This window comes from Bacillus sp. P14.5 (assembly GCF_003316765.1).
Classification (GTDB): domain Bacteria; phylum Bacillota; class Bacilli; order Bacillales; family Bacillaceae_B; genus Rossellomorea.
On the sequence record NZ_NIJF01000067.1, the window covers coordinates 1 to 104,987 of the forward strand.

Sequence of the window (104,987 nt, forward strand, 5' to 3'; positions counted from 1 at the left end):
AAGTCGGTGACTCCCTTAGGAGTTGAACCTCTTTTAGTCTTACAAGAACCTTATTATTCGATAAAGAACTGTCTTACATGGTTGAATGATTCTTCATTAGTCTAGTGGCTATCCCTCCAGGTTGATTAGACCGTTCATTGGTACTGTGCCACCACTTTCACTGATATAAAGAGAAGTTATACAACAACTATTATCATTATTGCTTTCCTTATCACCGTTTCATTAGGAGTAAGCCCTCCACGTTATCAGCTTACAACGTTGAATTATATCTATTATAGATTGAACTTAGGTGCTTCCTGTAAGCCTGTTAGCATTCATACGCCTGTAACGTATCATGGATTTTAATATTAATTAATCTTACTCACCCATATCTAACCTCACAATTTGGTGATATACACATTTCTATGTATCGCAGGTATAGACCCGTACATCCAGAAGTTTGTCAGCTTAACCTTTTCTTTAGGTCATTTAAGCATTCTCACCATATTCAATCAACCCAAGCATCATGATTTACACCACCCCCGCGGGTAGGCTTTCGTCAGCTCATTTTAGCTGATACGGTAAATTCTTACGCCTTTTCACCGAGCTCTTAACACTATCTTTCTTACTAAATCCAGTGCTAATCGACTAAGAGAGAACCCTTCCAAGCGTTACCTCTTCATTTGATTCTTCGATATAATCCTTCAATTCCATAAGGAATTGTCTACCTTTTACCTGAGTAATGTGTAACCACTCTCAGCTGTAGTAGAAACATTTCGCACAATTAACCCGCTCCGTTAGCAGAAGATGCTGACGTAAAAGAAGGTAGGCCGCTGCTTGTTCAGCAAACGCCCCCAATAGTTGAAGAATAATTTACTTATTTTCTACATCGTCTATCCGCTTTTCTAAGTTATTTATCCTTTCATTTGTTTCATTATTGGAGTTGTTCATTCGATTGGATACCATTTTAAACAACGATATAAAGAATAAGACTAAGACAAAAGCACCTAGTAAATACCCTATAATGATTTCCACATAATCACTCCTTCATATCTTTATTCAATTATCCCATTGAAATTGGGAAATAGCCGGCTAGATTACCCGATTTTTTAATTGTTGCATCCGACTATTGAGTAACTTCATTTTTCATTTTCTTTTGAAGCACAAAGTAACTATCGATAAACCAATGCTAATAAGCACCATACCAAACCCCATAATTATCGACACATTAAACCCTTGTATTAGTGAATAAGTTATTATTAATATGGTAATGGCAAGGCTGACAAGTCCTTTTGTTTTATTCTTAATGTAAATTGATGTGAAAATAGCAAATGCCAAGGAAACCCCGACTAACTGTGATAAAAAAACCGTTATATACATCCAAATACTAAAGTCCATTTATTTACGCCCCTTACAAGTCATACTTTTAGTTCAATAGATAAATTCCACTTTAATACTCTTACAGTAAAGATAAGTAAATGTTACAACTAACCTCTCATTCCGTAGAGCTGCCTTGCATCTGAAGATAATATCTTTTATGAAAGGATAGATGGATTCTTTTTCCGCAGACACCCCATCATTTTACTGAAAAAACCGGATATCCAAACAATTAGATACATTGGAGCCGCAACTATAATCATCCCTGCAAATAAATAGCTAATCGATCTAATAATAAATTTCAAAATATCATATGTAGCACCTACTAGATCATCAATACACCTTAACACAAAAGTCCCTCGACGACGTATAGCTTGGTAATTTCATTTTAATATCTTTTTATATCCTATATTCAACATTATATCTTCTTAATGTCTTTTAGAGTCGATGAAGAGCGACCACATATATAATGCAATCGCTCAAAATTATTATTCAGAAACCGGTACAACGAATTCAAGTTCACTCAAACTTTTATCTTTACCCTCCTCCTCCTTAACAACAGGAATTATAGTTATGGATTTCACATCTTCTTCTATTGGTTCAAAATATATTTGACTGCTTAAATAGAGACGACTTCCCCTGTGGTCAATAAGAATTCTACCAGTCTTTATCAAGCCCATTTCTTCCCCATTATCTGCGATTAGTTTAAAGGTTAATGCTTGTTCATTGAAATTTAAGTTCGAGGGAAGTGAAAAGACATACTTCACCTTTGTACTACTAGGAGTTAATTCCATTGAGTCAATACTGAAACTATATTTTCCTGATTTGATATCTTTTTTAGGAATAATTATCTTTTCTTTTTCTGTTTTCTTGGCCGCTAAGTCAAATCGCCAATGTCCTTTCTTGTTTAACACATCCGTGATATCCAGCTTAACATTAACTAAATCTGAAGACTTTGGTAACTCATCACCTGCTATTGTAATTATGCCGGTAATATAGTCATTTTGATAAGTTGCCTTAGACGAATACCCAACCTGCTTCCTATCAACATAGATTTCTGCATCTGAAATTCCTAAAATTTTATATTGTTTTAACACTTCTTTATCCTTAACCTTTAATGGTATAGAATATCCTATTTCCAATCTTGAATCATCATAATATAAATCTGTAATTGTAATAGCTACTCCATCTTCTTCAACTGTTTGACCTATTGATTTTACTAATCCTTTTTCATTTGCAGCCTTTAAACCGTCATCAGCGTATGGTAATACTGAGTTAATTAGAGGAATCTTACTTAATACAGTTGCCATTGTTGGTGAAACAAAACCGCTTCCAAGTAAAACGGTCAAGAATAGTACAGCTGCTGTAGACAAATAAGCAATTTTTTTCCCTCTTTTATTACTATTAGAGCTTTTATATATAGTCTTACTGATTATTAAATCCAACTCTTCTTCTGGTATCTCAATCCGTTCAATATCCTCTTTAAACTTGATTATTGGCTTATTCATTAACACAATCCTCCTTCAACAAGATTCTGAGTTCTTGTATTGCACGATGAAGATTTGACTTAACAGTACCTTCCGGAAGATCCAGTATCTTTGCTATCTGTTTTAATGTTTTATCTTGATAATATTTAAGGATAATAAGTGTTTTATAACGCTCATTTAGATGGTCAATTGCAGTGAAAAGTTCTAACCTATCAACTATATTAGCTTCTCTGCTAGGAGTACTGACATCAATTTCAAAATCAATAGACACAACTTTCTTTCTCTTTTTGATAAAATCCAAAGATTTATTAATTAGGATTCTCATTAACCAACTGGAAAAGTAGGTCGGCTCTTTTAGATTCTTTATTGAAATAAGTGCTTTATAAATAGTTTCCTGAACAATATCGAGTGAATCATCCTTATTCTTAGTGTATAAAAAAGCAGTTCTATATAGTTTAGTCTTTTCGGCTTCAATAAGTTGAGTAAAAGCATTTTTATCACCTTTTTTTGCTTTGTTTATTAACTTGTAATTTTTCATATTGACCTCCTTTCCCTTATTAGACCTTGTTGTATATTTTTTAGTTCCAAGAATAGAGAAATTATTTTAAAGAAAATTAAAATAAGACGAAACATAAGTTCCGTCTAACTTTAACAGATCTTCCATTAAATGGCCCTTTAACGGAATAACTTTTTAGACCAAGATTTATTCAATCGAGATGAACCTAAAAAGATAACATCCATAAATTCCTATTTCACAACACAAAGGTAGATAATTAATTTATTGGGATGCATTTTAAGTTACGAATTAAATTCTGAGCTAGCATAGATTACTACCTAATTGGATAAACCTAAGGAAAGTTAAAGGAATATTAATAAGTCACTCGGTCTATTCGAACCTTTTACAGGGTTATATTTCCAAGAAGAGTAAGAATAATAAATGGGGACCAACTTAATCATTGTCTTTACTGAACTAATTATTCATCCTCAAATATGAAGGAGGCCAGCAATGTCCAATCAAAGACGAAAAATTCCACACAACCCTAATAAACGTCCTTGTATAGCCAAAAATATTACATTCCCTGTACAAAAAGAAAATGAATACTGGATACGATTACTATCTAGCAAAAAATAAACTCAGATAATTAAGCACTGTCATCTCTCTGTGGTTTCTGTGTGAAAGTGTAATAAAAGGCAAATTTGAATCGTAAAATAAGAATTATGTTTTCTAGTTCATTTCTATGTAATAGTGATTATAAAAAAATGCTTGCAGCATAAACGTTCGTCCCACTCGCTATTCATTAGATTAGAATTCATTTATTATAAAAATCAATCAAATCCATATTATCAACAGTCTTCTTTTACTTCTTCGTAAGTTCTTCATCTTTTTATTTGTTCGATTGCTTTGTTTAATATTAAATCTTCACTGTATTGATAATAATACTTTTTATCATCCATTTCTCCAACACCTCCACTCTATTGTACAAAAGCAAATTAATTTTATAAACAGAATGAAAAGACAAGGGATCTTCCTTTATCAAATAAATAGAAATTCTTTCTAACTTAAAATGAGCGGAAGTTTAAAAAACTCCCACTCATTCATATAACGTTAATTATGTAAAGAGTAATCTCTCATTTTACTAACTCATTAACTCTAGATCCCCTAATGAAAATGAACTTAAGGGTGCATCTATATTGCCTTACAAAAATATAAGATGAAGACACGGGTAAAAAATTAATTACATATATAACATTCTTAATATTTCTGCTGATTGACAATAACAAAATCCCCATCACCAGGATGAATGGTATCAGTTTGTGAGTATTGCTTAACCTTTTTGCTTCTCCTTTTAATGCCAACTATTTTTCCTTCGATTAGAACATCACTAAGAACCGACTTAATTTCATTAACGCAATAGATTGTTACAGCAAAGAACAGCAAAGGTCCTAGTACCAGGTAAGGCTTAATAAATACCTGTTGTATATTGATACTGATTGTCGCAGCCCATTCATTTGTAGCTGAAAAGTAAACTGGATTAGATTCCAATATGCCGAAATTTTCAGTCACCAGCCCACCTAAACAAATTTGAAGAATACCAAGCTGAATTAAAAGAAGAAGGGTCTGGGACAGTTGCTCCGAAAACATTACCACTGAATGACGACTGAATTGCGGCCACAGATGTTTTCGAACCAAATGAAAACGACTAGCTCCCATCTGACGTGATACTTGAATGAATTCATTTTTAAGAAAGTCATTCATCCCTTGCCCGACATACATCCCAAGAGAAGGAATAACCATGAGTGCAATAACAAAGATCTCGATTAAAAGAAACGTAAAAGAGTTAAGAGATCCTGCTGCATATTCTAGCTGAAGAGGATACAGAAGTATGAAACCGACGATTGCTAATGGGATGAAATTGAAAGTGTCCCACAGACCTTTGAATATCGAACGAAACCAATTTGGCATGAATGCATAAAAGAGACCGGTAACAAATCCACCTATCATCCTGAGAAAAGCAATTGCCAATGCTGAGAGCAATGTATACTTAGCTCCACTTAGTAGCATAACAAATTGGTTTCTTCCAAGTTTATCACTCCCTATAGGTGGCATTTCGGAAGGTGAATAAGGTGGTGCTGCGATGACCTTGCTTGATTTCGGATCTTTTAAATATGAAGGTCCTGACTCTTGAAAGTCAGGATTTAACATAGGAACTAAAAAGCTCGCGAATATCATACCCGTTATAATAAGAAAAGGTAACCAAAATCGAAAAGACCTAAATAATGTCATACTCCCACTTCCCCCCCTGAAGTTTTGATGATTAAGAGTCTCCAAAAGTTAAAAAGAATAAAAAATGGAATGTATACTAGAAGCATTCCAATAAAAAAGGCACTTGGTTCATCAGTGGCAGTGTTAAGCATAGCAATCATAAATCCGTTAATATTAAATAATATTTCAATAATCAGCAGATTCGAAAGCATTAGCAAGAAAATAGGCTTTAGGTGATAATAAAATTGAACCCATACATTTCGGAAAAGGTGTACCCAAACCGTATATGCCTTAGAAAATCCTTTTGAAAAAGAAAATTCAACATATGGCTTATCCTTTTCTTCCCTAATTTGAAACAGAAAGTGCTTTGTCAAGAAAGCAATAGGTAATATGGACAGACAAAGTATAGGAAGAACGAAAATTTTCTCCTCTCCAAGTGTATAAATATCAAATAAAAGGATATCAGTTTTCTTAAAAAGCCATATGATAAATAATTGTAAAAGCACAACAATGAGGACATCAGGGAGAGAATCGAATAAGTCTAGGACACGTAGGAGAGCTCTATATATCCTTCTAGGAAGAAACATGAACAAATAACTGGCTATTACTGAAATGGCAACTGCCAAAATAAATGAAGTTGCAAGAAGAAGAAAGGAATAACCAAACAGCTTTAAAAGAATAGGAAAGATGGGATAAACCTTATCTCCCTCTCCAATTTTTATAAGAACAGAATCTGGATGCATTACGTTATAGAAGATTTGCTTCAGTGTGTGTAAGTACTTTGCAAAGTTTATAACAAGTTCATAATCATACATGAGTAACGAACCCGCTCCACTAAATAGAAAGAGCCCGATACAAGTGAGTAGAAACTGAATCGGTAACCATATAACCTGTTTCATGCCTACCCCTCCTATTTGTTGAACACATTTTATAATCCTTAATCTATATTTGGTCATCTCATTGGCCTTGACTGTGAAATAGAAGGAGCTAGACTCCAAGAACCTCCATATTCACTAATGATTGGAGCATACTTTACAAAACCTGTTAAACTTTCCCCTTCTACATCATACTTTATTAAACCATCGCCTTTATCTATGAATTCTCCATTTTTCCCGTATCTATCTTGAACTGTTTCGTCTTGTAGGTTTGGTCTAAACCAAACTTCTAGTTGAAACTGTTGATCATCCCTTTCTTTATCAATTACCTTTGTAAATTCACCAGCTTCATCAATTTCCGCGGTATACTCTCTAGTAAAGTCTTTTGAGATCTGACCCTTCCCCTCCAAAATTTCTGTGTTTTTTATATTTTCCGGAAAACTTCTTAAACCTATTAGAATTATAGTTCCTTTAGGTAAGTTGGTCTGACCTCGAATCACTAATCTGGCGTTCTCTATATGTACACTTCCTTCTAAAGTCACTTCTACACTTTTTTTACTTATGGTGGGTTGGGAGTCTAAAGATTCATCATAAAAAACAACTCTACAACCAGTAAGAAGTACCACCAATATTACAATTGGAATTAAAATTTGAATTCTTTTAACCATTCCTATAATCTCCTTCATAAATATATAACTGCCAGGTATATAGTGATTTCCTTTAGTAGAATATTAGGTACATAACTTACCAAGAAATATTAGCCTCTAACAATGGGTATAATTATTTTAGTAATTTTCCTTCCCCCATAAAGCATCCTCCTTTTTTTAACTCTTCAAATTTATCTCTTACAAACTGTGGACTAATACTTTTGGCTAAAATTCATAATATAAAATTTTCAGCCATGGTGAACAGGTGACATTAGACTGATCTCGTTTGTAATCAATCACCCTTTCCACTCATAGTACTATATCTATTTAAACAGCGTTTCTCCTGATTTAAGCCATTTTCAAAAGTTTTTTTAGTTGAATCTATCTTAAATGTCCTTTATCAATCTATAATATAAATATCTTTATTTTTGTGAGGAGAATAATTATTATGGAGATGATTTCAACGATTGGTAAAAGTTTAAAGGACTTAAGAACATACCAAAAGGTTTCTCAAAAAAACTTAGCCAAGGATATTTGTACTCAAGCATATGTAAGTATGATAGAAAAGGGCGAAATTATACCATCGGCTCATATTTTACACGCTTTTGCCCAAAAGCTCGGTGTACCGATTGATTATTTTTTTGATACTCCAGACAGTACAATCCATGAATATCATTCTGAGTTTATTAGTCAAGTTCGTATGGCAATTAAAAAAATGAATATTCAGTTGTACAAGGTATGGTTTCGTCCCAAAGAGACAACCCTCTTTTTCAAACAGTGAAAATGAGGAAGTTTATCGAATATCATTTAGGAATCTGTAAATATTATCTTGATAAGGATCTTACTGGGTCATTAGATACCCTTAGAAATATTCTAAGTGATAAGGATCACCAATATTTTCAGGAAGATGTAGAAACATTAATTGCTATTGCTAATATTCTATCTGAAGAAAAGCACTTGGAAGAATCAGAAGAATATTATCTAAAAGCGCTTGAGCTTCTTGGCAATAGACCAGCTGATTCAAACTACCAACAAAAACTCCGCTTATATTATAACTATCAGAGGTTTTTGAAAAATACTGAGAAATACAGCAAAGCTGTAGAGTATGCTAATAAGGGAATCAGGGTTTGTATTCTTCATGAAACTCTTTATCTTCATGGTGAATTTTATTTTTATAAAGGTGTTTCACTAATCAAACTAAAAGAAACGAAAAAAGGAATTGAATCCCTTCAAAAGGCAATGGATATCTTTACTATAGCGGAGAAGGAAAAGTTTAAAGAAGCTGCCCAAAAACTAATTAAAAATTATTCGTAAGAAATTATTTAGTATTTTCTTATTTGAAAAGGACATACAAAAAAATACTTGTGATTTGAAAATTTATTACGAGACGAATTTAATAATTGCTTGTATTATCACTATCTTCCCTTTCATAAAAATGCTTTTAAACGATATATCTCATTAAAAAATCTAATGGAGCTACGTCTAATGATTTTTATATATGGGTAAACTAAATAAAGTTATGTCCACCAATAAATGAACATAACTGCCAAGGACGTTTTCCGATAATCTTTTATCCCGACCTAATATTTATAGGAAGTTAACGATAATGTGATTTTCTCAAACTTCTAACATATATTATAGGAAGCAAAGTAAAAATGGTTAATTTCGTCTCATAACCCAAGAATACTACTAATATTGAGACGAACAAAAAAATTTCTTTGTTGTTCATTGCCAATAAAATTTTCTTAGTTATAAACATATTTAGTTCGGTTATAGGATTCTTACATATAATCCTCAGCAAAAACATTTTTAATTGAGACTTTAATGTCCAAATTACTTTGTTTCAATGTGATTTAAACAATATTAATTCAAATTTGTTCCTCTTCCTCATGCTTGAATTTCTTAGTAAGTTAACATAATATAGATTACCTTAACTACAAATCCAAGGGTTATTTGGTGATCTTAAATTTACATATCTTTGCTGAATTAATTTGAAATTGCTGAATTAACACCCTATTTCTTCGTAACCATAAAGATAGAAAATCATTTCTTACCCACCAATAGAATCTGATATGAATGCAATTGTATTCTCTGCAATATGCGAACAGCCCCTCCCTCTTTTCGCAAGTTTTGTTTCTATTTTATATGTATTTCAAAGATATACAGCCAACAAAAGAAAAGAGCCGCTCTCCTTTTCAGACAATAAACCCTTAGTTTCCACTTGTTACTTATTATTTATAAGAACAAATAAAATCCTGTCGAAAGGCAACAGGATTATTAGTTTGACTAGGTTACTATGAAGCAGCTTTCTGCTTTTTTGTGTTCTTATTATGAGATTTACTGTCTCTGCCACCAAACAGTGTACACGGTCACAAGCTTAAGCGGTTAAATCAGCTGTTAGACCTAAAGAGCTTAGTAATTAAAATTAGGAAGCCTCCTCTTGGATTGCAATTACAAACTGTTTATTTCGTTTATCAATATAAAGACAGTATTCTTTTTCAGTAGAAATATTTGCATTATCACGAATTTCTTTAGGTATTAACACTGTATTTTTTCTGAAACTAATCGTTTGTTACAGGTACTATTGGGGTTTGCTTTTCGAATATAAATGACTTCTGAGTCATACTCAATATCTACTTTCGTTCCAAACTCAATGTGGAATTCTTTTCCCCATTTAGAAGGCAGAAACAAATTCCCGGTACTGGTGAATTCTCTGCATTTGTACTTTTCCATATAATGAGTCCTCCTTATTGATGATATAAACCCTATAACACAAAATACTGTTAAATAATCATTCTTATAGGCATGATTGGTCTTCTGAATTGATAATCAATCCAATTTTCAAGTTTTCCATTCAATAAATTTAAGTGACCCAGGTCTCGAAAAGTTAGAAACTTCTTTTGTTTCTTCTCATTGATCCGGAAGCCCTTAATAAAAGTCTTCTGCTTCCCAAGTCTAAATTACCAGTTGTCTTCAAATAAAAATTTGCTGCCTGGATTCTAACGATTTAATGAGCCATCATTTCATCCGCTATTTCTTTTCCGCTCATGTCTGATGGATAAAAGGTTGGCCAATTAGTGACTTCATCCAATAAGGCCTTACGGTCGTCACCCCAATAAAGGTGATAGTGATCAGCTTTAGTTGGGTAAATACTATGGTCACTGAATTGAATGTAATTAGGCATTCCTTCTGCCTCTCCATCTAGTTTATATATGAAGCGTACTCCTCTATTTCCGGCTTCGTAGGTAAGGATTTCGTATCCATCATACACATACTCACCGGAGCTTTCTTTCCCATTTTCAAAAAAGGTTACTTTATTACCTTCAAACAGAATCCGATCCACATCTGTTTCATATCCTACTTCATAATAGTTCTTGTATTCCAGGGCTGTTTTCTCTCCATCTTGTTCTGCTTTATGAGCAAATACTTCATCAAGCGTGCCATCCTGAAGGTATGGATATACGGACTGCCAGTCGCCTTCCCAATCAGAAAGTGCGCGGTCTTTCACTTGACTGTCTTCAAAATGACCTTTATAAATTTCTTCTGTTTCTTCATTATGAGCATGGTCATGATCGTGTGTGTGTTCATTTCCTGAAATATCAGAAGGAATTGAAAGAGCTTCTGACAGGACTTCTAAATTTTGATGCATAAGTGACAGGTAATCCTCATCATTTTTAACATCTTCTTCAGTGAGTACAGATAGATTATGTATGCGCAACGCTTCTGCACCGATTTCTTTTCTAACGATTTCTACCACTCTTGGAGTTACGTTTTGTTCAAACAGAACATATTTTAAACCATATTCTTCTGCAGTTTCTATGATAGTTTGCAGCTCTTTTTGAGAAGGTTCATTGTCAGGGCTCAAACCCGAGACAGCAATCTGCTCAATTCCATATGCCTTTTCCCAGTACCCATATGCAGCATGAGACACAATGATTTTATTTTCTGGTAAACTTTCTATTTCTGTATGGAATTCTTGGTCTAATTCTTCCAGGCTTCTTTTTAACTCTTCAAAGTTCTTGTTAAATGTGTCTTCTTGCTCTGGTCTAATTTCAACTAATGTTTCTTTAATGTTTTCAGCAAGTTCAATCGAACGGATCGGGTCCAGCCAGATGTGGGGGTCCTTATCTCCATGTTCATGCTCTTCATGCTCGTCTTCATGTGTCCCATCTTCTTCCTGCTCATGACCATCTTCATGTTCTTTTTCATGATCATGATCATGTGAGTGATTAATTAATTCCAGCCCTTTTGAAGCTTCTATTAATTTGACCTTTTCGGATTTAACGGCTTCTGATATTTTTTCAGCGTAAAGCTCTAAACCTGATCCATTGTATATAAAAGCATCAGATTCAGCAATTTTCATCATATCATCCGTTGTTGGTTCATAATTATGTGGATTGGATCCAGGCGGCAGGATGGATTCGACGTCTGCCTCATCGCCTGCAATTTGTTCAGTGAAATATTCGAGAGGGTAAACAGTAGTATATACCTTCAAGCTTTCATTCGTTTCACTATTTACTTCATTTCCATTTGTATTTTCATTCCCGCATGCAGCTGCCCCTAAAATTAAAGCAGACAGACTTAACGCCCCTGCAACTTTTTTAAACATATTTTCTCCTCCATACATTCTAATTTGCGTAATGATTACGATTTACAGTCTGTGTTTTCCAGTTTACTAAACGCTTTTCTCCCCTTACCTAGTGGCAATCAATTTGGCTGCTTTGTTACTTATTAAAGTTAAGAATATGTATGTCTTAATATTTTCCACTGCAATCCTCTCATGCCCTGAATTATGTTATTTCTGTTTAGTTTTATAAATCGTAACCATTACGATTATCTGTTCAAGTTTAGCTTATACTTCTTAGGCAGTCAACAGGTTTTAGAGAAATTTTTATTTAATTCTTGTGTTTCAACTTTTTTCTGCATATATTTTAGATATATTGTTATGCTGAAGAGTTGGACATCATGTAAGAGAATTTCCTTTATAACAGAATAAAAACATTCTCCTTGTAAGGAAAGAAAAAATTTTTCAGGAACACTACCTTCCTGAAAATTTACGCCAACAAAAAAGCACTCATGAAGTGTTAACCCCTTCATGAGTGCTTTTATTCCTATCCGATTTAAAGATTGCCCATAGCAGTTCTATTCAAAGTGCTCATGGATAATCTTGTACTAGGGTAAAACTTTGTATTCAGTCTTAATCTAAAATATATTCTTCATTCTTAAGTTCAAAACTATTAAGCAATTCGCGTACCTCAACCGTTGTTTCTGTATCCATCAATTGATGTCTTAGTTCGCTGGCTCCTCTGAATTCACGAACATAAATTTTGAAAAATCGACGAAGCGGCTTAAATGGACGCGGTTCGAATTCACTGGAATATTGATCGAAGAGGTCAAGGTGCAGCCTTAGAAGATCGAGTAATTCTTTGCTGCTGTGTTCTTTCTTTTCCTTTTCGAAAGCAAATGGATTGTTAAAGATTCCACGCCCTATCATAACCCCGTCGACACCGTATTTTTCGACTAGCTCCAAACCGGTTTGACGGTCAGGGATATCTCCATTGATAGTTAAGAGAGTATGGGGTGCCACTTCATCACGAAGTTTCTTAATTTCCGGGATCAGTTCCCAATGGGCATCCACTTTACTCATTTCCTTTTTTGTACGTAGATGAATTGATAAGTTGACGATGTCTTGTTCCAATAAGTGTTTAAGCCACTCACGCCATTCATCTACTTCTGTATATCCAAGCCTTGTTTTGACGCTTACAGGCAGTCCGCCAGCTTTTGCGGCTTGTATGAGCTCTGCTGCAACATCGGGGCGGCGGATAAGGCCGGAGCCCTTTCCATTCCCGGCCACATTCGCTACAGGACACCCCATATTGATATCAATTCCCCGGAAACCCTCTTTAGCCATGCCAATACTCATTTCACGGAAAAACTCAGGTTTATCTCCCCATATATGAGCCACTATTGGCTGTTCATCCTCAGTATAGGTCAAACGCCCGCGAACACTTTGGCGGCCGTTTGGATGACAATAACTTTCAGAGTTCGTAAACTCTGTAAAAAACACATCAGGTCTGGCTGCCTCACTCACTACATGACGGAAAACGACATCTGTCACATCCTCCATTGGTGCCAGTATAAAAAACGGTCGTGGTAATTCACGCCAGAAATTATCTTTCATACCAAATTCAATCCTCTCATCATCAGGTTATCAGGAATAATCCAGATATAACCTCAAAATAAAAAGCAAAGCTGTCTTGCTTCTTTACTTCCTTTACACTTATAACATGATTAAGGTCTATTTATCAATCTATTTTCATTTCCTTGCTATAATTTTATCTTGTTCAGTCAGTAACCCAAAGAATTTAATCTCTTTTACACGGAAGCTTGATGAATAATAAAGAAGAGAAGGAATCTATCGTATTTTCTATAGGCTGCAGTTTTCTCATAAGCAGGACTTTTTTGTTCAAATTGGTTGAGAGCTTATTTTTATTATTCAAGATAGTTTAGTAGCATTTGTAATTTATTTAGAGAGAATAAAAAAACTGAAAAGGTTCGTTACCCCTTCAGTCAATTAATTTCTTATTTCAGTAAATAACGTCTTGGTGTTTCAAAATAGTGTATTCCCTGAAACTCTGGAAAATAGGATTCAAATGCAATATAGATGGGAGCATCAAGCAGCCATGGATAGTAGGAGAAAAATCCCTGGTCACCATTCACTATAGCTGACAGTGCAAGGGACATTTCTTTTTTAAAGATCATATAACGGACTTTTGAAAGATTTTCATCAAATTCTCCACCGCTTATATATACTTTTCCGGAAAGTGTATACTGCCCCATCACTCTAACCCATTTGGCCAGGACTTCATCTCTCATGCTTGCATCAATTTTAGCCATGTCATAAACGCACCCTATACTCAGAAACAGATCACCCGTCATATCTGAGTGAGTTAACGTATATTTTCTAGCATCAAGAGGGCTGAAAACCGATGCAGGCGGTAGATAGGTAACTGTAAGCTTTTCTGGATCAAATTTACTCATCGTAAGCCACCTCACCATTCATGATGTGTGTTTGCTTACCATAAAGTATGATAAATGCCTATAAAAGGTTCTTTCTTCTTTCTATAACTCTTCCCACTTGATATCAATCAAGTTCCATTTTCTATTTTCGTAATACCAGTAAGAATATACATCTCCTACGCCATCCGCTTGATAAGCACCGCTGATCCTTTGAACTCCCCTTAGACCTTTTCCTTCTTTACCTTTTATTCTGACAGGTTCGAACATTGCATACGGAATAACCATCATTTCTGTCGGTTCATTCAGTTTTCCGTCTTGGTAAATACCCAGCCTCTCATAATCTTCTTTACGCTCACTCAGATCTACAGTAAAAGATTCATTTGTATCTGAAAAAGTGATAACTCCCTTATAATTGTTTTCAAAGTGGGCATCAATAGACAATGCAGGGGGCATGCCGATATCTATCTTTTTATTATTCGCCAGTGTATATAAACTATAATTATAAAGGCCCCCGCTTCCTCCCGTTGCAGATGATTGCAGAAGATCCTGTACGCCGTCATGATTTAAATCAGGAAATTGAATTTGCGGTTCATAGCCGCCCTCATAGTCAATTCTGAAATTCTTTCCATCAGCGGTCTCGATTTCTGCCCAAATCTCATGATAAAATAGAGCACCAGGTTCATATGGTTTTCCCCATAAAGTAATCTTGTCTTTTGCTTTATCTCCCGTTACATCCTTTTCATAAGTAGTGATAACTAGAATATTGGGCTGATCTTGCTCTTCTGCAAAATTCCCGGCAATAGCGTGCAGCGACATGAAAAAGAAAGCGGCGAAAGCAAATAACAATTCCTTTCTCATCAGTATCTCTCCTTATAATCTCGTTTTTCTTATCTTCTCCAAAAGAGGAGTTTATATGTAAATATAATGGTATTAATAGCTGAAGAAACTCCATGACTCCAATTAGCAGTTGGTTTAAAGAAAAGGCTCTTTTCGTAAACTTTGTTGCTATTTAATATGTAATTCGGAAAATAATGCCGGAATTCCCCCGAAATATCCTGGTAAGCAAGAAAGAAAAGAGCTACACCCTCCGTTTATAGAGGAATCCTTCGTATCCGGGGAAAAATCCGGCTCTTGGGATTTTTCCGAAAGCAACAATCAATGCGAAAACAGCCAAAGAAAAAATGGGATTAATCAGAGTCAGGGGCTTATTCCATTTATGGATAAAGACCATCAGCTGCTGCAGCTTGATGCAGACCAATATCAAAATCCAGTCAGTAATTTATAACTTATAATAAGGATATTCTCGTAAACTTTGTTGCTTTTTGCCTGTCGGGTCTGATCAGAGCGCTATGACTTTTTATACAGGCGCAGCCGAGGAGCTCACAACCCGCCCAGCCGAGTCGTATGCCTCGAGTGGAATGTCATTACTTTTCAATGGCCTAAACCTTTGCGAAAAGAGCGTAAAATAAAAACGGATGACCATGTACTGGTCATCCGCTCGTAATTATCTCTGTCTTTTTTTCAATTCTTCTTCAGGCATACTATCCCAGCACTCAATATTATCCAGGCCCGGTATCGAGTTTGAATAAAATACTGGATCTTTTCCTTCTTTTCTTTGAAGGCGGTAATCCTTCAAAGCTGCTGCCGCTATTTTCGCCAGCAGTGTAATGGCTATCAAGTTAATGATGGCCATGAAGCCCATGGATAGATCAGCCAGCCCCCATACGACTTCAAGTTCTACAGTCGCCCCAAACACAACCATTCCAAGTACGGCAAGACGATAGAGAAATAGAGAAACAGGGCTGTATTTAATGAATTCAATGTTGGTTTCCCCGTAATAGTAGTTTCCAATAATGGAACTGAAGGCAAACAAGAAAATCGCTGTGGCAACGAAGATGCCTGCCCAGTCTCCTACGTGATGAGTCAACGCAGCTTGTGTCAAGCTGATGCCGTCCAGTCCGCCTGTATACTGATCAGATAAGATGATGATAAAAGCTGTTGAAGTGCAAATAATCAACGTATCTGTAAAAACACCAAGTGTCTGAATCAATCCCTGCTTTGCCGGATGGGTGACAGCGGCTGTTGCGGCAGCGTTCGGCGCACTACCCATTCCTGCTTCATTCGAAAACAAACCTCGCTTGATTCCCATCATCAGGGCAGCTCCTACTCCTCCGCTGACAACCTCACGCAAACCGAATGCACTCTCAAAGATAAGAATGAACATATCCGGAAGAACGGTTATATTCCTAATCAATATGAACAAAGCCAGAAGAATATATAAAATCGCCAGTACCGGGACGAGAATCTGGGTTACGTGAGCGATTCGCTTAATGCCGCCAAAAATGACGACAGCGGTTAATCCTGCAAGAATCAGTCCTATTGTCAGCCTGTTCAGGCCATACGACTCGTTTACTGCTATAGAAATTGTATTAGATTGCACAGAATTAAACACAAGTCCAAAACTGAAGGTGATTACTACAGCGAAGATGATCCCCATCCACCTTGCTTTTAAACCTTTCTCCATATAGTAAGCAGGGCCGCCGCGGAATCCATCTTTATCCTTAACTTTATAAATCTGGGCTAGTGTACTCTCCACGAATGATGTAGCACCGCCTAATAACGCAATGAGCCACATCCAGAATACAGCCCCTGGCCCTCCGCCAGCTATGGCAGTAGCCACTCCCGCAAGGTTCCCTGTCCCTACACGTGAGGCAGTTGACACGGTAAACGCCTGGAAGGAAGAGATTCCTCTTTTTCCGTCCGCTGAAATCGTCGCTTTATCGGTAAGAAGCTTAAACATTTCCCCAATATAGCGGAATTGAACCCACTTAAGCCTGATGGAAAAATAAATGCCAAGTGCAATCAGGGCGGCAATCAGGATATACGTCCAAATAAACGTATTCAGTGAGCCTGTTATAGTTGTGAAATAGTCCATGAAATTCTTCTCTGTCTCCATTGTGGTTCCTCCTGTAAGTTACTGTGAAGCCAAAAACATATCTTGGCTTTACCCTTGAGTCTTAGTTGTAAAACCGAAAAAATAAGAAGCAGACACTCTATCAGTGCCTGCTTCGATTATTCTGTTATAAAGTAGGGCGCGGTTCACGCCAAATTTTGATTACTGGCCCGCTTTCTCCCTGATCTAAAATAAATGAACCATTTGAATAACGGTCATTTTTTTTGAAAGTGGCAGCCTGTATTGTTTCCACATGCCCCTTGCTGGTTTCAAGAGAAACCGCGTCTATTTCTTCTACGACTTCCATCCCAGCCAGCCGGTGAGGATTAGCTTTTAATTCCCGCAGCATCACGACACCGCGTTTAGCTCTCGAGGTCTTCTCAAACTCTGACAGCTTCATCTTTTTCACTGCACCGCGCTGCGTGGCAATCAAGATTGATTCAACCACTGGGTTTTTGATGGTTTTTCCACCAACCACAAAGTCCCCGTCTTTCAGGTTAACCCCTTTGACTCCCGCGGCTCTTGGTCCCACAACACTGACTTCTTCCTCGCTGAACCATAGTCCAAAGCCGAAATGGGTGGCAAGGAAAAGATCCTGGCTTCCATCAGTCAAGTGAATGTCGATTAGTTCATCATCTTTTTTCAGGTTAAGAGCTACCAAAGCCTTCGAATACCGCTGAGCTTTATACTGGCTTAACAGCGATTTTTTGGCCATGCCATTTTTTGTTATGAACAAGAGATAGCGTTTGTCATCAAATTCTTTAATCGGCATGGCACTGATAAGATTTTCATCCTTATCAATTGAAATAAAGTTCGCTACATGCTGCCCCAGATCCTTCCAGCGGATGTCAGGCAGTTCATGAACCGGACAATAAAGGTAACTGCCTTTGTCCGTAAACAGTAACAGGACATCAGTTGTATTCATCTCCTGCTGAATCAGGATCCTGTCCGTTTCCTTCATAGCCAGATCCTGCCCGTTGGAAGCTGCGAATGATCGAAGGCTCGTCCTCTTAATGTAACCGTCTTTAGTAACCGTCACCATAACATCCTCATTGGCAATCATGACTTCGAGGTTCACCTTGATTTCTTCGATTTCCGCTTCTATGACAGAGCGTCTTTCATCGGCAAACTGTTTTTTGATTGCTCTCATCTCTTTTTTGATGACACTTAACAATTTGCTTTCACTTTCCAGGATGGCTGTAAGTTCACTGATAAGGTTAGCCAATTCTTCCGCTTCTTTCTTAAGAGCTGTGATATCCGTGTTTGTCAGTCGATATAACTGCAAGGACACAATGGCTTCAGCCTGTGCTTCGGAGAACTCGAACTTGGCAATCAAGTTGTTCTTGGCATCCCGTTTATCTTTGGAAGCACGGATGGCAGCAATTACTTCGTCCAGTATTGATAAAGCTTTCATCAAACCTTCGACAATATGCTGTCTCTCTTGTGCTTTTTTCAGATCATATTTAGACCTGTTTGTGACCACTTCTTTTTGGTGGTCGATATAAGCGTCCAGCAGCTGGCGGAGTCCCATCAGCTGAGGGCGGCGGTTATGGATGGCGACCATATTGAAGTTATAGGCAACTTGAAGGTCTGTATTCTTATAAAGAAACATAAGGACGCCGTCTGCATCGGCATCTTTCTTCAGCTCGATGACGATGCGGAGTCCTGTACGGTCCGTTTCATCTCTCACTTCTGCGATGCCCTCGACTTTGCGGTCAAGGCGGTATTCGTCCATTTTCTTGACCAGGTTTGCTTTATTGACTTCATAAGGGATTTCCGTGATGACGATTTGCTGCTTTCCTCCTCGGACAGGTTCAACTTCCGATTTTCCTCGCACCACAATTTTTCCTTTGCCTGTTTCATAAGCCTTTTTTATTCCTTCAACGCCTTGAATTGTTCCGCCTGTAGGAAAATCCGGTCCCTTAATGACAGTCATCAAGTCATCAACTGATGATTCTGGCTTGTCCATGCGCATGATGACCGCATCGATGACTTCTCCCAGATGATGGGGAGGGATGTCTGTTGCGTATCCAGCAGAAATTCCTGTTGAACCATTTACGAGCAAACTTGGAAAACGTGCCGGCAGGACAGTCGGTTCTTTTGATGTATCGTCAAAATTCGGTACGAAATCTACCGTATTTTTTCTATATCACGTAGAAGCTCTGTCGATATCGCTGATAATCGTGCTTCTGTATAACGCATTGCTGCTGGAGGATCACCATCAACACTTCCGTTATTCCCATGCATCTCGACGAGCAATTTTCTGAGCTTCCATTCCTGACTCATACGCACCATCGCATCGTAAACGGATGTATCACCATGAGGATGATAATTACCGATTACGTTTCCGACGGTCTTGGCTGATTTCCTGAAGCCTTTTTCATGAGTATTCCCTTCAAAATGCATGGCATAAAGGATCCGTCGCTGTACAGGCTTTAAGCCATCACGGGCATCCGGCAATGCACGTTCTTGAATGATATATTTACTGTATCGTCCAAACCGGTCGCCTATTACATCTTCAAGCGGCAGGTCCTGATATCGTTCTTGAGTTGTCATACATCTCCCTCCTCAGTGACAGATACGTTTTCATTTTCCAATATGCTCCCATCTTCTTCAAGACCAAAGGCAACATTGCTTTCGATCCATTTCCGGCGAGGCTCTACTTTATCACCCATCAACGTTGTCACGCGGCGTTCTGCCCTTGCTGCGTCATCAATCTTGACTCGGATAAGAGTCCGGGTATCGGGATCCATCGTCGTTTCCCAAAGCTGGTCAGCGTTCATCTCGCCAAGACCTTTGTAGCGCTGGATCATATAGCCTTTGCCAACCTTTTTGATTGCATCGTCCAATTCATCATCCGTCCAAGCATACTCGATTACTTCTTTCTTTCCAGAGCCTTTGCTGACCTTGAACAGAGGCGGAAGGGCAATATAGACTCTCCCCGCTTCCAACAGCGGCTTCATGTAACGGTAGAAGAAGGTTAAGAGAAGGACCTGGATATGCGCTCCATCCGTATCTGCATCCGTCATGATTACGATTTTATCGTAGTTGATGTCACCTAAATTAAATTCTGGACCGACACCTGCTCCGATTGCATGGATGATGGTATTGATCTCTTCATTTTTAAAGATATCCTGCAATTTAGCCTTTTCCGTATTGATGACTTTACCCCTAAGCGGCAATATTGCCTGGAATTTACGATCCCTTCCTTGCTTAGCAGAGCCGCCTGCGGAGTCACCCTCCACAAGATATAATTCATTCTTCTGAGGATTTCTTGACTGAGCAGGAGTCAGCTTCCCTGAAAGGATGGTTTCAGAACGCTTTCTCTTTTTGCCATTCCTGGCATCCTCACGGGCTCTTCTGGCAGCTTCCCTGGCCTGAGCCGCTTTGATTGACTTCTTGATCAGAAGTGAACTGGTATCAGGGTTTTCTTCCAGGAAATAAAGCAAATGCTCCGAAACGACAGCATCAACCGCCGACCGAGCCTCACTTGTTCCCAGTTTGCCTTTTGTCTGCCCTTCAAATTGAAGTAATTCCTCAGGTATACGGACGGATACAATACCAGCAAGCCCTTCACGTATATCAGTTCCTTCAAGATTTTTGTCTTTATCGCGTAAAATCCCTGCTTTACGTGCGTATTCATTGAAAACACGGGTCATCGCGGTCTTGGCTCCGGCTTCATGAGTCCCGCCGTCTTTTGTACGGACATTATTGACGAAGGAAAGAATGTTTTCGGAGAAACCGTCATTGAATTGAAAAGAGAACTCCACTTCAATGCTGTTATGTTCTCCTTCAAAGAAGACCACCGGATGGATACTATCCTTTTCCTCATTCAAGTACTGAACGAAAGCCTGTATCCCGCTTTCAAAATGGAAGACGTCTTGCTGGTCATGCCTTTCATCGGTAATGGTGATTTTCAGCCCTTTAAGAAGAAAGGCTGATTCACGGAGGCGCTCACATAACGTGTCATAATTATAGGAGGTAACACTGAAAATGGAGGGATCGGGTTTAAAGCTGATCCTCGTTCCCGTTTTCTTTGTTTTCCCCACTTTCTCTAAGGTCGTTTGAGGTTTCCCACCATTAACGAACAATTGTTCGTAAACGAATCCATCTCTCATGATGGTCACTTTCAGCCACTCTGATAGCGCGTTAACCACAGAAGCACCGACCCCATGCAGCCCGCCGCTTGTTTTGTATCCTCCCTGCCCGAACTTTCCTCCGGCATGAAGTACAGTCAATATGATTTCAGGCGTCGGTTTGCCCATTTTATGCATACCCGTAGGCATTCCCCTGCCGCTGTCTTCAATACTCAGGCTGTTATCTTTATGTATCGTAACAGTGATTTCATCTCCATAGCCAGCTAAAGCTTCATCTACAGAGTTATCAACGATTTCATAAACTAAATGGTGCAACCCTCTGGTGTCAGTAGATCCGATATACATACCAGGTCTTTTTCTGACTGCTTCAAGACCTTCCAGCACCTGTATCGCATCATCATTATAATCCATGGACTGGTTATTTCTTTTGGCCACGAACATTCCCCTTTCAAAACTTATCTCTGTCTAGTAGTGGTGAACATTTTACACAAAAGAACATTTGTTCGCTCTTTTATTCTACCACATCAATGTCTAACATCTCTGCTTTATTGTATCGTTTTATTTTAATTTCGCAAATTTATTTTTAATATTCGACTTAAAAAGAAGGCAATATTATCAGTATTCCCGGCCGTTTTTTGTTTTTCAGAACCATTAAGTAAACGCTTTAACAATCCTTCTCCATAAAAAAACAAGCGGGGGCTCCTTCCCGTCGCTTGTTCGAATCCTTATCGTGTTAGCGCATGTTCTACTTTGATACAGCGGTCCATAATAACGGTATATCCTTTGCTTTTTAAAAAGTCATAGGCTTCATCATTGTATACACCAAGCTGTGCCCAGAAGATATCTGCATCGATTTCATCGAATTCTTTTGCTATCTCAGGAAGAAATTCCGACCTTCGGAAAACATTTACAATATCTAAATGCTTTCCGATATCCTTAAGTGAGGGCACTGCCTTCACTCCCAGCGCTTCGTCGATCACCGGGTTGACGGGAATAATTTCATATCCGCTATCCTGCATAGCTTTTGAAACCATGTAAGAGGTTCTGTCAGGATTATCACTTAATCCCACTACCGCTATCACTTTTGACTTATCAAGAAGCGGTTTCATTTCATTTCTTGTTAAATGTTCCATTTTCATCAACTCCTTATTTACGTAATTCGATAAAGGATGGAAAAATCCTGCCGAAAAAAGCTGGTCTACAGGTTTTTTACCCTTTAAGACCAGCTTAAATCCCTTCATTCTTATTCTTCTATGATTCCTTTTGATATCAGGAAGTCTCTTGCCACATCTGCAGGTTCTTCTTTATCAATGTCCACTCTTGCGTTTAATTCACTCATCTCTTCTTCGGTGATGGTGCCGGCAAGTTCATTGATTGCATCCTCAAGTTCTGGATGTTCATCCAGTACTTCCTGTCTTACGATTGGTGCTGCATAGAAAGGAGGAAAGAACCCTTTATCGTCTTCAGTGGTAGCCAGGTCATACCGCTGTATTCTTCCATCTGTCGTAAAAGCAGGAATCAAGTCTACATCGCCATTTTTCACAGCTTCATACATGATGTTGGGATCATAGCTCTCTGTACTTTCAAAATTAAAATCATAGGTCTTGATTAAGTCGTCGTAACCATCACCAGAACGTTCATAGAACTGATGAGGTGCACCAAAGACCATTTCCTCAGACTTGCCTTCCAAATCAGAGTAGGTTTCTGCATCGATACCTTCATCCTTGCGGTAGGCTAGTGTGTAGGTGTTTTCGAATCCTAGAGGTTCAAGCCACGTGACACCAAATTTTTCTTCATAGCCTGTTTTTACTTGTTCAAAGATGGCATCAGCATCTGCACCCTCTTCAGCTTCCTCTTTCAATACCGCTTTTAGTCCAGTCCCCGTGTATTCGACATACATATCGATGTCGCCTTTTTCAATTGCCGGGGTCAAGATGGAAACTTCCCCGAGTGCCTCCTCGCGTTCTACATTCAACTCAGTGTTTTCTTCAACGACTTGTGCCAGCATTTCCGTCAAGATGTATTGTTCAGTCCACATTTTTCCGGAAATAACGACCGTATCATTTCCATCACCATTCCCGCATGCAGAAAGGATAAGCATCAGCGAAAGTCCCGCTAATATCAAGCTTTTTTTCATAATCAATTACCCCTTTATTATTTTCTGGCCTTTAACCCTTTAGGGGTTGCGGCCTTTTCCAAAATTTTCAACAAATAATCGAAAAACAGGGCAAGCAAGGCTGCTGGAAGTGCCCCCGCAAGGACCAAGCTGTTGTTCCATGAGGAGAGCCCCCTGTAAATGATATCACCAAGTCCGCCGGCACCTACGAATGTTGCCAGAGTGGCCACTCCGACTGTCAATACAGTGGCTGTACGGATTCCAGCCATGATGAAAGGAAGTGACAGCGGCAGTTCAACTTTATAGAGAAGCTGGCGTTTTGTCATGCCCATTCCTTTTCCTGCTTCTATGACGGCCTGGTCCACACCAGTAATCCCTGTATAAGTGTTCCTAAGAATCGGCAAAAGGGCATAAACCGTCAAGGCAATGATGGCAGTGGTGCTGCCAGTCCCGAGCAGCGGGACAAGGAAACCAAACAGGGCAAGGCTCGGTATGGTCTGAAAGATCGCGGTAATTCCAATGAAGAACTCTGCTGAACTTCTTTTCCGTGATATATAGATGCCCAGCGGAAGTGAAATCAATATGGCAATGAAAATAGAAACAAAAGAGAGTATCAAATGTTCTATCAATCCCTGCATAATGACATCAGACCTGCTGCTTACGGTCGTCCAGAAGGTAGTGAAAATATTACCCAGCATAAGGCGGTCCCTCCTTATCTGCTATCGCTTGGAGGATATCCTCACTTGTTACGAAACCGATAACTTCTCCATTTTCCATTACTTTTAAGCCATCCAGTTTTGATTTAAGCAGCATCCCTGCAGCCTGGGAAATGGTTGAGCCGGATGAGATGGCGTCGGCAGTGTTTCCGGGGATATTTGCAGACCCGCTTGACATGACGTCCCTTACATACAGGCCGGCCTGTCCCTTGTTTATGCGGTGTTCTCCGATGAAAGCCTTAACAAATTCGTTGGCAGGGCTGCTTAGGAGTTCATCAGGAGAGCCGTATTGTTCAATTACTCCGTCTCTCATGACGGCAATATTATCGGCAATCTTTAAAGCTTCATCCATGTCATGGGTAACGAACACAATAGTTTTATGTATTTTCTGTTGAAGGCTCTTTAACTCATCCTGAAGCTGCTCCCGGCTGATGGGATCCAGAGCACTGAAAGGCTCATCCATCAAGATAATCGGAGGTTCTGCAGCAAGAGCCCTGATGACGCCCACCCGCTGCTGCTGTCCGCCGCTGAGCTCAAGCGGATACCTTTTTTTATAAACCTCTGGTTCCAGACCGACGAGCTCCATGAGTTCATTTACCCTCGGTGAGTATTCCTCTTTCTTCCAGCCCTTCAGTTTAGGAATGAGTGCTATGTTTTCCTCAATAGTCATGTGCGGAAGCAAACCAATCCGCTGAATGACATATCCAATATTCCTGCGCAATTCCACTTCGTTCTTCGAAGCGATTTCTTCACCGTTTATGTATATCTTTCCATCTGTAGGCACAATCAGCTTATTGATCATCTTCATAGTTGTCGTTTTTCCGCATCCACTTGGACCGATTAAAGCTGTCAATTCTCCTTCAGGAATGACAAGGTCTATTCCCTTTATTGCCTCTGTTCCATCCTCAAATTTCTTTCTGACCTTCTTGAATTCAATCATCACAACACCTGCTTAAATTATAAAATCATATTAATATTTCCCTGCCCATCACAAGTTAAACATATATTAATTTAATTATAAACAGATAATGCTTGATAAATACGCTATGGGTGCAGAGTCATGCTGCAGCTTGCCTTTGCAAACGAAGAAAAAGGAGATTTCCTGGCTGTCGTGGAGAGTGGTCATACTAATTTAAGTCACTTTTTCGGAGTGATTCGTATCAGGAGCTAAATGTGCCATTTATTACTGCGATTAATTGATGATTGAATGTTTTTATGCTGTCAACTCGGAGTTCCTTTTAGCTAATGGTATGTTTCAACGCTAATCGTACCATTAACTCGGAGTTCCTTTTAGCTAATGGTATGTTTCAATGCTAAACGTTCCATTAACTCATGGGTTCCCTTCAACAACAGCACGTTTTCCAGTAACGTGCAGTTAAACGAGGAAAGTCGCTTAGATAAGGGCATCTTTCCAAGCTAAGCATTCAACCTCTCTCTCGATAAGTCAACATTACTTCGATTTGTTGGTTTGTTTCCGTTGCTTTACAGTATGTCCCGCAGATTCATCTTCCTTGAACTGAATCCACACAGCCAAAAAATCAAAACCACCAGTGAGTACTGGCGGATTGCTCTGCGGCTTTGAAGCCTCTCTTACCGGCATCGGACAAAAAGATCCACTAATTAGTTTCATCAGTAATTTATCCCCAATGAATAAATTTTAAGAAATAAGCGGAGAAATTCCGCTTAACTGCTAAAAATATGTAAAAATGAGCCATTCTGCCGTACTAAAGCGGAATAATTCCGGTTATATACCCCGTATCGAATGCAATAGCAGCTTAGCCGGAAAAATTCCGCTTATTTTAGATTATACATGTCCTCCACAGGTAAACCTTCTGTAGAAATGTCAGGGAAATCTGCTGATCGCTCATGAAAGGAGATTTTCTATACCTCGCAACAAACTCGCTGCCCCCCTCCCGGAACCCTTAAAGATCATCAATAAAAAGCACCAGCCTGTATTAATTCCGGCTGGTGCTCATTATCCATTTAATGACCTGCTACTTTTTTCCCTTCCTTATCAGAACCTGCTCTACCACAATGGCGGCAATCGTCCCGATGATCAATCCGTTATTCAAAATTGAAGCAGCTACTGCCGGCACGCCTTCAAAAGCTGTTGGAGGAACAAACATCAACCCCACACCTGCAATCAGAGCGACTCCCGCTGCAAAATTGGACCTCTCTGAGTTTTCCCCTTTTTTGTATTCTCCAAGAGCCAGGCCAACCATGTTGATGAAAATTACATAGGTAACCGCATAACCAACCGGAGCTGGCAGTGTAGCTAAAATGTTCATAATATCAGGAAAAAGACTTATGACCACAACAAGCGATGCACCTATCACGAAGGGAACGATCGATAGAATCCCTGTCGCTGAAACGAAACCTGCTGCACCGGAAATCGGAACAGACCCCACTGCAGAGAAAAGTCCTCCCAGTACCTGGTTGATTCCTGATACGGTCCCAGCGCTATTATACCTTTTGTGTAGCTTCATATTATTCCTGTTCATAACTTCTTCCATCACCCGAATAGAAGCAATCATATTAGTGATTAACAATAAGGTTATGAAGAAGGAAGTAATGATGATTCCTAGATCGAATTTGGGCAGACCAAACACAAAAATTCCAGGAAGCGATACTATTTCTCCAGTCTTTTCCGGAACACTCCCTGTCTTTCCTATCAAGATAAATACCAGCCACCCAATAATCAACGAAAAAATGATCGAGTACCGCTTGATCCAGGATACTTTATGATTGGATAAGTATAATGTCAGAAAAAAAGTGAACAAGCTTCCAGCCAGGATGGTTAAATCAATGGTGGGCTGTTCCCCTGACAAGCCCAACATTCCTTTAATGAATGATCCGCTGAGCTGAAAAATCAACAGCAGCAGATAGATAAAGGTAATAGTCGGCGTAAACAATTTTGTGAGCTTTGAGAGCCCTCCTGTCACCGCGAATATAAAGAAGAACAATCCACTGACAAGCATGCCTCCCTGCAGAAGCTGAAGGACTTCCCCTCCGGTTCCATATATTGTTCCGACAAATCCGGCATAGATGGCGAATACTCCCCACCATAAACCAGCTGGACCTTCGTTAATTGGCATCCTATGACCAATTAACGCCTGCAGCACTCCGGCTGCGCCCAATACAAACATGGTTCTTTGGATAAAGCCCGCCGTCTCAGAAGCGGGCAGATTAAAAAGATCTGCAATTGCTATGGGAGCCGCTATTGAACCAGCAACCATAAAGGCCATCCATTGCAGGCCAGTAAGAAATATTTTCATCGCTGCTGCACCTCATTCTTGAAAATCTACCCTCCATTCTAGCACAATCCATTGGTAGTTGATGGTACTTTAATTTCATTTAATTGGTCTCTCTTCATAAACTTTGTTGCTATTAGATATAAAAATGAAAAAAATCGGCTTAACTCACTAGAAGAATCGGTTGCATAAGAAAAGAGCTTCTCTTTCAATCAGAAAGAGAAGCTTTAGTGGGAAAGTCTGCATTTGTGATTTAAGAAAACAGCTTTGTAATAAGCTCTTTTATGAAATATTATTGCCCTTGAATACTTCTCCCCTCCTCACCTTTTTACGCAGGTGGATTGGAGTGGAAGGGTACGATTCTCCTGCGGGAAAAGCGGGCAGGTGAGACCCCAATCCAGTTCCAGCGCCCAGCTCCTCGGTGACAAATAACCCGAAGAGAATAAAAGGAAAACCGCCTTTTTTTCTCTTCGGAACATTTACCTGTCGGAGCTAACCAGGGCGCTTCCACTTTTTATACAGGCAAAACCGAGGAGGCCAATCTAGCTCCAGCGGCCACCGACTAGCAGATTTCGGTCTCTCTCCTTGCGATAAGTCATCATCGAACCGCTTAAGCTCTTCGTGATTCCTTTTCATACGAGAGCCCTGAAATCTGTACGTCGCTGAACGGCCGCTTCTGCTTTTTAATTCACCGCACGCCCTGCGGAGTAGTGCGCCTGGAGCGGAAATCCCTTACTATTAGAGCAGCCGCATTCTTGCGAAAAGAGCGTATTAATAAAAGCATACGACAAATGACTTTATTATTTTCAACATCTTGGGCGGACTAATATCAGCAACTTATTATAGCTGGTCATAATTTTTACCATCGTCTCTCCCAAACTGTCTGTTTTCATGGTAAAATAATGTTTACTCATATAAAAAGCCGTTAACCTTATAACATTAACGGAATTCAGGTTAAAGGGGTTGTAATAGTGATCATTGCACTTATCATTGTACTGGCATATTTATTAGGCTCGATTCCATCAGGATTAATTATCGGGAAGGCTTTCTTCGGTAAAGACATCAGGGAGCATGGAAGCGGCAATCTTGGCGGGACCAACAGCTTCAGGACTCTCGGAATAAAGGCCGGGATGGTCGTGACAATCATGGATATCCTGAAAGGAACAGCTGCAGTGCTGCTTCCGCTTCTATTTGATTCAGAACTTCATATGCTGATCGCTGGTGTAGCGGCGGTTATCGGTCATATGTATCCTGTTTTCGCTAACTTCCGGGGCGGAAAAGCAGTGGCGACCTCGGGCGGTGTTCTTCTTGGATATGTTCCAATTTTATTCGTCTTATTGCTGCTCGTATTTTTCTTTTGTTTATTCTTAACGAAATATGTATCTCTTTCGTCTATTCTTGTAGCAATATTTGCGTTCATCTACTCATTATTCACAGGAGACATCCCGCTGATCATCGTTATCGGTGCCCTTTCTTTCTTCGTTGTCTACAGGCATAGAGCCAATATCAGCCGAATCATTAACAAAACAGAGCCAAGAATCACCTGGCTTTCGTTTAAAAGATAGGTCAGTATGCCATAAACCCAATCAAACAGTTTATGGCATTTTTTATGCGCTTTTTTAATAAGAGTGCTTTAGTCCTAAGCGTTAAGCTGCAATTTTAACGGCAGGTTTAATTAAGGATTGACTTTATGGCGGGGTATTCTCTAATCCGTGCCTCCCTCACCACCACGATGTCATCTAGTGGAGACTAATCTCTGCAGCATAATTATCTCTTCCTTAAGTGCCCCTCAAAAGATTATAAAAACTCATTTTTCGCCAGCATTTTTTTACAATTATCTGTTTATTTATGTGCTCTCGAGCACTATAATGGATAAGAAGGACTATTATACTGATATATATTAAGCAGAGAGAAGTTGGTTGAATAATGAACAAAAAGGTTTTATGGGGTTCTACTATAGTTGTTATCCTGGTCTTTACTGCCTCAGCCTTGCTTTTAAGCCAGTTTAGATCGGCAGAGGATACTTCAGGGGAGAATCGTCCTCCAATCCCGCACTCCACTATACAAAGTGCTCTTAAGGAAAAGACTTATACAAGCCAGGCTGTCATTGGCGCAATCGGTGATGTCCTTCTTCATAATACTGTCTATGAAGATGCCGAAGAAGGCGGAACGTATGATTTTATGCCTATGTTCCAAGATGTAGAGACTTTTTTGCAAAGCCCTGATTTTATGATTGCCAATCAGGAATCGCTGCCTGGAGGGGCTCATCTGGGTGTTTCAAGCTATCCTGCCTTCAACAGTCCATATGAAATTGTCGATGCCCTGCAAAAACTTGGTGTAGATGCGGTAACCACGGCAAACAATCACACATTGGATAAAGGGGCGAAAGGAGCCCTAAGCGCAATATCCCATTATGAAGAAATCGGCATGCCTTATACTGGGTCGTTTAAGAATGAAGAAGATCGTAAAGACATCAGGACATTTAATGTTAACGGGATTTCCTTTGCTTTGCTTGCTTATACTTATGGGACGAATGGGATCCCTGTTCCTCAAGGGCAGGACTATCTCGTTAACCTGATCGATTTAGAACTAATGAAGAGTGATATAAAAAAAGCAAAAGAGCTCGGGGTGGATATGGTCATACTCGCTGCCCACTGGGGTAACGAATATGAAAGATATCCTAATGATACCCAGGAAATGCTCGCCCGGGAGCTGACCAATGCCGGTGTGGATTTGCTTATCGGCCATCACCCGCATGTGCTTCAGCCCATTGAAAAAATGACAACAGAAGATGGACGTGAGGCTGTCGTTATCTATTCATTAGGAAATTTCCTATCCGGCCAGGAAGGTGAACTCAAAAATATAGGGGGCATTGCCAATATTACTGTACAAAAGGTAATTGATGAAAATGGTAAACGAATCTCGTTTCCCGAAATTGGCTTTCAACCTACATTTGTCACTCAATCACGATATGAAAACTACCGCATCCTTCCACTAAATGCAGCCCATCAAAGCGGATTGGTTTCCTTTCCCGAAGAAGAAATGGTCTCCCATGTGATGAGCAACGAGTAATGAAACACCAAAAATCCTGCCCGGGTAAGGTTGCCACTGAATCATAAAGGAAGTAAAAGCCGTCTCTTCACTCTATTAAAGGAATGAAAGACGGCTTTTTTCTCCCGTTAATTGGAGTGGAAGGTGCACGATCTACTGCGGGACTAGCGGGACAGGTGAGACCCCGCAATCCAGTTTCAGCGCTTCCACTTTTCGTCCGCCCCGCGGAGTCGTGCACCTGGAACGGAAATCAGGAGCCTGAACTGAAAAAGGCAGAATCGCTCTTTAAAGTGAGCGATTCTGCCTTAATAATTAGTATTGGACTTTTTTCAGTTCCCACCAGGTAAGGGCAGGATTTTTGTGTTAATGAGGGGCAGGAAACAGTACATGGTGGAACATGACAGCTGTAACTGCTAGGAGAGCCAGTACAAACACTGTTGTCGTAAATGCCTTTTTCAAGCCCTTTTGGAAAAGCCAGAGCAGTGCAGCGTATACAGCCGCAGTTATGGCAATGAATACTAGTGCTTCAATTCTGTAATCAGGTTTCAGCTGAATAAAAGTCATAATAGCCAAGCCCCCAAATATACCCGCTCCTATGATGATAAAGAGTTTAAGGTTGGTCAATCTTTTCAACTCCTTTATTAATATGTATTAGTATTTAAGATAACACGGAGAGTATGCCTCCTTCCATTAATTTCACTCCTATGAGCCGATGATTGGCTGAAGAAAAGGGAAACATCATATAATAGACGAAGACAGCGAAAAGAAAGGAGCATAACAATGAATATTTCTTTTTCTGATAAAGCATTAAATTGGTTTAAAGAAGAAATGGATATTGAAGAAGGGGATTTCATCCGTTTCTATGTCCGGTATGGCGGGTCAAGCCCCCTCCACGAATCATTCTCTTTAGGAGTGAATAAAGAAGAGCCCATTGATATGGGCACAAAAAAAGAAGTGGATGGAACGACTTTCTTTATTGAAGAAAATGACCTATGGTTCTTTATGGAGCATGATCTCCACGTTAATTTTAATGATGAACTTCACGAGCCCTCTTATGAATATAAGAAATAAATGAAGTGAAGGCTGGATAATCCCGCCTTCACTTCTTTCTTAATTTTTTGCTTTTTTCGCAAAGGTTGTTGTTGTTGAAGAGTGTTGGATTTCCGCTCCAGCGGCACGACTCCGCGGGGCGGGCGGTGAGCAACAAAGTTCACGAAAACAGCCTTACTTTTTAAGATTATTTAAGACCATTGTGGACAACTTGCTTGGTGAGTAAGGCTTTACCAAGAACCCTTCAGCTCCCAGTGCCATCACCTTTTCCCGTTCGTCCAGTGCAGTCGAGACGAACACCGGAATCCCGTTGAGCTTCGGATCTGCCTTAACTGCTTGGAGGATATCAAGACCATCCATGTCCGACATGCTTAACATAATATCAAGAACGATGGCATCAGGTGGATTATCACTGATAAACTTCAAGGCGGCTTCCCCCTTAGAAAAGGTTTTGATGATAAACCCGCTCTCCGTCAGTTCATTGGACAGCAGTGAAGCCAGCTGCTGATCGTCTTCCACCACAACGACCCTCTTCCCATCAGCTTCCGAGAAGTAAGTCGCTGAATCTGTTACAGTAATACCTGTGACCTTGGGAAGAATTACAGAAAAGGTACTTCCTTTGCCTAGTTCTGTGTCTAGAGTTATATCTCCATCATGTGCTTTAATAATCTCTTTTGCTATAGCAAGCCCAAGACCAGTTCCTCCGATTTTTCTTCTGTCAGAGTTATCTACACGGAAAAATTTGGTGAAAAGGGCAGGTATGGCATCTTCAGGCACGCCAAGTCCTTCATCCCTAACGGAAACATGGAGGTCATTTGAAATGGTCTTCAATTTAATCATAATGTTCCCGCCGTCCGGCGAATATTTTACAGCATTTTGAATGAGATTTTGGAAGACCTGCAGGAGTTTATCTCTGTCCCCCAGCACAAAATCATCCTCGGATTCACTGACAAATTGAATATCATGCAGCTTAGTGTTGATCCTTAGCCCCTCTATTACTTTCTTTAATATAGGAGTTAGAGACTCATACTTTTTATCATAGGTCTGCTTTCCTGACTCCATCCGCTGAACATCAAGAAAATCATTGATGAGCGCTGTAAGCCTGGCAGCTTCCTGATAAATAGTATTTAAATACTTCTTTTGTCTCTCAGGCCTTAATTCGCGATTAATCAACAGTTCTGTATAACCAAGAACACTTGCAAGCGGGGTTCGCAATTCATGAGATACAGTACTAACGAGTTCATTCTTCATCTGGTCCGCCTCATATTCTTTCGAGAAATCCCTGTGAACCAAAACCCAGCCTGAAAGAACTTCGTTTCTGTACAAAGGTTCAGCGTATACCTGTACCATCTTCTCTTGACCATTGATAAGTTTGTATTGAGTCTGTTTAGAAACACTCTTTTCACTAGTAAACAAATTATTGACAAAACCCAGAAGATCATCTGGATTTTCGACCTTATTCCGTATACCCTCAAACCATTGTGAGAACAACTTTTCTATTTCTTGTTTGGGATTGATGCATCCATAAATGGAACAAAAGGTATCATTTATGTGAAGGATCCGTCCCTTTGTATCGAGAAGTTGGATTCCTTCATGGATTGTGTTCAATATATCATTATTCATAATACGGTCTGCTTCTGAAGCTTCGTATACCTTGATCTTCTCCAAAGAAATAGAAACTTGTTTAGACAGCGAAAAATACTCTTGAATTTCCTCTGAAGAATACCCTTCTGAAAAACGTGTGTAAACCATGACAGCTTCAATCTCACCCAAATGAGATAAAACTGGGAGATACAAATCCCAGCAAGGCTGCTCTTCATAATGAATACCTTTTTCTTCACGGGAAATTCTCCTTTTGATCACAAATCCTTCTTTTTCTTCCTGCAGCCTTTCTATTATCCCTTTTGTCAGGGAGTTAATGAATTGTTCCGCACCTTCTGATGACACTCCCCATTTTGCAAAGGTCATTTCTGAATCAAGAAGGACTACCAATCCTCTGTCCGCATGAAGAACCCCTGAGAATCCCCTTACTATAGCGTTTAACACCTTATGCTTATCCAAGGAATTAGATAAGCTGTTTATGAGTTCATTTCTGTGGCGCAGCTGATTTTCCCTATTCTCCATTTGTCCAAGAAGGTTTTCAAGCTCGAACTGTTGAGCCTGCAGCTCTTCCTGCTGTTCAGAAAGCTCATCATTGTTGTCAATTAATCGCTGTTCATTTTCTTTAATCGAGGAAAACATTTTGATGAAGCTGCTTTTCAAGACAGAAATCTCGTCGTTCCTCTTATCTTGTGTCAAAATGATTTTCGAATCTTCTCCATTACTGACTCTATCAGCGGCGATCGCCAGTTCACTCAATGGTTTCCCAATCCTGTTCAGGCTGATACGGGTGATAGATAACAAGACAATCAACATAAAAAGAACAAAAGTAAACATGATCCACTGCATTCTATGATAAATGGCGGCCAGTCTTTCGCTGTTCTCTTCCACTAGATCATCAAGGGTTAAGCGGTAACGATTCAAATTACTTTGGAAGGTTTGAATCTGAGCAGTAGCAGAATCGTTTGCCCGGTTGACTATTGCCTCCATGTCTCCCAGTTTGTAGTCTTCTAAAGTAGGAGGAAGCATTTCCTCAAAATAGTGCATATAGAAAGAATTCATTTCTTGAAGAAAGAGCTGCTCCTTGCTTGTTAGCGGAAGTTCACTAAAACTGGCAAGCTGCCTCTGGATTTCCTCCTGCTGTTCGACAGCCGTCTCCCTTAACCTCTCATTTCCGAAAGCTATATATCCACGGACATCCATAATGGCCTGATTGAAGCTTTCATCAATGTCTATTATAATTTCTTCTTTTTGTTCAGCCAGATCATTTTTCGCCTGAAAATCCTGTTCAATCTTGAACTGTATAATTAGTATAATGATAGCGCCTATTAGGAATAAAAAGATAAATAAAATCATCAGGTAGGCGAAACGCTTTGATAAACTTGTTTGAAAGTAACTATTCATCTTCTGATAAAATTTCCTCCACTTTTTCCATAAGCATCATAGGGCTGAAAGGCTTAGACAGGAAATAGTCTGCGCCCGCTTCCAGAATCATCTTTTCATCGGATTTCTGGCTCTTGGCCGTCAGCATCATGATTTTCGTTTCTTTATTAATACACTCTTTTCTAATACTGCTGATGACCTCCAACCCTGTTTTGGCAGGCATCATATAGTCCAGTAATATGAGATCGAATTTTTTTGAGGCAGCCAGGGATTCAGCTTCCTCCCCATCACACGCCTCGTGGATTTCATAGCCTTCGTCCTCCAAGGTATCCATGATAAGAGTACGAAGGACATCTTCATCTTCGGCTAAAAGTATCTGTTTCATTTCACATCTCCTTAGGAATGATCGAGCAATTTATTCAGATAAAAATGAATCTTGTTTTCAAGCGATTTAATGGAAAATGGTTTAATGACATAATCAGCCACACCCAGCTCTATAGCTTGTATCATCTCTGTCTTTCTTGTTTCAGCAGATAGCATTAGAACCGTAAAGTGGCTAAAATCGGCTTTTTTCAATGTCTCTATGCCGCTCATCCCGTCCATAAAGATATTGAGCAGTACCATTCCCTTATGGTTTTGGTCCATCCAACCGCTCTCCAAAAATTGCTCGCCGCTTTCAAACTTAGAGATTTCAATAGGTATTTTATACTCAGAGGCCGTCTGCTTGATCGTATTGGAAAGAAGCACCTGCATGATAGGATCATCTTCCAGCAGAGCCATTGGTACAGCTTTCTGTGAGGAAGACATTTTTCTGTCAAAAATGGTTACTTGGCTGCGTCCATTTTCTTTTGACTGATAAAGAGCTAGATCTGCCATATCAAGCCAGTAGGAAAGGGATGTCGATACGGAGCCATCCACTTCCACAACACCTGATGAAAAAGTACAGGTGAACTCCTGGCCGCCTTCAGCTTTAAAAGTATAGGCCGAGAATTCTTTTAGAATTTTTTCAAGGAGCACTTTTCCTCTCTGGGCAGAGGTATCAGGAGAAAGGAGGACAAACTCCTCCCCTCCATACCTGATCAGAATATCTTCAGGCCTAATTCTTTGTAGAACAAAAAGCGAGAATTCTTTCAGTACGGTATCCCCAGTCAGATGGCCATACTGATCGTTAACCTTCTTGAAGTAATCAATATCAAGGAAAGCAATCGAGACGGCCAACTCATCTTCCCACTGCTTGGCACATAACTGGGAAAAGGAGTTACGCAGATATTTACGGTTATATAATCTTGTCAGTTCATCCACCAGAATCAAGTGATCGACGAATCCTTTTCTTTCAATTTGCCTGTTTACCCGTATGAAAAGTTCCTCTAATAAGAAAGGCTTTTGGATAAAATCATCTGCGCCTTTCTGATAACTCTCCATCCGCAGGCTGTCTGAATCGTTTTCCGACAACATCACTACAGGTACGTATTGTTTTTGTACAGTTTTGGTAATATGTGACAGGGTGTCAAGCCCATTTCGGTCACCGAGGAATAAATCGAGAAGGATACAGTCAGGTTTCACGTCATATAATGCAGATATAGCCTTATCCGCATCAGTAAATCCAAAAACATGAAAGCCCCTTTTTTCAAGATAATCTTTAATAAAAATGAGAAAGCTGGTATCATTTTCCACGAGAAATACAATCTTTCTTTTTTATTGAGGTCAGACATTATGGGGAAATCAATTTCATTCTCATACTCAAACTGATAACACTCTTTCAAAAGAGGGGAAATGATTTCCTGGATGTTCTTTCTATTCCAACCGGTATCCCCCCTCCTTTCCACTATCTTCATCGACTCAGACGCCAGCCTCCCAATCTCCTCTAATTTAATGGTAGGTGCGGTTCCGCTTATGGAATGAAAAAACCTCAAGACTTCTGAGTAATGGATTTCATTATTAGAACTAAGCCAGTCTGATAATTGCTTCCTGATATTATCAATAAGCTTGTGCTGGTAAACTTTCATTTTAGTCATATAGTACTCCAGTAATTAATTTAATAGATAAGTAGAACGTACTCTTATTATCATAGTAAGTCAATATGTCATTTTTCGACAAATTTCAAATAGATTGAATTATTGTTGGGTACGTCCTTTCCGAACACTCCAAGTAAAGGCAGCAAAATTAATAAATTCTAGTATGGACTTTTAGCTTAGTAAGTATGCTTGATCAAAAAAATATGACCAAGCAAGAATTTTATCGAAAAAACCTGTTCAAATGACTGTGAAGATTTTCGTTTTCAAGAATCATTTTTTGCTTGTCTCCTAAAAGATCAAAGTGTGGATATTCCTTCTTGCGGTCATCAATCCACTCTCGTTTCAAACCATATTTCTTTCCCCATTCTGCAAGCTGGTCTATATCTTTGGCTCCTGCTTTTGTTACCGTTTTACAATCGGGAAATCGCTCATCTAGCCAATAATGTGTAAGAAATGCAATTTTTCCATTATCTATTTCTTGTTTCCACTCTCTCAAATCTTTTCTGTTAATCCCAAATGCCATTCCATCTCAAAACCTTTGTGATTATTTTTTTGCATTCTCATAAGCCTTATGCCATTCAGGATAATGTCTCTTAACTGATATCGGCCGGAATGTATCTTTCTTTACACATACATGCTTAGATGCAGCTGTTACAGATAATTCTCCTTTTTCATTTACTATCTCATACCCATATGTGACCCTAAGTCCATCATAGGATTCTATCCATGTTTTAACGATTGCTTCTTCACCATATCTTACAGGGCGTTTGTAACTGATTTCAATATCCATTACAGGAGAAATAATTCCGTCCTTTTCCATATCTGCGTATCTAAAACCAAGATCTTCTATCAGCTTGGTTCTGCCTAATTCCATCCAGACTAAATAGTTTGCATGATAGACTACTCCCATTTGATCTGTTTCCGCGTATCGTACTTCTATTGTTTTTTCTGATATGTACACATTAATTCACCTTACCTTAATAAAAATTCACTACCAATTTTATCATATTTGAAGCACTGTCCATAGAAGAAGCTGCCGGGTAATTACCGGCAGCTGAAATTTAGTTGTACTGATTATTTTGTCCATTTTTTTGAAAAGCCGCTTCATCCTTCAATTCACTTCTGAACGCATCTATACTCTCGCGTCTTCGTTCATTCTTGGATTGAATAGACTGAAGCTGTTCTTCACTATCTGTATACGCCATGGATTCTTCGGCTCTCTCCATGTTCTGAATGGTATGGAATACCTTGCTTTGAAGTTTTTCTACATTATCACTGCGGTCATCCGGATTAGGTCTGTTTTGCTGTTCAGCCATGTTAGTTCCTCCTTCAAGTAAGTGTTGATCTTTTGAGGTCATTCACCTTTTGTCTGGATTACCTGTGCGTGTTTCCCTGACTTGTCCTGCATTTGTTTCCCTTTATTTCCGCCTGCTTTACGGGGCTGAGTTCCTATATGATTCGGCACAAAATGTTCACTGCTTCTTTTTGGATTGCTCATAAAAAAATCCCTCCCTTAGTCATTAGAATTTCCAAAGGGAGAGAAGATATGAGTGTTGTTTCATTAGTTAATCCTGCCTGCACTGGCATAAAAAATTTTATGTTACTCAGCTTTATCCATTCGCTTGATTTCCAATCTTGATTCAATTCTTTCTTCAATGGCATTAATGGCTTCTGCGTCCATCATCAAAGCTTGTTTATTTTCATTAACTAAATCGGCAAATGACTTTTTTCTAGGTTTTCGCATCAGTATACCCTCTCTTCTGTCATAGTTTACTCCTATTATGGACAGACACTGCCGTAATTATAATTAAATTTTCAAAAATTTTTAAAAAGCGAGGGTTTTCGTACAATGGGTTTACTCACAGAGATACTAGCCATAATGAATAACTCTCTGAACAGTCCACCAAGAGCAGCCTGCGAGTAAAACTGTTTTATACAGAAAGGTTAATTAAGGCTGTTTACTCATAAATTGCTGCTTTCGAAAATCTCCGGATAGTAGAGTTTTTCTCTTTATTCTGAGTGAGTAGCTCTTTTCTTTAATTCTTCCCAGGATATAGCAGGGGAAATTTGGCGTTATCTCACCAAATTCATGTTTAATAAGCAGCAAAGTTTACGAAGAGCACCTTAAATAAATAAAAGGTCTGTAGGGTAGACTTGCATCATTGAACGAAAACATGAAATCCTTCTTCGTCCAGGGCACCGATTTGTTTGTTTACGACAAAACCTTCTTCGTTTATTAATATGGTAGTTGGAATCGAGATTACTCCATATGCTTCGTTCACCTTATCATCTTCATCCAATAGGACCGGAAACGAAACTCCAGCTTTCTCCGCGAACTCCTTTGCCCGATCTTCAGGATCTATGTTGATTGATAGCACTTCTACCCCTGTATTTGCTTTTTTAAACGCTTCAAGTGCAGGAAGTTCCTTAGTACATGGAGCACACCATGCTGCCCAAAAATTAATCAAGACTTTTTTTCCTCTATAATCCGTTAAATATATGGATTCCTCAGATAATGTGTTCAAGGAGAATTCCGGAGCAAGTTTACCTATCGCTGGACCGGGAAGCCGGTCGGGAGTGTCACTTGCCAGTGTGCTGTTCACAAGTAATTCCCCAGCATTTGCATGTTCACTGTCACTCCACTTCCTCATAGAAGAAAGTGATGTATTTTCCAGGTAGATCACGAACAAAAAAGAGATCATCAACAATATTCCAATCAGCTTTTTCACTGACAGCCCTCCAATATACTATTACTTTCATTTTATGAAGGCTTGTCAGTTTTTATTAGTCGAATTGCTGATTTCACTATTTGAGAGTTGGATTATTCCCCTTAATACTCTTTCCCTACTTAGCTGGGAAAGGATTCATAAAAAAAACACCCGTCTCCAGGTGGAGTACGGATGTTTTTTTGGAGTATTATGCTTTTAATTTATCACGCAATACCATTTGCAGGATACCGCCGTGACGATAGTAATCAACTTCAACTTCAGAGTCGAAACGGACAAGAGCTTCGAAATGAGTTTTGTTGCCATCTTCGTCAGTTGCAGTTACTTTCACCACATCACGAGGTTTCACATTATTATTAAGGTCTACAGAGATGGACTCTGTACCTTTCAAGCCAAGTGTATCAGCATTTTCGTCCCTCTTGAATTGAAGCGGAAGAACGCCCATCATGACAAGGTTCGAACGGTGGATACGCTCGTAGCTTTCTGCGATAACTGTTTTGATTCCAAGAAGGTTTGTACCTTTGGCAGCCCAGTCACGAGAAGATCCCATTCCGTAATCTTTCCCTGCAAGAACAGCCAGGCCGATTCCTTGCTCTTTGTATTTCATGCAAGCATCATACATCGCCATTACTTCATCTTCAGGCCAGTATGTTGTATATCCGCCTTCAGTTCCTGGAGCAATGCGGTTTCTGATACGGATATTGGCAAAAGTTCCACGCATCATCACTTCGTGGTTGCCTCGACGTGAACCATAAGAGTTGAAGTCGCGAGGCTCCACGCCCTTGCTGCGCAGGTGTTTACCGGCAGGTGTATCTTTACCGATTGCACCGGCAGGCGAAATGTGGTCAGTTGTTACTGAGTCACCGAACTTACCAACGATTTTCAAACCATCCAGTGCCTGGATGTCCTCAGGAGTCTCAGCTAACCCTTCAAAGAACGGCGGATTTTGGATGTAAGTTGATTCATCATCAAAGCTGTACAATGGTTCGTTGCTAGTCTGAATTTCGTTCCAGCGTTTGTTATCGTTGAATACATTTTCGTACTCTCTGCGGAACAATTCAGGCGTTACAGTGCGCTTCACAACGTCCTTCACTTCATCCTGTGTCGGCCAGATATCGGCAAAGAAGACGTCGTTGCCATCTTTATCTTTACCAAGTGAATCTTTTTGAAGATCGATATCCACTGTTCCGGCAAGCGCATATGCCACCACCAAAGGAGGTGAAGCAAGATAGTTTGCTTTTACAAGCGGATGGATACGCCCTTCAAAGTTACGGTTACCAGAAAGAACTGATGTAAGAAGCAGGTCAGCTTCCGCCACAGCTTTTTCAATCTCTGGGCGTAATGGGCCTGAGTTACCGATACATGTTGTACACCCATAACCTACAAGGTTAAATCCAAGTTTTTCAAGCGGTTCAAGCAAGCCTGAATCTTCAAGATAGCCTGTAACTACTTTAGAACCAGGTGCTAATGAAGTTTTAACATAATCCGGCACGATCATTCCTTTTTCTGCTGCTTTTTTAGCAACAAGACCTGCACCAAGCATTACGTAAGGATTGGAAGTGTTCGTACAAGACGTAATTGCAGCGATACCGATGCCGCCAGTTGGGATTTTCACTTCTTCGCCGTTTTGATTAGTATAAGAAGCTTTCTTATCGATTTCGTTCTCAGTAAGACCAAATCCTTGAACTCCTTCAGGATTTGTAATCGCTTCATGGAATGAAGGCTTCATTTCAGAAAGCGGAATCAAATCTTGTGGTCGTTTAGGACCAGAAAGGTTTGGCTCAATTTCAGATAAGTTAATCTCTACTACATCTGTGTAGATTGGATCTTCTTTATCAGGTGTGAAGAACATATCATTTTCTTTCAAATATTGTTCCACTACGTTAATATGCTCTTCTGAACGGCCAGTCAAACGCATATAGTCAAGGGACTCTGCGTCAACCGGGAAGAATCCGCACGTCGCACCGTATTCCGGAGCCATGTTGGCAATTGTCGCGCGGTCAGCAAGCGGAAGTGTTGCAACCCCTTCTCCGAAGTACTCGACAAACTTGCCGACAACCCCTTTTTTGCGAAGGACCTGAGTCACTTTAAGAGCCAAGTCAGTTGCAGTTGCACCATTAGGAAGTGCTCCTGTCATCTTCACGCCGATAACTTCAGGAATCGGGAAGTATGAAGGCTGTCCAAGCATTCCTGCTTCTGCCTCAATACCACCTACACCCCATCCAAGTACACCGATGCCATTGATCATTGTTGTATGGGAGTCAGTACCGACAAGTGTATCAGGATAAGTTTCAAATTCACCGTCTTCATTCTCGACTGCATGAACGACATTAGCAAGATACTCAAGGTTAACCTGGTGGACAATACCAGTTGCCGGCGGTACAGCACGATAATTTTTAAATGCTTTTTGAGCCCAGCTTAAGAACTGGTAACGCTCTGCATTTCGTTCGAATTCAAGGTCCATGTTGACTGCAAGAGAGTCAGCTGTACCATATTTATCAACCTGTACCGAGTGGTCAATTACCAGATCAACCGGAATTTCAGGATTGATTTTGTCAGGGTTTCCGCCGATGTCAGCCATTGCCTTACGCAGTGAAGCCAGGTCTACCACGGCTGGAACACCTGTGAAATCTTGTAGGATTACACGTGAAGGCTTGAATGGTACTTCAGCCTCCTGAACATCTGCAGAACCCCAGTTTGCAAGGTTTTCCACATGCTCTTTGTTGATTACACGGCCGTCAAATTGACGCAGCACTGATTCAAGCAGTACCTTAACTGAGTAAGGTAAGCGTGAAACCTTTGCTACGCCCGCCTCTTCTAATGCTTTCAAACGATAAAAATGATAGCGTTTCCCAGCTGCTTCGAATGAAGAACGGGAGTTAAATACGTCTTTCGCCATCTCGATTCCCCCTCTTAGAGATTGTAACGATTTTACGTGCGCTGAAAAGTTTGATTCTGTTTTTTTCAACTTTGTTCACATTAACATCTTAATACAAGCGATTACATAAGTAAATATCAAGAAAGTTATTGTGTTTGATAAGTTTTTCTTATGAGTAATTCATCTTAGCCTTTTTTGTTGTTTGTAAAAGCTGATAAATCACATTTGCTATGGAATTACTCAATGTTCCAAGTGAGTGATTTATTATCCTGAGAAAATAAAATTAATGGCTTTTCACTAATAGGATAACCTGCCCCGGGAAACATAAGCTGAAGGGGAGGTGACTTCAATGGCCAAAAGAAAAGCAAATCATATCCGAGAAGGCATGAATGCTGCCAAAGCTCAAGGTACTGGTGCTGGATATAATGAAGAGTTCTCTAATGAACCTTTGACTGCCGCACAAAAACAAAACAACAAAAAGCGCAAGAAAAACCAATAATCAAACAATTTCAACTATATAGTAACAAATAGTGCTACAAATACTCAATTGAAAGGCCTTGCATTTTCAATAAAAACTGCTGTGTCCCTTTAATTAAGGCAGAAGCTTTACGTGACATCCATGTCTCTCGGAATATCAACAAAAAAGGAGTATCCTTAATTACCCTGGATACTCAAAAAGCGCTCCTCTCGCCTTTCGAGAGGAGCGTCTGTCTTTTAAGGGAAATCCTGCTTTCGAGATTTTCACACCGGATCAATGGATAAGGATCCTGCTATTTAAATGGTTCAGTTCTAATCCTGGTTTACCTTCTGCATTACGGATGAGAGATCTCCCCTCATCTTTTCAAGCTGTTCGCGCTGATGTTCAGATGCTGTTTCAAGAGCGTTCTCTATCTGCTGGTAAGCCTCATTGACTTCGTTCTTTAAATGGGCGAGCTGGTGACCGTAATCTGCACCTTCCAAAACTAGCTCATTGACAGCATCCTGTACTTCTTCGTGACCTTGTTGAGCTGCCTGAAATGCCTGCTGTTTATTTTTATGGTACGGCATATAACGTCATCTCCTTCAGAAATTATCCATTGTTATATTCTCCTTTTATACAAGAGGTTATACATGCCTCCATTTGGCAGAAGGATTAAGGAGGGAGTTTTTTCGGTCAGGAGAGACTGGTTTATGGCCAGATATGTATGATGTTTGGGGCACTTCTGTCCTGAGAGGTGCACTTTTGATTCTGTTATGCAGGAAACAGGCGTACCTTCAGACTAAGAACTATTCAATTTCCCTGAAGAAGAAGCTGTAACTGCCAATTGAAAAGGCACCTAAATTCAATGCTCAATTAGGAATTCCTGGATGTATATCTAGATCAAAAATTCCGCACTCTACCTTTAGGAGGGATGTAAAATGAACAAAAATGATGGAAAAGATATGCGTCGAAATTCAACTAAAGGGCAGCCTTCAGGACAACCTGAACCATTAAGTGGATCTAAAAAAGTCAAAAATCATAATCATACCAGGCAAAAACATAACCAGCACCATGATATGTAACTAAAAATAGTCCCTCATAAGGGGACTGTTTTTAGTAAAATCATTCAACAGTAGCTGCTGAAATCTCATCCAATTGCAAAAAGAACTGGCAAATCAATGCTGTTTCACTTTCATTAACAGCCCTGAAATCCAGCAAAAATTCCTCATGCTGAATTCTGCCGATGATCGGGATAGCAGCCGTGCGGAAAGCTCTTTCTAATTGTGATGCGTCAAGAAATTTATGTTTGAGGGAAAGGACGTAAGTATCCAGTTCCACATCTGGCATTGTTCCTCCGCCTACCTGGCTTTTATCTCGTTTGACAATAGCAGAAAAATTGCTAGTCCTTTCTTCCAAAAAGGATTTTAGATCTTCTGCAATAAGTCTTAATTCCTCGGCATCAATTAAAAGTGACCTATAAGCAGGAATGTTGCTTTCGTTGCCTTTTAAGTAGTCAATCAGTGTTCCTTCCAATGCCGCAAGCGTCATTTTATCAACACGAAGGACACGTGCCAGCTGATGTTTTTTCAAGATATCTATATACTCTTTTTTTCCGGCAATGATTCCCGCTTGCGGACCGCCAAGAAGTTTATCGCCGCTGAAGGAGACTATATCCGCTCCTTTGGTGATGACATCCTTTACTAATGGTTCCGATCCGATTCGGTGCTTCTTTAAATCATAAAGCATGCCGCTGCCTAAATCCTCATAAAAGATAACGTGCTCGTTGGTTGAAGAAAGCTGCACCAGTTCCTCTGTTTCTGTTTCTTCAGTAAATCCTTTTATAACAAAATTGCTTCTATGTACCTTCATCAGCATAGAAGTATTTTCGGTTATATTTTCAGCATAATCAGCTTGTCTAGTCTTGTTCGTTGTCCCAACTTCCACCAGTATTGCCCCACTTTCCTCCATTATGGAAGAAACCCGGAAGGAACCGCCTATTTCAACAAGCTCCCCCCTAGATACGATTACTTCTTTTTCTTTTGCCATAGCAGATAAAATCAGGAACACTGCTGCGGCATTATTATTCACAACCATTGCGGCTTCTGCGCCGGTTACTTCTTTAATAAGAGTTTCCGCATGAGTGTGCCGGGAACCTCTTGTCCCCCTACTGATATCGTACTCCAGATTGCTGTAGTTGCCTGCTATTTCGATGACATGCTGAGAGGCCGTGTCACTTAATCTGGCCCTTCCCAGATTCGTATGTAAAATCGTTCCGCTGGCATTAATGACCTTCTTTAAGGTATAAGCATATTTTTCCCCTGCAGTTTTTTCAGCTTTTTGAATTAAATAGGCATTTAGATCTGTACTGCCTGGCAGCGGCCCGTTCCAGGCTCCATTCAAGATTTTCTCCCTCATGCTTGCAACTTCTTCTTTTATAAGTTGTGTTCCCTGTTCTATTGAAATATTGACGTCCCTAACCATTTTATCGAAAAGTATATCTTGTTGAATTTCATGGATAGAAGGGATTTTCCTTAGCAGTTCCTTCATATTCTTTCCTCCCGAATGAATCACTGAATAAATCACATTATACCACCCACACATCCTCACCTAAAGCGAATAGACTATTTAAAAGGAAAGCTGTATTCATAAGGGTTCTGACGCTTCAGACATGATTAATTTCCGGTTCCACCCAGGCTGTCCGGCCGATTGTAGCTGGATAAGGGGTTTATCATCTAGCAGCCAGCTGCCTTATTGAATAGTGCTTTTAGGAAAGATGGAGGAAATCATGTCTAATACGGGAGATGAGTTCACCTTAGAAGAGTGGGAACAATGGATGAAGGATTGGCTACTTGATCCTTATACAACAAAGCTTGATGAAACTCAATTCAGAGTGGATCTGTTTGATACCACTGACGCTTATATAGTGGAAGCAACACCGTCTGATTTCACAATGCAGGAAGTGAAACTCGAAAAACAGGAGCAGACTCTTTCAATAGAAATTCTGCCGGCAGATGACATTACTATAAGGAAACGGTCCCTTGAGTTTCCTTTTTCACTGAAATATAATCCAATTAGATTATATCTCCGAAAAGGATTTATTGAAATTCATATATTGAAAGCGCTCGATAAAAAACCAGGTCCTTCCGTGATACGATGTCAGGGGCAAATCTGAACCACCAAAAGGATCGGCCATTGCAGCCGATCCTTCTTTACTTCTCGTTCTCGATTTGTTTAATTATTTCATCAGCATCAGGAAAGATGCCGGATTCAAGTTTAGAATAAAGTCTCTTTCCATTAACGGTCACTTCAAAAGCACCGCCTGAGGAAGGAATCAATTTCATTTCTTCCAAGTCTGAACGAAAATGGCTAAAAAGTTCTTCCGCGAACCTCGCGGCTTTAGGTGCGTAGTTTCACTGCATGCAAAACTCAACGGATACTGCAATTGTGTTCATTTGGCATTATCCTCCTTTATTATTCATCATATTATTAATTGTAATATACGATAAAATATAGTGCAAATGACGGTAAGGCTATTTGCAGCTGTTGTTCATTTGCCTGGTGCCCGATCATCCTATTGATCCGGATTTACCCTGCTTGAAAGCACATCAGAGTCGAGAGCCACTAATACAAGGTTTCCTCATAAGCTTTATAAAATTTACTTGAAAATACTCTTGGCCTGTATGAAAAGTCCTCATAGTCCATATTTCCTGAATGAAAACTTCCAAACCACAAAACTTTCTTATCAAGCCCGATAAAAGGATGATAGAAATCCCTGGGGTCATATTTGAAGCTTGTCAATGGAATTTTCCCCTTTTGTTTACATAATATTATTATAGTTAAATAACTTTCTCTTCTTTTAAGGACTTCCCATATTTCTAAGGAAACATCCTCTGCCTTCTCAAAGGACAACACAACTACATCCTTCGCAGCAGCAATATCTTTTTTCAGCTTTTCATTCTCTTTTACACCGTACCACCGCAGTCTTTTGGTATGTGTTTGAGAAAAAACAATGGCTGTATCTCTTTTGTATTGTTTACTTTTTTCCTCTAAGTGGTGGATCAGCTTCCTGATCGGCTTATCCTCGCGAACATTTTTTTTAATATATCCATCGTCTCCGAGTAAAATAAATTTCCCCTTTGCCCTGGTAACCGAAACATTGATAAGCCTGCCGCTTTCCATTTTGGTAAGAAGGGTCCCCGCTTTTTCTTGAGGATAGCTGTCAGTCAGATCAACTATCATCAAGTCCTTCTCAGAACCTTGAAATTTATGAATGGTGGATGCAAATATGTCTGCAGAAACCGAAAGATCTCGCTGGTTAAAAAAGATAGGAAGAACCCTGTTCATCCATCTGGCCTGTGCTCGGTAAGGCGTTGCATAACCAATGGAATCTATTGCTGATTTATTGGCAGACAGCATCAGCTGTATCGCTGCCAGGCTGTTCATAAGGTTCCAGCGGGAGCCTCTGTCTGTATGACACCAGGGCAGATGATCAGTCATAGACATCAATACCGCTGCCTGTTTTGCAAAAGGGGAACGCTTGGCAATATGTGCCCGCTGATTGAGCGTTTCAGGATGGTCACTGACTAAAGAATGGTAAAATTGTTTATTTGTGAAAGCGGAAATATCAGGATGCATCCTTCTTTGAATCGGCAAGAGCATTAATTGAGGATGCTCGAGTCTTCTTTCCACCCAATCGGTTATTCCTGACAGGTGGAAGATATCCTGCTTCAGCCATTTCTCCACCAAGCCATGTCTGGATACAGCGATAGGCGGAAGCTGCTTAAAATCTCCGCAAATGATAACCCGTGTGCCAAGCGTAGCTGCATAGGCAATTTGCGGTGCATAAGCCATGCTGGCCTCATCAATAATGATCAGATCAAAATGGTTACTATAGATTACTGGATCGGTAGCTGCCTTAGATAAAGTCGTGGCTACCACCTGTGCCTCCTCTACAAAAATACTTTCCTTTTTCTTAGCTTTTCTCTGACTTTTGCCAGTCCAACCTCAATTTTTGTAAGATTAGCCGAGTCTTTTGCTGTAAAACTCTGCGAAAGTCTCTTTTTTAGTGTGAACCTTTTCTTTTCAAACTTACGTTTCCTTTCCCCTGTAATACTATCATCCAATTCTGCAAGCTTTGCGGCACTAAGTTCTGGATGGGTGTGGACTTCTTCTTTTTCAGGATGCCCATATCGGATCACTTCTCCCCCTGTCCATTTGTCTTTTTCCTGCAGAAATTCACACATTTCTAGAGTTAAAACATCGATTGCAGCATTGCTGTGGGACAGTAAAAGGATTTTTTTGCCATTAACATATTGATAAGCTGCTGCTCGTGCAAGATTGTAGGTTTTGCCTGTTCCCGGGGGTCCCCAAATATAGGTCACCGGATTGTACTTTGATCTTAATACCGCCTCGTGAACAGTACTTTGTGCTTTTCCCTTGGGGTGATAGGTTATCTCAGATGGGGTCATGACGTTTTGTATTGTCTTCAGCTTAAGTGGATCTTCTTCGATCTCTTCAAGCCTCTCAATTAATTTATTGAGAAGGTCCCAAGGTTCGTTATGCAAAACCCCTTTACCAATTTCATCTCCTAGATCGATATCCAGTTCTGCTATGACATCTGTTCCCTCACAGGACAGTATATTTCCTTCTGCCTTCTTACCGTTATATTCAAATATCACAGCTCCCCCGGGAAACAGCTTTGCGGGATAAGCCATAACGAGCCAGTATACAGCCCCTCCTTCGGTGAAAGCTAAATGCTGGCCCTTGAGAACGAAAATCCCTCTGCCTTCGTATTCTTTCAACTTCTGGATTTCTGCAATCAGCGCTGTTCTCCACTGCTGTATCATTCTTCTGGTTGAGTCCATAAATTTCTCCTAAATTGGTTAATTGTATGTTTAGCTCATATTTTCATTTTCTCTATTCTCTACTCTCAGCAGTATCGCAGACCAACTTATAGCTATACCCATTTTTCCTCCTGGTTTAACTTTGAGATGTTCTGTGTATATTTTATCTAAGAAATATAAAAATATATCAAAGGAGGTAATAAGAATGGGATTCATTTTGTATTTAATCGTAGGTGGAATAATCGGGTGGCTTGCAGGATTGATTCTCGGCAGAGATGTACCCGGCGGCATTATTGGTAACATCATCGCAGGTATAATCGGGGCATGGCTTGGAGGTGCTCTCTTTGGAGACTTTGGTCCGGATCTTGCAGGTATCGCCATTATTCCTGCATTAATAGGTGCCATCATTCTAGTTTTCCTGTTGAGCCTGATTATGAAAAGCATGAGAAAAAAGAGTTAGTAAACAGGTCCTCAAGCACTTTTTAAAAAAGAAACAGGCTGCTATATAAATCACTTGGCAGCCTGTTTTTAAAAAGCTGTTTTCTCCCGTATTGTTGCTCTTGGAATAATCCCAATATCCAGGTTCCCCTGAATACTAAGCTTTCTCTCTCTAGGAAGAGAAAGCAATTCTACCTCACAGCATTACATTTCTTCTTTTTTGTACCTCTCAGCATAGTACAAAACATCCTCTACATATTGTTCGCTGTGATTGTATGCAAAGACAGCTCTTTCTATATCTCCATCCGCGGCCCCATTACTGGCCAGATAATTTGCAGCACTATAGACAGCATCTTCAATATCCCAAGGGTCAGCTTTACCGTCCCCATTGGCATCTACCCCATATCCGCCATATTTAGCAATGATACCAGGATCCGTTAGATCTTCATCGGGTATATCTCCTTGGCCAAGACCCTCACAAGTGGGGTGTGACCAGCCGACAAAGGTACATGGCATAAACTGCAGATGTCCCTCTGCTCCTACAGGAGAAACCATTGTTTCCATTTGAGAGAACCTGGTTTCTACCCTATGATGGGCAGCCAGGAGGTTCCAGGGTACCCCGTACTTTTGTGAAGCATCTTTATAAATAGGAATATACTCTGAAGGTATTTCTTCCTTCGCCTCTTCTGATAATTCCTGAAATGTAAGAAAACCTCCATATACGATAAAATAAACAAGTAAAATTGCTGCGGGTATCATCAATATTTTCACCGGTGAATCTTTCTTCAAGCTTCGTTTCGGTCTCTTTTTCGCCATCAGAATGCATCGTCCTTTTAATAAGTCTACATCTTATTCTAAGAAATATTGTATGCATTAGCAACATTTTACCTCTTTGAGAAAGCTGCCTTCCCCATTACTGGACGCTTGGAAAACTGAAATTCGCATTTAACTCATAATCTTCAGCATAGAATCACCATTTTTGAAGGCTCCTTCTCATATAAATCGGACACTTAGATTATTCCCTGCAGGCAAAATAATAAGAAAATCTTAGAGATTGTTACCTCCTTACCGGCTATGAGAAGCAGCAGGTCTTATCGGCAAATCGCAAATGAAAATATAAATATCCTATTATCTGTGTAAGAAACAAACAGAAAACAGCTCCAGAAGAATATACCTCCTGAAGCTGTTTCTCTTTATGTCCATGGCAATGTCGGGCTTAGGCAGAAAGCCGCCATGACTTGACAGCTCCCAGTAAAGCCGATTTAATTAGCTCTTTAAAAACAAGTTAGCTTACATAAGCTGCACCAACAATAATTAATAGAATGAACAGAACCACAATCAGCACAAAGCTTCCGCCATAGCCGTTTCCGCCGCCATAGCCATATCCTCCGCCGTAACCGTACATACAGTACCACCTCCTTGTACAATGGTTAATATACTGTATGCCGCCCTTGGCTGATTGACTGTGAAAACGCCCTTAAATAATAAAAACAGGCCTCCAGTGAAGACCTGTTTTCTCTTTATCGAACTTTATTGCGCGGTTTTGGTTTAAGATACAATCCCAATTCTTTCTTTTCTTTTGAAAGCGCCCGATAAAGGGAAACCATCATCAGAATCATAATCATCGAGAAAGGAAATGCTGCGATAATCAAAGCATTCTGCAATGCTTGCAGCCCTCCGCTGTACATAAGAATCAATGCTACGGTCGACTGGGCAATTCCCCACGTCAGCTTTACCGTATTCGGCGGTGTTAATGAACCGTAGGTTGTCTGCATCCCAAGGACAAAAGTCGCAGAATCAGCAGATGTAATAAAGAATGTGCTGACAAGAATAACGGCAATTATCGAGAGAACAGCAGATAACGGAACCTGATTAAACACGGCAAACAAAACTTCCTCCGTGGCATAAGCAGCCAAGTCCACAGCGCCTGATTGCTGTATATCAATCGCGGAAGTTCCGAAAACCGAGAACCAGATCAAACTGACCAATGATGGCAGCATTAATACTCCAAACAGGAATTCACGAATGGTTCTTCCTCGTGAGACCCTTGCGATAAAGATCCCAACGAATGGAGACCATGATATCCACCATGCCCAGTAGAATATAGTCCAACCATTAATCCATGTTTGGTGATCCTCATTCAGCGGTGCGATCCGGAAGGACATCCTGACTAAGTTTTGAACATAAGCGCCAAGTGTATCGGTGAATAAATTCAAGATGAGCAATGTCGGACCGACGATGAACATAATAACTAGTAAGGCCAGTGCGAGAATCATATTGGTGTTACTCAAATATTTAATTCCTTTACTCAAACCAGACCAGGCAGAAATCATGAAAAGGACTGTTACAACAGCGATAATAACAAATTGCACAAAGAAGTTATTCGGAATGCCCAGCAGATAGGACAGCCCTCCATTAATCTGTGCAGCACCGAAACCTAGTGTCGTGGCAACACCCACAACCGTAGCGAATACTGCCAGTACATCAACCACGACACCCAGAGGACCTTTCATTAGATCACCGAACAAAGGTTTCAATGTGGCGGACACCAGTCCAGGCTCCCCTTTTCTAAATTGGAAGTAAGCCAGGGAAAGTGCTACCAGGGCATAAATCGCCCAAGCATGGACTCCCCAGTGGAAGAAGGTATGGCGCATTCCCTCTTTAACCGCTTCATTTGATCCTCCTTCTGCCAATGGAGGTGAAATAAAGTGAGAAAGCGGTTCAGCAGCTCCCCAGAAAACAAGCCCTATACCCATTCCCGCGCTGAAAAGCATAGCGAACCAGGTAGTTGTACTATATTCCGGTTTTTCATCCGGTTTCCCAAGACGAATTGTACCGATAGGACTGATAATAAGAAAGACACAAAAAATTACGATCGTAGTGACGAGTATCAGATAGTACCAGCCAAAGTTCGTGCTGATGAAGGTTTGAACACGCCCTGTGAAATTCTCAAAGCTTTCAGGTAAAAAAGCCCCGAAAACCAGTGCAGCCAATACAATGGCCACTGTGATCCAAAATACACTTGATATTTTTTTCATCATCATTCCCCTTTCATATGTAATTGTCAGTTTCAGTTGTTCTCTTTACATGTATTAACCTAGCTTCCGCTCTTTAAAACAACATTCTAAACCTTAACAGATTGATACACCCTATTCAACCAATAAGCCTTTTTCAGATATTTCCCTCAAAAAAGCTTCCTTTAAATTTATGAATGCAATGAGTATTTTCTCCTTTAAAATCAAATTGATACCTTAGAATATATACCTGGAGTTATTTCAATACATGAATGAATCTCATTGCACATACAAAAGCTAATAAAGATCAAAAAAGTATATAAGGAGGAAAAAACATGAGCAGACAAAACCAACCCTCTCAACACCAAGCTGCAAAAGAATTGGCAGAAAGACAAATGAGCGACAGAAAAGAAATTCAGTCCATCAAAAACCCGAACTCAAAACCTGGACGTTAATACGCTAAAGCGTTAAAAGAGACAGTCCTTCCCGGCACGTTTACGTTTGATATAAACAAGAAAACCACTCATCTTCTAAGATAAGTGGTTTTCTGTTCTTCTTTTGAGCTGCTTTCGCATATCTTTCTGCTTGGGGAAAAAATTCCTGAGCCGGATTACTCCCCCGGTTACCCTTGCTAATAGGAGGAAACAGCTCTTATCTTTCTAGCTTCAAAAAATAACTGGTGAATTATAGCGTTAGCTTAAGAATTACAGAAAAAACAACAGAGTTTATGTTAGAACCCCTATTATTCAATAACTTGTACTTTTATACTTTTCACACCATATTCCAGCGCTTCCTCACGTGAAGGTATGAAGATATCGATCCTGTTTCCTTTAATCGCACTTCCTGTATCTTCCGCAGTGGCGTACCCAAATCCTTCAACATACACTTTTGATCCTAACGGGATGACTGCCGGGTCAACAGCTATGACTTTTTCATCCGGATTAGCACGTAAATCAACACCTGTTTTGGTAATTCCAATGCATCCTTCACAATAGGCGGTATAGGCAGTAGCTTTAACATCTACTTCCTTGATAATATTTTTTTCATTCTTCTCTTGTGATCCATCAGATTCTTCAGATTGTTTTGGACTTATTGCTTCTTTCCCTTTATGGATAAGCTGCTGCCTTGTTTCTACGGTTAAAACAGCTTCCTCATGTTTGGAAGCCAAATTCCATAACATATCTCCCTCGGTAATATTATGATAGCTTTCTACAGTAACGCCTGATTCAGATTCACTATTTTTTTCTGCCTGAACAGCTATAGTATAAATTCCAAATACAAATAGAGTTAGTATTAATAGTAATAAATGCTTTTTCAAGTTGATTCCTCCCTTAAGTCCGTAAAGACCAACAGAGGAAATAGTAACATAGACTCATCTCACAGCGGTGACAAAATAATGATGAAATCATTACATTTCATTACAACCTGTAAAGATTCAGGAAGATTTTCACTCACTGTCCAAAATGAAGAACCTTCTCACTTTTTTTCCACTACTATTCCTATTTATTTGGAAAAATGTTTATCGCTCTTCATTTACAAATAAATAGAAACTAACTGATATCTAGAAATTCCCAGGTCTGCACCAATTTAATTATGAAAAAAACACTTCATAAGGAGAATACACAGATGATATTCAGAAAAAGAATAAGTAAGTTGGAAAAAGAATGGCAAAGGCATGCAGGACCGCAGCCTGCCAATATCTACTTCGGTAGCAACGGAGGAAGTGCCACCCAGGATGACCACTTCCGGCAGAGGGTTGAAGCGAATCAAAAACGCTGTTTCAAAAGCTTTGGAAGCAAGCTGGATAAAGTGGCTGCTGATCGAAAATGGGATAAAATCTTAGTTCTTGGTGACAAAGGAACTGACCATATGCTAAATGAAAATATGAGCAAAGAGGTAGACGGGGTTATCCAAAAAAACTTCTAAACGAAAAAGAAGAAAAAGTTCTGGAGGAAGTATTTTCATAATGAAGGCTTTGTTCGTAAACCTTTTTGAAATTTAACATGATACCGAAGAATTTAGTAAAAAGGAAAGGCGCTACGCCTTTCCTTTTTATTTAAAGAAACAATCTCAATAGGGAATCTCTCTTTCTAAAAGAATCTCTGAATTAAGCAGCATTAGTTACAGGAGGAACAATTCAAAATTACCTTTGGTTTGCTATCCCCTGCAAAAAACCTCTCTTACCGGCCACGGACTAAAAGAGCCACTGATTGATTTCATCAGCAATTTATCTCTAATGGAAAAAATTTAATAAATAAGGGGAGAAATTCCGCTTATTTTAAAAAGAGCACCAGAAACAGCTAATTTAGGCGGAGGTATTCCGCTTATTTGCTAAAAATATATTACAATTGGTCCATTTATTTTAGCTGTGCTTAATCGGAAAATTTCCGCTTATATACCCCATATCGAATGCAATTTCGCAGCTTAGCCGGAAAAATTCCGCTAATTTTAGATTATCCATGTGCTTCAAAGGTACCCCCACTGCTTGAAGTGGAAGAAGTTTTACGGAAATCTGTTTATCCCATTATGGAGGGAGTTCTTCTATTCCTCGCTATAAGCTCGCTGGAACCACCGGAATAACCAGGGTTTTCAAGACCATTAAAAAAGAAGCAAAGGCAGCAGCCTTTGCTTCTTACTTTATTGATTAATCAAGAATTGTAACTTTTACTGAACGTACTCCCCAATCAAGGGCATCTTGTCTTTCAGGGATAAATACGTCAATTTTATTACCTTTAATTGCTCCGCCAATATCTTGGGCAGTCGCATAGCCATATCCTTCAACATAGACTTCAGTACCAAGCGGAATAACATTAGGGTCTACCGCAATGACTTTCGCGTCTGGATTAGCATTCAGGTCGACACCAGTCTTGGTAACACCTGAACATCCAATACAATCAGCCGTATAGGCTGTTGCAGAAACAGTGATGGCATTTGCTTCTTCCTGGGTTGGCTGAGTATTCACAGGAGTTTCAGCCGGCTGTGCGGGAACAGTTTCCTGTACTTCAGCAGGTTCAGCAGCTGCAGTTTCTTGCGCTGCAGGCTCAGTTTTAGACTCTTCTGCTGGAGCTTGCTCTGGGGAAGAAGCTTGTTCCTGCTTATTAACAAGAGTAGCTACTCCACGGTTGTCCAAATCAATGACAAGGTTTTGACCTGGGTGAATTATATCTGAATTCAGTGAATTGGTATTCATAAGTCCATCCACTGATACGCCGTAATATTTAGCAATTCCCCATAAGGTATCTCCAGACTCTACTGTATAATTTTCAGTAGATGATACTCTCAATTGTTGATTAGGGAAAATTAAATCGGAGTTTAAGTTATTCCATCTTAGAAGATCCTCAACAGATGTACCATATTCTTTTGATAACCCCCAAAGAGTATCGCCCTTCTTAACTTCTACATTTTCCGCAGAGGCACCTGCGCCCATTGTTAGAGTTAAACTTGCTGCCGTTGCAAGAGTGATAACTGTTTTCTTCATTCTAGTAATCCTCTCCTTTGTTAGTAAGTGGTACGATATCTTTACTCACATTCTTCATGCTAACACAGGAGTAATACAGTACAATTACGAGAGTATAATAGAGTCACTACATTTGTGTTTCACCATTGTAATGGGATTTTATTCCTAGGTATGAATGAAATGGTATCTTTATAGAGTGGTTTTAATATGCAGGTTTAGGGAGGGAGTGGGAATGGTATATAAATACGTTGCTAACCTCTATAATACTCCGATTCTGATGCCTATTCAATAGTAGTAAGGAAATTTCTTAATAAGATTAAGGAAATTGGGTTGCTTAAAATGAAAGTATTAGTTCTTATCAAAAGTGTGGGGAGATGCGCCCTCTCAGCCGAGCTTCCATGTAGACATTCTATTAAAAGCTTTTTATGGACTAAATAAACCTCAAAATAAAACGAACAGCCTGTGAATTCTCACAGGCTGTTCATGAAAATCAGATCTAAAAGGGGTTCTCACTCAGCTCCAAGGGTCAATATGATGGGCTCCCCTTTAGTCACCACAATGGTATGCTCAATCTGGGCTACATAACTTTTATCTTCTGTAACGAATGTCCACCCATCATCCTCCTGGACAATTTCTTCAGCATTTGTAGATACGAAAGGTTCGAAGGCGATTACCATTCCATCTGCAAGAAGACCGTTATCCCATGGATCAAAATAATTCATGATATGGGACGGTTCTTCATGAAGAGACTTTCCAACTCCATGTCCTGTGAGGTTCTTGATGACTGTATAGCCGTTTCTCCGTGCCTCATTATGGACAGCCTTACCGATTCCGTTTAATTTAGAACCTGCTTTTATCTTTTTAAGTCCAGCGTCAAATGACTTCTTGACGGCTTCACATAAATCCTGAAGCTTTTCACTGCCTTCCCCTATAACAAAAGAGATACCTGTATCAGCATAAAATCCATTCTTTGAACCGGAAACATCAATATTAATGAGATCGCCTTCCTTAATCACCCGGTCACCAGGGATTCCATGAGCAACTTCTTCATTAATGCTGATACAGGTAAAGCCAGGAAAATCATACTCTTGTTTTGGAGCAGAAATGGCACCATGCTTTTCGAAAAGCGTCGCTCCCAGGTTATCCAGCTCTTTTGTAGTCATTCCGGGCTTTGCGGCATTTTTCATGTCATCCCTGATGGATGCGACTACCTTCCCAATCTCTCTCATGGCTTGTAACTCTTGATCGTTTTTAATAATCATCGAAATCTTCCTTCTTTTATAGTTTTCTGTTTATATTATACAGATTAAAGCAAAAATGAGAAGAAAATTACCCTCTAAATATGAATCAGTTTATAGCACTTTGAAGTTCAGTTATTTTATCGTCCAGGAATTTCAAATCCCACTCTTGCAATTCTTCTTTATCGATGTTCTGAAGAATATATTTATGAAAACTGTATACAGTTTCCTGCCTTCCTTCCGGCATCTCCTTTTGTATAATGACCATTGCTTCAAGGAGAGCGAGAATGACTGAAATATCCTGATCTGCATAATGTACAATTTGATAAAAGGATTTATACAGTAATTCTTCAAAGACGAAAAATGGTATTCTAACCCGCTGCTTGTTTTCCTTGTCCATCATCGTCAAATGACCGTCATTCAATTCCGCGGTTTCTCCCAGCAATACTCCTAAATACCGAATACAATCCCTCGCTGTATTGGGATCATTAATGGAAGGGGATACAGCCCGCACAGCTATCTCGGAAATCCTCTGCAGAGAGAACTCCAAGTCATACTTCCCCATCCTCTCGCTGCCGAAGGATAAGTATTCCGATAAATCGCCACTGCTTTCTTTTTGACTGTATATGGTGTAAAGGTGCTGTCCTTTTCTGATGAACATCCCTACTTTAATCTCAAAATCAATAAAGAAATCGTTAGCAGCTGTGCATTCCAATAAACCCTCAAAATCGACAAATTGGAGAAAGCCGCTTTCCTGGCTGCAGACTTCTTTCTTGTTCAAAAACCTGCCATGGTCCATCATTTGTTCTTGAACAACGTTATTCTTTTGCAGCTCTTTATAGAACTTCACTATTTTCATCGCATCTCTTTCCAGCCTTCCGATTAAACTGCTGATCTGAATCGAAGTAGCCACATGATGGATGAAATAAGCAAAGTATGCAAGACATACAATGGCATACACCACGCCAAAAAACGCAGCAATAACCAAATCCTCATTAGGTGTGTTCCTCATGAACAGCAATGTGATTATGGAGTAAATGAAGCCACCCATGAAAATACCCAGTCCCCTGACAGTCTTCTTGTCATTCACAAAATGTTTGAGGGCTCTTGGTGAGAATTGAGAAGAGTAAGTAGTCAAAACAACCATCACTGTAGAAAAAGTAAAGGTGGTCATCGTTAAAAGCGATCCTGCTATTGTGCTTAACACCGTTTGTGCAAGATCAACTTTCGTCAGCATAAATGCGGGCAGGTATTCTTTCATCGAAGCGGCCCAGTAGTAATCAACTACTATCGTGACTACTGCCATAATCAATGACAATAGACTATAAAGTGATGGCACAAACCAGATTCGATCCTTCAAGTTAATCAAAAAGCTTTTCAACTAATCACTTCCTCTCGCATTTCAAGAGTTCAATTATGTCATATTCACGGTAAAAACAAAATAAGAAAAACCGGCCTCAATAGCCGGCTTATCCTTTATTTATTCTATTGAAGCTGTTCAACAAAAGCTTTTGCGGTGCTCAAACCGGATTGGGGATTTTGACCTGTGACAAAACCTGTATCCGACACTACATAGTCTGAAAACGCGCTTCCCTTTTGAAAGTCTGCCCCATTTTCCCTTAATCTGGATTCCATTAAGAAAGGCACCAATGAATCCATATCGGACTGCTGTTCTTCCTCATTCGTAAAGCCGGTAATCTGTTTCCCTTCTACAAGATACCTGCCGGAAGATAACTTGACATCAACAAACCCTGCAGGTCCATGGCATACAGCACCAATCAGTTTGTTATTCTCTGCAAAATGTGTTAATGCCTGCTGCAACGCCGGATTACCTGGTAAATCAAACATAGTGCCATGTCCTCCAGGTAGAAAAATCGCATTATAATCATTTACATTTACTTGTGATAAAACCAACGTACTTTCCAGTTCATGAATGGCTCCTTCCCATTCATCCGGGGGCATCTCACCTTCGGTCACACTATTGGGATCAACTGGTACTCTTCCCCCTTTTATGCTGGCGACACTCACGCTGTACCCACTGCCTGTAAATTCAACGTACGGCTCCGCGAATTCAGATAACCACAAGCCAGTTTGGTGATCTTTATCGATTTGTTCAGTATTTGTAAGGACCATTAATATCTTTTTCATAGAATCATTCCTCCTTCGGTCTTGTTAACCTGTATTTATCCTTGGGAAAAGGGAGTTAAACAATATTAGGTTGACAAGTTTTTAATAATATTTTTCAACGCTTTTCATAAGGGTGTCTGCGAATAGATTGTTGTTTATACTCTCAACTAGTTAACCCTTTTCATACGACAGACTTAAGGAAAGCATATATACTTAAGGTTAATCAGGAAGCAGTTAACCGCTAAACAGAGCAATTTCAGAACAGAAAGGAGCTTTTTTACATGAATCAATTTGCTCGAATCCTTCTATTGTTTACTCTCATTCCTATTGCGCTTTTGGCTTGCAGTTCCAGTAACCAGGAAGAACTGACGAATGAAAAAGCCAAGCAAATGATTGATGCCGGTGAGGTCGAAGTCATAGACGTCAGAAGCGAAGAAGAATATTCACAAGGACATTTACAACACAGCTTGTTGATTCCTTTAGATGATCTTCAAAACAGGTTGGATGAGCTGGATAAAAACCAACCCTATTTGGTAGTTTGCAGAACCGGTAATCGCTCTTCTCAAACAGCAGAAATATTGAAGAGCAATGGATTTACTTCTGTCTATAATCTAAAATCAGGACTAAGTGCATGGAGCTATCCCCTGGAAAGTTAAAGAGCCAGATGCTGAATGAAAATCAGCACCTGGCTCTTTTTCTTATTATATATTCACCTATGTTAGTCACGTCTCGTACCCGTTGCCAGAGCTGGACGCTTCAGTTTATGAGCTTCAGTCGATGATTTGCAAATCTTTCGGAAACTTCGTCAACGTTTCATATCCATTTTCAGTAACGAGTACATCATCTTCAATACGGACTCCGCCGATTTTAGGAATATAAATTCCTGGTTCAATAGTATAAACCATTCCTTCTTTGAGGATGCCATCATTTGAATGGCTCATTGAGGGAAATTCATGAACATTAATTCCCATTCCATGACCGATTCGGTGAGGGAAATATTCTCCATAGCCCGCATCTGAAATGATTTTACGGGCAGTGCTGTCCAAATCGCCGATCCTGTTTCCAGGTTTACTCATCTCAAGTGAAGCCAATTCTGCCCTAAGCACAGTATCGTAAATTTCTTTTTGTTTATCTGTTGCTGATTTAAATGCCACCGTACGAGTGATATCAGAGCAATAACCATCAAGGACAACACCTAAGTCAAATAAGACAAGATCTCCTGATTTTAACTGGCGGCCCCCAGGATTACCGTGGGGTTCACCGGATTTCTCACCAAAGAGGACCATTGTGGAGAATGACATTTGGCGAATCCCTTTTTCTTCAATTCATATTCAATCTTGGCGAGGACTTCCATCTCTGTTATCCCCTCTTGAAGTGCTTCGACTCCTGTTTTCACTCCGAAGTCAGCCATTTCAGCTGCTCTGCGTATGGTTTCAATCTCCTTTTCATCCTTGACAACCCGGAGCTCGTTCAATTTATCCTCGGCATTGATGACCTCCGCCTTAGGAAAAAGAGACAAAAATGCCTCACTGCGAGAGTAAGATAGCACTTCTTTTTCGATAGCCAGTTTTTCTGGAGCGCCTGTCTCTCTCCGCTCGATCGAAGTTTTAATAAAGTCCCACGGGTTTTCATGGTCACCATAACCAATAATTTCATACTCCCACCCGGCATTCTTCAATTGTCCCTTTTCCATTGCTGGAAGTACAAATAAAGGATCTGACTCCTTGAATAGAAACAGGCCCATAAGGCGTTCGTGGGGATCAGTAAGAAAATCTGACAAGTAAAAAACATTTTCTTTAGAGTTAATAAAAACTGCTTCGATGTTTTGTTCCTTTAACCAATTTTGAACTTTTTCTATACGTTTACTCATTCAGCGACACTCCAATTCATTACATATGTATATCTTATCTATAATGATTTATTAGAAACGCTGGATTGTCAACCGCTAATCATATTGAGGTTATAAAACGAAAGGTTAAGTAACCTTGCATCATCAATCTCTATAAGGATTATAAATGTTGAATAAAAATAAGTGGTCTTTTAAATACCTAGATCAAGAATCTCCCCTGGATACTAATGCGTTTCTCACTAAAAGGTGGAGCATCTCTTCTCTTCTTGCTTACCAGAATATTTGAATAAATAATGCAGTTACTTTACAAGATTCATATAAAATAGCTGCAAAGTTTACGAAAAGAGCTTAAAAATATTAGGAACCTTCAGAGGACTAAACCATAACCGTTTTCCTCTGCATCCATTAGTTTTTTCTTTTTCGCACAAAAAAACACCCTCTTTTCAATAATGAAAGAAGATGTCTTTATACAGCATTATACCTCTGCTGTTCCGATGAAGTCTTTTAAAAGTTCCTCTGCCTGAATGCGGGCTTCGACATTTTCAGTGCTGATTGGCGTGAATTCCAACTGACCTGCGCGTTCGGAAACTTCAATCATAATTTCGTTCGTTACATGAAATGGAAATAAACTTCTAGGAAGATGCTGCATTGCACTTTCTAAGATCTCTGTTTCCTCATTTTCAAATAATGTTAAAGTAATGATTTCGTCTGACATATTTTCGATTTTATATAGACCTATATCCACTTACAGCTCACTCCTCTATGAATATTTATGAATAAGTAGTTATTGTAAACTTACCCTCTCAGCTGAAGTTGAAACTGTTTTAGTGAAAAATATTTTTCAGCTGTATATTAAACTGTATTAGATAGTCAGCCTTTTCCATGTCAATCGGAACTAATTAAGAAATTATTTTACTATAGTTTTAATTTTGGAATTCAAATTGAACTTTCTTTTCCTTGTCATTCCATTTAAGAATGGCGTCAAAGGATTTGTCCCCTTTTTTGAAGCCTTTGATAACATCTGTTTTTCCTTCATCGATCAGTTTTTTTGCATTTGTTTGGGAGATTTTCTTTTTCATGATTACTTTTGAAAGAGTGAAACTGCACTTTGATTTTTTATAAGCACTGCAGCCATAGAATTCGCCTTTATCAATGACCTTTGCCCTGCAATAAGGACATGAACCGATGGACTTGCCGAGTGATGCTTTCGAACCTGTTCTTTGTATGGTTTCAGTATCGATCCCTTCAAAGGACCATCCCTTTGAAGCCTCAATGGCATCATCGATGATTTTTCCGCTAAGTTTTTTACCTGTTCCATGAATTGAGGTGCAGATGCCTTGCCCTGGCCGATTTCCCGCAGCCTCTGCTCCCATTTAGCGGTCATTTCAGGGGAAGCCAAAATCTTTTCACCGATCGCTTCAATTAATACTTTTCCCTTATCGGTTGCAAAAACAGCATTACGTTTTACATCAATATATTTTCTGTCTTTCAGGCCGGCAATGATGCTGGCTCTTGTTGCCTCTGTCCCAAGTCCTTCTGTACTCGAAAGGACTTTTTCCAGATCTTCATTATCTAAATGCTTTCCAGCGGTTTTCATCAAGGTAATCAGTTGTCCCTCTGTGTAACGTTTAGGGGGTTGAGTTTTTCCTTCTTTTACCTTAACGCTTTTTACACACCCTGGATCACCTTCTTTTACGTTGGGCAGCAGTTGTTCATCGTCTTTCTCTTGTTGGAAAATTACTTTTCTCCAGCCTTCCTGTACCTGAATCTTTCCTTTGGAGATGAATTCAGCTCGTCCATCTACAAGCGTTATTAACGGACTATAGTCAAAAATCGATTTTTCAAAATGAGCAGCAATCAGCCTTCGAACGACAAGATCATAGATTTTCTGCTCATCAGGAATCAGCTTTTCAGGGTTTTTCACTTGTTCGGTAGGAATGATGGCATAGTGATCGGTCACTTTTTGTTCATTGACATATCGTCTGTTATTCATCAACGATTTGACCGGCAGAGGGAACAGGTCCTGATACGCAGGCATTCTGCTGAATTTTTCCATGATTTCTGGAAAGGTTTCTGCTTCTCCTTTTGTTACATAATTGGAATCGGAACGTGGATATGAAACAATTCCCTTTTGATAAAGCTTTTGAAGCGTTTCCAGTGTTTTTTGTGGAGAAAATTTATAGAGTTTGTTGGCAGTGGCCTGGAGGGAAGAAAGATTAAACAGCAATGGAGGCTGATACTCTTTTCTTTCCGTGGAAAGTTCTTTGATTTCTGCAGGTTTCCCTTTACAGAAATCAGCGATTTTCAACGCAGTCTCTTTGTCTTTTAATCTCGGCTGCTTATCTTTTTCCCACTTCCCCTGGTATACATTACCGTCTACATCAAAATCAGCGGTTACCTCCCAGAAAGGTTCACTTACAAAGCTTTCAATCTCTCTTTCTCTTTTCACTATAAGCGCAAGCGTAGGCGTCTGCACACGGCCGGCAGAAAAGACATCGGAGATTCCCTTCTGCTTTAGAAGTATACTGTAGATTCTAGAAGCATTCATGCCGATGATCCAGTCCGCACAAGCCCTTGAATAAGCTTCATAGAAGACGCTTCTCGTTTCACTTTCATCCAGCAGTTTCGAAAAACCCTCTGTTACCGCTTTTGGTGTAAGAGAGGAGATCCATAATCTTTTCATAGGTTTTTTGATCCCGGACATATTGATAATATTTCGTACAATCAATTCCCCTTCCCGTCCTGCATCCCCAGCATGAATGATTTCATTTACTGCCGGTTTCTGCAATAAAGATTTAACCGCATTAAATTGCTTGTATTTTGAACGGGTCACTTCATATTTGAATCTATCCGGAATCATCGGTAACGATTCAATATTCCACTTCTTCCACTTCGCATCATATTTTTCAGGAGATTGAAGCTGTAAAAGATGTCCGATTGCCCAGGTTATATAGGCACCTTCCGGAAACAGCTGGTTGGGCAGGACTTCAATGAATCCTTGCCCTTTCTTATGAGGAAAAGGTTTTGCTAATGCAGCTCCTTGGTCAGGCTTTTCAGCAATAATAACTTTCATTGTTAACTCCTTTTTGCAATTCATTTAGGTAATTTCTGTTCATCCTTTTAGAGGTTTTACACTTCTTTGACCAGTTAGGATTTAAGTCGTGCAATTAAATGTGAACCCATCTTTGGAATTTTTTTATTACAAATATTTTTATTGTAGCACATTGAAAAAGTCCTCTACTATCATTTTAATTGTCCTTGAGGAAAACTGGCGGGTTATTTGATAAAGTATAAATAGATAGTAAAATAGGAACAGTTTGAAGAAAAGAGGAAAAGATATGTCAGAGAGTACAAATAATCCTTCTAACAAAAATCGTTTTATACGGTTACTGAAAATCGGCAAGCCTTCAAAAATGATTTTTTCAGGAGCATTGGTATTAAGTTTATTTGAAACAGCTGCCTCCCTCATAGTTCCGCTTTTCACCATATCTCTAGTGGACCAAATATCAGGATCCGGGATTGAAATGAGTCTCATTTTCCTTCTCCTTGCAGCATTCATTGTGCAGGCAGTCGCCGGCGGATTTTCTCATTATCTCATGACCTTCATTGGAGAGACCTTTGTGGCAAGAATCCGGGAAACTCTTTGGAATCATGTGCTTGAACTCCCAATTTCTTTCTTTGACTCCCATCAATCTGGTGAGACGATGAGCAGGATTACCCAGGATACCAACACGGTAAAAACACTTATTACCAACCACTTGGTTACACTTGTATCTGGTGTAATTACTATCTTAGGTTCTGTGATCATCCTGCTAACGATCGATTGGAGCATGACCATCATTATGTTTGTTGCTGTCCCGGTATCATTGTTGATCATGATGCCGCTTGGGAAGAAAATGCATACCATTTCCCGCCAGACACAGGACGAAATGGCTGATTTCAGTGGAAATCTCGGAAGGGTCCTTTCAGAAATCAGGCTGGTTAAATCCTATAATGGTCAGCCTGCAGAAAGGCAGAATGGCCAAAACGGAATACAAAACCTTTTTAAGTTTGGATTAAAAGAAGCGAAAATCCAAGCTGTTGTTTCTCCATTTATGACGACGATCATGATGGTGGTGCTTGTCGTTATCATTGGGTATGGAGGGGCAAGGGTTTCTGCAGGCGCTCTGTCAGCAGGATCCCTAGTTGCCATCATAATCTACATGTTTCAGATCATTGTCCCTTTCACGCAGCTTGCCACCTTTTTTACTGCTTTTCAAAAAGCCGCTGGAGCCACTGATCGAATTCAGGACCTCCTGGATGTAGAGACAGAAGGGAAAATGGAGAAGAAAATTAGGAGCTTAACAGATGAAAACATCGCATTCCATGATGTCTCCTTCGGTTACAACAATAAAAAGAAGATAATTGACTATCTTTCTTTTGAAATAACTACAGGAAGCACGGCAGCCTTTGTCGGTCCAAGCGGTGGCGGGAAAACGACCATCTTCTCTTTAATTGAACGATTTTATCCTCTCGACAGCGGTGAAATAAGGTTGGGAAGTACCTCTATTGAGAAGATTCCATTACAGGAATGGCGGAGATCAATTGGGTATGTTTCGCAGGAAAGCCCTATCATGTCCGGAACGATTTACGATTACATCTGCTATGGATTACAAAGGAAAATAAAAGAGGAAGAAGTGTTCGAAGCGGCAAAGCAGGCTAATGCTTATGATTTCATTATCAATCTCTCAGATGGATTTCAAACTCAGGTAGGTGAACGAGGTGTGAAGCTTTCCGGGGGACAAAGACAGAGAATTGCCATAGCCAGGGCGCTGCTTAGGAATCCCAAGGTGCTCCTTTTGGATGAAGCCACATCCAACCTTGACAGCGAATCAGAACTTTTGGTGCAAAACGCTTTAAAGAATCTGATGAAGGGAAGAACTACCCTTATTATAGCTCACCGCTTATCTACTGTGGTAGAGGCAGATACTATTTTTGTCATTGAAAATGGATCTATATCCGGCAGCGGGACTCATCAGGAACTTCTACAATCCAATCCGTTGTATAAAAAGCTTGTCCATCAGCAGCTTACTGCTGAAAATTAAAGCTTAATGATAGAGCCGCCCTCTCTGGTTTATAATTTGACAGAGACGGGCGGCTCTCCTTCTTTCTTCCCGGCCAATTTCCTCCCTGTTTGAACTCCTGAGTGGCCCGGCCGCCATGTATACATACTTTAATCTGATAATTCTCTCATAATGACCGGCCTATTCTTTTTTAAAATAATGGCGGACATCGATATTGCGATTTTCCATTTCCTTAAGTATTGTTCTGTTGATGATTTCAAGGGTTTTGACTCTGGCGAACTTCTTATCTTCCCCTTCTATAATATGCCACTCGGCGTTTTCCTTGTCTGTTTCCTGAATCATCTCATCCACCGCTTCTTTATACTTTTCCCATTTCTCTCTATTACGCCAATCTTCTTCTGTGAGTTTCCAGGATTTCATAGGATCATTTTGGCGCTCGTTAAATCTTTTCAGTTGTTCTTCTTTGGAAATGTGAAACCAGAGTTTCAGAATAATATATTTTTCTTTCGATAAAATTCGTTCAAAGTCATTGATTTCACTATAAGCCCTTCTCCATTCAGCTTCCTCAGCAAATTCTTCCACCCTTTCGACAAGAACTCTTCCATACCAGGAACGATCAAAAATCCCAATCTTTCCATACTTAGGCATCCTGTTCCAGAATCTCTGAAGGTAATGATATTGCTTTTGTTCTATTGTTGGAGCCGCAGTTGAATGCACCTCAAAGCCCCTTGGATCAATATTTTGGGTCGTTCTTTTGATCGCCCCTCCTTTCCCGGCAGCGTCCCACCCTTCGAAAACCAGGATGCAGCCGATCTTTTCATCCAGCAGCGCTCTCTGTAAACCTAGTAAAATTAATTGCTGCTTCTTTAATCTCTTGCTATATTCTTTTTTATCTTCAATTTTTTTCGTCAAATCTACTGAGTCCAACATATACTTACCTCCTTCAAAAAATCTTATGCCGCGAAACCATTTTTATATCTTTTTCCTCAGCTAAGTATATTCAAACTTTTATCATGTAGTAGAATCATGTTGAATCGCTTCTGATGGTTTTGTTTTGTCTGGATCGATTCTTTGGTTAAAACCCAAGAGCGGATTTTACCCTTGGGTACCCTGTTCCTTTCCTACCGGTTCTGGTGGACTTAGTTTGTATTTTTAAAATGCATTCAAAGAAGATCCACGTTTTCGAATAGAGCCTGTAAAAAAAAGGTTTTTTCTCAACAAAAAAAGCAGCCCTGCAACAAGACTGCTTCCTTAGTTCTTAAATCCAAGACCATCCACGGCGATTATCATCTTTTCTGTCATCCTGGCCGCCGACATTATCTCTGTCGCGTTTGTGCCTTCTTCTATCATCGGCACCTGCTACATCATCATAGTGGCGCCTTCTTTTATCGTTTTCGTCTAAAATAATGACCTCATTAGCACGAATTAGGACTTTATCAGCATTGATTACACGTCTTTTTTCTTCAGACAATCCTTTCCCCTCCTTTGTACAACCCTTGAACACTAACTTACAAAAGGGTTGGTTTACTTTATGATATGAACAAAAGTTACAAAGGAATGGACATCTATCTCAGAGTTTATCAAATAGGCGAAACCGTATGCCGCTTTTATCTTAATGTGTTTTAATCTGTGCAATAGGTGAATTGTTTTATCGTGCAACGCTTGAATAATTATTAAGTCTTTCGAAAGAAGCAGCCAAAATTCCCTCCCGGTAAATAAAAGTAAAACAGGTACTCACCCTTTAGAGAGAAAAGCCAATGTATCGCGGGTGTTAAACCTGCTATGAGTGCGAAAGCAACACTAAATGGGAAAACAGCCTTTTTAACCTTAACCCTATAAAAGCTATTGACCTGTGATGGCCAATAGCTTTGAGGTTCAGTATTACATTACTGAAACCGGATCTTTTGGTTTTCTGACAAATGCCATAATTCCAGCAATCAAGAACAGGATCCCTGGAAGGAAACCAACACCTATTGTTCCAAGTCCTACTACTAAAGCAGCAATAATAAACAGGATTCCAGCAATAACCGGTTTCTTGTTTCCTTTAATAAGAAGAACAGCTATCAGGCCAAGTATAGAGCTGATCAACCCCAGGCCAATTAGAAAAGGACCAACTGATTCCATTGACTGCATGATAAAATTTGTATCTTCGGCAGTAAGGGTTGGATCCTGGCTGAAATCCTCCTGCATCATCTCCTCTATGGCCCCGCTGTTGGCATTCCATACAAAGCCCATTACGGCAAATAATGCACTCAGTATAACTCCTATGATCCCCATAACTATTTCTCCTGTACGTTTGACCATTTGTGAATCTCCTCCTAATCATTTAATTATGTACTACCCATATTTACGGATAAACAAAAAAAAGATTCAAAATTTCTGTTATTCTAGAAACCTTTTTTTCATTTCAGAGGATGGAAGCATACAACTATCTCTTTTACCGAACCATTTATAGCGATTTTGGGCAATGAAATCGTAGACTTTATCCCTTATCTTCTTCGGGATTACCATGAAGACAAAAAATACCTTCCAAAAGCCGCCAAGATTTTTGCTCACTCTCAGGGCAGCTTCGGATTTCACGTAAAACTTATTCTGCTCTATCAAGATGATACTGTCTATTTTGGGATTAATTTGATACTTTTCTATTACTACTTTTCCTGCATCACTTTGCAAGGAAGCAAACTTAAAATAGGCCCGGTCATCCCTCTTAATTATAAATTGCACGGTATTGTTACAGAGATTGCAAACTCCATCGAATAATATAACAGCTCCCAAAGTATCAACCTCCTTTCCGGCAACTTTATTTTATCATTTTCCTTCAGTGGCATGGTAATGTTTTCATATACATTATCCAATATGCCTAAAGTTATTAACTTGGATGAATTCGTTAAGTAACAGCAGCTTTTTTCATGTTCTTAAGCTTGTATGGACAGCCATGGACTTACATCCAAATTGGCTTTAGAAGATATAAGAGGTAACTTATAGAGGAAGGTTTGAAAGACTATTTGGCCCCCTCGTTTTATTTTTCTGACTTGGTTTTTCCAGGTCAGCTTTTTTTGTTCTTTATCCCACGCTCTTTTTGCAAAGACTGGGGCTGCTTTAATAGTAAGGGATATCCGCTTCAGGCGCACGAATCCAATCCTCCTAGGTAAAAAGGTGAGCAGGGGGGAATTACTAAAAAGCAATAATCTTTCAGAAAACAGACTTACCCTAAAACATAATGGCAGTTTATGCATATAGTATTGTTTTCAGATATCCTCGGTTTCTAATGTCTCTTTCTTTAAACTTAGGGAGCAGCTATTTTTTCTGCTTACCAGGATTTCCCCAACCATAGAAGGCGTTGTCTACTGAATTCATTTCCTCGTTTTGAGAACAAACCAATGTCCGGAAAACACTCAAGAAGAGAATCTTTATGAATTTCAAAGCTATTTCAAAGAATGAAAGCTTTGATCATCAACCCACAAACTTAGGCTGTAACTGTTATAATTAGATTGGGACGGTCTTTTTTTAGTTCCATTACTAGTGTTAGATGATAAATTACGGGTAATAGGTTATAATAGAATCGCTTTAGTAGTCTTCTGAATCCAGAGATAGATCAACTATTGTAATCTATGAATATAATTATTATCTTTTTTATCATCGATTGTGAGGTTGCATTGAAATGTTACATTATCGCACATACTTTAAAAATACTTCATCTCCATGGGTAACGTTTATACATGGGGCAGGCGGAAGTTCAAGTATCTGGTTTAAACAAATAAAAGATTTCAAAAAAGAATTTAATGTGTTGTTGATTGATTTAAGAGGCCATGGAAGTTCAAAGGCATCCTGGAAAAAGGGTGACTCCTTTGTCAATGTGGCAGAAGAAGTCATCGATGTGCTGGACCATCTTGGAATTAAGTCCTCCCACTTCATAGGTATATCACTTGGTACAATTGTGGTTCAAACCCTTGCCGGAAGACATCCGGAAAGGCTCTCTTCCATGATTTTGGCGGGAGCTGTCATTCAATTGAACCTGCGGACGAAATTTTTACTGGCCATTGGGAATGCCTTTAAATTCCTGCTTCCCTATATGTGGCTGTACAAGCTGTTTGCCTGGATTATCATGCCGCGGCCGCGCCATATAGAATCTCGATACACATTCGTTAAACAGGCAAGGAAGATGTGCCAGAAAGAATTCATCCGATGGTTAGGGCTGACCAAATCAATTAACCCTTATCTGAAGAATTTACAAATTGACTCGAAGGGAATTCCGACTCTGTTTGTCATGGGGGAGGAAGACCACCTATTTTTAGCTCCGGTCAGACAGCTTGTAGAAAAGCAAAAAGAGCTGGATTTGCACTTGATTGAGGACTCCGGACATGTTTGTAACATCGACCAGCCAGATAAGTTCAATTCAGTCACTCTAAAATATCTTAGAAAATTAAGTCCACTGCCTGCTGCATTATAGTTACCGCTATCCGTCTTATAATAAGACGGATTTTTTGTGAAAATTATTAATGGAGGCTTATACAGGAATTTGATTCGGAGAACCACTGACTCTATCAATGGGAAGCTGATGAGACAAAATATTTTTTTGGAATTTGTATGCCCACTACCCCAAAAAATCCGATTTATAACCAAAGGATTTTGGGTAGAGTGTTACAGACCGACTTATTAAGCGAAAGCGTTAAACTTGAATAAAAAATAGTTGACCAAACGCTTGAAGATAATACTAATTAATAGAAAGCAGGTGAGTTCATGATAGTTATGGGGATCGATTTATCAGGACCTTCTAATCCCAAGGATACAGTAATATCCATATTTGAAAAAGTCAATGGCTCTCTGAAATTCAGGCAGCTGATTTCTGGAGCCACGGACGAAGTGATTATTTCCAGAATTAAGAGAGAAGCTGAGAATAACTCTGTGTTCGTGGGAATTGACTCACCGCTATCCTACCAGGACGGCGGTGGAGACCGACAGGCTGACAAACGCCTGCGGGCTTATATAAAGAGTCTTGGAATGAATACAGCTTCGGTTATGTCACCCACCATGAATCGAATGGCTTACCTCACATTGAGAGGGATAGCTCTTACAAGAGCCATTGGATCTCTTGAAACAGGCAGACCGGTAAAAATAGTAGAGGTTCATCCTGGAGCAGCTATGGGATCCCGGATATCTGATGAGTTACTCCCTCACCTTCTTCAATACAAAAGAAATGAGGATTCACTTAAGCACATCTTTAATTTTCTTCAATCCACAGGTTTAAACGAACTGCCGGAAGAGGCTTCCTCCTCAACACATGCTGTTGATGCTTGCGCCGCAGCTCTGGGAGCCTGGTTCTGGGCTGATCCATATCTTGAACCGAACTGGTGCCAAGAAGCAGCCCCTCCCCATCATCCATACGACTTTTGCTGCTGAAAAGTTTGGGGTAATCCATGAAAAAATGGCCGCAACGTAAGAGCACTGAAAAATCTAGTATTTCTCGAACCTAACTTTGATTAAATCTAAAGAGGCTGGGACAAAACCTTATAAAAAGCTCTTTTCAAAAGAATGTGTCTGAGTTTAAAGAAAGGATTTCCGCTCCAGGTGCACGACTCCGCGGGGCGGGCGCTGAGCCTCCTCGGCTTTGCCTGCGGGGTCTCACCTGTCCCGCTAGTCCCGCAGGAGGTCGCACACCTTCCGCTCCAATCCGCCTACAATCAGGAACTGGCGGATAACCTACTCTAAAAAATAACATCTTTAAGGTAAGAGCCTAATAACAAAAATAAAACCTCATGAGATCAAGGTTATAACCTTGATCTCATGAGGTTTTATTTTCGATGTTTTCTACTTGCATCAATTAGTTTTCTACTTTTGTCCCAGCCTCTTTGCTCTGCGTCTTGAAGCCTCTCTTAGCGGCACCGGCCAAAATGGCCAATTGGTTGTTTTCATCAGCAATTAATTCCCAATGAAAAATTTTAAGAAATAAGAGGAGAAAATCCGCTTATATTAAAAGGCTCTTCACGTAAACTTTGTGGCTATTTAATACTAATTCCAGAGAAAAACAACCTTAATTCTCCGGGATAACTTAGTTAACATGAAAAGAAAAGAGCTGATCCCTCCGATTAAAGTGAAAAACCTTAGTACCCGGGGAAAAATCCGGCTCTTGGGATTTTTCCGAAAGCAACAATGTATGCGAAAATAGCCTTTTAAAAAGAGCACCATAAACAGCTAAATTAAGCGGAGAAATTCCGCTTATTCTATTTGCTTAAAAGATGTGAAAATGGTCCATTTAGCTGTGTTTAAGCGGAAAAAATTTCGCTTAATACCTCATATCAAATACAATTTTGCATCTTAGCCGGAAAAATTCCGCTTATTTTGAATTATTCATATCATTCATAAATAAACCATCTGCTTGAATGGTAAGAAGTGTTAGGGAGAACCGCTAATCCCCTCATGAAAGGATATTTTCAATACCTCGCTATAAGCCCGTTGGAACCCCCGTCATACCCTGGTGTTTTCAGGACCATGAATAAAGATTAAGCCGGCTGTCCTTCCTTTTTCAGGAAGGACAGCCGGCTTTTATACTCGATCATTACTTTCATCTACGGTAAGATTTTAGAACACTTTTAATGTGCACCGGAAAAATACCATTACAACTTGTAACTCCATGCGAATCATACCGGAACAATTCTGCCGATTGAATTACTGTTGGCCTTTTTCAAAACTCCCGAAGCATTGGCAGAGTTTTCTTTTATTAACGGATAAGACTTTCAACATGCAATCCATTTTCCTTCAAAGCCTGCTTCAAGCTGCTGTATGAAGGATAATCTTTGAAATCAATACCTAAATGTACCGCTGTCATTGCCAATTCAGGTCGAATACCTGAAAGGTAAGCTTCTACTCCAATCAATTTTAAACTACAGATCATTTGGAAGATTTGATTGGCGATCATCGTGTCTATCGTTCCTACTCCGGAAATATCAATAAATAACCTGGTGATGTTATACTTTGTGCATTGCTCTAATACTGAATCAGCCAGCCCTTCTGCGATGGTGATATTCAAATTTCCAAGCAAAGGAAAAATCGCAACAGATTCAGTAACGGGTATCACAGGTGATATTATCGCTTTAATAAGATTTTCCTGCTTTGATAATGATTCTTTTGTTTTCGCATGATAGATTTCAGTGAATTTCTCTATGACAGAATCAAACCCTGAATTCAACTCCCTGCTCCACTCCAATACTTGAGGAGTTTCCGGATTGTGATCATTTATGAATTTCTCAATATATCTCCATAATATCCTCCTAAATATGCCAAACTGCTGAACCACCTCAAATATCGATGTACCATTCTTCACACGTTCTTGTGCGATCTTTTCAGCCCAAAGAACAACTTTTTCGCCAAAGTTATCCTTGCAAATGAATACATAAGCAAGACTTTCAATGAATTCCGAATTTTGGCTTCGCAGCGTGCTCTCCATCTCAGCGGATGCATTTTTGGAATAAACAGAATATCCACTAGAGTCCTTGCGGGAATCGAGCCAGTCATCTGTCATATTAGGTGCACTATCTATTATGAATTGAAAAAGCAGTTTATTATTTTTTCCTGCATAAGGGGGTTCACCTCATCTTAAATATACTTTCATTTTATAAAGCTTTAGTAGTTTTGGCAATATTTAACTGTTTTTTAGAATTTGCTTAGAAAAGCATTGTAACCCGCATATAACCTATGTTTTAATTCAGGCTGCGCAGCCTTTAAATCAATCATTGACTCCATAAAAAGATGAATTGTTGCCTGCATAAGGTGTTCTCCCAAGCAATCCTGGAGATTACTAGCAGCACTACCTAGACAATACAGGTCGTATTCACCATTTCTCAAAAGGGTAGTGCCACACATCAAATTAATATGATCAGTGGCACAAAGTGAATATTTAATGAAATATTTAGCAAGAAGTGATTTATCCTTGCTGAATATACTATAATAATAAAACAAGTATATATATTGGAGGACAATTATGTTAAAAACTGATATTGGACGATTTAGAGTTATGGGATTTATTGAAGGTGCATCTCTACTGATTCTGTTATTCATTGCAATGCCGCTTAAATACATAGCAGACATCCCTGAAGCTGTTTCAGTTGCCGGTGCCTTACATGGCTTCTTTTTCATTCTCTATTTATTGGTTATTGGTTATACGACAATCAAAGTGCGCTGGGCATTCAAGTGGATTTTTGGCTCAGTCCTGGTCGCCTTTGTTCCATTCGGAAATCTGATGCTGGACAGCCGATTAAAGAAATCAAATTTCACAGCTTAAGGAGCTTTCCAGATTGAAGTGAAGATTTTAAATCAACTGCAGCAGTGGAAACCCTGCTGCAGTTTCACCTCCCAAAAGGATATTATCCTAAAAAAATACCCTCCTCAAAATTTTTATCGAGAAGGGTATTTTTTGTATACTATGACTTTTATCAATAGGATTTTGAACTTCTTCGTTTATTTCTATACTTTTTGTAGATTGGATAAACAATTGGTCCCCACTTTATAAGAGATCTAATGATACGCTTCATGCCGTAACCTCCCTATGATTTCTTATAGTAATGGTTTTCCCTTAATATCAAATTCATAAACTAGCAGTCTCATTCTAAAGTTCATGGTACATATGTGGCTAGAAGGTTTTTTCAGCCTTTATTGGATGGTATTCTAAAATTATCATCAGTCTATAGGATCAGCTTTTTTCCCATACTTTATCACTTCGTAAATAGCCAGCCCGTCACTTGGCTGCCCTTCTCCTGTCTTAAAAGGAAACAGAGAGAAAAAGATGAAATATACTGAAAAATAGACGAACTGATAAAAGAAAATATGGACAGGCAGTGTTCCTTGATAGATCAGAAAGTTGACCACCAGGATTACTGCAAGGTTCGCAAGACTGCCGGCTAAGTAGATGAATATATGAACCCATATTTTATCGTATTTTAGACTTTCATATTGACACCAGCCATCCATAAAGTATAATCTTTTCACTTCTAATGGACCGACCTTGAATAAAGTTTTACCCGCACCCAGCGTAAAATTTATTTTTGCACCAAATGCTCTTGCTGCCAGAACATGCCCTGCCTCATGAACCAATGTCACCAAAGGCAATGTTAAGAAGAATGCAAGAAAAAAGGTCCACATATCACCTAGTGTAAACATTTACTAAACCCCCGTTTTTTATTTCCTCTGTCTATTGCCGGAACTCTTATATTCTAAGCGTATTGCATTCGAATTTAACAGACTCGTAATACTAGGTTCACAGATGTATTAAAGGAGGCAGAATTTGGTGTCGAACTAAACTCTTCTAAATATTCTGTATACAAAGAAAGAGTCCTCTTTAAGAAGGACCCTTCACCGCACAATGCTGTAGTTTAAATGCAAAGCTGTTTTTGAATATAATTCTGCTTCCGAAAAGATTCCAGGAGCCGGTTTCCCCTTAGATACCAATGTTTTTCTCTTTGAACGAGGAGACCGGTTCTTTTCTATTTGTCAGGATATAGCCGATGAATAATAGTGTCATTTTTTTAAGGTTCTATTACAAAGCAACTAGGTTTACGTAAATAGCCAAGTGGAATAGCTACTGAAGCTTTTTATATTCCCGTATAAAAAAAGCTGGATCTTGTTTTACATAAAAAGTGTGAACACCCTGATGAGTATGTAAATAAAGAAACCCTCTTCCTTCATTTAATGACTTGTAGGAAATATCATAGACATCTTTTATCCAAAAAGATTTCAATGAGCATTCTATAAATTCGCCATATAGTAATAATTCATGTTCTGATTCATGTGATGCCTGGATATTACTTTCTATCTTCCTGGAGACAACATAATAAGGGTGGCTCGCAATTACTTTCATTAAGAATCATCACTGGGAAACCTAATACCGATCTGCCTTCTTGCCTCTTCCAGAATTTCCATAGTTTCTAAAGATTGCCTGAAGGATTGTATGGCTGATTCTTTTTCACCTTTCTTAACCAGGTCGACAAACTCACTGATTTCGTAAAACATGGTATTTTCCTCTTGAGCAGTACTGATATCTTCAATTGAACCATCTCTGTAATGTAATTCTACCTTTTGAGGATCAGAAATACTGTCAATGATAATGCTGCCATCCTCTCCTTGAATTTCTGAAGGGATGTTGGAATTTGTAATCTTAGAGTACATCGCCACTGCTTCCATATCTTCATATTTAAAAAGAATGGTTCCTTCACCATCTGCACCTGTCTCCAGTAACATCCCCTGGGCAAAAATACTGTCAGGCACTCCAAATAAGGCAACTATTGGAACAATGCAGTAAACGCCGATATCCATCAACGAACCATTCGCCAGTTGAGGTTTGAAAGCATTAAGGACCGTTCCCTCCCTATATGCATCGTACCTGGAGGAATATTGATTTTTAACAGACACAAATCTTCTTACCTTGCCAATCTTGGGAAGGTTGTCTTTGATTGCCTGAAAACCTGGGATGAAGGTCGTTTTTAATGCCTCCATCAACAAAACGTCATTTTCCTTGGCTGCCTGAATCATGGTCAGAAGTTCTTTGGTATTACTGGCAGCAGGCTTTTCACATAAGACGTGTTTTCCATTATTCATAAAGAGAATGGATTGTTCAGCGTGCAGAATATTGGGACTTGCTATGTAAACGGCATCGATGGTGTCGCTCTTTGCCATCTCCTCCAAGTCAGTGAACGTTTTCTTCACTCCGTGTTTCCCTGCAAATTCACCAGCTCGTTCCGCTGTCCTGGAAAAGACCGCTGTCAGTTCAAAGCCCTCCACTTTTCCTGCAGCATCCAGAAATCGATCAGTTATCCAATTGGTACCAACAACTCCAAATCGAATCATTTTAAACCCCTCTCTATTCACTACTTGAATATTTAATACTCACACTTTATCACTTTTTACGAACAGAATGAAATTATACACGCTGATTGAGAAACAACTTTTACTAATTTTTGCTCACTTGCTCTCATATATTTAACCGATATGATTCAGACAGGTCTGATTTTTTTCTTCCCTGCTCCGAAGTGTAATGGTAACGGAGAAACAATTACCGTCATTATGGAAGGGTCTTTCGAGAAAATATAAAGGAGTGTCATTATGTATGAGTAGAAATGGTTTTGAGGAAAAAGCCCTTTATGAACATTGCTTTTGGCTTCAAATACTTGGTGACCACGCCCGATTCATTAGAGATACATTGTCACCAGTCGAGAAAGAGGAGATCGAAAAAGCGGAACAATTTATCGGCATCATGGATCAGCTTCTTGAAATGTCAAGGCAGCCTCTATCGGGGCAAAAGCTGGAAGATCTGACAGCAATGGCTGCAAAACAGACGGAGAAGTTAAGAACATTCAAACTTTCGCTTATAAAAAGAAATTAACCGGGAAGGTGATCATCGGACTCGGCGAAACCTTCATAAATCATATGGTCAATGAATTGGAGGAATATATTAAAATCCTTGATGGTCTCATTAAAAACCAGGAGGTCCCTGATTTTCACCCTGTTCATCATCATTTGCTCTGGCTGTCCGATGCTGCAGGACATGCAGGCGCAATAAACGATAATCTCGACCTTAGTGAGAAAAAATTGAAACACCAAAGTACCGCTTTTCAAAAAGAATTTGAAGCATTTTATTTAAAAGCCATCGAACTTGCAGGTTATATGAGAACTGGCCTTGTCGAGTTCCCTGCCCTAAAGAAGTTCAATGAAGATGTGGAACTTGAAATGAAAATTTTCAAAGGCTTTCTAGATGAGTTAGAGGAGTGGGAGATGAACAATAAGCTGCTTGGTTCATTTTCTGCATTAATGGCTGACCATATGGGGCGGGAAGAATGTTACTACCTAATCAAACTTTACGAATCAGCAGGAACCCAGCTGCCGGAATGCGACCCTACTGCTCCCCGGGTAAAAGTCTAGATCCATTACCACTTTAATTCCCTAAGAGGGACAGTCCCTTTTCACGCATTAAAATAATAAAACACCCAAAAGCCCAAGTCATCTTGGGCTTCCTTCATTTTATACAGCGGATGATCCGCACTCCAAGCAAGTCTTTGTATTTCGCTAAATATTCTTCATGTCGGTCCAGCATTTCATGGATTTCCTCTGGAATAACTTCAGATAAATTAAATTCTATAACGGGTTCAGGAGATAGCAGCGGAAAGTCAGGGCTTTCAATCTCAACCATGCTGAATCCCGCTTCCTCTGTACATTTTCTCCATTCTTCCTCCTTGAGAAGATACTGTACACCGTAGAAATTGTTTACCTCATCCTTATTTTCATTTGCGATTTCTCCCTCAGCTGTCATCTCGACTGCAATGAGGACACCTCCTGATTTTAACACTCTATGAGCTTCCGAGAGGACGGCTTTCTTGTCTACAAATGATAATACTGATTCACTGATTATGAAATCAAACTCTTGGTCATCAAAGGGCATACTCTCTGCAGATCCTTCAATGAGCTCGACATTAAAGCCTTCAGCTTGCATTCTCTTGCGGGCTTTTTCCAGCATGACCGGGTGATTTTCCAAACCCACCACTCTGCTTCCGAACATTTCTTTTATGAAAGCTGCTGTCTGCCCTGTTCCACAGCCGATATCCAGTACTGACATGCTGTCTGATATAGTTTCTCGGTACAATAGTTCTTTTGTTAGCAAAATCCCTCCAGGATGTGCTCCTCCAATTCCATATAAAGCCAAGAAATCAAGATAATTGCCCATTTCTCCAACTCCTCTTTCCCAATAATTTCGTAAAGTCACTGACTTTTATACATAGTCCAGCCTCCGCCCGCTATCCCTTTCTCTAATCATTTAATGAATAGCAGAGGAAATAGGTGAATGTACAAGCAACCTGTCTATCTTTGAATAAATTGATATTATACTAACTGAATTTGAGAGGAGAAGATAAATATGAACTATTATAACTTATGCTGCCGCTACCATGGGAAGGTCGTCAGAATCAATGATCGTTTTGGGAGGAACCATATTGGAGAAATCACGAGAGTTACAAACAGCAAAGTATATATCCGTCCTGTAAGATCAAATCAGGGATACGGCTACCTGGGCTGGGGTTATGGCTATGCTGGATTTGGATACGGAATCGCCTTGGGAACAATTACAGGATTGGCACTTGCTGCATTCTTCTGGTAAAACTGTATAAAAAGGAGCCAGAGCATCATGCCTTGTTTTATAAAAAGTGTATATATTAAAGAAATAAGTGGCGGGGAAGTTATTTTCGGTGGTCCAATATATCAGTCACCGATTTCAAGCAGCAAAAGCACTACTGGACCTGGTTCAGGAAACATAGGTCCGTTTCAAATTACCAATACAGGTTTTTCCAGCACAACTGCATTCCCGGTTGAAATTCCAGGATCCAGCAGCGGCCACCCTTTTAATTTTTTTAACCATCGTAAATTCACACCAAAAAGCAGGATGTTTTATAAAAAGCACCCTGCTTTTTTCTTCTTAACAGTAGAACTTTCTTACTGTACTCCCCTAAACCGCAAATTCACTGCCAATTATGAATATACACCAAATAAACCAACATGATCCCCGTGTCCGCTAATACATGACTGAGGATAGGGGCAGCGAGCGATCCGGATTTATGTCTGAAAAATCCCCAAATGATCCCTGCCAAAAATATTGGAATGACGGCTATCACATTGAACGGCCAATTAAACAACTCCATAAGGGATAGCAAATGATACAAGCTGTAGAAGAAGGAAGAAATGATGATGGCCATTCCAGCTGAAGAAGACACCTTCAACTCTTCAAAAATGAAATTCCTCCAATAATTCTCCTCTAAATAAGGATTTAACACTATAAGAACAGCCATCAATAGCCAAATCATCCTGCCGTCGAAATTCCACTCCCTTAATAAGGAACGAATAAGTTCAAGATCTATTAAGAAGGAAAAAAATAAGAAACAGCGGCAAAAATGATTACAAGCACTAGGATTCCACTGACAATTCCCAATAATAATGAGCGGGACGTTATGGTGAATTTCCATTGTGAATGATTTTGCTTCTTCCAACTTAAGCAGAGAGGAGCAAGGAGAAGCCATCCGTAGAATAATGCAAATGTTAAAGGTACATTTCCAATGAGGGTCAGCCCAATGAATATCATTAGTGTTGGACCCATCAGCAAAATAGTTTTTTCCATGCCCCACCTCTAAAAAACAATATACTCTATATTCTATCATTGACTCTAATGGTTGAGGACCAATATGACCACTTTTAGAAAATGAGATTTAAAGCCAGCAACCGTTTAAGCAGCAATATATGCTGGAATATCTTCTAAAAAAGGATAGAACTCATTGAGAGCCCTACCCTTGGTTTCTTTATTGGACTTACTTGATAGAATCAATCTTCCGGATGTTTTGGTTTATCGGGATCCTTCTGAGGATCGATTTCCTGATTGCTTTCCTTTTTTTCTTCCTGTTCTAAAGAGAGGTTATCTTTTTCTTCTTGTTCTTTGCTCATTATGAATTCCTCCTTTAAGTTGCTTTCAACAATCTTTTCCCTTTCTGGATTTTAATCAAACAGGAATATGTATATTTCTTGGTGATTTACCCTGCGAAACGTACTGGACATTATGATGCTAGTTTAATTGTATGTTAGGATTCAGATAGACTTTGATATGATCCTGGAGTTTCAATCCTTAAATATTTTTAGAAATAAATGAATTTCCTCTAATACAGTATCTATAAGGATAATCCCGCGCTTCACCTGAATTGCCGATACCTATTCTTGTACCCGTTTCAATACTGTCTGGCCTGTACCCTTCAGCAATATATAAAGGTCCCTCATGAAAATACCCGCCGTAGTCTTCCATAGTGATTCCCATAGCTTTTGTCAGCTTCCCCGGTCCATTAGTCAACTCTTTTCCTTTCTTTGGCCTTCTGTTCTCCATGATGTCTATCCCATCCCTCGGCTCAACAGCTCTTATCAGAATAGCCTCGGGCTTTTCCTCCTGTCCGCTCACGACATTCACCAAACAATGGGTGTGCATCACATAGGTATACACTCTGCCAGCTTCAGCATACATGATTTCAGTTCTCTTCGTCCTTCTGTTATTAAAGCTGTGCGCTGCTCGGTCTTCAGGTCCCATATAAGCTTCTGTTTCCACTATATAACCAGAAGTGAGCCCTTCTTCTGTCTCTTTGATAAGCAGACACCCGAGCAGGTCTTTAGCCAATTGGAGAGTAGGCGTCTGGTAGAAACTCCGGGGCAGGATATTGCAGGATGAAAGATCTTTCATATCAACCTCTCCTTTCTAAAATGCATGAATTCGTGAACTTTTGAGAAAAATATACTATACATAATATACTTATTAGGATGTGTAAATAATGAATCTACAATCGGGAAAGCTTTATTGGCCTTCCACCTACTGCAATGCTCCATCTTATCCCCCGCTTAAAGAAGATATTAAATGCGACGTATTGATCATAGGCGGAGGAAGTTCCGGGGCTCAATGTGCCTACTTCCTCTCTGAATCGGGACTTGATGTGGCAGTTGTCGATAAACGGAAAGCAGGTCTTGGCAGTACAGCGGCTAACACAGCCCTTATCCAATACATGGGGGATAAAATGGTCCACGAACTGGTCAATTCGTTTGGTGAAAAAACCGCCATGCAGCATCTAAATCTATGCAGGCAGGGTATGGATGATATCAAAAAAGCCGCTGAATCACTGGAAATAGACGTAGAATTTCAATATAGAGATACTCTTTATTATGCTAGCAGCAAGGAAGATCTTCCTAAACTTCAAAAGGACTTCCATTATCTCAAAAAGCACGGTTTTCCCGTAAAGTACCTGGAGCAGAATCAAATTGAGGCAGATTATTCCTTCACTAAACTGGCTGCCATATACGGTGAAAAGGATGCAGAGTTAAATCCGTATAAATTCACACACGGATTGCTGCAAAAGGTTCAGGCTAACGGAACTAGAATCTTTGAAGACACCGAAATTACCGGCCAAAAAGTGACAGGGAAAGAAATCGCTTACTACACAAACCATTCCTCTTCGATTTCCGCACAATATGTAATAATAGCAGGCGGATATGAAAGCCTGGAATTTAAAAAGGAGAAAAACGCGGTGATGAACTCCTCCTACAGCATTGTGACTAATCCAGTTGAGGATTTCAGCGGCTGGCATGACCGCACTCTTATCTGGGAAACCGCCAGACCCTACATTTACATGCGTACCACCAAGGACAATCGAATAATCATAGGAGGACTAGATGAGAACACCGATATAGCTGCAGAAAGAGACGGAAAAATATTAAACAAACGAGATAAATTGGTTAAAGAGTTCAATAAACTCTTTCCACATATAAGGATAACTCCCGAATTTTATCTTGGTGCATTCTATGGCGGGACTCACGATGGCCTTCCTATGTTAGGTCGGTATGAAAACCGGCCGAATCATTTTTATTTAATGGGATATGGTGATAATGGGACAGTATATAATATGGTTCTCGCCAGAATGATAAGAGACCTGATAGTAAAAGGAAGCTCTGAAAATCATCAGATTTATCTTAAGACATAAAGTCTTTTTAACATAGAATCTTTTATGATGTTTTAAGGAGAAACGGTACTTTTTTACATTACATCACTGCATTTTATCAGTGAAGAAATTTTCCCTAATTGAAAAGGAGGTACCGCATGAACATTAATATAGAAAAACTTGCTGATGAGATGCCTGAATTCAAAGATCATCAAGAAGCAAGTGAATGGTTCGAAAATCGATTTCAAGGTGGGTTCATTTATAAAGAGAAGGATACCTTGAATGGCATCCCTACCTATTTCTATCACATCGTTAAAGATATTTCTAGATATAACGCATTCATGAATGCTCTTTCTGAAGAGGAGAGCGAAAATGTAACCGCCAATTCCTTTTACAGTTACACAACTGTCTCAATCACAGAAGATGGTGATGTAGAGATTTCGCCATAAATCGCGGATTAGATGACTTGCTTTTCATAAAACATGGTACGACCCTGCTCGCTTTGAGCAAATCAAATGAGGGTGCAGTTGCATGATAAAAGAAAGGTAAGTACTTTTTTCACCAGGCTGTTTACGCAAGCTTTCGGATATCCCCGAATCCAGCTTACCAGCATACTTCCGGTGAAATATGACGTTATCTCTTGGAAATCATAATATCAACAAAGTTTACTCAAAGAGCCTTTCACTAACTAACAGAACTTCGGGAACTGATCAAGCAGTTCCCGTTTTATCCTAAATAAATTGTGTTAATTATTCGTTGATCTGCCTCTCCCCCGCTTTCTTCTACAAAATAGGCAGAAGCATGCGGGCGTAAAGAAACTGCTTTTACAAGATTGCCATCGATAAAGTGCAGTGCTGCACCATCATCTGCTGCGTATCCTGCTTTCAATCTCGACTGTGTTATTAGCTTTATATAGGACGGGCGTCTTTCAACTTCTCCGTCATAGTGGGGGCAGTGACTTCCTTTTATAAATCCAAGGCCGTTAATTGGTTCCAAGCCTTCTCCATAGGAGTCAGTAACTCCCTCTTCAAACCAGCATATAGAACCCGCGCTTAACCCTGACAGTATGACTCCCTTAGCTAAGGCCTCTTTTAAATAGATGTCCAATTTCCATTCGCGCCATAGTGCCATCAAATTTCTGGTGTTTCCTCCTCCAACGTAAATAATGTCCTGCCTTAACAGAAATTCTCTGATATTACGGGTGTGGGGCTTAAAAAGTGAAAGATGAGTAGGCTCACAATCGAGTTTCTGAAAATTTTGATAATAGCGGTCTATATATCCTTCCGAATCACCACTAGCTGTAGGAAGAAAACAAATGTTAGGGTTCTGCATTGGTGCTTGTTCCAAAATATATGTATCAAGGAGGCAGTTGTCAGGTTCCATTGAAAACCCTCCGCCTCCGAGTGCAATAATTTGCTTCATGCTAAAACATCCTTCCCGCTCATTAATTCAAATACTTGGGATCTGTTTCAATATGCCTTAACAGATCAAGCTCGGGATGCTTCTTATCCAATCTAAAGATATATTCAAGGAAATGTTCGCTGCCTAAAGTGTAAGCTACCTCAGGGAATAGCTCACTGATCAGAAGAAGTTCTTTGCGGCTCCCCTGTTCCAAAAACTGAATCGTCTTTTCTTCATCCTGAAGGAGCAAATCCAGAAGCCTTTGAAGATAATCTTCCATCCGGGGATCTTCATCGTCCATCAAAGCAAGCTTTCCCAAAACACCCCTTACCTGTTCATTAAACATTCTTTTCCCTCCAATTGTCATGTACTCGAATATTCAAATATTGATAATTTTTATGGATGATGTTATCCACCAGCTTCAGTTTACACTAATATCTTATAAATAAAGCGAATGGAAGTTGATTAAATTTCCAAAGAAGCTTCAGTGAGAATAAGTTAATTACTCTACTCCTTTAATTCATCAATAAAATGCTTTAATATTTTCGCTGTCAATCCCCAAATGACCTTGTCTTTATAAAAATAAAAATACTCATCGATTTTTCTTGTCTGCCAGTTGTAGTTCTCTCCTCCGGCGATTAAATCCAATGGGAAATCTTCTTCCGGTTCAATTGTAAAGCCTACTTTATATACTTTAGGTTCAGTATCGATAAAAAATGACAATGGAACCGTAAAAGTTTCAGCCACTTCATCTGCATTAGGATTGATTTTGGCCTCCTCTTCCAATATTCCGACATAAGGGAATATGAAAGTTCCAAAAGATGACACAATATAATCCATCGGATAGATGCCTGATAAGTTTCTTTCCTGGATCCCTAGTTCCTCACAAGTTTCCCTGATGGCTGTTTGCTTTTCTGAATCGTCACTTTCATCAACTTTTCCACCGGGGAAACATATGTCCCCAGGCTGCCGCCTCAACTGCTCAGATCTCACTTCGAACAAAATGTGAATGTCATTATTGATTTCAAGTAATGGCAGCAGCACAGAAAATCGATAATACTGTCCACTGCCCAGAATGGTTGGTGTCCGATTTTTAAATCTTTGTTGGATTTCTTCTAAGTTCATCATTTTCACCCCTACCTTAACCTTACCCTTTTTTAACATAACCGCAACCAGTTAGAGCTGCTTCTCTTTCTTTTCTCTCTTACACTTAGGAAGCAGCTCTTTTCTTTCTTGCTTACCAGGTTTTCTGTTAATGATGGCGTCACCATCCTAACTTCTATCTAAAGACCTTTTAACTGAGAATTTATCACATGGAATGCTAATCCATCTTTAGTAATTCTTGTTCGCACTATTATCTCCTGCTTTTTTTCTATAAATTGCAAGCCGCATCATAAGTAGGTTTAACTTCAATCAAAAACAGCTATAGTAAAGTATGGTATTACAACAGGAAAGGGATGATGAAATTGATAAAAGAATTCGAAATCACGACTGCAAGCAGGGATGAAATTGTTGATATCACTGGGAGGATTCAAGATTGGATATCCAGAACGGGGGTTCAGGAAGGGACACTAATTATTCAATCCATGCACACAACAGCTGGAATAACCGTCAATGAAAATGCCGATCCAGATGTGAAAACTGACTTCTTAATGAGATTGGATGAGACTTTCCCATGGAACCATATTAAAGATCTCCATCGAGAAGGGAACACGGCTGCTCACTTAAAGACAAGCACCGTTGGCCACTCTCAAACGCTCATCATCACAAAAGGGAAAATCCTTCTTGGTACATGGCAGGGAATTTATTTTTGTGAATTCGATGGACCCAGAACAAGGAGATGCATTTGCAAGCTGAGCGAATAAGGACGCGTTAAAAAGTATATTCTCTCCTCCTTTTTCACAACCTAATTATCGATAAGTTGTTTTGAAGACGTGATTGCTGGCTTCAAAACAACTTATCCTCTTGATATGTAATTAAAAGGAAGTGAAAAGGCAATGGATGTTGATTTACTTTGGAAAGCGGTTCTGATCGTATTTGGGGGGACCTTACTTTTACGGGTGGCAGGCAGAAAGTCTATCTCACAGATGACATTGGCTCCAGTTGTTATTATGATTGGTCTTGGTTCTCTCCTTGTACAGCCGATAGTCGGGAAAGGAGTTTGGGCTACCCTGCTGGTTGGGCTTACGTTAGTACTTACTTTAGTTTTTATGGAATTTGTTCAGATTAAAGTCGACCCCCTAGGAAAATTCATAACAGGACAATCAAAAGTGGTCATACAAAATGGAACACTGCAAAAACAGGCGCTGAAAAAAATGCGCTTAACAGTGGATCAGTTGGAAATGAAACTGCGGCAATCTCAAGTCAGCAGCATTTCAGATGTGCAGTATGCGACATTGGAACCAAATGGACAGCTTGGCTTCATTTTAAAACAGTCTAAGCAGCCTGCCATTAAGGAAGATATCGTTCAGCTGAGGCAGGAATTGGAGCTTCTTACTCAAATGATCAATGACAAATTTACTGCTGCATCAGCTCCTGTTTCAGCATATAAACCCGTTCCTGCCCAAAAGCCAACGAGTTATACTGCCACTACTTCTTCCCCGCATGATAATATCTTTAATGAGGTTAGTAATAAAGGGCATATGGACGAACCACCAAACGAATTACAATAAGTAAACAACCCGTTCTCCATATTATGAGCGGGTTGTTTCGAGTCTGTGTTAACATAATAATTTTATATTAAACCTTTAAATTCAGACCTCAAAAGGGAGAATACTACTGTATCATGATACCTATCTCCATCGAAATCTGTCTGCCTCAGCACCCCTTCCTCACGAAACCCATGGGCACACAGCACTTTACGTGAGCCTTCATTCTCTGCGAAAATATCCCCCACCACTCTGTTCAATCGCAGTTCATTGAAACAAAAGGATAAAACCGCAGGTAAAAGTTCAGTCATAACCCCAATTTTTTGATGATGCTTGGAGATTACCACTCCCATCTCTGTTTTACTGTGCCAGAAATTTAGCTTGTGAAGCCGGAACATACCGATTATTTCTCCGCTCTGTTTCTCCTTTATGACCCATGGTATCTCCTTTTGCATGCTGAACTGCTTGAGCGATTGTTGTATTCCTTCGACTGTCTCCTTCACAGTTTGAGCAGGGTGTGGAGTCAAATATTTCATTGTTGCCTTATCACCCAGAAAATCAAACATCTGCGGAGCATAGCCTTCTTTCATTTCGGTCAATAAATAGTTCTCAGTTTCTACAACAGGTATACTCTTCAAATTCATTTTTCATTCTCTCCCTACTTTTTACCCAATCTTATGAGCCTATCCTCTTTATAAGTAATAATAACTTTATCACCTATAGTAAAATCAAGATATTTGTCACAATTAACCAAAAATATTTTTTATTGCTGAATTCCATAGCACATTCGGCTCCATCTTTATTCTCCACAGTAATTTGTTTTTTGTTTTTATTCCAACAGCAACACTGGAGTCACTAGGTGAAAAATACTTTTCCACAAGGGTTACTTTGTCTCTTTCCAATACATCTACATCATCTCTTCCATAGATCACCATAACAGACAGTATTCCTGCCAGAATAATAACCACACAGCATTTAACGATCAACTTGTTCATTTCTAACTCTCCTCCGGTTTAATAGTCAGCAACATTAAAATATTCACATAAAGGTGAATTATGACCGGAAGTTATGACCGAAAATCAACGGTTGACTCTATATGTTCTAGGCTGTATTCGAATAAGATTGTGTTTTTTTTACGCTGTTTTCGCAAAGATTGTTACTGTTTTAAAAATAGTGCATTTCCGCTCCAGTCCTTCTACGTAAAGGTGAGGTGATAAAATAGCAATCAAAAGCAACAATTTTTTAGAAAGGCTGTTTTCTCTTAAATTGTTGCTTCAAGAAAACTCCACTTACCGGATTCCCCCCTGGAATCGCAGTTTTTCACTCTAAACAGGCAGAGCAGCTCTTTTCCAGGTTATTTCCCCTTAATTCTGGCAATTGTTTCGAAAATTAATATAAAAGGCATTGATACACCCACAGAATTAATGCGGTATTTTTAGAAATTTGCATTATATAGCTGTAAAATTCAAGAAAAGAGCTAATTCTTCATTTGATGTGAATCCTCCCTGAATTTCTCCCAGCTTCCTTTCAAAATACACACCTCTTAATTAATCCGGAATCATTTAACAATCATGATTTTCAGCAACTGCTCCATACTAATAAAGAAAATTTCTTGGAAGGGATGAGGAAATGACACTGACAACACAACAAATGTCTGCCTTCCGCTCAACGTTAGCAGAACTGGAAAAGACCATTCATAAAAGACAGGAAGATAACGACAATTTTGACCTCAATCAAGGACATCCTCATGAAACGGTTGGTGAGCTATCGAGTTACGATAATCATCCCGGGGATGAGGGAACCGAACTTTATGAGAGAGAAAAGGATATAGCCCTTCATCAGCATCTTGATTATGAGCTTGAAAATATACAAAAGGCGATTGCGGCAATGGACAAAGGCAGTTATGGAAAATGCCATGTATGTGGTAAGGATATTCCTATCGAAAGGCTGGAGGCTATTCCCACTGCCCTGTATTGCAAGGAACACAGCCCTGACCAGACTGTTTCTCATAACCGTCCGATAGAAGAAGGCGTCCTTATGCCCCCGTTTGGTAAGTTCTTTCTTGATGAAAAGGATGAGTCCACTGAATTTGATGCCGAAGACTCTTGGCAGGCCGTAGCAGAATGGGGAACGTCTGAATCGCCTTCCGCTTTGATGAGCCCTCCCGATGATTACAATGATATATACATCGATTATGAGGAGAATATCGGGTACACAGAGGATTTCGAAAACTTCGTCGGAAATGACATTGAAGGCAGGAATGTAACAGTCTACCCTAACAAACAACATGAAATGTATGAAAAAGCTCTAGATGAGGAAGGGACCATGACGACCTTTGGTGATCTGCCTGCCTACGAGCATGAACCATACGTTGAAGAATAAAAAGGCTCTTTTCATATAAACTTTGTTGCTATTTAATATGGATTTCGGCATTATAAGCCCATGATTCACATCAAATATCTTGTAAGCAGGGAAGAAAAGAGCTGCAGCCTCCGTTTAGAGAGGAAACTCTTTCCGAGAGCAATATTATATGCGAAAACAGCTAATAAAAAAGAGGTGACAAAATGGACAAACAGCGGAAGATTTCAACCACTGAACTCGCAGGAAGAACATATGATGTTTCAGACTATAAGAAAAGTGATGAGCTTTCACAAGGACTGGCTATGACCCATGAACAAGCAAGCGACAGCCTGACTGAAGGCACCATTGACGGAAAGATCGATAACCTGGACGGCAAGAATATCGACCTGCCAAGATAAATCTTCATTATACAATGCTGCTCTTTCAGAAGAATTTTATATACAAGAGCAAAGCTAACCTTTGCTCTTGTACTGGATAAAGTCGGATAACCAGCATAACAGGTATGAAACGGAGGGTATCCCCCTCCGTTTATTACTGACTTGAATGGATTACCCTATATATTTTTGGGGTATGGTAGTGGAAACTACCTTAGGGAGGGATATTATGGAATTTACTTTATCATTAATACTGCAATTTTTTATTCTTGGTGCTGTTACACTTATATTAAGCGGCCTGATTACATTTTTATTCCCAAAAGTTCCACTATCGGTTTTAATTCTGCTGAGCTCTATGGCAGGATATATCTTCACTGCTTCCAACCAATTGCATGGCATTATCATTACCGTCTCTATTCTAAATCCACTACTTGCCCTGACGGCTTCATGGATAGTAAATTACGCCCAATTTATCAAAAGGACGGCAGAGAGATACAATGATGCAACCGTCTGAATAGAACAGGCGCATCTCCGGGTCGTTCCGGAAATGCGCCTCTTTTGACATTTCGTTAATTTTAAAACAACTGTGGGCTAGTAATAATACCCCCGTTTTGAATTGTTATCGAGCAGCTCAGCTCCCAAATAGCCTGCTCCCAGTCCCAATAAACCTGCACCTAAAGGAGACAGTCCTCCCCCGGGACCGTATCCTGGACCACCAAATGGACCTCCGTAACCTTGATAACCGCCAAATCCCGGAGCCCCATAGCCTCCGTAGCCAGGATTCTGATAAGGCCCATAGCCTCCTGGATAACCCTGGTACCCTCCTAATCCTTGACCGTATCCCCCTCCATAACCCCCTGGAAATCCACTATTTCCATAAGGCCCTTGATTGTACCCTCCAGGTGGATACCCATACATGAAGTTTTGTCTTTGATTCAATCCCTTATAGCGCAGCAAAGCACACACTCCCTGTTTTTATTTGGCTCTTTTCGTAAACTTTGTTGCTCTTTAATACTAATTCCGAAAAAAATCATAGTACGAAGGAATAATTTAGTATTGATGAAAAGAAAAGAGCTGCTCTTTTCCGATTATAGAAAAACTCCTAGCATCCGGAGAAAAATCCGGCTCTTGGGATTTTTTCGAAAGCAACAATATATGCGAAAACAGCCTTTTAATTTAAAGCTACATTTATGTATATGCGAAGGAAAATGTTTTCGATAGTAACTGATTTTTCGGGAAGCTGATTATATCTTTCACGGCCAACATTCCTTTATAAGTTTTTCATTAAGCATGGATTTCCCGGCTCAGATGACCTTTGCATCAAATTTGCAGAGCAAAGGCTTAGGTTAATTAAGACTATTGAATTACTGCTGAATCATGTCCTTTATCAAACAAATGTTTTTAACCCGTAAATCAATAAAAAAAATCAAAAAACTCTTCCTTTCAGAGCATTAACAGTGTTATATTTGGAAAGTATTTTTGACCTGACTTTTTAATAAAGGAGTTCTTTTTATGATAGATATTTTATTGATTTTCGCTCTGCAATTGATTTATGTTCCCATTCTGACTTTAAGAACCATATTTCTCGTGAAGAACATGAGTGTGGCAGCTTCTGCTTTTGGATTCATGGAAGCTTTGATATATGTATTTGGATTGGCCCTGGTTTTCTCTGGTGACCAGAGCATTGCCAGCATGCTGGTATATGCTTTAGGATTTGGTGTCGGATTGTTTATCGGAAGTAAAGTAGAAAATAAACTTGCTATCGGCTACACAAGCATCGTAGTGAACTTAATGGAAATTAATGAAAGATTAATCGAGATTTTAAGGAATGAAGGATTTGGAGTTACAGTATTTGAGGGCATGGGACGAGACAGCAAACGTTATCAGCTCGAAATCCTGACAAAACGTAATCGTGAAGAAGAGCTCCTTGAGATTGTTGAAACCCACGAGCCGCGTGCTTTTATTATTTCATATGAGCCCCGCAGATTCAAAGGCGGCTTCCTCGTAAAGGCGATGAAAAAAAGAATGAAAAAGAAACAGCGTGAGGCATCCTCTGCAGCTGCCGAATCAAATAGTTGATTGTCCGGCCCTCCTCGATTGAAGAGGGCTTTTTTGTGTTTAGTGTACTTAATTTGAGGAAAAACATTTACCATTAATAATGAAAGGATGATCTCTATGTTTTTTTCTGGCTTAGATATCATTGAGCGAACGATCATTATTGCGATTTGCTCTTATATTTCGCTTATTATTCTGCTTAGAATTTCAGGAAAACGGACCCTTTCTAAGTTAAATGCCTTTGACTTAGTTATTACTGTTGCAATGGGCTCCACTCTCTCATCCATTCTCCTCGATAAGAATATTACCTTGGCACAGGGAACAACGGCTTTCTTTATGTTAATTGCTCTGCAATATGTCATAGCCAAGCTCGCTGTACATATTGACTGGTTTAATAAAATTATTAAATCGGACCCTCAAGTTCTCTATCAGGATGGGATTTTCAAGGAAGGAACGATGAAAAAAGAAAGGGTGCCGAAAAAAGCGATATTCCAGGCTGCCAGGTCTAAGGGAGTTGGTTCAATGAAGCAAATAGATACTGTGGTACTGGAGTCTGATGGGTCTATTTCCATAATTAAAAAATCGGACCGAAATGATAAAGATACCTTGGAAGAAGTGAAGGGGTATAATTAACAAACAGACTGACACATCCAATTAATGAGTCAGCCTGTATTTTATGATAACAGTTTGGCTTTATCAGCTCTGCATATTGCTGACTGTTGTCCTCTCAACGATCTTATTGCTAGAGTTTGCCGGTATATTTTAGCTGTTCGGGTAAAAGGCTGTCAGCCCCTCCATCAATTATTTTTTGAACTCCTGCCAGCGATGCCTCCAGAGAAACATACTCTCCTTTCACATTCGTGAACGCTTCTGCAACGTAAAAAGGCTGAGTCAGAAAGGCTTCCAATCGCTGCCCCCTATGATAAAGTTCAATTTCCGTATCTGGAATTCTTTCTTCTCCAATATTATTGACGAGTATACGAATTTCCCTGTATCTTCTTAAAAGCTTTCTTGCCCTGCGCTGGATTGACAGATGATTTGTATCCAAAAGGGCGTCTTCTAACAAGGTCGAGGCTGCTTTAACAGGCTGTACAGCGGGAAACAGCTGCCTCGTTGCCAAGTCCAAATCAAAAGGAATCAGGGAATCGAGCGGCCCATAAGGGTCCTCCTCATCAACCGCTTCCCCGCTGGGATCATATAAAAAGGTTGTAATTTCTGGGAAACCTGCTTTTTCAAAACGGTCATTCATGACATACAATTCCCCTGTTTTCACCATTGCCCGATCTGCAATTATGATGGTTTCTTCCTTATTATCCATTTTAATGAGAAGTTCAAAAATTTCATCCTTATCTTTGCACACAAAGTCACAGGCTTCTTTTGCCTCAGCTACATCAGGAACTATTGAATGTTCATCAATGAAAATCGTCGTGAAGCCCTTTTCTTTAAGTCGGAATATCAGCTCATTCAACAGAACCAACTGACCCATCTGAGCCCTTGCTATAAGCCCAATCTTCCCGCCCTTAACAATTGGACAGAAAAGATCAATCACTTTTATCCCGCTTTCCACCATCTCCAGGCCGCTGCCTCGAATGATCAATTCATCAATTGTGCAGTTTGCTAAGGAAGCCAATGCTACAATTGTCTTTACCTCAGCTCTGCCAACCGGTATCTTACCTGTACTAAGATTAGAAACTGTAGCAGGTCTCAAACCAACTGCTTTAGCTGCTGAAGTGAGATTAGGAACCCTTCTCCGTAAAAGGGCTGCATTTAATTTAATTGTTGTATTCATTTTATTCCACCACCTCTTTACCTTAAATAGTAAATTATCTTACTTTCAAAAACAAGAATGATGGAAGAAAAATGTGGAATAAGATTTATATAAAATTCTATTTTGCGAAAAACCCTTTAATGTGGATAGTGAAAATGGAGGCGGAATAATGGCGTGGATATACCAGATAACAGCAGGGATCTTCGAGGTCCTTCTTGTGACATTTATGAAACTTTCAGAGGGTTATAAAAAAATCATCCCTACCATCCTTGCCTTTCTCTCTGGAGGGGTAAGTTTCTACCTTCTCTCACTTGCCTTGATATCGATTCCCATAAGCACTGGTTATTCTGTCTGGACTGGCATCGGATCTGCGGGTGCGGTCATTGCAGGCATGGTGTTTTTTAATAAACCAAGGGACTTCAGAAGAATCTTTTTTATTAGTTGTATCATTATCAGTGTTATTGGTCTAAAGGCTTTTTCTTAATGGCTCTTTTCGAAAACCTTGTTGCTATTTAGTATGAGATTCTTAAGATAACCCCTTAATTGACTGTATATCCTGCTAACCTAGAATGAAAAGATCTGCTCCCTCCGTTTTGAAAGAAAATTATTGGTATCATGGAAATATCCTACTCTTTGTGCTTTATTATAAGCTACTAAATATCCATAAACAGCCTGCTTAAAAAACAGCAGCAGCTTCCTTATTTTCGTCTAAGACCGCGAGCTTCCATTGGTGAATCCACTTATTTATAATTCACTTTCTTTCCCCCCTGTAGTTGAGTTAGCATCCTCTATCTTTTTGCTAGCAAACACCTATCAGTATGATAGCACAGTTATAAAGCCCACTTACATGCTTTTCCCCGAACTTGTTTTTTTCACGAGAACTGAATATCCACCCTCTATACGGAAAATAATATTGTTGTGCATATTGAAAGAGGTGGCACAATAATGAATCATTTCAGGAGGATCACAATGGGTATTCTTAGCGGAAATCCGAAAGAAGAACCGATGCACTATGGTGAAGTTTTTGGAACTTGGTCTTTTTTAATGGCTGCTAAAGGAATGATGGCAGGTTATCAAACATTAAAAAACCATGCAGGCGATGCAGATTTAAATAAATTTATCGAGGAACTCATTCAAAATGGACAACAGGAAATTAAGCAAATTGAAGAGCTCCTTAAAGAAAATGGTGTTGGGCTTCCTCCTTCTCCACCAGAGCGCCCTAATGCTTGTATTGAAGATATCCCGGTTGGTGCCAGATTTCAGGATCCTGAGATTTCTGCAACAATCTCAATGGATATTGCCGGCGGTTTAGTTGCATGCAGCCAAGCTATAGGCCAATCAATTAGAGAAGATATCGCCATGATGTTCGGACAATTCCATATGCAGAAAGCTGCACTTGGAGGTAAACTTCTTCGTCTTAATAAAGAGAAGGGCTGGTTAATACCGCCTCCACTTCATCAGCATAAGAAAGAAGACTGCTGAATCAATCAGGGGTATTCCATAGGTATGGAATATTCCCTTTTTAATAACTATCAGAAGGAGGATTAAGGATGATAAATCAAAACTTAAATGAAGCGTTAAAACAAGTTAATATCGCTGAACGTAATTTACTGGATGCTCAAGGAAACAATAACCCCGAGCACTATCAACGGGCATCACTTGATATCCATTATGCACAATCACTGCTGAACAGCCTTCATGATTCTATCCATAGCGCTTCACAAGAAGAACAAAAACTATATTACCGTGCTCAAGAAATGATGAGGATCTTGGAAGAAACACATGGTTCCCTCTAGCACTTGCTATGAACTTCTGCGCCTCTCATTCTGAATTGGCGCTTTTTTGGCTGAATCTCTTCTTTAAGCTGAATACTTTAATTTCATTTCCTCTCTATAGAATATAACCCTCCCCTTCTACAAGGCTTTGCCGACATGTTGACAGCAGACTAAGTTAATTATTATAGTCCCAAAGTTTTCAAACAGGAACGCCGAACTTCTTTTTGGAGATAGCCACCTTACCTTGATTTGCTTCATTTTGAATACTATTTCGAAGTGATAATTAGGACAACTTTTGAATAAGATGTACAAGTTATCTTATTTAGGGGTGAAAAAATGGCTGTCTTTATAAGCTATATCTTCCTCGGTCTATCGCTCGCTGCACCAATAGGACCTATCAATGCCGCACAAATTGACCGAGGGATCAAAAGCGGGTTTTGGCACGCCTGGCTCATTGGGATAGGATCCGTAGCAGCCGACTTTCTTTACATGCTTGTTGTTTATTTTGGGGTCGTCAGCTTCCTTCATACCCCTTTAGTACAAACATTCCTTTGGTCATTCGGTTTTTTTGTACTCGTCTATACAGGAATTGAGAGTCTTCTTGGAGCAGGGAAGATCAGTTCCACCACCAGACAGAACAGCGATTCTTACATTAAGACATTCTTAACAGGATTTCTGATGGCCCTGTCCAACCCGTTGACCATTTTATTCTGGTTAGGAATTTATGGATCGGTGCTTGCTAAAACAGCACAAACTTATGACCATGCCCACCTGATCCTTTACAGCGGAGCTATCTTTATCGGAATCACTCTTTGGGATGTCAGTATGGCTGCATTGTCCAGCTCATTCAGGAAATTTCTTACTGACAAATTACTTGTCGTCATTTCCTGCGTCTCGGGTCTTTCTCTTATTGGCTTTGGTATATATTTTGGATGGGAAGCAATCAAAATCGTTTTCTTTTAAAACTAGGCTTTTTCGTAATATTCGTTGTTTTTAATATGAATTTAGTAAGATAACTCACCTGAAATATCCTGATGATCAAGAAAGAAAAGAGCTGCTCATCCGAATAGAGAAAATATCCTTGAATGCGGTTCCTGCTTTGGTTTTTTTTCCGAAAGAAACAATGTATGCAAAACAGCATAATGTAAAAAAGCAGCGGCTGGGTTTTTTCGCTGTTTTTTTATGATGACCGGAAACCTCCATATAAACACTATTCTTTCTTACATAGACCCCTTATCCTCCTCTAAGTTATAACATCTTCCACTATTTTAAAAACTTCAATATAGGTTCCAATAAAAGCCTAAAGTAGAGCTTCTTTTTGGTGTCAATTTCACCCTTTAAAAGTGCTGTTATTTTCCAGTACCTATGGCGTTTACGCAAAAATGGTTGTGGTATTCATTCAATAAGCATCACTCCAAAAATATCAGGGGGATGTTTGAGATATGACTAAAAAAGTTTATTTCTTACCGTTCCGCTTGCAGCAGGAAACATCATGACTGGTTGCAGCGCTGAAGAAGTCCAGGACGACAATGACATGTTGGAAGAAGAAAATTTGAATGAGCCAGCTGGAACTGAAGAAAACGTTACTCTCGCAGACCCTGAGGGGACCGGCGAAGGTATGATGGATGAAGATTCGGAAAACTCCGGTAATGATGCTGATACTGATTATAAAGAAGACACTGCAAATGAGGAAGAATCATAAAATCGAGATCTAACTGCCCATTCATTCGGGCGGTTTTTTAGGTGTTTTATTTATATAACTCTTACATATATTTTGTACTCTTCGCCAAATTATATAGACTCTGGATACTATTTAATATCCATTTAAATAAAATAGATAATTGAGCTAAATTGGAATGATACAATAAAGGGCAAATTGTTGAACCTGCAATTATATGTACTGAATGCTTCTGCTGCTTATTATGAATATGGATAATGTACTTGCTGCATAAAAAATGGCCAGCTGCTAAAGCTGGCCTGTGAGGACTATTGATTATTGACACTGTCTTTCAATGCTTTACCTGGTTTAAATGCAGGCTGTTTGCTCGCAGGGATTTCCATCTCTTCTCCTGTTTGTGGATTTCTGCCTTTTCTGGAAGAGCGTTCCCTTACTTCAAAGTTTCCGAATCCGATTAATTGCACCTTATCCCCTTTAGCAAGGGTATCTTCAATATTTTGCAGCACAGCTTTTACCGCATTTTCCGCATCCTTTTTACTTAATTCTGCTGATTCAGCGACTGCATTGATTAATTCTGTTTTGTTCATATGTAAAACCTCCTAAGATTATTATCTTGCTACAATTGATTCTTACCACTGCCGTCAGTCAGTTAAACCTTTCAGCCGCAACAATCATACCTTTATGAAGATAAGTCATACATTCCTGGGCATCATTTTCTGAAAATCCCTGATCAAGGAGCGTTTTTTCAAATTCCATCAACTCAACTGAACCATCATCCTCATCAAAAGCGGTTGCTAAACTGTGTATACCGCTGTCACTTTTTGATGAGGAGCTTTCCATAAGAAAACCCTTAATTTCAGTATTATTTTTGAGGAATTGATGCTCCTCTTGTTCTGCAGTAAAATATTCAATAGCTGTTGATTCTGTATCTAACTGGCGTTTGTGCAAATCAGCAAGCATTTGTTTTCCAGTGCTGTAAACTCCAACTATTTTTTGGGGCATACTCGAACCCTCCTTACCTCTTTTTTCCCCCAATAACATTCATATAAACTCATTTTATTGGAAGAGAATGACCCAATTCTATAGGTGCAGATGGTTATGGATTGACTTGAAGAATATTCAACCTTGATTCTTCAAGTTAACACAAAAGAAAAAGCGAGCGGTAATCCGCTCACTTTTTTATAGAATTTTTTCCCATAAATTGTTGCGTCCGGATACCCCCGGGTACTACGTTTTTTCACTCGAATGGTAGAAAGCAGCTCTTGTCTTCTTGCTTACCTGAATATCAGGTCAAATATAGCTTTATTTAACGAAATTAATATTAAATAGCAACATAGTTTGCGAAAAGACCTTTTAATAAATCTGTCTCCCTTGCTGCCCGATTGCATAGTAAATGCCATGCTTTAAAGTCGAAAAACAGCTGAACCGGGATAGTTGCATGTCTGTGCCCGTGATTTCCTGCGCCAGCTCTGGTGAAATACCCACGAGGATTGTTTCTGTCCCAATCAATGATGCAGCAGATGCGAGTTTGCTCAGAAATTCAACAGTAAATTGACTGATGTATTGATGAAGACCTGTCAGGTCAATAACAAGATAATCTGCTTTATGTTTCGGAAGATTATTTAGTGTCTTGGTAATCAAATCTTCAGATCTGTTTTCATCATATTTACCGAGTAAAGGGACAACGACTATTCCTTCAAGCACTGGTATGATAGGAGAAGAAATTTCTTTAACCAAATCTGTTAGTTCTTGAGTTCTTTCTTCCACCATACTTTCAAGCTTCACTATCCTATCAGATTCTGACTTTCTGGCAAGGTCATGAATATTTTCTTCAATGGTAATATCAGAGGGTGCAAATTTAAACTCACAGTATTCCTCATTTTGAATTTGGTCTTTGTTCAATGTGTACCATACATTAGCTCCGAATAGTCCGGAGAAAATTCCGGAAAAGTGGCCAGCCAGGAACGTGGTAGACTGCTCCTTGCCCTGTGCCACATTAATCTTGAACTCCCAGCTGTCTTTCAATCTAACTACTGCGGTTTTATCTGCTTCATTAATTATTTCAATTTCGATTTTCCCCCACCCAGCGGAGGCATAAGTAGCTGGAATTGCTTTTACAACTTCCTCCAGAGGCATATTAAGCCCTTGAAAATACTCCCCGACAACAAGACCCTGCCTGAAGCCTGTTGTTTCAAGTACTACTTTAGCTGCTTCTTTTCCTGAAACTTCTTCGATTGTGTCAAAAAAGGATTTCATAGCGGAAGATATCCAAAATAAAACAGCGTCATCCCCTTCAAATTGGAAAAGACCTTTTTCCAGATTCCATGCAAAGTCAAGTCCCCCAACATTGATATGATCATTATGTAAAGTGTCGTTCTTATTCATTTGTATAAGGACCCCCGTATTTTTTTATACTACTAATTTAACTTAAGTTAGTATATCCGTAAAGTCCAAGTACTTATCATGTTGCATAAGAAAAAGCTCTGCGTGATTTGCAGAGCTTCAAGCACCCAATATCAAAAGCCCTACCATTAAAAGAGAGGGAACTCCGTAATATAGCAGGCTTTTATTAATCACCGTCCGATCTTGGCGCCCCTTCCAGGTTTTATACTTTTCGTTTTTGGAAGTATACCAACTGCCTTGATTACTCATTCTAAATCACTCCTTGTTTTTTATCTATTTACCCTAAACCAAACAAATGAAAATAGTAATATTAGGAAGTATGAATATTGTTTGATTTCTCCATTATTAGGGAACTTTTTAATAACTGAATGATTACTTTACAAGGAGGTTTTCTCATGAAAGATAAAAACAATCATAACCAAAAGGGTGAAGGTTTTGATAGATTTGACAACCCTGAACAATATGACAGTGACAAAGAAAGTATACTGGACAAGTTCGAAAGTGAACAAACCGTGGACCCTCTCCCTATGGAGGATATACGTGAAGAGAAGAAAGAAGAAAGAGCCAAATCCAAAACTAAAGATCAATCATCAAGTGAACGGAAATACAATCAAGATTATAAATAAGGTATTAAATCAGTGGCCGCATCGCGGTTATGGGTTTAATTATATTATAGTAAAAGAGCCGTTCTTATAAGAAGAACGGCTCTGTTTCTTGTTACAGTTTTTTATGCAATTAGTTTTTTACATTCTTCACCACAAGTAAAACATGCAGCTGCACATTTTCGGCAATGATCATGTTCGTGCTTATTACATTCATTCCCGCAAGATTCACAGACTTTAACAAGCAGCTTTAAGATTTCTTTCACATTTGGACTTCCTGATTGCATCGAATTGACAGCCAATGAACAAACAGCTGCACATTCACGGTCCAGCCTGATACACCCTGCCATCATTCCAACATTTTCTTCATTTAAACAGCTGTCGAAACACACATTGCATGCCTCTAAACATTCTTGGCATGCCTTTATGCACTCTTCATAGGTTTGCTGCAAAATACCACTCCTTTTAGATGATTTATAAGAACCAATACCCTCATCATACGTTTTAAAACGGTATCAACGTATAGGTTTCCTGTAGTATAATGCTTGAATTATTGATAGAATGATTATGAACGACCATGAATTTAAATGAAGTTGTGATGAATATGAATCTAAAAACCATATATCTATAGTAAAGGAAGATTGAATGAAAAAGATTGCATGGATTACAGACAGTACGGCTTATATAACAGAAAGTCTGAAAAATAATAAAGATGTTTTTGTCCTGCCCTTAAGTATAATCTTTGGTGAGAAGGCATATGAGGATGGTGTCGACTTAACTACCGAGGAATTATATGAAAAAATCAACAATGAAAAGGAAATACCAAAGACATCTCAGCCTTCAGTTGGAAAAACAGCGGAAGTTTTTAATTCCTTGAAAGAAAACTATGATGCAGCAATAGCGGTTCACATCTCCGGAAAACTGAGTGGAACTTTAGAGGCGACAAGATCAGCAGCAGAAATTGCAGATTTTCCGGTAGAAGTCATTGACAGCAAGTCGATGAGTTATGCCATCACTTCCCTTCTCCTGTCAGGTATCGAGCAGGCAAAAACAGAAACTGACTATAAAAAGATTGCAGAAGACCTGCGGGCGGAGGCGGAAAAGCATGAGAACCTTATTCTCTTAGGCAGTCTTGAGCAATTCTATAAAGGCGGAAGAATGTCCGGAACCCAATTTCTGCTGGGAAATCTTTTGAAAATCAAACCAATTATTCGTATCAACCCTTCAGGGGAATTCATGCTTTCTGAAAAAGTCCGTTCAGAAAAAAAGGCTACAAAGAGAATACTTGAACTTTTTGATGATTCCTACACTAAATTTAATGTGTACGAGATTCAAATTCTTCATGGAAACGTTCCTGCCAGAGCGGAAGAAATCAAGGAAGAGCTTCTGTCAAAGTATCCAGAATTGAAAATTGTCACAGGTGAAATCAGCTCTACAATAGCCGTTCATGCAGGTGAAGGAACAGTGGGATTAATGTGGCAGAACAACCCTGGTAACGAATGACCAGCTAAAAACCGAAAGTCTGATCCAATATTCCCCTTCTTCTGCGGTGTTTTATCAGGCAGAAGAAGGGGAATATTTTTCACCTGAAATTTCGCAATTTTCCGAAAGGTTCTGAAGAAGAAGGAATCTAAGCCGACAACATTTACTGCATCTTTCACGCTGCTGGGAGGTTCCTTCTTATATATTAAGAAAGTTTTAAGAAAAAAGGGAAGAAATTCAGCTTATTTTAAAAGAGCACCAGAAACAGCTATATTAAGCGGAGAAATTTCGTTTATTTGTTAAAAATACGTGAAGAAAGTCCAGTTATCTGAGCTTAACCGGAAAAACAGCAGGAAAATTTCCGCTTATTTAAGATTATTTATGTGCTTCACAGGTAAACCGCCTGCTTGAATGGTAGTAAGTGTTAAGGAAACCTGCTTATCCCCTCATTAAAGAGATTTTCTATACCTCCTTAGAGCTTGCTGGAAATCCAGGGCGTAGACGGGAGATTTCATAACCATGAAAAAGAGAATAACAAAGTTCTAAAATGGACCTGCATTTAAAACAAATTAAAAACATATGGTCCTATCGAGAAGATGTAAAGCATCATATATACCAGCATAAAATAAAAACACCCGCAAATGTTCCCCATTCAGGGTCTCTTCCGACCTTCCAAATGATTCCCGTCACTAAACTGATAGCTCCTAACAAAAATATATCGCTATAATGAAAAGTATAATATGATGGTGCCACTTCATAAAAGTATGAATTCATGGCCCTACTCATATAAGTGAAGGGCAAGATAAGGAATAATGCAATTGAAGCATACTCCACCCAGTTGATATCCTCTATTTCAAAAATGTTAGGCCTTATAATATAAAGCAGCAACAGTAAAGTCAAGGAAGGGAAAAGCCAATAAGAAGAAGTTAAAAGTGTTACCATGCTGCTGAACAGCATTAAGAAAGCATTATAGCCACTCTGTTTCCAATCTTCAGCTGTCAATTCAGTGCTGGCTTCTTTCACCTTGCTATTTTGCGAGGCACCATAGAGTTGATAGAAGTCCCCATTGAATGAAATCCATAGTAATGATTCTTCATTAATTTTTAAAGGGTTTTGCGCCACATTCTCATTCGTGTTAACAGCTCTGGCTTCTATTTGAGTCCCTTCTTCCAACTCTCCTGCATACAGCCTGATATTTCGGTCATCTCCAATTCTTTGCCCCTCTGCTGTGAATACAAGGTTCAACTCTCCATTCAGTCTTACAATTCTCGCATAATCAGGAGATTGAAGTTTTGCACCTGAATCTTCGTTAATAAAGTTTAGTTTGTGAATGGAAAGCGGAGTTGTTTCCAAAGAATCTAAATTTCCTGCCGCTTTAAACATATTATAAGATAATGAACCTCCCGTCCTCATCTTCCTACCAAATACAAAGGTCACCTCTTCCCCTTCTGTATAAAGGACCAGGCTGCCAAGCTGATCATAGGTAGAGTTTTTCACTGTCAATACAGGAGATTGAAGCAATTCACCAGATGCAGTCATCAAAAACACTTCTGCATTAACTGTATCTTTCTGATGAATCACTGCATAACTGCCCTCATTCCCAAATACCACATCCATAATTTCATTTTGGAAGGTATGTACTTCAGTTGCACTCCCGTTTGAGAGCTTATACTCATAAACGACTCCTTTTTTCCAATAGAGAACCTTTTCCTCTTCTGTCGCAATTCCGGTGACTTCTTCGTCAATTACTTCAGATTCCCCATCTGCAGTTATGGATAACTGTCCTCCTGACAGGGTAAGGAACTGATTTCCATCCGTCCAAAATGGATAACCCCTTGGAACATCCATTGATATTGTCTCAGACTCCTCTATAGTGAGGCCTTCTCCTAAAGTAAACTTCCTAACTTCGTCCTCATTAGTCAGGTACACTTCATTTTCCCTCTGAAAGGTGATTGGACTTTCTTTTCCTTCATAATTAAGTGGTATCGAGCGGCTCCATCCTTCATTTGGCAGCTTTGTCATGGTAGAAAGCTGATGAAAATATAAAGCGGCGATTAGTACAGTGATTACAAGTGCTGGAATTCCAAAAGCTTTTAAATTTTGTTTCATCAAAACATCCTTTATTTTGTTTTTGTCTTAAAGCGGCATATTGAATAATAGACCGGTTTTGTTCAGACAGACAAATTATGAAACTCATAGCTTAGAGCCTAGAGTATTCCTTAATTGTTACAAAAATGTAACAATTAAACTCTCATGTAAAATATTAGGTCGAATTTTCGGAAAAGTCAATGCTTTCTTACTATAGAAATATAGAAGTTTAGTATACTACTATACAAAAGGACGTTCTTTACGGAAAAAGCACCAGTCGAAGCAATCTTTTCACCTGATTGCTGCTTCTAAAAAGATCACTTTAACTTTTAAAATACATTCCTGGCAGGAAGCTGCAAGTGAATTGCAGTACGGTAGTTAGAAAAAATCTGCAGAGCCTTTATCGAATTGCAGATGATTCCCTTGTGACCTTTCCTTAATGTATTAATTTATTCTATCTCAATTGAACTGCAAATTATAAAAAAATCCTCTTTAAGTAATAGAGTCCTCCTCGTATTTGTATTGATTATAACTCTCCATTAAAACATCTCATCTTAAACTTTTATTGTTATGGCTGTGGTATTTAAGATTCAGCCGTACAGCCTCCTCACCTTCGTTTCCGGGCTGATATGCTTATTAGTGGAAGCTTCCCGATCAGTTTCGGCTTGCAGCTTTCAAGAGAATAAACATGCTCTTTCTTTTATTCACTTCGGTGATTCTGCATATTCCAAACTAAAGGAGGAAAGAATGTTCTTAGAAATAAATAAAATAAGAGGTGCTGGCAAATGAAGAGATGGGTAAGTTTATTATTCTTAACCGTAATGCTGTCAGGAGTATTTCTAACGGGATGTAACAACGGTGATGACGGGGACGGCGGCGAAGATAAATCCCTTGTCATCGGACTCAACAACTGGGCAGAAAACATAGCGGTCTCTAATATGTGGAAGGCCCTTCTTGAAGAAAAGGACTACGAAGTAGAATTGAAATCCATGGAAAAAGCTCCGGTTTGGCTTGGCATTACAAGGGACGAACTGGATATAGCCCCTGAAGTATGGCTGCCTAACACAGACAAACCGTTGATGGAAAAATATGAAGAGAACCTGGATATGCATGAAGTCTGGTATGAAAATACAGGACTTGGGCTCGTGGTGCCTTCATATATGGAGGACATTACGAGTATTGAAGAACTTAATGCAAGAAAAGAGGAGTTTGGCGGGAGGATCGTAGGTATAGATCCTGGCGCAAGCTTAACATCTATGACGCAAAGTGCTATTGAAGAATATGGCCTTGAACTTGATCTGGTCACAAGCTCAGGACCAGCAATGATGGCTGAATTATCAAAAGCATATAAAGATAAAAAACCGATTGTGGTGACTCTTTGGAACCCTCACTGGGCTTTTTCAGCATATGACCTTAAATATCTAGAGGATCCGAAGAAGGTATATGGAGACCCGGATGATATTTACTATATGACAAGAAAAGGGTTTGAAGAAGACCATCCTGACGTAATCAAATGGATGAACAAATGGAAGATGGATGATGAATCTCTTGGAAGCTTGATGGAAACAGTTAAAGAAACAGGTGATCCTGCCGAAGGTGCAAGGGCTTGGATTGATGAGAACCGCGACTTAGTGGATCAATGGCTCAAATGACTATCAGTTTGATCAATAAATATACAGCACCAATGTAAGGGCACTATGTTTTTCAACAAGAGATTAATGAACAGAACAGAGGAGTTTTAAGTACAATAAGCAGTCTCCTACTCTCATTATTAACGTGTTGAGAGTTTGAATGTCTCAAATGAAGATAAGGCCGCTTAGATACGCAGCATACTAAAAAGAGGCTGGGACAAAAGTAGAAAACTAATTGATGCAAGTAGAAATCATCGAAAATAAAACCGCATGAGATCAAGGTTATATACTTGATCTCATGCGGTTCATTTTTGTTAATAGGCTCTTACCTTAAAGATGTTATTTTTTAGATTAGATTATCCGCCAGTTCCTGATCGTAGGCGGATTGGAGCGGAAGGTGTGCGACCTCCTGCGGGACTAGCGGTCGTCTAGTTCCAGCGCCTAGCCCCTCGGGGTCAAACAACCCTCAGAGAATAAAAGGAAAGACCGCCTTTTTTTCTCTGAGGAACATTTGCCTGTCGGGGCTGACCAAGGCGCTTCCACTTTTGATGACAGGTGAGACCAAGGTTACGTACCCACTGGAACGTAACCCCGCAGGCAAATCTAGCTCCAGCGGCCAGCACCTAGCGGATTTCGGTCTCCTTCCTTGCGATAAGTCATCATCGAATCGCTTTCGCTCTTCGTGATTCCTTTATCTCATGCAGGAGCCCTACAATCCGTACGGTGCTGAACGGCCGCTTCCGCTTTTTATGAAGCCG

The 104,987-nt window shown here is 39.6% G+C and carries 102 protein-coding genes and 7 pseudogenes; 36 read left to right on the forward strand and 73 right to left on the reverse strand.

All coding sequences use genetic code 11. From position 1 onward, the window contains the following. Nucleotides 1-1,844: 1,844 nt before the first annotated feature. The 5 genes from B9Z54_RS11260 to B9Z54_RS11280 all read right to left on the reverse strand — a co-directional run bounded on the left by B9Z54_RS11260 (nucleotide 1,845) and on the right by B9Z54_RS11280 (nucleotide 7,150). Entirely contained in the window at nucleotides 1,845-2,864 is a 1,020-nt protein-coding gene (locus tag B9Z54_RS11260) for a DUF4179 domain-containing protein (protein ID WP_113928500.1), read from the reverse strand. Then, nucleotides 2,857-3,381, reverse strand: coding sequence for a sigma-70 family RNA polymerase sigma factor (locus B9Z54_RS11265; RefSeq protein ID WP_113928501.1), 525 nt, complete (start codon nucleotides 3,379-3,381; stop codon nucleotides 2,857-2,859). Before B9Z54_RS11265 ends, B9Z54_RS11260 begins: the two co-directional genes overlap by 8 nt. 1,215 nt (nucleotides 3,382-4,596) lie before the next feature. Continuing rightward, nucleotides 4,597-5,547, reverse strand: coding sequence for an ABC transporter permease subunit (locus B9Z54_RS11270; protein WP_162785182.1), 951 nt, complete (start codon nucleotides 5,545-5,547; stop codon nucleotides 4,597-4,599). Nucleotides 5,548-5,624: 77 nt separating this feature from the next. Continuing rightward, on the reverse strand, nucleotides 5,625-6,506 hold the full coding sequence (locus tag B9Z54_RS11275) for an ABC transporter permease subunit (protein WP_162785183.1): 882 nt from the start codon (nucleotides 6,504-6,506) through the stop codon (nucleotides 5,625-5,627). Nucleotides 6,507-6,559: 53 nt separating this feature from the next. Beyond that, a complete protein-coding gene (locus B9Z54_RS11280; protein ID WP_113928504.1) occupies nucleotides 6,560-7,150 on the reverse strand; it encodes a hypothetical protein in 591 nt (196 codons plus the stop codon). Between the two features lie 427 nt (nucleotides 7,151-7,577). On the opposite strand from B9Z54_RS11280, the gene B9Z54_RS11285 reads away from it, so the two are divergent. Then, entirely contained in the window at nucleotides 7,578-7,910 is a 333-nt protein-coding gene (locus tag B9Z54_RS11285; RefSeq protein ID WP_113928505.1) for a helix-turn-helix domain-containing protein, read from the forward strand. 2 nt (nucleotides 7,911-7,912) lie between these two features. Then, nucleotides 7,913-8,443 carry a hypothetical protein gene (locus B9Z54_RS11290; RefSeq protein WP_113928506.1) on the forward strand — a complete coding sequence of 177 codons (531 nt, stop codon included), beginning with the start codon at nucleotides 7,913-7,915 and terminating at the stop codon, nucleotides 8,441-8,443. 1,224 nt (nucleotides 8,444-9,667) lie between these two features. Here B9Z54_RS11290 and B9Z54_RS11295 read toward each other — a convergent pair. The 14 genes and pseudogenes from B9Z54_RS11295 to B9Z54_RS11370 all read right to left on the reverse strand — a co-directional run bounded on the left by B9Z54_RS11295 (nucleotide 9,668) and on the right by B9Z54_RS11370 (nucleotide 27,306). After that, a complete protein-coding gene (locus B9Z54_RS11295; protein WP_113928507.1) occupies nucleotides 9,668-9,862 on the reverse strand; it encodes an AbrB/MazE/SpoVT family DNA-binding domain-containing protein in 195 nt (64 codons plus the stop codon). A gap of 274 nt (nucleotides 9,863-10,136) precedes the next feature. Continuing rightward, entirely contained in the window at nucleotides 10,137-11,738 is a 1,602-nt protein-coding gene (locus B9Z54_RS11300) for a metal ABC transporter solute-binding protein, Zn/Mn family (protein ID WP_113928508.1), read from the reverse strand. Between the two features lie 588 nt (nucleotides 11,739-12,326). Beyond that, on the reverse strand, nucleotides 12,327-13,310 hold the full coding sequence (locus tag B9Z54_RS11310) for a tRNA dihydrouridine synthase (protein ID WP_113928510.1): 984 nt from the start codon (nucleotides 13,308-13,310) through the stop codon (nucleotides 12,327-12,329). A 401-nt stretch (nucleotides 13,311-13,711) separates the two neighbouring features. Further along, nucleotides 13,712-14,170, reverse strand: coding sequence for a staygreen family protein (locus B9Z54_RS11315; RefSeq protein ID WP_113928511.1), 459 nt, complete (start codon nucleotides 14,168-14,170; stop codon nucleotides 13,712-13,714). 81 nt (nucleotides 14,171-14,251) lie between these two features. After that, nucleotides 14,252-15,007 carry a hypothetical protein gene (locus B9Z54_RS11320; protein WP_113928512.1) on the reverse strand — a complete coding sequence of 252 codons (756 nt, stop codon included), beginning with the start codon at nucleotides 15,005-15,007 and terminating at the stop codon, nucleotides 14,252-14,254. Between the two features lie 646 nt (nucleotides 15,008-15,653). After that, a complete protein-coding gene (locus B9Z54_RS11330; RefSeq protein WP_148953953.1) occupies nucleotides 15,654-17,084 on the reverse strand; it encodes an alanine/glycine:cation symporter family protein in 1,431 nt (476 codons plus the stop codon). Between the two features lie 145 nt (nucleotides 17,085-17,229). Beyond that, nucleotides 17,230-19,658, reverse strand: a pseudogene (gene parC / locus B9Z54_RS11335) (DNA topoisomerase IV subunit A). Then, a complete protein-coding gene (gene parE, locus B9Z54_RS11340) occupies nucleotides 19,655-21,634 on the reverse strand; it encodes a DNA topoisomerase IV subunit B (RefSeq protein WP_316247208.1) in 1,980 nt (659 codons plus the stop codon). The pseudogene parC and the gene parE overlap by 4 nt, the downstream one beginning before the upstream one ends. 290 nt (nucleotides 21,635-21,924) lie before the next feature. Beyond that, on the reverse strand, nucleotides 21,925-22,338 hold the full coding sequence (locus B9Z54_RS11345) for a CoA-binding protein (protein ID WP_113928601.1): 414 nt from the start codon (nucleotides 22,336-22,338) through the stop codon (nucleotides 21,925-21,927). A gap of 104 nt (nucleotides 22,339-22,442) precedes the next feature. Beyond that, complete coding sequence (locus tag B9Z54_RS11350; protein ID WP_113928516.1) at nucleotides 22,443-23,336, reverse strand: glycine betaine ABC transporter substrate-binding protein; 894 nt, start codon at nucleotides 23,334-23,336, stop codon at nucleotides 22,443-22,445. A gap of 17 nt (nucleotides 23,337-23,353) precedes the next feature. Then, entirely contained in the window at nucleotides 23,354-24,013 is a 660-nt protein-coding gene (locus B9Z54_RS11355) for an ABC transporter permease (protein ID WP_113928517.1), read from the reverse strand. Continuing rightward, complete coding sequence (locus B9Z54_RS11360) at nucleotides 24,003-24,971, reverse strand: ABC transporter ATP-binding protein (protein WP_113928518.1); 969 nt, start codon at nucleotides 24,969-24,971, stop codon at nucleotides 24,003-24,005. The genes B9Z54_RS11355 and B9Z54_RS11360 overlap by 11 nt, the downstream gene beginning before the upstream one ends. A gap of 510 nt (nucleotides 24,972-25,481) precedes the next feature. After that, nucleotides 25,482-25,661, reverse strand: coding sequence for a hypothetical protein (locus tag B9Z54_RS11365; RefSeq protein WP_113928519.1), 180 nt, complete (start codon nucleotides 25,659-25,661; stop codon nucleotides 25,482-25,484). A 364-nt stretch (nucleotides 25,662-26,025) separates the two neighbouring features. Then, entirely contained in the window at nucleotides 26,026-27,306 is a 1,281-nt protein-coding gene (locus B9Z54_RS11370) for a purine/pyrimidine permease (RefSeq protein ID WP_113928520.1), read from the reverse strand. A 947-nt stretch (nucleotides 27,307-28,253) separates the two neighbouring features. Here B9Z54_RS11370 and plsY point away from each other — a divergent pair. Beyond that, on the forward strand, nucleotides 28,254-28,847 hold the full coding sequence (gene plsY / locus B9Z54_RS11375) for a glycerol-3-phosphate 1-O-acyltransferase PlsY (RefSeq protein WP_113928521.1): 594 nt from the start codon (nucleotides 28,254-28,256) through the stop codon (nucleotides 28,845-28,847). 361 nt (nucleotides 28,848-29,208) lie between these two features. Next, a complete protein-coding gene (locus tag B9Z54_RS11380) occupies nucleotides 29,209-30,354 on the forward strand; it encodes a CapA family protein (protein WP_113928522.1) in 1,146 nt (381 codons plus the stop codon). Nucleotides 30,355-30,696: 342 nt separating this feature from the next. Here the strand turns inward: B9Z54_RS11380 and B9Z54_RS11390 are convergent, their stop codons facing one another. Beyond that, complete coding sequence (locus tag B9Z54_RS11390; protein WP_113928524.1) at nucleotides 30,697-30,957, reverse strand: hypothetical protein; 261 nt, start codon at nucleotides 30,955-30,957, stop codon at nucleotides 30,697-30,699. A gap of 156 nt (nucleotides 30,958-31,113) precedes the next feature. On the opposite strand from B9Z54_RS11390, the gene B9Z54_RS11395 reads away from it, so the two are divergent. Next, on the forward strand, nucleotides 31,114-31,404 hold the full coding sequence (locus B9Z54_RS11395; RefSeq protein WP_113928525.1) for a HesB/YadR/YfhF family protein: 291 nt from the start codon (nucleotides 31,114-31,116) through the stop codon (nucleotides 31,402-31,404). Nucleotides 31,405-31,557: 153 nt separating this feature from the next. On the opposite strand, the gene B9Z54_RS11400 is transcribed toward B9Z54_RS11395, so the two are convergent. The 11 genes from B9Z54_RS11400 to acnA form a co-directional block, all read right to left on the reverse strand. Beyond that, nucleotides 31,558-34,386 (reverse strand): ATP-binding protein, encoded by a 2,829-nt coding sequence (locus B9Z54_RS11400; RefSeq protein WP_113928526.1) that lies wholly within the window; start codon nucleotides 34,384-34,386, stop codon nucleotides 31,558-31,560. After that, nucleotides 34,379-34,750 carry a response regulator transcription factor gene (locus B9Z54_RS11405; protein WP_113928527.1) on the reverse strand — a complete coding sequence of 124 codons (372 nt, stop codon included), beginning with the start codon at nucleotides 34,748-34,750 and terminating at the stop codon, nucleotides 34,379-34,381. Before B9Z54_RS11405 ends, B9Z54_RS11400 begins: the two co-directional genes overlap by 8 nt. Before the next feature lie 11 nt (nucleotides 34,751-34,761). Continuing rightward, nucleotides 34,762-36,039, reverse strand: a complete 1,278-nt coding sequence (locus B9Z54_RS11410; protein ID WP_113928528.1) for a GGDEF domain-containing response regulator — start codon at nucleotides 36,037-36,039, stop codon at nucleotides 34,762-34,764. Then, entirely contained in the window at nucleotides 35,925-36,380 is a 456-nt protein-coding gene (locus tag B9Z54_RS24820) for a hypothetical protein (RefSeq protein WP_162785181.1), read from the reverse strand. The genes B9Z54_RS11410 and B9Z54_RS24820 overlap by 115 nt, the downstream gene beginning before the upstream one ends. A 220-nt stretch (nucleotides 36,381-36,600) precedes the next feature. Next, the gene (locus tag B9Z54_RS11415) at nucleotides 36,601-36,903 is read right to left on the reverse strand and encodes a hypothetical protein (protein WP_113928529.1); all 303 of its coding nucleotides are present in this window, start codon (nucleotides 36,901-36,903) and stop codon (nucleotides 36,601-36,603) included. Nucleotides 36,904-36,924: 21 nt separating this feature from the next. Then, nucleotides 36,925-37,341: an acyl-CoA thioesterase gene (locus tag B9Z54_RS11420; RefSeq protein WP_113928530.1), complete on the reverse strand. Its 417-nt coding sequence runs from the start codon at nucleotides 37,339-37,341 to the stop codon at nucleotides 36,925-36,927. A gap of 100 nt (nucleotides 37,342-37,441) precedes the next feature. Next, nucleotides 37,442-37,696 carry a small acid-soluble spore protein Tlp gene (gene tlp / locus B9Z54_RS11425; RefSeq protein WP_113928531.1) on the reverse strand — a complete coding sequence of 85 codons (255 nt, stop codon included), beginning with the start codon at nucleotides 37,694-37,696 and terminating at the stop codon, nucleotides 37,442-37,444. Between the two features lie 38 nt (nucleotides 37,697-37,734). Next, nucleotides 37,735-37,878 carry an acid-soluble spore protein N gene (locus B9Z54_RS11430; protein WP_113928532.1) on the reverse strand — a complete coding sequence of 48 codons (144 nt, stop codon included), beginning with the start codon at nucleotides 37,876-37,878 and terminating at the stop codon, nucleotides 37,735-37,737. Between the two features lie 102 nt (nucleotides 37,879-37,980). Next, nucleotides 37,981-38,124, reverse strand: a complete 144-nt coding sequence (locus B9Z54_RS11435; protein ID WP_113928533.1) for an FbpB family small basic protein — start codon at nucleotides 38,122-38,124, stop codon at nucleotides 37,981-37,983. Nucleotides 38,125-38,539: 415 nt separating this feature from the next. Continuing rightward, on the reverse strand, nucleotides 38,540-39,109 hold the full coding sequence (locus tag B9Z54_RS11440; RefSeq protein ID WP_113928534.1) for a TlpA family protein disulfide reductase: 570 nt from the start codon (nucleotides 39,107-39,109) through the stop codon (nucleotides 38,540-38,542). A 187-nt stretch (nucleotides 39,110-39,296) separates the two neighbouring features. Further along, nucleotides 39,297-42,005, reverse strand: coding sequence for an aconitate hydratase AcnA (acnA, locus tag B9Z54_RS11445; protein WP_113928535.1), 2,709 nt, complete (start codon nucleotides 42,003-42,005; stop codon nucleotides 39,297-39,299). Nucleotides 42,006-42,333: 328 nt separating this feature from the next. On the opposite strand from acnA, the gene sspO reads away from it, so the two are divergent. Continuing rightward, nucleotides 42,334-42,483, forward strand: coding sequence for a small acid-soluble spore protein O (gene sspO / locus B9Z54_RS11450; protein WP_113928536.1), 150 nt, complete (start codon nucleotides 42,334-42,336; stop codon nucleotides 42,481-42,483). A 290-nt stretch (nucleotides 42,484-42,773) separates the two neighbouring features. Here sspO and B9Z54_RS11455 read toward each other — a convergent pair whose 3' ends face one another. Next, nucleotides 42,774-43,031: a hypothetical protein gene (locus tag B9Z54_RS11455; protein ID WP_113928537.1), complete on the reverse strand. Its 258-nt coding sequence runs from the start codon at nucleotides 43,029-43,031 to the stop codon at nucleotides 42,774-42,776. Between the two features lie 351 nt (nucleotides 43,032-43,382). Here B9Z54_RS11455 and B9Z54_RS11460 point away from each other — a divergent pair, with 351 nt between their 5' ends. Next, nucleotides 43,383-43,526 (forward strand): small acid-soluble spore protein P, encoded by a 144-nt coding sequence (locus B9Z54_RS11460; RefSeq protein WP_113928538.1) that lies wholly within the window; start codon nucleotides 43,383-43,385, stop codon nucleotides 43,524-43,526. Between the two features lie 40 nt (nucleotides 43,527-43,566). On the opposite strand, the gene selA is transcribed toward B9Z54_RS11460, so the two are convergent. Further along, nucleotides 43,567-44,991: an L-seryl-tRNA(Sec) selenium transferase gene (gene selA / locus B9Z54_RS11465; protein ID WP_113928539.1), complete on the reverse strand. Its 1,425-nt coding sequence runs from the start codon at nucleotides 44,989-44,991 to the stop codon at nucleotides 43,567-43,569. A 238-nt stretch (nucleotides 44,992-45,229) separates the two neighbouring features. On the opposite strand from selA, the gene B9Z54_RS11470 reads away from it, so the two are divergent. Next, entirely contained in the window at nucleotides 45,230-45,616 is a 387-nt protein-coding gene (locus B9Z54_RS11470; RefSeq protein WP_113928540.1) for a hypothetical protein, read from the forward strand. A gap of 37 nt (nucleotides 45,617-45,653) precedes the next feature. Here B9Z54_RS11470 and B9Z54_RS11475 read toward each other — a convergent pair. From B9Z54_RS11475 to B9Z54_RS26205, 3 genes and pseudogenes are all read right to left on the reverse strand, one after another. After that, nucleotides 45,654-45,842 (reverse strand): annotated as a pseudogene (locus tag B9Z54_RS11475) (Rdx family protein); the annotation flags it as partial. A 223-nt stretch (nucleotides 45,843-46,065) separates the two neighbouring features. After that, a complete protein-coding gene (locus B9Z54_RS11480) occupies nucleotides 46,066-47,382 on the reverse strand; it encodes a DEAD/DEAH box helicase (protein WP_113928542.1) in 1,317 nt (438 codons plus the stop codon). An 11-nt stretch (nucleotides 47,383-47,393) separates the two neighbouring features. Next, complete coding sequence (locus tag B9Z54_RS26205; protein ID WP_113928543.1) at nucleotides 47,394-48,308, reverse strand: AAA domain-containing protein; 915 nt, start codon at nucleotides 48,306-48,308, stop codon at nucleotides 47,394-47,396. Between the two features lie 184 nt (nucleotides 48,309-48,492). Between B9Z54_RS26205 and B9Z54_RS11490 the strand changes: the two genes are divergently transcribed. Beyond that, nucleotides 48,493-48,747: a GlsB/YeaQ/YmgE family stress response membrane protein gene (locus B9Z54_RS11490; protein WP_113928544.1), complete on the forward strand. Its 255-nt coding sequence runs from the start codon at nucleotides 48,493-48,495 to the stop codon at nucleotides 48,745-48,747. 182 nt (nucleotides 48,748-48,929) lie between these two features. Here the strand turns inward: B9Z54_RS11490 and B9Z54_RS11495 are convergent, their stop codons facing one another. The 4 genes from B9Z54_RS11495 to B9Z54_RS11510 form a co-directional block, all read right to left on the reverse strand. Next, nucleotides 48,930-49,541, reverse strand: a complete 612-nt coding sequence (locus B9Z54_RS11495) for a lytic transglycosylase domain-containing protein (RefSeq protein WP_113928545.1) — start codon at nucleotides 49,539-49,541, stop codon at nucleotides 48,930-48,932. A gap of 469 nt (nucleotides 49,542-50,010) precedes the next feature. Then, nucleotides 50,011-50,130 (reverse strand): YjcZ family sporulation protein, encoded by a 120-nt coding sequence (locus B9Z54_RS11500; RefSeq protein WP_113928546.1) that lies wholly within the window; start codon nucleotides 50,128-50,130, stop codon nucleotides 50,011-50,013. Between the two features lie 115 nt (nucleotides 50,131-50,245). Then, complete coding sequence (locus B9Z54_RS11505; RefSeq protein WP_113928547.1) at nucleotides 50,246-51,763, reverse strand: glycine betaine uptake BCCT transporter; 1,518 nt, start codon at nucleotides 51,761-51,763, stop codon at nucleotides 50,246-50,248. Between the two features lie 718 nt (nucleotides 51,764-52,481). Then, nucleotides 52,482-53,057 (reverse strand): 3D domain-containing protein, encoded by a 576-nt coding sequence (locus tag B9Z54_RS11510; protein ID WP_240189896.1) that lies wholly within the window; start codon nucleotides 53,055-53,057, stop codon nucleotides 52,482-52,484. A 308-nt stretch (nucleotides 53,058-53,365) separates the two neighbouring features. Here B9Z54_RS11510 and B9Z54_RS11515 point away from each other — a divergent pair, with 308 nt between their 5' ends. Next, nucleotides 53,366-53,665 (forward strand): VLRF1 family aeRF1-type release factor, encoded by a 300-nt coding sequence (locus B9Z54_RS11515; protein WP_113928548.1) that lies wholly within the window; start codon nucleotides 53,366-53,368, stop codon nucleotides 53,663-53,665. Nucleotides 53,666-54,383: 718 nt separating this feature from the next. On the opposite strand, the gene B9Z54_RS11520 is transcribed toward B9Z54_RS11515, so the two are convergent. From B9Z54_RS11520 to B9Z54_RS11535, 4 genes are all read right to left on the reverse strand, one after another. Beyond that, nucleotides 54,384-55,217 carry a 3D domain-containing protein gene (locus B9Z54_RS11520; RefSeq protein ID WP_113928549.1) on the reverse strand — a complete coding sequence of 278 codons (834 nt, stop codon included), beginning with the start codon at nucleotides 55,215-55,217 and terminating at the stop codon, nucleotides 54,384-54,386. A 488-nt stretch (nucleotides 55,218-55,705) separates the two neighbouring features. Next, nucleotides 55,706-56,458, reverse strand: a complete 753-nt coding sequence (gene map / locus B9Z54_RS11525) for a type I methionyl aminopeptidase (RefSeq protein ID WP_113928550.1) — start codon at nucleotides 56,456-56,458, stop codon at nucleotides 55,706-55,708. Between the two features lie 85 nt (nucleotides 56,459-56,543). Further along, nucleotides 56,544-57,815, reverse strand: a complete 1,272-nt coding sequence (locus B9Z54_RS11530) for a DUF2254 domain-containing protein (RefSeq protein WP_113928551.1) — start codon at nucleotides 57,813-57,815, stop codon at nucleotides 56,544-56,546. Nucleotides 57,816-57,919: 104 nt separating this feature from the next. After that, entirely contained in the window at nucleotides 57,920-58,582 is a 663-nt protein-coding gene (locus B9Z54_RS11535; RefSeq protein WP_113928552.1) for a type 1 glutamine amidotransferase domain-containing protein, read from the reverse strand. 260 nt (nucleotides 58,583-58,842) lie between these two features. Between B9Z54_RS11535 and B9Z54_RS11540 the strand changes: the two genes are divergently transcribed. Further along, nucleotides 58,843-59,217, forward strand: a complete 375-nt coding sequence (locus B9Z54_RS11540) for a rhodanese-like domain-containing protein (RefSeq protein WP_113928553.1) — start codon at nucleotides 58,843-58,845, stop codon at nucleotides 59,215-59,217. Nucleotides 59,218-59,331: 114 nt separating this feature from the next. Here the strand turns inward: B9Z54_RS11540 and B9Z54_RS11545 are convergent. From B9Z54_RS11545 to B9Z54_RS11555, 3 genes and pseudogenes are all read right to left on the reverse strand, one after another. Then, nucleotides 59,332-60,431: pseudogene (locus B9Z54_RS11545) on the reverse strand (M24 family metallopeptidase). 454 nt (nucleotides 60,432-60,885) lie between these two features. Then, nucleotides 60,886-61,155 (reverse strand): hypothetical protein, encoded by a 270-nt coding sequence (locus tag B9Z54_RS11550; RefSeq protein ID WP_113928554.1) that lies wholly within the window; start codon nucleotides 61,153-61,155, stop codon nucleotides 60,886-60,888. A gap of 178 nt (nucleotides 61,156-61,333) precedes the next feature. Continuing rightward, nucleotides 61,334-63,483: pseudogene (locus B9Z54_RS11555) on the reverse strand (DNA topoisomerase III). Between the two features lie 340 nt (nucleotides 63,484-63,823). On the opposite strand from B9Z54_RS11555, the pseudogene B9Z54_RS26675 reads away from it, so the two are divergent. Next, nucleotides 63,824-64,621: pseudogene (locus tag B9Z54_RS26675) on the forward strand (ABC transporter transmembrane domain-containing protein); the annotation flags it as partial. 108 nt (nucleotides 64,622-64,729) lie between these two features. Further along, nucleotides 64,730-65,276: pseudogene (locus B9Z54_RS26680) on the forward strand (ATP-binding cassette domain-containing protein); the annotation flags it as partial. A gap of 377 nt (nucleotides 65,277-65,653) precedes the next feature. On the opposite strand, the gene B9Z54_RS11565 reads toward B9Z54_RS26680, so the two are convergent. The 4 genes from B9Z54_RS11565 to B9Z54_RS11580 all read right to left on the reverse strand — a co-directional run bounded on the left by B9Z54_RS11565 (nucleotide 65,654) and on the right by B9Z54_RS11580 (nucleotide 68,248). After that, nucleotides 65,654-66,403 carry a polyphosphate kinase 2 family protein gene (locus tag B9Z54_RS11565; RefSeq protein ID WP_113928556.1) on the reverse strand — a complete coding sequence of 250 codons (750 nt, stop codon included), beginning with the start codon at nucleotides 66,401-66,403 and terminating at the stop codon, nucleotides 65,654-65,656. 328 nt (nucleotides 66,404-66,731) lie between these two features. Then, nucleotides 66,732-66,944 carry a hypothetical protein gene (locus B9Z54_RS11570; RefSeq protein ID WP_113928557.1) on the reverse strand — a complete coding sequence of 71 codons (213 nt, stop codon included), beginning with the start codon at nucleotides 66,942-66,944 and terminating at the stop codon, nucleotides 66,732-66,734. Nucleotides 66,945-67,354: 410 nt separating this feature from the next. After that, the gene (locus B9Z54_RS11575; RefSeq protein ID WP_113928558.1) at nucleotides 67,355-67,777 is read right to left on the reverse strand and encodes a DUF4064 domain-containing protein; all 423 of its coding nucleotides are present in this window, start codon (nucleotides 67,775-67,777) and stop codon (nucleotides 67,355-67,357) included. A 78-nt stretch (nucleotides 67,778-67,855) separates the two neighbouring features. Then, nucleotides 67,856-68,248: a thiol-disulfide oxidoreductase DCC family protein gene (locus B9Z54_RS11580; RefSeq protein WP_113928559.1), complete on the reverse strand. Its 393-nt coding sequence runs from the start codon at nucleotides 68,246-68,248 to the stop codon at nucleotides 67,856-67,858. An 886-nt stretch (nucleotides 68,249-69,134) separates the two neighbouring features. On the opposite strand from B9Z54_RS11580, the gene B9Z54_RS11590 reads away from it, so the two are divergent. After that, the gene (locus B9Z54_RS11590; RefSeq protein ID WP_113928561.1) at nucleotides 69,135-69,923 is read left to right on the forward strand and encodes an alpha/beta fold hydrolase; all 789 of its coding nucleotides are present in this window, start codon (nucleotides 69,135-69,137) and stop codon (nucleotides 69,921-69,923) included. A gap of 290 nt (nucleotides 69,924-70,213) precedes the next feature. Then, on the forward strand, nucleotides 70,214-70,873 hold the full coding sequence (locus tag B9Z54_RS11595) for a DUF429 domain-containing protein (protein ID WP_113928562.1): 660 nt from the start codon (nucleotides 70,214-70,216) through the stop codon (nucleotides 70,871-70,873). 1,318 nt (nucleotides 70,874-72,191) lie between these two features. Here the strand turns inward: B9Z54_RS11595 and B9Z54_RS11600 are convergent. Beyond that, complete coding sequence (locus B9Z54_RS11600; RefSeq protein WP_113928563.1) at nucleotides 72,192-72,992, reverse strand: STAS domain-containing protein; 801 nt, start codon at nucleotides 72,990-72,992, stop codon at nucleotides 72,192-72,194. A gap of 459 nt (nucleotides 72,993-73,451) precedes the next feature. Here B9Z54_RS11600 and B9Z54_RS11605 point away from each other — a divergent pair, with 459 nt between their 5' ends. Beyond that, complete coding sequence (locus B9Z54_RS11605; protein ID WP_113928564.1) at nucleotides 73,452-73,751, forward strand: DUF3817 domain-containing protein; 300 nt, start codon at nucleotides 73,452-73,454, stop codon at nucleotides 73,749-73,751. Nucleotides 73,752-74,146: 395 nt separating this feature from the next. On the opposite strand, the gene B9Z54_RS11610 is transcribed toward B9Z54_RS11605, so the two are convergent. From B9Z54_RS11610 to B9Z54_RS11620, 3 genes are all read right to left on the reverse strand, one after another. Then, nucleotides 74,147-74,626 (reverse strand): site-2 protease family protein, encoded by a 480-nt coding sequence (locus B9Z54_RS11610; RefSeq protein ID WP_113928565.1) that lies wholly within the window; start codon nucleotides 74,624-74,626, stop codon nucleotides 74,147-74,149. A 418-nt stretch (nucleotides 74,627-75,044) separates the two neighbouring features. Next, nucleotides 75,045-75,323, reverse strand: a complete 279-nt coding sequence (locus tag B9Z54_RS11615) for a hypothetical protein (RefSeq protein ID WP_113928566.1) — start codon at nucleotides 75,321-75,323, stop codon at nucleotides 75,045-75,047. Next, nucleotides 75,323-76,309, reverse strand: a complete 987-nt coding sequence (locus tag B9Z54_RS11620) for a Gfo/Idh/MocA family protein (RefSeq protein ID WP_113928567.1) — start codon at nucleotides 76,307-76,309, stop codon at nucleotides 75,323-75,325. The genes B9Z54_RS11615 and B9Z54_RS11620 overlap by 1 nt, the downstream gene beginning before the upstream one ends. A 259-nt stretch (nucleotides 76,310-76,568) precedes the next feature. Here B9Z54_RS11620 and B9Z54_RS11625 point away from each other — a divergent pair. After that, nucleotides 76,569-77,380: pseudogene (locus B9Z54_RS11625) on the forward strand (DUF2935 domain-containing protein). Between the two features lie 94 nt (nucleotides 77,381-77,474). On the opposite strand, the gene B9Z54_RS11630 reads toward B9Z54_RS11625, so the two are convergent. Then, complete coding sequence (locus B9Z54_RS11630; protein ID WP_113928568.1) at nucleotides 77,475-78,179, reverse strand: class I SAM-dependent methyltransferase; 705 nt, start codon at nucleotides 78,177-78,179, stop codon at nucleotides 77,475-77,477. A gap of 189 nt (nucleotides 78,180-78,368) precedes the next feature. On the opposite strand from B9Z54_RS11630, the gene B9Z54_RS11635 reads away from it, so the two are divergent. Further along, on the forward strand, nucleotides 78,369-78,608 hold the full coding sequence (locus B9Z54_RS11635) for a hypothetical protein (protein WP_113928569.1): 240 nt from the start codon (nucleotides 78,369-78,371) through the stop codon (nucleotides 78,606-78,608). 27 nt (nucleotides 78,609-78,635) lie between these two features. Further along, a complete protein-coding gene (locus tag B9Z54_RS11640; protein WP_113928570.1) occupies nucleotides 78,636-79,007 on the forward strand; it encodes a spore germination protein in 372 nt (123 codons plus the stop codon). On the opposite strand, the gene B9Z54_RS24825 is transcribed toward B9Z54_RS11640, so the two are convergent. The 4 genes from B9Z54_RS24825 to B9Z54_RS11655 form a co-directional block, all read right to left on the reverse strand. After that, nucleotides 78,967-79,308: a CPBP family intramembrane glutamic endopeptidase gene (locus tag B9Z54_RS24825; RefSeq protein ID WP_162785185.1), complete on the reverse strand. Its 342-nt coding sequence runs from the start codon at nucleotides 79,306-79,308 to the stop codon at nucleotides 78,967-78,969. The two genes, B9Z54_RS11640 and B9Z54_RS24825, sit on opposite strands and share 41 nt — an antisense overlap. Before the next feature lie 53 nt (nucleotides 79,309-79,361). Beyond that, nucleotides 79,362-79,619: a hypothetical protein gene (locus tag B9Z54_RS24830; RefSeq protein ID WP_162785186.1), complete on the reverse strand. Its 258-nt coding sequence runs from the start codon at nucleotides 79,617-79,619 to the stop codon at nucleotides 79,362-79,364. Between the two features lie 200 nt (nucleotides 79,620-79,819). Beyond that, nucleotides 79,820-79,939: a 3-methyladenine DNA glycosylase gene (locus B9Z54_RS11650; protein WP_113928572.1), complete on the reverse strand. Its 120-nt coding sequence runs from the start codon at nucleotides 79,937-79,939 to the stop codon at nucleotides 79,820-79,822. Nucleotides 79,940-80,117: 178 nt separating this feature from the next. After that, nucleotides 80,118-80,717 (reverse strand): DNA-3-methyladenine glycosylase, encoded by a 600-nt coding sequence (locus B9Z54_RS11655; RefSeq protein WP_113928573.1) that lies wholly within the window; start codon nucleotides 80,715-80,717, stop codon nucleotides 80,118-80,120. A gap of 88 nt (nucleotides 80,718-80,805) precedes the next feature. Here B9Z54_RS11655 and B9Z54_RS11660 point away from each other — a divergent pair, with 88 nt between their 5' ends. Then, on the forward strand, nucleotides 80,806-82,005 hold the full coding sequence (locus B9Z54_RS11660) for an NAD(P)/FAD-dependent oxidoreductase (RefSeq protein WP_113928574.1): 1,200 nt from the start codon (nucleotides 80,806-80,808) through the stop codon (nucleotides 82,003-82,005). 116 nt (nucleotides 82,006-82,121) lie between these two features. Further along, entirely contained in the window at nucleotides 82,122-82,412 is a 291-nt protein-coding gene (locus B9Z54_RS24835) for a hypothetical protein (protein ID WP_162785187.1), read from the forward strand. A 277-nt stretch (nucleotides 82,413-82,689) separates the two neighbouring features. Here the strand turns inward: B9Z54_RS24835 and B9Z54_RS11670 are convergent, their stop codons facing one another. The 3 genes from B9Z54_RS11670 to B9Z54_RS11680 all read right to left on the reverse strand — a co-directional run bounded on the left by B9Z54_RS11670 (nucleotide 82,690) and on the right by B9Z54_RS11680 (nucleotide 84,489). Continuing rightward, entirely contained in the window at nucleotides 82,690-83,385 is a 696-nt protein-coding gene (locus B9Z54_RS11670) for a Type 1 glutamine amidotransferase-like domain-containing protein (RefSeq protein ID WP_113928575.1), read from the reverse strand. Between the two features lie 22 nt (nucleotides 83,386-83,407). Continuing rightward, nucleotides 83,408-83,710: a hypothetical protein gene (locus B9Z54_RS11675; RefSeq protein WP_113928576.1), complete on the reverse strand. Its 303-nt coding sequence runs from the start codon at nucleotides 83,708-83,710 to the stop codon at nucleotides 83,408-83,410. A 161-nt stretch (nucleotides 83,711-83,871) separates the two neighbouring features. After that, on the reverse strand, nucleotides 83,872-84,489 hold the full coding sequence (locus B9Z54_RS11680) for an NUDIX hydrolase (protein WP_113928577.1): 618 nt from the start codon (nucleotides 84,487-84,489) through the stop codon (nucleotides 83,872-83,874). A gap of 341 nt (nucleotides 84,490-84,830) precedes the next feature. On the opposite strand from B9Z54_RS11680, the gene B9Z54_RS11685 reads away from it, so the two are divergent. Both B9Z54_RS11685 and B9Z54_RS11690 read left to right on the forward strand, forming a co-directional pair. After that, nucleotides 84,831-85,229 (forward strand): secondary thiamine-phosphate synthase enzyme YjbQ, encoded by a 399-nt coding sequence (locus tag B9Z54_RS11685; RefSeq protein WP_113928604.1) that lies wholly within the window; start codon nucleotides 84,831-84,833, stop codon nucleotides 85,227-85,229. Between the two features lie 132 nt (nucleotides 85,230-85,361). Continuing rightward, on the forward strand, nucleotides 85,362-86,036 hold the full coding sequence (locus B9Z54_RS11690; protein WP_113928578.1) for a DUF421 domain-containing protein: 675 nt from the start codon (nucleotides 85,362-85,364) through the stop codon (nucleotides 86,034-86,036). 62 nt (nucleotides 86,037-86,098) lie between these two features. Here the strand turns inward: B9Z54_RS11690 and B9Z54_RS11695 are convergent, their stop codons facing one another. Together B9Z54_RS11695 and B9Z54_RS11700 are read right to left on the reverse strand one after the other, a co-directional pair. Next, nucleotides 86,099-86,656: a GNAT family N-acetyltransferase gene (locus B9Z54_RS11695; protein WP_113928579.1), complete on the reverse strand. Its 558-nt coding sequence runs from the start codon at nucleotides 86,654-86,656 to the stop codon at nucleotides 86,099-86,101. A 102-nt stretch (nucleotides 86,657-86,758) separates the two neighbouring features. After that, nucleotides 86,759-87,007 carry a hypothetical protein gene (locus B9Z54_RS11700; protein ID WP_113928580.1) on the reverse strand — a complete coding sequence of 83 codons (249 nt, stop codon included), beginning with the start codon at nucleotides 87,005-87,007 and terminating at the stop codon, nucleotides 86,759-86,761. 634 nt (nucleotides 87,008-87,641) lie between these two features. On the opposite strand from B9Z54_RS11700, the gene B9Z54_RS11705 reads away from it, so the two are divergent. The 3 genes from B9Z54_RS11705 to B9Z54_RS11715 all read left to right on the forward strand — a co-directional run bounded on the left by B9Z54_RS11705 (nucleotide 87,642) and on the right by B9Z54_RS11715 (nucleotide 89,261). Beyond that, a complete protein-coding gene (locus tag B9Z54_RS11705; RefSeq protein WP_113928581.1) occupies nucleotides 87,642-88,394 on the forward strand; it encodes a TraR/DksA C4-type zinc finger protein in 753 nt (250 codons plus the stop codon). 182 nt (nucleotides 88,395-88,576) lie between these two features. Further along, complete coding sequence (locus tag B9Z54_RS11710) at nucleotides 88,577-88,771, forward strand: YozQ family protein (RefSeq protein WP_113928582.1); 195 nt, start codon at nucleotides 88,577-88,579, stop codon at nucleotides 88,769-88,771. A gap of 205 nt (nucleotides 88,772-88,976) precedes the next feature. After that, the gene (locus B9Z54_RS11715) at nucleotides 88,977-89,261 is read left to right on the forward strand and encodes a hypothetical protein (RefSeq protein ID WP_113928583.1); all 285 of its coding nucleotides are present in this window, start codon (nucleotides 88,977-88,979) and stop codon (nucleotides 89,259-89,261) included. A gap of 77 nt (nucleotides 89,262-89,338) precedes the next feature. Here the strand turns inward: B9Z54_RS11715 and B9Z54_RS11720 are convergent, their stop codons facing one another. Beyond that, nucleotides 89,339-89,686 (reverse strand): hypothetical protein, encoded by a 348-nt coding sequence (locus B9Z54_RS11720; protein ID WP_205207706.1) that lies wholly within the window; start codon nucleotides 89,684-89,686, stop codon nucleotides 89,339-89,341. A gap of 573 nt (nucleotides 89,687-90,259) precedes the next feature. Between B9Z54_RS11720 and B9Z54_RS11725 the strand changes: the two genes are divergently transcribed. Together B9Z54_RS11725 and B9Z54_RS11730 are read left to right on the forward strand one after the other, a co-directional pair. Beyond that, nucleotides 90,260-90,826 (forward strand): DUF2179 domain-containing protein, encoded by a 567-nt coding sequence (locus tag B9Z54_RS11725; protein WP_113928585.1) that lies wholly within the window; start codon nucleotides 90,260-90,262, stop codon nucleotides 90,824-90,826. A 96-nt stretch (nucleotides 90,827-90,922) separates the two neighbouring features. Then, complete coding sequence (locus tag B9Z54_RS11730; RefSeq protein WP_113928586.1) at nucleotides 90,923-91,435, forward strand: DUF421 domain-containing protein; 513 nt, start codon at nucleotides 90,923-90,925, stop codon at nucleotides 91,433-91,435. Between the two features lie 109 nt (nucleotides 91,436-91,544). Here the strand turns inward: B9Z54_RS11730 and B9Z54_RS11735 are convergent, their stop codons facing one another. Continuing rightward, nucleotides 91,545-92,591, reverse strand: coding sequence for a F0F1 ATP synthase subunit beta (locus B9Z54_RS11735; RefSeq protein WP_113928587.1), 1,047 nt, complete (start codon nucleotides 92,589-92,591; stop codon nucleotides 91,545-91,547). Nucleotides 92,592-92,739: 148 nt separating this feature from the next. On the opposite strand from B9Z54_RS11735, the gene B9Z54_RS11740 reads away from it, so the two are divergent. The 5 genes from B9Z54_RS11740 to B9Z54_RS11760 all read left to right on the forward strand — a co-directional run bounded on the left by B9Z54_RS11740 (nucleotide 92,740) and on the right by B9Z54_RS11760 (nucleotide 96,047). Next, nucleotides 92,740-93,054 carry a DMT family transporter gene (locus tag B9Z54_RS11740; protein WP_113928588.1) on the forward strand — a complete coding sequence of 105 codons (315 nt, stop codon included), beginning with the start codon at nucleotides 92,740-92,742 and terminating at the stop codon, nucleotides 93,052-93,054. 485 nt (nucleotides 93,055-93,539) lie between these two features. Next, on the forward strand, nucleotides 93,540-94,052 hold the full coding sequence (locus B9Z54_RS11745) for a DUF3231 family protein (RefSeq protein ID WP_113928589.1): 513 nt from the start codon (nucleotides 93,540-93,542) through the stop codon (nucleotides 94,050-94,052). 68 nt (nucleotides 94,053-94,120) lie between these two features. Further along, entirely contained in the window at nucleotides 94,121-94,366 is a 246-nt protein-coding gene (locus tag B9Z54_RS11750) for a hypothetical protein (protein ID WP_113928590.1), read from the forward strand. 315 nt (nucleotides 94,367-94,681) lie between these two features. Beyond that, on the forward strand, nucleotides 94,682-95,308 hold the full coding sequence (locus tag B9Z54_RS11755) for a LysE family transporter (RefSeq protein ID WP_113928591.1): 627 nt from the start codon (nucleotides 94,682-94,684) through the stop codon (nucleotides 95,306-95,308). 529 nt (nucleotides 95,309-95,837) lie between these two features. Further along, nucleotides 95,838-96,047, forward strand: a complete 210-nt coding sequence (locus tag B9Z54_RS11760; RefSeq protein WP_113928592.1) for a hypothetical protein — start codon at nucleotides 95,838-95,840, stop codon at nucleotides 96,045-96,047. A 284-nt stretch (nucleotides 96,048-96,331) separates the two neighbouring features. On the opposite strand, the gene B9Z54_RS11765 is transcribed toward B9Z54_RS11760, so the two are convergent. The 4 genes from B9Z54_RS11765 to B9Z54_RS25270 form a co-directional block, all read right to left on the reverse strand. Next, nucleotides 96,332-96,610: an HU family DNA-binding protein gene (locus B9Z54_RS11765; RefSeq protein ID WP_113928593.1), complete on the reverse strand. Its 279-nt coding sequence runs from the start codon at nucleotides 96,608-96,610 to the stop codon at nucleotides 96,332-96,334. 58 nt (nucleotides 96,611-96,668) lie between these two features. Continuing rightward, on the reverse strand, nucleotides 96,669-97,025 hold the full coding sequence (locus tag B9Z54_RS11770) for a hypothetical protein (protein WP_113928594.1): 357 nt from the start codon (nucleotides 97,023-97,025) through the stop codon (nucleotides 96,669-96,671). 351 nt (nucleotides 97,026-97,376) lie between these two features. After that, entirely contained in the window at nucleotides 97,377-98,408 is a 1,032-nt protein-coding gene (locus B9Z54_RS11775) for an STAS domain-containing protein (protein WP_113928595.1), read from the reverse strand. Between the two features lie 117 nt (nucleotides 98,409-98,525). Further along, a complete protein-coding gene (locus B9Z54_RS25270; protein WP_205207707.1) occupies nucleotides 98,526-98,675 on the reverse strand; it encodes a hypothetical protein in 150 nt (49 codons plus the stop codon). Nucleotides 98,676-98,821: 146 nt separating this feature from the next. Between B9Z54_RS25270 and B9Z54_RS11780 the strand changes: the two genes are divergently transcribed. Beyond that, nucleotides 98,822-99,052 (forward strand): hypothetical protein, encoded by a 231-nt coding sequence (locus tag B9Z54_RS11780; protein WP_113928596.1) that lies wholly within the window; start codon nucleotides 98,822-98,824, stop codon nucleotides 99,050-99,052. A gap of 101 nt (nucleotides 99,053-99,153) precedes the next feature. Here the strand turns inward: B9Z54_RS11780 and B9Z54_RS11785 are convergent, their stop codons facing one another. Continuing rightward, nucleotides 99,154-99,480: a four-helix bundle copper-binding protein gene (locus B9Z54_RS11785; protein WP_113928597.1), complete on the reverse strand. Its 327-nt coding sequence runs from the start codon at nucleotides 99,478-99,480 to the stop codon at nucleotides 99,154-99,156. 193 nt (nucleotides 99,481-99,673) lie between these two features. Here B9Z54_RS11785 and B9Z54_RS11790 point away from each other — a divergent pair, with 193 nt between their 5' ends. Beyond that, nucleotides 99,674-100,531: a DegV family protein gene (locus B9Z54_RS11790; protein WP_113928598.1), complete on the forward strand. Its 858-nt coding sequence runs from the start codon at nucleotides 99,674-99,676 to the stop codon at nucleotides 100,529-100,531. A 585-nt stretch (nucleotides 100,532-101,116) separates the two neighbouring features. Here B9Z54_RS11790 and B9Z54_RS11795 read toward each other — a convergent pair. After that, on the reverse strand, nucleotides 101,117-102,619 hold the full coding sequence (locus tag B9Z54_RS11795; protein WP_113928599.1) for a hypothetical protein: 1,503 nt from the start codon (nucleotides 102,617-102,619) through the stop codon (nucleotides 101,117-101,119). Between the two features lie 764 nt (nucleotides 102,620-103,383). Here B9Z54_RS11795 and B9Z54_RS11800 point away from each other — a divergent pair. After that, on the forward strand, nucleotides 103,384-104,250 hold the full coding sequence (locus B9Z54_RS11800; RefSeq protein WP_113928600.1) for a glycine betaine ABC transporter substrate-binding protein: 867 nt from the start codon (nucleotides 103,384-103,386) through the stop codon (nucleotides 104,248-104,250). Nucleotides 104,251-104,987: the final 737 nt, after the last annotated feature.

Bases quoted from the DNA above. Each gene is read 5' to 3' on its own strand.
- B9Z54_RS11660 (WP_113928574.1), top strand. From the start codon at position 80,806: ATGAATCTACAATCGGGAAAGCTTTATTGGCCTTCCACCTACTGCAAT.
- B9Z54_RS11740 (WP_113928588.1), top strand. From the start codon at position 92,740: ATGGCGTGGATATACCAGATAACAGCAGGGATCTTCGAGGTCCTTCTT.
- B9Z54_RS11470 (WP_113928540.1), top strand. From the start codon at position 45,230: ATGTCTAATACGGGAGATGAGTTCACCTTAGAAGAGTGGGAACAATGG.
- B9Z54_RS11730 (WP_113928586.1), top strand. From the start codon at position 90,923: ATGTTTTTTTCTGGCTTAGATATCATTGAGCGAACGATCATTATTGCG.
- B9Z54_RS11315 (WP_113928511.1), bottom strand. From the start codon at position 14,170: ATGAGTAAATTTGATCCAGAAAAGCTTACAGTTACCTATCTACCGCCT.
- B9Z54_RS11345 (WP_113928601.1), bottom strand. From the start codon at position 22,338: ATGAAAATGGAACATTTAACAAGAAATGAAATGAAACCGCTTCTTGAT.
- B9Z54_RS24835 (WP_162785187.1), top strand. From the start codon at position 82,122: ATGAACATTAATATAGAAAAACTTGCTGATGAGATGCCTGAATTCAAA.
- B9Z54_RS11360 (WP_113928518.1), bottom strand. From the start codon at position 24,971: ATGATTGAATTCAAGAAGGTCAGAAAGAAATTTGAGGATGGAACAGAG.
- B9Z54_RS11320 (WP_113928512.1), bottom strand. From the start codon at position 15,007: ATGAGAAAGGAATTGTTATTTGCTTTCGCCGCTTTCTTTTTCATGTCG.
- B9Z54_RS11770 (WP_113928594.1), bottom strand. From the start codon at position 97,025: ATGCCCCAAAAAATAGTTGGAGTTTACAGCACTGGAAAACAAATGCTT.
- B9Z54_RS11780 (WP_113928596.1), top strand. From the start codon at position 98,822: ATGAAAGATAAAAACAATCATAACCAAAAGGGTGAAGGTTTTGATAGA.
- B9Z54_RS11370 (WP_113928520.1), bottom strand. From the start codon at position 27,306: ATGAAAATATTTCTTACTGGCCTGCAATGGATGGCCTTTATGGTTGCT.
- B9Z54_RS11455 (WP_113928537.1), bottom strand. From the start codon at position 43,031: ATGCCGTACCATAAAAATAAACAGCAGGCATTTCAGGCAGCTCAACAA.
- B9Z54_RS11355 (WP_113928517.1), bottom strand. From the start codon at position 24,013: ATGCTGGGTAATATTTTCACTACCTTCTGGACGACCGTAAGCAGCAGG.
- B9Z54_RS11520 (WP_113928549.1), bottom strand. From the start codon at position 55,217: ATGAAGAAAACAGTTATCACTCTTGCAACGGCAGCAAGTTTAACTCTA.
- B9Z54_RS11600 (WP_113928563.1), bottom strand. From the start codon at position 72,992: ATGACAGATGACTGGCTCGATTCCCGCAAGGACTCTAGTGGATATTCT.
- B9Z54_RS11490 (WP_113928544.1), top strand. From the start codon at position 48,493: ATGGGATTCATTTTGTATTTAATCGTAGGTGGAATAATCGGGTGGCTT.
- B9Z54_RS24820 (WP_162785181.1), bottom strand. From the start codon at position 36,380: ATGACTAAAATGAAAGTTTACCAGCACAAGCTTATTGATAATATCAGG.
- tlp (WP_113928531.1), bottom strand. From the start codon at position 37,696: ATGGCTGAACAGCAAAACAGACCTAATCCGGATGACCGCAGTGATAAT.
- B9Z54_RS11670 (WP_113928575.1), bottom strand. From the start codon at position 83,385: ATGAAGCAAATTATTGCACTCGGAGGCGGAGGGTTTTCAATGGAACCT.
- B9Z54_RS11435 (WP_113928533.1), bottom strand. From the start codon at position 38,124: ATGCGAAAACCTAGAAAAAAGTCATTTGCCGATTTAGTTAATGAAAAT.
- B9Z54_RS11655 (WP_113928573.1), bottom strand. From the start codon at position 80,717: ATGAAAGATCTTTCATCCTGCAATATCCTGCCCCGGAGTTTCTACCAG.
- B9Z54_RS11700 (WP_113928580.1), bottom strand. From the start codon at position 87,007: ATGAACAAGTTGATCGTTAAATGCTGTGTGGTTATTATTCTGGCAGGA.
- B9Z54_RS11500 (WP_113928546.1), bottom strand. From the start codon at position 50,130: ATGTACGGTTACGGCGGAGGATATGGCTATGGCGGCGGAAACGGCTAT.
- map (WP_113928550.1), bottom strand. From the start codon at position 56,458: ATGATTATTAAAAACGATCAAGAGTTACAAGCCATGAGAGAGATTGGG.
- sspO (WP_113928536.1), top strand. From the start codon at position 42,334: ATGGCCAAAAGAAAAGCAAATCATATCCGAGAAGGCATGAATGCTGCC.
- selA (WP_113928539.1), bottom strand. From the start codon at position 44,991: ATGAAGGAACTGCTAAGGAAAATCCCTTCTATCCATGAAATTCAACAA.
- B9Z54_RS26205 (WP_113928543.1), bottom strand. From the start codon at position 48,308: ATGGACTCAACCAGAAGAATGATACAGCAGTGGAGAACAGCGCTGATT.
- B9Z54_RS11635 (WP_113928569.1), top strand. From the start codon at position 78,369: ATGAACTATTATAACTTATGCTGCCGCTACCATGGGAAGGTCGTCAGA.
- B9Z54_RS11640 (WP_113928570.1), top strand. From the start codon at position 78,636: ATGCCTTGTTTTATAAAAAGTGTATATATTAAAGAAATAAGTGGCGGG.
- B9Z54_RS11725 (WP_113928585.1), top strand. From the start codon at position 90,260: ATGATAGATATTTTATTGATTTTCGCTCTGCAATTGATTTATGTTCCC.
- B9Z54_RS11710 (WP_113928582.1), top strand. From the start codon at position 88,577: ATGGACAAACAGCGGAAGATTTCAACCACTGAACTCGCAGGAAGAACA.
- B9Z54_RS11675 (WP_113928576.1), bottom strand. From the start codon at position 83,710: ATGTTTAATGAACAGGTAAGGGGTGTTTTGGGAAAGCTTGCTTTGATG.
- B9Z54_RS11395 (WP_113928525.1), top strand. From the start codon at position 31,114: ATGAATATTTCTTTTTCTGATAAAGCATTAAATTGGTTTAAAGAAGAA.
- B9Z54_RS11745 (WP_113928589.1), top strand. From the start codon at position 93,540: ATGGGTATTCTTAGCGGAAATCCGAAAGAAGAACCGATGCACTATGGT.
- B9Z54_RS11795 (WP_113928599.1), bottom strand. From the start codon at position 102,619: ATGAAACAAAATTTAAAAGCTTTTGGAATTCCAGCACTTGTAATCACT.
- B9Z54_RS11650 (WP_113928572.1), bottom strand. From the start codon at position 79,939: ATGAGCAAAGAACAAGAAGAAAAAGATAACCTCTCTTTAGAACAGGAA.
- B9Z54_RS11495 (WP_113928545.1), bottom strand. From the start codon at position 49,541: ATGGCGAAAAAGAGACCGAAACGAAGCTTGAAGAAAGATTCACCGGTG.
- B9Z54_RS11330 (WP_148953953.1), bottom strand. From the start codon at position 17,084: ATGGACTATTTCACAACTATAACAGGCTCACTGAATACGTTTATTTGG.
- B9Z54_RS11350 (WP_113928516.1), bottom strand. From the start codon at position 23,336: ATGAAAAAAAGCTTGATATTAGCGGGACTTTCGCTGATGCTTATCCTT.
- B9Z54_RS11270 (WP_162785182.1), bottom strand. From the start codon at position 5,547: ATGTTAAATCCTGACTTTCAAGAGTCAGGACCTTCATATTTAAAAGAT.
- B9Z54_RS11775 (WP_113928595.1), bottom strand. From the start codon at position 98,408: ATGAATAAGAACGACACTTTACATAATGATCATATCAATGTTGGGGGA.
- B9Z54_RS11595 (WP_113928562.1), top strand. From the start codon at position 70,214: ATGATAGTTATGGGGATCGATTTATCAGGACCTTCTAATCCCAAGGAT.
- B9Z54_RS11630 (WP_113928568.1), bottom strand. From the start codon at position 78,179: ATGGGCAATTATCTTGATTTCTTGGCTTTATATGGAATTGGAGGAGCA.
- B9Z54_RS11260 (WP_113928500.1), bottom strand. From the start codon at position 2,864: ATGAATAAGCCAATAATCAAGTTTAAAGAGGATATTGAACGGATTGAG.
- B9Z54_RS11460 (WP_113928538.1), top strand. From the start codon at position 43,383: ATGAACAAAAATGATGGAAAAGATATGCGTCGAAATTCAACTAAAGGG.
- B9Z54_RS24830 (WP_162785186.1), bottom strand. From the start codon at position 79,619: ATGGAAAAAACTATTTTGCTGATGGGTCCAACACTAATGATATTCATT.
- B9Z54_RS11765 (WP_113928593.1), bottom strand. From the start codon at position 96,610: ATGAACAAAACAGAATTAATCAATGCAGTCGCTGAATCAGCAGAATTA.
- acnA (WP_113928535.1), bottom strand. From the start codon at position 42,005: ATGGCGAAAGACGTATTTAACTCCCGTTCTTCATTCGAAGCAGCTGGG.
- B9Z54_RS11735 (WP_113928587.1), bottom strand. From the start codon at position 92,591: ATGAATACAACAATTAAATTAAATGCAGCCCTTTTACGGAGAAGGGTT.
- B9Z54_RS11695 (WP_113928579.1), bottom strand. From the start codon at position 86,656: ATGAATTTGAAGAGTATACCTGTTGTAGAAACTGAGAACTATTTATTG.
- B9Z54_RS11265 (WP_113928501.1), bottom strand. From the start codon at position 3,381: ATGAAAAATTACAAGTTAATAAACAAAGCAAAAAAAGGTGATAAAAAT.
- B9Z54_RS11790 (WP_113928598.1), top strand. From the start codon at position 99,674: ATGAAAAAGATTGCATGGATTACAGACAGTACGGCTTATATAACAGAA.
- B9Z54_RS11405 (WP_113928527.1), bottom strand. From the start codon at position 34,750: ATGAAACAGATACTTTTAGCCGAAGATGAAGATGTCCTTCGTACTCTT.
- B9Z54_RS25270 (WP_205207707.1), bottom strand. From the start codon at position 98,675: ATGAGTAATCAAGGCAGTTGGTATACTTCCAAAAACGAAAAGTATAAA.
- B9Z54_RS11365 (WP_113928519.1), bottom strand. From the start codon at position 25,661: ATGAAACTAATTAGTGGATCTTTTTGTCCGATGCCGGTAAGAGAGGCT.
- B9Z54_RS11615 (WP_113928566.1), bottom strand. From the start codon at position 75,323: ATGAAAGTAATTGCGAGCCACCCTTATTATGTTGTCTCCAGGAAGATA.
- B9Z54_RS24825 (WP_162785185.1), bottom strand. From the start codon at position 79,308: ATGATTTGGCTATTGATGGCTGTTCTTATAGTGTTAAATCCTTATTTA.
- B9Z54_RS11690 (WP_113928578.1), top strand. From the start codon at position 85,362: ATGGATGTTGATTTACTTTGGAAAGCGGTTCTGATCGTATTTGGGGGG.
- B9Z54_RS11300 (WP_113928508.1), bottom strand. From the start codon at position 11,738: ATGTTTAAAAAAGTTGCAGGGGCGTTAAGTCTGTCTGCTTTAATTTTA.
- B9Z54_RS11620 (WP_113928567.1), bottom strand. From the start codon at position 76,309: ATGATTCGATTTGGAGTTGTTGGTACCAATTGGATAACTGATCGATTT.
- B9Z54_RS11310 (WP_113928510.1), bottom strand. From the start codon at position 13,310: ATGAAAGATAATTTCTGGCGTGAATTACCACGACCGTTTTTTATACTG.
- B9Z54_RS11380 (WP_113928522.1), top strand. From the start codon at position 29,209: ATGAACAAAAAGGTTTTATGGGGTTCTACTATAGTTGTTATCCTGGTC.
- B9Z54_RS11295 (WP_113928507.1), bottom strand. From the start codon at position 9,862: ATGGAAAAGTACAAATGCAGAGAATTCACCAGTACCGGGAATTTGTTT.
- B9Z54_RS11415 (WP_113928529.1), bottom strand. From the start codon at position 36,903: ATGGCATTTGGGATTAACAGAAAAGATTTGAGAGAGTGGAAACAAGAA.
- B9Z54_RS11610 (WP_113928565.1), bottom strand. From the start codon at position 74,626: ATGTTTACACTAGGTGATATGTGGACCTTTTTTCTTGCATTCTTCTTA.
- B9Z54_RS11760 (WP_113928592.1), top strand. From the start codon at position 95,838: ATGACTGGTTGCAGCGCTGAAGAAGTCCAGGACGACAATGACATGTTG.
- B9Z54_RS11290 (WP_113928506.1), top strand. From the start codon at position 7,913: ATGAGGAAGTTTATCGAATATCATTTAGGAATCTGTAAATATTATCTT.
- B9Z54_RS11755 (WP_113928591.1), top strand. From the start codon at position 94,682: ATGGCTGTCTTTATAAGCTATATCTTCCTCGGTCTATCGCTCGCTGCA.
- B9Z54_RS11515 (WP_113928548.1), top strand. From the start codon at position 53,366: ATGATATTCAGAAAAAGAATAAGTAAGTTGGAAAAAGAATGGCAAAGG.
- B9Z54_RS11590 (WP_113928561.1), top strand. From the start codon at position 69,135: ATGTTACATTATCGCACATACTTTAAAAATACTTCATCTCCATGGGTA.
- B9Z54_RS11680 (WP_113928577.1), bottom strand. From the start codon at position 84,489: ATGAACTTAGAAGAAATCCAACAAAGATTTAAAAATCGGACACCAACC.
- B9Z54_RS11705 (WP_113928581.1), top strand. From the start codon at position 87,642: ATGACACTGACAACACAACAAATGTCTGCCTTCCGCTCAACGTTAGCA.
- B9Z54_RS11505 (WP_113928547.1), bottom strand. From the start codon at position 51,763: ATGAAAAAAATATCAAGTGTATTTTGGATCACAGTGGCCATTGTATTG.
- B9Z54_RS11285 (WP_113928505.1), top strand. From the start codon at position 7,578: ATGGAGATGATTTCAACGATTGGTAAAAGTTTAAAGGACTTAAGAACA.
- B9Z54_RS11280 (WP_113928504.1), bottom strand. From the start codon at position 7,150: ATGGTTAAAAGAATTCAAATTTTAATTCCAATTGTAATATTGGTGGTA.
- B9Z54_RS11540 (WP_113928553.1), top strand. From the start codon at position 58,843: ATGAATCAATTTGCTCGAATCCTTCTATTGTTTACTCTCATTCCTATT.
- B9Z54_RS11535 (WP_113928552.1), bottom strand. From the start codon at position 58,582: ATGAAAAAGATATTAATGGTCCTTACAAATACTGAACAAATCGATAAA.
- B9Z54_RS11430 (WP_113928532.1), bottom strand. From the start codon at position 37,878: ATGAGCAATCCAAAAAGAAGCAGTGAACATTTTGTGCCGAATCATATA.
- B9Z54_RS11605 (WP_113928564.1), top strand. From the start codon at position 73,452: ATGTTAAAAACTGATATTGGACGATTTAGAGTTATGGGATTTATTGAA.
- B9Z54_RS11575 (WP_113928558.1), bottom strand. From the start codon at position 67,777: ATGGTCAAACGTACAGGAGAAATAGTTATGGGGATCATAGGAGTTATA.
- B9Z54_RS11275 (WP_162785183.1), bottom strand. From the start codon at position 6,506: ATGAAACAGGTTATATGGTTACCGATTCAGTTTCTACTCACTTGTATC.
- B9Z54_RS11750 (WP_113928590.1), top strand. From the start codon at position 94,121: ATGATAAATCAAAACTTAAATGAAGCGTTAAAACAAGTTAATATCGCT.
- B9Z54_RS11565 (WP_113928556.1), bottom strand. From the start codon at position 66,403: ATGTTGGACTCAGTAGATTTGACGAAAAAAATTGAAGATAAAAAAGAA.
- B9Z54_RS11800 (WP_113928600.1), top strand. From the start codon at position 103,384: ATGAAGAGATGGGTAAGTTTATTATTCTTAACCGTAATGCTGTCAGGA.
- B9Z54_RS11400 (WP_113928526.1), bottom strand. From the start codon at position 34,386: ATGAATAGTTACTTTCAAACAAGTTTATCAAAGCGTTTCGCCTACCTG.
- B9Z54_RS11715 (WP_113928583.1), top strand. From the start codon at position 88,977: ATGGAATTTACTTTATCATTAATACTGCAATTTTTTATTCTTGGTGCT.